At 38.4% G+C, this 115,343-nt stretch carries 102 protein-coding genes (2 of these 102 only partly in view); 46 read left to right on the forward strand and 56 right to left on the reverse strand.

What is annotated here, in order from left to right:
* Positions 1–620 carry the 5' portion of a DMT family transporter gene (locus WNY79_RS06545; RefSeq protein WP_182195387.1) on the reverse strand. 274 nt of this gene lie to the left of the window's left edge, so the window shows 620 of its 894 coding nt (coding positions 1–620); it begins with the start codon at positions 618–620; the stop codon falls past the left edge of the window.
* A 215-nt stretch (positions 621–835) separates the two neighbouring features.
* Here WNY79_RS06545 and WNY79_RS06550 point away from each other — a divergent pair, with 215 nt between their 5' ends.
* Positions 836–2,038, forward strand: a complete 1,203-nt coding sequence (locus WNY79_RS06550) for an aromatic amino acid transport family protein (RefSeq protein WP_024598426.1) — start codon at positions 836–838, stop codon at positions 2,036–2,038.
* Positions 2,039–2,110: 72 nt separating this feature from the next.
* On the opposite strand, the gene WNY79_RS06555 is transcribed toward WNY79_RS06550, so the two are convergent.
* The 4 genes from WNY79_RS06555 to WNY79_RS06570 form a co-directional block, all read right to left on the reverse strand.
* A complete protein-coding gene (locus tag WNY79_RS06555; protein WP_342875428.1) occupies positions 2,111–3,301 on the reverse strand; it encodes an amino acid aminotransferase in 1,191 nt (396 codons plus the stop codon).
* A gap of 80 nt (positions 3,302–3,381) precedes the next feature.
* Complete coding sequence (locus WNY79_RS06560; RefSeq protein ID WP_024598428.1) at positions 3,382–4,041, reverse strand: GAF domain-containing protein; 660 nt, start codon at positions 4,039–4,041, stop codon at positions 3,382–3,384.
* A 56-nt stretch (positions 4,042–4,097) separates the two neighbouring features.
* Entirely contained in the window at positions 4,098–5,747 is a 1,650-nt protein-coding gene (locus WNY79_RS06565) for a SpoIIE family protein phosphatase (RefSeq protein ID WP_076925475.1), read from the reverse strand.
* Complete coding sequence (locus WNY79_RS06570) at positions 5,747–6,052, reverse strand: STAS domain-containing protein (protein WP_024598430.1); 306 nt, start codon at positions 6,050–6,052, stop codon at positions 5,747–5,749. The genes WNY79_RS06565 and WNY79_RS06570 overlap by 1 nt, the downstream gene beginning before the upstream one ends.
* A gap of 135 nt (positions 6,053–6,187) precedes the next feature.
* Here WNY79_RS06570 and WNY79_RS06575 point away from each other — a divergent pair, with 135 nt between their 5' ends.
* A complete protein-coding gene (locus tag WNY79_RS06575) occupies positions 6,188–6,517 on the forward strand; it encodes a translation initiation factor (protein ID WP_007581414.1) in 330 nt (109 codons plus the stop codon).
* 12 nt (positions 6,518–6,529) lie between these two features.
* On the opposite strand, the gene WNY79_RS06580 is transcribed toward WNY79_RS06575, so the two are convergent.
* A complete protein-coding gene (locus WNY79_RS06580; protein ID WP_342875429.1) occupies positions 6,530–9,544 on the reverse strand; it encodes an EAL domain-containing protein in 3,015 nt (1,004 codons plus the stop codon).
* A 354-nt stretch (positions 9,545–9,898) separates the two neighbouring features.
* On the opposite strand from WNY79_RS06580, the gene WNY79_RS06585 reads away from it, so the two are divergent.
* Positions 9,899–11,056 carry a chorismate mutase gene (locus WNY79_RS06585; protein ID WP_076925473.1) on the forward strand — a complete coding sequence of 386 codons (1,158 nt, stop codon included), beginning with the start codon at positions 9,899–9,901 and terminating at the stop codon, positions 11,054–11,056.
* A gap of 127 nt (positions 11,057–11,183) precedes the next feature.
* On the opposite strand, the gene tyrA is transcribed toward WNY79_RS06585, so the two are convergent.
* From tyrA to ffh, 6 genes are all read right to left on the reverse strand, one after another.
* Positions 11,184–12,317, reverse strand: a complete 1,134-nt coding sequence (tyrA, locus tag WNY79_RS06590; RefSeq protein ID WP_342875430.1) for a bifunctional chorismate mutase/prephenate dehydrogenase — start codon at positions 12,315–12,317, stop codon at positions 11,184–11,186.
* 242 nt (positions 12,318–12,559) lie between these two features.
* Positions 12,560–12,919, reverse strand: coding sequence for a 50S ribosomal protein L19 (rplS, locus tag WNY79_RS06595; protein WP_007581406.1), 360 nt, complete (start codon positions 12,917–12,919; stop codon positions 12,560–12,562).
* Positions 12,920–12,952: 33 nt separating this feature from the next.
* Entirely contained in the window at positions 12,953–13,720 is a 768-nt protein-coding gene (trmD, locus tag WNY79_RS06600) for a tRNA (guanosine(37)-N1)-methyltransferase TrmD (protein WP_007581405.1), read from the reverse strand.
* Complete coding sequence (gene rimM, locus WNY79_RS06605) at positions 13,720–14,256, reverse strand: ribosome maturation factor RimM (RefSeq protein WP_010554631.1); 537 nt, start codon at positions 14,254–14,256, stop codon at positions 13,720–13,722. The genes trmD and rimM overlap by 1 nt, the downstream gene beginning before the upstream one ends.
* Positions 14,257–14,273: 17 nt before the next feature.
* On the reverse strand, positions 14,274–14,522 hold the full coding sequence (gene rpsP / locus WNY79_RS06610; protein WP_002962192.1) for a 30S ribosomal protein S16: 249 nt from the start codon (positions 14,520–14,522) through the stop codon (positions 14,274–14,276).
* Positions 14,523–14,782: 260 nt separating this feature from the next.
* Complete coding sequence (gene ffh, locus WNY79_RS06615) at positions 14,783–16,162, reverse strand: signal recognition particle protein (protein ID WP_076925472.1); 1,380 nt, start codon at positions 16,160–16,162, stop codon at positions 14,783–14,785.
* 253 nt (positions 16,163–16,415) lie between these two features.
* Between ffh and ccsA the strand changes: the two genes are divergently transcribed.
* Both ccsA and WNY79_RS06625 read left to right on the forward strand, forming a co-directional pair.
* On the forward strand, positions 16,416–17,222 hold the full coding sequence (ccsA, locus tag WNY79_RS06620) for a cytochrome c biogenesis protein CcsA (protein WP_024593585.1): 807 nt from the start codon (positions 16,416–16,418) through the stop codon (positions 17,220–17,222).
* A gap of 61 nt (positions 17,223–17,283) precedes the next feature.
* A complete protein-coding gene (locus WNY79_RS06625; protein ID WP_024593584.1) occupies positions 17,284–18,552 on the forward strand; it encodes a CNNM domain-containing protein in 1,269 nt (422 codons plus the stop codon).
* Positions 18,553–18,600: 48 nt separating this feature from the next.
* Here the strand turns inward: WNY79_RS06625 and WNY79_RS06630 are convergent, their stop codons facing one another.
* Both WNY79_RS06630 and gshA read right to left on the reverse strand, forming a co-directional pair.
* Entirely contained in the window at positions 18,601–19,212 is a 612-nt protein-coding gene (locus tag WNY79_RS06630; RefSeq protein WP_010554629.1) for a transglycosylase SLT domain-containing protein, read from the reverse strand.
* 144 nt (positions 19,213–19,356) lie between these two features.
* Entirely contained in the window at positions 19,357–20,934 is a 1,578-nt protein-coding gene (gshA, locus tag WNY79_RS06635) for a glutamate--cysteine ligase (protein ID WP_342875431.1), read from the reverse strand.
* A gap of 588 nt (positions 20,935–21,522) precedes the next feature.
* Here gshA and WNY79_RS06640 point away from each other — a divergent pair.
* A complete protein-coding gene (locus tag WNY79_RS06640; protein ID WP_342875432.1) occupies positions 21,523–23,070 on the forward strand; it encodes a PAS domain-containing methyl-accepting chemotaxis protein in 1,548 nt (515 codons plus the stop codon).
* A 52-nt stretch (positions 23,071–23,122) separates the two neighbouring features.
* Here the strand turns inward: WNY79_RS06640 and clpB are convergent, their stop codons facing one another.
* The 3 genes from clpB to rluD form a co-directional block, all read right to left on the reverse strand.
* Positions 23,123–25,699: an ATP-dependent chaperone ClpB gene (gene clpB / locus WNY79_RS06645; protein WP_342875433.1), complete on the reverse strand. Its 2,577-nt coding sequence runs from the start codon at positions 25,697–25,699 to the stop codon at positions 23,123–23,125.
* Between the two features lie 96 nt (positions 25,700–25,795).
* Positions 25,796–26,527, reverse strand: a complete 732-nt coding sequence (pgeF, locus tag WNY79_RS06650) for a peptidoglycan editing factor PgeF (protein WP_342875434.1) — start codon at positions 26,525–26,527, stop codon at positions 25,796–25,798.
* Entirely contained in the window at positions 26,527–27,504 is a 978-nt protein-coding gene (gene rluD / locus WNY79_RS06655) for a 23S rRNA pseudouridine(1911/1915/1917) synthase RluD (RefSeq protein WP_002962209.1), read from the reverse strand. Before rluD ends, pgeF begins: the two co-directional genes overlap by 1 nt.
* 141 nt (positions 27,505–27,645) lie before the next feature.
* On the opposite strand from rluD, the gene WNY79_RS06660 reads away from it, so the two are divergent.
* Positions 27,646–28,410, forward strand: a complete 765-nt coding sequence (locus WNY79_RS06660) for an outer membrane protein assembly factor BamD (RefSeq protein WP_024598438.1) — start codon at positions 27,646–27,648, stop codon at positions 28,408–28,410.
* Positions 28,411–28,459: 49 nt separating this feature from the next.
* Here WNY79_RS06660 and glnB read toward each other — a convergent pair whose 3' ends face one another.
* Positions 28,460–28,798: a nitrogen regulatory protein P-II gene (gene glnB, locus WNY79_RS06665; protein WP_008166582.1), complete on the reverse strand. Its 339-nt coding sequence runs from the start codon at positions 28,796–28,798 to the stop codon at positions 28,460–28,462.
* A 160-nt stretch (positions 28,799–28,958) separates the two neighbouring features.
* Between glnB and WNY79_RS06670 the strand changes: the two genes are divergently transcribed.
* Complete coding sequence (locus WNY79_RS06670; RefSeq protein WP_170072089.1) at positions 28,959–29,510, forward strand: GspH/FimT family pseudopilin; 552 nt, start codon at positions 28,959–28,961, stop codon at positions 29,508–29,510.
* 79 nt (positions 29,511–29,589) lie between these two features.
* Positions 29,590–30,120 (forward strand): GspH/FimT family pseudopilin, encoded by a 531-nt coding sequence (locus WNY79_RS06675; protein WP_342875435.1) that lies wholly within the window; start codon positions 29,590–29,592, stop codon positions 30,118–30,120.
* Between the two features lie 6 nt (positions 30,121–30,126).
* Here WNY79_RS06675 and WNY79_RS06680 read toward each other — a convergent pair whose 3' ends face one another.
* From WNY79_RS06680 to murJ, 13 genes are all read right to left on the reverse strand, one after another.
* Entirely contained in the window at positions 30,127–30,543 is a 417-nt protein-coding gene (locus WNY79_RS06680; protein ID WP_197185438.1) for a type IV pilin protein, read from the reverse strand.
* Between the two features lie 9 nt (positions 30,544–30,552).
* Entirely contained in the window at positions 30,553–33,735 is a 3,183-nt protein-coding gene (locus WNY79_RS06685; RefSeq protein ID WP_342875436.1) for a PilC/PilY family type IV pilus protein, read from the reverse strand.
* Position 33,736: 1 nt separating this feature from the next.
* Positions 33,737–34,240, reverse strand: coding sequence for a hypothetical protein (locus WNY79_RS06690; protein ID WP_024589418.1), 504 nt, complete (start codon positions 34,238–34,240; stop codon positions 33,737–33,739).
* Positions 34,228–35,223 (reverse strand): PilW family protein, encoded by a 996-nt coding sequence (locus WNY79_RS06695; protein ID WP_342875437.1) that lies wholly within the window; start codon positions 35,221–35,223, stop codon positions 34,228–34,230. Before WNY79_RS06695 ends, WNY79_RS06690 begins: the two co-directional genes overlap by 13 nt.
* 1 nt (position 35,224) lies before the next feature.
* Positions 35,225–35,785, reverse strand: coding sequence for a type IV pilus modification protein PilV (gene pilV, locus WNY79_RS06700; RefSeq protein ID WP_024598444.1), 561 nt, complete (start codon positions 35,783–35,785; stop codon positions 35,225–35,227).
* 183 nt (positions 35,786–35,968) lie between these two features.
* Positions 35,969–36,670, reverse strand: coding sequence for a LytTR family DNA-binding domain-containing protein (locus WNY79_RS06705; protein ID WP_342875438.1), 702 nt, complete (start codon positions 36,668–36,670; stop codon positions 35,969–35,971).
* Positions 36,667–37,701, reverse strand: a complete 1,035-nt coding sequence (locus tag WNY79_RS06710) for a histidine kinase (RefSeq protein ID WP_342875439.1) — start codon at positions 37,699–37,701, stop codon at positions 36,667–36,669. Before WNY79_RS06710 ends, WNY79_RS06705 begins: the two co-directional genes overlap by 4 nt.
* A gap of 39 nt (positions 37,702–37,740) precedes the next feature.
* On the reverse strand, positions 37,741–38,670 hold the full coding sequence (gene ispH, locus WNY79_RS06715; RefSeq protein WP_294115461.1) for a 4-hydroxy-3-methylbut-2-enyl diphosphate reductase: 930 nt from the start codon (positions 38,668–38,670) through the stop codon (positions 37,741–37,743).
* Positions 38,670–39,110 (reverse strand): FKBP-type peptidyl-prolyl cis-trans isomerase, encoded by a 441-nt coding sequence (fkpB, locus tag WNY79_RS06720; RefSeq protein WP_002958231.1) that lies wholly within the window; start codon positions 39,108–39,110, stop codon positions 38,670–38,672. The genes ispH and fkpB overlap by 1 nt, the downstream gene beginning before the upstream one ends.
* Positions 39,107–39,607 carry a signal peptidase II gene (gene lspA, locus WNY79_RS06725; protein ID WP_007376920.1) on the reverse strand — a complete coding sequence of 167 codons (501 nt, stop codon included), beginning with the start codon at positions 39,605–39,607 and terminating at the stop codon, positions 39,107–39,109. Before lspA ends, fkpB begins: the two co-directional genes overlap by 4 nt.
* A gap of 12 nt (positions 39,608–39,619) precedes the next feature.
* Positions 39,620–42,448 (reverse strand): isoleucine--tRNA ligase, encoded by a 2,829-nt coding sequence (gene ileS, locus WNY79_RS06730; RefSeq protein WP_342875440.1) that lies wholly within the window; start codon positions 42,446–42,448, stop codon positions 39,620–39,622.
* 5 nt (positions 42,449–42,453) lie between these two features.
* A complete protein-coding gene (gene ribF / locus WNY79_RS06735) occupies positions 42,454–43,404 on the reverse strand; it encodes a bifunctional riboflavin kinase/FAD synthetase (protein WP_076925461.1) in 951 nt (316 codons plus the stop codon).
* Positions 43,405–43,488: 84 nt separating this feature from the next.
* Positions 43,489–45,069: a murein biosynthesis integral membrane protein MurJ gene (gene murJ, locus WNY79_RS06740; RefSeq protein ID WP_342875441.1), complete on the reverse strand. Its 1,581-nt coding sequence runs from the start codon at positions 45,067–45,069 to the stop codon at positions 43,489–43,491.
* A gap of 253 nt (positions 45,070–45,322) precedes the next feature.
* Here murJ and rpsT point away from each other — a divergent pair, with 253 nt between their 5' ends.
* Positions 45,323–45,583 (forward strand): 30S ribosomal protein S20, encoded by a 261-nt coding sequence (gene rpsT / locus WNY79_RS06745; RefSeq protein WP_002958225.1) that lies wholly within the window; start codon positions 45,323–45,325, stop codon positions 45,581–45,583.
* A gap of 75 nt (positions 45,584–45,658) precedes the next feature.
* Here the strand turns inward: rpsT and WNY79_RS06750 are convergent, their stop codons facing one another.
* Positions 45,659–46,042: a response regulator gene (locus tag WNY79_RS06750; protein ID WP_002958224.1), complete on the reverse strand. Its 384-nt coding sequence runs from the start codon at positions 46,040–46,042 to the stop codon at positions 45,659–45,661.
* Positions 46,043–46,155: 113 nt separating this feature from the next.
* On the opposite strand from WNY79_RS06750, the gene WNY79_RS06755 reads away from it, so the two are divergent.
* Complete coding sequence (locus WNY79_RS06755) at positions 46,156–46,599, forward strand: hypothetical protein (protein WP_170072081.1); 444 nt, start codon at positions 46,156–46,158, stop codon at positions 46,597–46,599.
* Between the two features lie 106 nt (positions 46,600–46,705).
* Positions 46,706–46,951: a hypothetical protein gene (locus WNY79_RS06760; protein ID WP_002958222.1), complete on the forward strand. Its 246-nt coding sequence runs from the start codon at positions 46,706–46,708 to the stop codon at positions 46,949–46,951.
* A gap of 203 nt (positions 46,952–47,154) precedes the next feature.
* Here the strand turns inward: WNY79_RS06760 and WNY79_RS06765 are convergent, their stop codons facing one another.
* Together WNY79_RS06765 and WNY79_RS06770 are read right to left on the reverse strand one after the other, a co-directional pair.
* Positions 47,155–47,301 carry a hypothetical protein gene (locus WNY79_RS06765; protein ID WP_171972335.1) on the reverse strand — a complete coding sequence of 49 codons (147 nt, stop codon included), beginning with the start codon at positions 47,299–47,301 and terminating at the stop codon, positions 47,155–47,157.
* A gap of 96 nt (positions 47,302–47,397) precedes the next feature.
* A complete protein-coding gene (locus tag WNY79_RS06770; RefSeq protein ID WP_342875442.1) occupies positions 47,398–48,318 on the reverse strand; it encodes a glyoxylate/hydroxypyruvate reductase A in 921 nt (306 codons plus the stop codon).
* A gap of 129 nt (positions 48,319–48,447) precedes the next feature.
* Here WNY79_RS06770 and WNY79_RS06775 point away from each other — a divergent pair, with 129 nt between their 5' ends.
* Complete coding sequence (locus WNY79_RS06775) at positions 48,448–50,154, forward strand: lysophospholipid acyltransferase family protein (protein WP_342875443.1); 1,707 nt, start codon at positions 48,448–48,450, stop codon at positions 50,152–50,154.
* Positions 50,155–50,200: 46 nt separating this feature from the next.
* Here WNY79_RS06775 and dapE read toward each other — a convergent pair whose 3' ends face one another.
* Entirely contained in the window at positions 50,201–51,385 is a 1,185-nt protein-coding gene (gene dapE / locus WNY79_RS06780; RefSeq protein WP_342875444.1) for a succinyl-diaminopimelate desuccinylase, read from the reverse strand.
* Between the two features lie 263 nt (positions 51,386–51,648).
* On the opposite strand from dapE, the gene WNY79_RS06785 reads away from it, so the two are divergent.
* Entirely contained in the window at positions 51,649–52,302 is a 654-nt protein-coding gene (locus tag WNY79_RS06785) for an OmpW family outer membrane protein (RefSeq protein WP_342875445.1), read from the forward strand.
* An 85-nt stretch (positions 52,303–52,387) separates the two neighbouring features.
* Here WNY79_RS06785 and WNY79_RS06790 read toward each other — a convergent pair whose 3' ends face one another.
* Entirely contained in the window at positions 52,388–52,924 is a 537-nt protein-coding gene (locus WNY79_RS06790) for a thioesterase family protein (RefSeq protein ID WP_024603739.1), read from the reverse strand.
* A 105-nt stretch (positions 52,925–53,029) separates the two neighbouring features.
* Here WNY79_RS06790 and WNY79_RS06795 point away from each other — a divergent pair, with 105 nt between their 5' ends.
* The gene (locus tag WNY79_RS06795; RefSeq protein ID WP_076925455.1) at positions 53,030–53,524 is read left to right on the forward strand and encodes a hypothetical protein; all 495 of its coding nucleotides are present in this window, start codon (positions 53,030–53,032) and stop codon (positions 53,522–53,524) included.
* 28 nt (positions 53,525–53,552) lie between these two features.
* On the opposite strand, the gene tyrR is transcribed toward WNY79_RS06795, so the two are convergent.
* The 3 genes from tyrR to bcsE all read right to left on the reverse strand — a co-directional run bounded on the left by tyrR (position 53,553) and on the right by bcsE (position 58,681).
* A complete protein-coding gene (gene tyrR / locus WNY79_RS06800) occupies positions 53,553–55,109 on the reverse strand; it encodes a transcriptional regulator TyrR (RefSeq protein ID WP_010555118.1) in 1,557 nt (518 codons plus the stop codon).
* Positions 55,110–55,308: 199 nt separating this feature from the next.
* Entirely contained in the window at positions 55,309–56,889 is a 1,581-nt protein-coding gene (gene bcsG / locus WNY79_RS06805) for a cellulose biosynthesis protein BcsG (RefSeq protein WP_342875446.1), read from the reverse strand.
* Between the two features lie 169 nt (positions 56,890–57,058).
* Positions 57,059–58,681, reverse strand: a complete 1,623-nt coding sequence (gene bcsE, locus WNY79_RS06810; RefSeq protein ID WP_342875447.1) for a cellulose biosynthesis protein BcsE — start codon at positions 58,679–58,681, stop codon at positions 57,059–57,061.
* A 114-nt stretch (positions 58,682–58,795) separates the two neighbouring features.
* On the opposite strand from bcsE, the gene bcsR reads away from it, so the two are divergent.
* From bcsR to WNY79_RS06870, 12 genes are all read left to right on the forward strand, one after another.
* A complete protein-coding gene (bcsR, locus tag WNY79_RS06815) occupies positions 58,796–58,975 on the forward strand; it encodes a BcsR/BcsP family cellulose biosynthesis protein (protein WP_170072212.1) in 180 nt (59 codons plus the stop codon).
* Positions 58,976–59,006: 31 nt separating this feature from the next.
* Entirely contained in the window at positions 59,007–59,723 is a 717-nt protein-coding gene (gene bcsQ / locus WNY79_RS06820) for a cellulose biosynthesis protein BcsQ (RefSeq protein WP_170072074.1), read from the forward strand.
* Between the two features lies 1 nt (position 59,724).
* The gene (gene bcsA, locus WNY79_RS06825; protein WP_342875448.1) at positions 59,725–62,394 is read left to right on the forward strand and encodes a UDP-forming cellulose synthase catalytic subunit; all 2,670 of its coding nucleotides are present in this window, start codon (positions 59,725–59,727) and stop codon (positions 62,392–62,394) included.
* Positions 62,387–64,633, forward strand: coding sequence for a cellulose biosynthesis cyclic di-GMP-binding regulatory protein BcsB (bcsB, locus tag WNY79_RS06830; protein WP_342875449.1), 2,247 nt, complete (start codon positions 62,387–62,389; stop codon positions 64,631–64,633). The genes bcsA and bcsB overlap by 8 nt, the downstream gene beginning before the upstream one ends.
* A complete protein-coding gene (bcsZ, locus tag WNY79_RS06835) occupies positions 64,633–65,763 on the forward strand; it encodes a cellulose synthase complex periplasmic endoglucanase BcsZ (RefSeq protein ID WP_170072072.1) in 1,131 nt (376 codons plus the stop codon). The genes bcsB and bcsZ overlap by 1 nt, the downstream gene beginning before the upstream one ends.
* Complete coding sequence (locus tag WNY79_RS06840; protein ID WP_342875450.1) at positions 65,754–69,572, forward strand: cellulose synthase subunit BcsC-related outer membrane protein; 3,819 nt, start codon at positions 65,754–65,756, stop codon at positions 69,570–69,572. Before bcsZ ends, WNY79_RS06840 begins: the two co-directional genes overlap by 10 nt.
* A gap of 246 nt (positions 69,573–69,818) precedes the next feature.
* Entirely contained in the window at positions 69,819–71,312 is a 1,494-nt protein-coding gene (locus tag WNY79_RS06845) for a peptide MFS transporter (RefSeq protein WP_197185426.1), read from the forward strand.
* A 146-nt stretch (positions 71,313–71,458) separates the two neighbouring features.
* The gene (locus WNY79_RS06850; RefSeq protein ID WP_342875451.1) at positions 71,459–74,191 is read left to right on the forward strand and encodes a metallophosphoesterase; all 2,733 of its coding nucleotides are present in this window, start codon (positions 71,459–71,461) and stop codon (positions 74,189–74,191) included.
* Between the two features lie 318 nt (positions 74,192–74,509).
* Positions 74,510–75,556, forward strand: a complete 1,047-nt coding sequence (hppD, locus tag WNY79_RS06855; RefSeq protein WP_024589439.1) for a 4-hydroxyphenylpyruvate dioxygenase — start codon at positions 74,510–74,512, stop codon at positions 75,554–75,556.
* Positions 75,557–75,691: 135 nt separating this feature from the next.
* The gene (fahA, locus tag WNY79_RS06860; RefSeq protein WP_342875452.1) at positions 75,692–77,005 is read left to right on the forward strand and encodes a fumarylacetoacetase; all 1,314 of its coding nucleotides are present in this window, start codon (positions 75,692–75,694) and stop codon (positions 77,003–77,005) included.
* Between the two features lie 143 nt (positions 77,006–77,148).
* A complete protein-coding gene (locus tag WNY79_RS06865; RefSeq protein WP_342875453.1) occupies positions 77,149–78,312 on the forward strand; it encodes a M23 family metallopeptidase in 1,164 nt (387 codons plus the stop codon).
* Positions 78,302–78,784 (forward strand): polymer-forming cytoskeletal protein, encoded by a 483-nt coding sequence (locus WNY79_RS06870; RefSeq protein ID WP_076925442.1) that lies wholly within the window; start codon positions 78,302–78,304, stop codon positions 78,782–78,784. Before WNY79_RS06865 ends, WNY79_RS06870 begins: the two co-directional genes overlap by 11 nt.
* A gap of 21 nt (positions 78,785–78,805) precedes the next feature.
* Here WNY79_RS06870 and WNY79_RS06875 read toward each other — a convergent pair whose 3' ends face one another.
* Entirely contained in the window at positions 78,806–79,279 is a 474-nt protein-coding gene (locus WNY79_RS06875) for a hotdog fold domain-containing protein (protein WP_165744095.1), read from the reverse strand.
* Positions 79,280–79,464: 185 nt separating this feature from the next.
* On the opposite strand from WNY79_RS06875, the gene WNY79_RS06880 reads away from it, so the two are divergent.
* From WNY79_RS06880 to WNY79_RS06890, 3 genes are read left to right on the forward strand one after another with little or no spacing between them, the layout of a single operon-like run.
* Entirely contained in the window at positions 79,465–80,664 is a 1,200-nt protein-coding gene (locus WNY79_RS06880; protein WP_342875454.1) for a multidrug effflux MFS transporter, read from the forward strand.
* Complete coding sequence (locus WNY79_RS06885; protein ID WP_342875455.1) at positions 80,661–81,305, forward strand: LysE family translocator; 645 nt, start codon at positions 80,661–80,663, stop codon at positions 81,303–81,305. The genes WNY79_RS06880 and WNY79_RS06885 overlap by 4 nt, the downstream gene beginning before the upstream one ends.
* A 38-nt stretch (positions 81,306–81,343) precedes the next feature.
* A complete protein-coding gene (locus WNY79_RS06890) occupies positions 81,344–81,808 on the forward strand; it encodes a methylglyoxal synthase (RefSeq protein ID WP_076925439.1) in 465 nt (154 codons plus the stop codon).
* Between the two features lie 9 nt (positions 81,809–81,817).
* Here WNY79_RS06890 and yegD read toward each other — a convergent pair whose 3' ends face one another.
* The 6 genes from yegD to WNY79_RS06920 form a co-directional block, all read right to left on the reverse strand.
* A complete protein-coding gene (yegD, locus tag WNY79_RS06895) occupies positions 81,818–83,182 on the reverse strand; it encodes a molecular chaperone (RefSeq protein ID WP_170072065.1) in 1,365 nt (454 codons plus the stop codon).
* Positions 83,183–83,244: 62 nt separating this feature from the next.
* Positions 83,245–84,087, reverse strand: coding sequence for a DNA ligase (locus tag WNY79_RS06900; protein ID WP_342875456.1), 843 nt, complete (start codon positions 84,085–84,087; stop codon positions 83,245–83,247).
* A 33-nt stretch (positions 84,088–84,120) separates the two neighbouring features.
* A complete protein-coding gene (locus WNY79_RS06905) occupies positions 84,121–84,777 on the reverse strand; it encodes an HAD family phosphatase (RefSeq protein ID WP_342875457.1) in 657 nt (218 codons plus the stop codon).
* A 73-nt stretch (positions 84,778–84,850) separates the two neighbouring features.
* Positions 84,851–85,150 carry a hypothetical protein gene (locus WNY79_RS06910; RefSeq protein ID WP_007376885.1) on the reverse strand — a complete coding sequence of 100 codons (300 nt, stop codon included), beginning with the start codon at positions 85,148–85,150 and terminating at the stop codon, positions 84,851–84,853.
* A 105-nt stretch (positions 85,151–85,255) separates the two neighbouring features.
* Positions 85,256–87,523 (reverse strand): TonB-dependent receptor, encoded by a 2,268-nt coding sequence (locus WNY79_RS06915; protein WP_342875458.1) that lies wholly within the window; start codon positions 87,521–87,523, stop codon positions 85,256–85,258.
* A gap of 433 nt (positions 87,524–87,956) precedes the next feature.
* Positions 87,957–88,817: a mechanosensitive ion channel domain-containing protein gene (locus WNY79_RS06920; RefSeq protein ID WP_076925435.1), complete on the reverse strand. Its 861-nt coding sequence runs from the start codon at positions 88,815–88,817 to the stop codon at positions 87,957–87,959.
* Between the two features lie 200 nt (positions 88,818–89,017).
* On the opposite strand from WNY79_RS06920, the gene WNY79_RS06925 reads away from it, so the two are divergent.
* The 5 genes from WNY79_RS06925 to WNY79_RS06945 all read left to right on the forward strand — a co-directional run bounded on the left by WNY79_RS06925 (position 89,018) and on the right by WNY79_RS06945 (position 94,779).
* Positions 89,018–89,227, forward strand: coding sequence for a hypothetical protein (locus WNY79_RS06925; protein ID WP_076925434.1), 210 nt, complete (start codon positions 89,018–89,020; stop codon positions 89,225–89,227).
* A gap of 210 nt (positions 89,228–89,437) precedes the next feature.
* Positions 89,438–91,573 carry a M3 family metallopeptidase gene (locus WNY79_RS06930; RefSeq protein WP_342875459.1) on the forward strand — a complete coding sequence of 712 codons (2,136 nt, stop codon included), beginning with the start codon at positions 89,438–89,440 and terminating at the stop codon, positions 91,571–91,573.
* A 138-nt stretch (positions 91,574–91,711) separates the two neighbouring features.
* Positions 91,712–92,563, forward strand: a complete 852-nt coding sequence (locus tag WNY79_RS06935) for a carboxylate/amino acid/amine transporter (RefSeq protein ID WP_342875460.1) — start codon at positions 91,712–91,714, stop codon at positions 92,561–92,563.
* Positions 92,564–92,632: 69 nt separating this feature from the next.
* Entirely contained in the window at positions 92,633–93,964 is a 1,332-nt protein-coding gene (locus WNY79_RS06940; protein ID WP_342875461.1) for a glycerophosphodiester phosphodiesterase family protein, read from the forward strand.
* A gap of 80 nt (positions 93,965–94,044) precedes the next feature.
* The gene (locus tag WNY79_RS06945; RefSeq protein ID WP_197185419.1) at positions 94,045–94,779 is read left to right on the forward strand and encodes a dienelactone hydrolase family protein; all 735 of its coding nucleotides are present in this window, start codon (positions 94,045–94,047) and stop codon (positions 94,777–94,779) included.
* Positions 94,780–94,822: 43 nt separating this feature from the next.
* Here the strand turns inward: WNY79_RS06945 and WNY79_RS06950 are convergent, their stop codons facing one another.
* Positions 94,823–95,746 carry a LysR family transcriptional regulator gene (locus tag WNY79_RS06950; protein WP_197183997.1) on the reverse strand — a complete coding sequence of 308 codons (924 nt, stop codon included), beginning with the start codon at positions 95,744–95,746 and terminating at the stop codon, positions 94,823–94,825.
* Positions 95,747–95,903: 157 nt separating this feature from the next.
* Here WNY79_RS06950 and WNY79_RS06955 point away from each other — a divergent pair, with 157 nt between their 5' ends.
* The 5 genes from WNY79_RS06955 to WNY79_RS06975 all read left to right on the forward strand — a co-directional run bounded on the left by WNY79_RS06955 (position 95,904) and on the right by WNY79_RS06975 (position 102,311).
* Positions 95,904–96,587 (forward strand): type 1 glutamine amidotransferase domain-containing protein, encoded by a 684-nt coding sequence (locus WNY79_RS06955; RefSeq protein ID WP_170072057.1) that lies wholly within the window; start codon positions 95,904–95,906, stop codon positions 96,585–96,587.
* 116 nt (positions 96,588–96,703) lie between these two features.
* Entirely contained in the window at positions 96,704–97,285 is a 582-nt protein-coding gene (locus WNY79_RS06960; RefSeq protein WP_342875462.1) for a rhomboid family intramembrane serine protease, read from the forward strand.
* Between the two features lie 77 nt (positions 97,286–97,362).
* Positions 97,363–98,208, forward strand: coding sequence for a glutathione-dependent disulfide-bond oxidoreductase (gene yghU, locus WNY79_RS06965; protein WP_342875463.1), 846 nt, complete (start codon positions 97,363–97,365; stop codon positions 98,206–98,208).
* Positions 98,209–98,470: 262 nt separating this feature from the next.
* On the forward strand, positions 98,471–100,411 hold the full coding sequence (locus WNY79_RS06970; RefSeq protein WP_170072054.1) for an EAL domain-containing protein: 1,941 nt from the start codon (positions 98,471–98,473) through the stop codon (positions 100,409–100,411).
* A 520-nt stretch (positions 100,412–100,931) separates the two neighbouring features.
* On the forward strand, positions 100,932–102,311 hold the full coding sequence (locus tag WNY79_RS06975; protein WP_342875464.1) for a VCBS repeat-containing protein: 1,380 nt from the start codon (positions 100,932–100,934) through the stop codon (positions 102,309–102,311).
* An 88-nt stretch (positions 102,312–102,399) separates the two neighbouring features.
* On the opposite strand, the gene WNY79_RS06980 is transcribed toward WNY79_RS06975, so the two are convergent.
* On the reverse strand, positions 102,400–102,855 hold the full coding sequence (locus WNY79_RS06980; RefSeq protein ID WP_342875465.1) for a hypothetical protein: 456 nt from the start codon (positions 102,853–102,855) through the stop codon (positions 102,400–102,402).
* Between the two features lie 12 nt (positions 102,856–102,867).
* Positions 102,868–103,143: an EF-hand domain-containing protein gene (locus WNY79_RS06985; protein ID WP_076925422.1), complete on the reverse strand. Its 276-nt coding sequence runs from the start codon at positions 103,141–103,143 to the stop codon at positions 102,868–102,870.
* A 311-nt stretch (positions 103,144–103,454) separates the two neighbouring features.
* Here WNY79_RS06985 and WNY79_RS06990 point away from each other — a divergent pair, with 311 nt between their 5' ends.
* A complete protein-coding gene (locus WNY79_RS06990; protein ID WP_024604677.1) occupies positions 103,455–104,312 on the forward strand; it encodes a PA4780 family RIO1-like protein kinase in 858 nt (285 codons plus the stop codon).
* 24 nt (positions 104,313–104,336) lie between these two features.
* On the opposite strand, the gene WNY79_RS06995 is transcribed toward WNY79_RS06990, so the two are convergent.
* From WNY79_RS06995 to WNY79_RS07015, 5 genes are read right to left on the reverse strand one after another with little or no spacing between them, the layout of a single operon-like run.
* Complete coding sequence (locus WNY79_RS06995) at positions 104,337–105,011, reverse strand: response regulator (RefSeq protein WP_076925510.1); 675 nt, start codon at positions 105,009–105,011, stop codon at positions 104,337–104,339.
* Between the two features lie 39 nt (positions 105,012–105,050).
* Positions 105,051–106,496 carry an ATP-binding protein gene (locus WNY79_RS07000; protein ID WP_197185413.1) on the reverse strand — a complete coding sequence of 482 codons (1,446 nt, stop codon included), beginning with the start codon at positions 106,494–106,496 and terminating at the stop codon, positions 105,051–105,053.
* Positions 106,496–107,026 (reverse strand): hypothetical protein, encoded by a 531-nt coding sequence (locus WNY79_RS07005; RefSeq protein ID WP_076925420.1) that lies wholly within the window; start codon positions 107,024–107,026, stop codon positions 106,496–106,498. Before WNY79_RS07005 ends, WNY79_RS07000 begins: the two co-directional genes overlap by 1 nt.
* A gap of 9 nt (positions 107,027–107,035) precedes the next feature.
* Positions 107,036–108,697 carry a YHYH protein gene (locus WNY79_RS07010; protein WP_342875466.1) on the reverse strand — a complete coding sequence of 554 codons (1,662 nt, stop codon included), beginning with the start codon at positions 108,695–108,697 and terminating at the stop codon, positions 107,036–107,038.
* A 33-nt stretch (positions 108,698–108,730) separates the two neighbouring features.
* A complete protein-coding gene (locus tag WNY79_RS07015; RefSeq protein ID WP_342875467.1) occupies positions 108,731–109,339 on the reverse strand; it encodes a flavin reductase family protein in 609 nt (202 codons plus the stop codon).
* A 115-nt stretch (positions 109,340–109,454) separates the two neighbouring features.
* On the opposite strand from WNY79_RS07015, the gene WNY79_RS07020 reads away from it, so the two are divergent.
* The 3 genes from WNY79_RS07020 (at position 109,455) to WNY79_RS07030 (ending at position 111,671) form a co-directional block, all read left to right on the forward strand.
* Complete coding sequence (locus WNY79_RS07020) at positions 109,455–110,966, forward strand: deoxyribodipyrimidine photo-lyase (protein ID WP_342875468.1); 1,512 nt, start codon at positions 109,455–109,457, stop codon at positions 110,964–110,966.
* 2 nt (positions 110,967–110,968) lie between these two features.
* Positions 110,969–111,103: a DUF2256 domain-containing protein gene (locus tag WNY79_RS07025; RefSeq protein WP_076925416.1), complete on the forward strand. Its 135-nt coding sequence runs from the start codon at positions 110,969–110,971 to the stop codon at positions 111,101–111,103.
* A gap of 130 nt (positions 111,104–111,233) precedes the next feature.
* The gene (locus tag WNY79_RS07030) at positions 111,234–111,671 is read left to right on the forward strand and encodes an OsmC family protein (protein WP_342875469.1); all 438 of its coding nucleotides are present in this window, start codon (positions 111,234–111,236) and stop codon (positions 111,669–111,671) included.
* A 284-nt stretch (positions 111,672–111,955) separates the two neighbouring features.
* Here WNY79_RS07030 and WNY79_RS07035 read toward each other — a convergent pair whose 3' ends face one another.
* The gene (locus WNY79_RS07035) at positions 111,956–113,371 is read right to left on the reverse strand and encodes an IS4 family transposase (protein WP_342875470.1); all 1,416 of its coding nucleotides are present in this window, start codon (positions 113,369–113,371) and stop codon (positions 111,956–111,958) included.
* A gap of 251 nt (positions 113,372–113,622) precedes the next feature.
* A complete protein-coding gene (locus tag WNY79_RS07040; protein ID WP_096793523.1) occupies positions 113,623–113,802 on the reverse strand; it encodes a 2TM domain-containing protein in 180 nt (59 codons plus the stop codon).
* 218 nt (positions 113,803–114,020) lie between these two features.
* On the opposite strand from WNY79_RS07040, the gene WNY79_RS07045 reads away from it, so the two are divergent.
* Positions 114,021–114,788, forward strand: a complete 768-nt coding sequence (locus WNY79_RS07045) for an EAL domain-containing protein (RefSeq protein ID WP_342875471.1) — start codon at positions 114,021–114,023, stop codon at positions 114,786–114,788.
* 114 nt (positions 114,789–114,902) lie between these two features.
* A protein-coding gene (locus WNY79_RS07050) for a putative porin (RefSeq protein ID WP_294116775.1) crosses the window boundary here: on the forward strand, positions 114,903–115,343 show its 5' portion. Its footprint extends 345 nt past the window's final position; only the first 441 of its 786 coding nucleotides appear in the window; it begins with the start codon at positions 114,903–114,905; its stop codon lies off the right edge, out of view.

The following is a 115,343-nucleotide window of genomic DNA, read 5'->3' on the forward strand; positions in this document are numbered from 1 at the left end:
CTCCAGTTTTGTATATGCAATTCACCATCTAATAACCACCAAGCAATAAAAAAGAGTGGGGTTACAAAAACCAATGCGCCAAATGTTGTTGCCATAGGATGAATCGCAATTTTCACGCGCTTGATCATCACACCACTTAAACTAAAAAAGCAGACAGCCATAAACACATAAAGTAACCCGAGCCCTTGAGTTTGCGAGTTTTGTACTTGGTTATAACTAACGAAATATAAGCCAATTAAGGCGCACGCTAACGCAACTAATTTAATCGGGCTAAATTTAGGTTCATTTAATAATTGCTGAGCAAGCAACCCCGACAAAATAGGTGCAAGGCCAAACATAAGCGAAATAATACCCGAAGGGACTGTTTTAGCTGCCATATAGCTCAACAACATACCGCCAAAAATACCTATACTCGAATAAAAATAAAGTAAGCATGCATTTTTGCTCCAAGGCACTCTAATATTTGTAATAGCAACAATTAACCCGCCTAAAAATAGCCCCACCAGCATCCGCATTAACACTGCAAGTGTTGGCGATACGGTGTCACTACTCCACACTATACCCAGTGGTGTAGTAGACCATATAAGAACCATTAAAAAATACGATACTTTAACTGGCACGTGCCATCCCTACGCTTTATATGAATGAATAAAACAAAAAACAAATTATACGCTCACTGCCGTGCTTTAGTACTTTTTAAACACTAAAGTCCTTAATAAATACAGTTGTAAATTGTAAGTTACATTTTAATAACGCTCTTTTATTACAAAACTATTTGAGATTTGAGCAACTAGTTATATCGTGCATGTATATTAATAATAATTAAGGTAATTAAGTGCTTAAAAATAAAACAACTGGAAGCATGTTAATTGTTGCAGGCACCACTATTGGTGCAGGTATGTTGGCATTGCCAATTGCATCTGCCGGGCTTGGGTTTAGTACTGCACTTGCATTAATAATTGCTAGCTGGTTACTAATGACCTACACCGCACTACTCATGTTAGAGCTACACCAATATGCACCACGCGATGCTACATTAAATACATTGGCTAAATTATGGCTTGGAAAACGCGGACAATATATTGCGAATTTTTCGATGGTTTTTTTATTTTATGCTTTATGCGCTGCTTATATTGCAGGTGGTGGTGCACAACTTCAAGCGCGTATAAATATAGGCTTTGATGTAAATATAGCCCCACAGTTTGGCTCTGTGATTCTTGCTGTTATTATTGCAAGTGTAGTAACGCTAGGCACTAGCAAGGTAGATAAATTAAATAGAGTGTTATTTACAATAAAAATTGTTGTATTAGCTAGCTTGTTTTACATGCTTACCCCTTATGTGCAAGGTAAGCACTTATTAGAGATGCCCGTAGAGCAAGGATTAATCCTTTCGGCTATACCGGTTATATTTACTTCGTTTGGCTTTCATGGTTCTATCCCCTCTATTGTTAAATATGTTGGTGTTGAAATAAAAGTACTGCGCAAAGTAATGATTGCTGGAGCCGCCCTACCTTTAGTTATTTATATTTTTTGGCAACTACTTAGCCAAGGTATTATGAGTCAAGCTGATTTACTCAACAGCCAAGGGCTTAATGGGTTTGTATCTAGCGTGGCAAGCATTGCGCATAACCCAAGTGTGGCAACGGCCGTTAAGTTATTTGCTGATTTAGCACTGGCGACATCATTTTTAGGGGTGAGTTTAGGGTTATTTGATTTTTTTGCTGATGCATTTAAAAAAGGTGACAATAAAACGGATCGAATAAAAACGGCCTTAATTACGTTTATTCCGCCACTTGGCTTTGCGCTATTTTACCCTCAAGGCTTTATTATGGCTTTAGGTTACGCTGCAATAGCACTTGTCGTGCTGGCTATATTTTTGCCTGTAGCAATGGTTTATAAACAGCGTACAACATCAAATAAAACAGGCTATAAAGTAAAAAGTGGGAATGTTGGGCTTGGTATAGCAGCTATATGTGGCATAACTATTATTGCTGCACAGTTTATGCAAATGGTGGGGCTTATTCCTGCTATTGGTTAAAGTTTTTTGTTTTAATTTAGATAATAAAAAACCGCACATCATCAGGTGTGCGGTTTTTTATATTAACTGCGTTTATTTACAAACGTCAGCTACAGCATTTGAAAAGTATTCAATATTTGAATGACTAACACCTGCAACATTTACGCGGCTAGAGCCAACAATGTAAATGCCGTATTCTTTTTGTAGGCGAGCAATTTGCTCTTTATTAATACCTAAGAAAGAAAACATACCGTTTTGGCGCTCGATAAACGAGAAATCTTGAGCAATATCTTTAGTTGCTAAGCTTTCTTTAATTAAGCTACGTAAGCCATTTATGCGGCTACGCATTTCATCAAGCTCAGAGTGCCATAATTGTGTAAGCTCAGTACTGCTTAAAATAGTATTAACAATGTCAGCACCATGCGCTGGCGGCATTGAGTAAATACTACGTACAACGCTTAGCATTACAGAGTTTGAAATATCTGCTGTTGCGCTGTCTTTTGCAATTAGTGAACATGCACCAATACGCTCGCGGTATAAGCCAAAGTTTTTAGAACATGAAGAACAAATAATTAGCTCTTCTACTGCATCGGCTAAAATACGTAAGCCACGTGCATCTTCTTCAAGTGAAGCACCAAAGCCTTGGTATGCAATATCAACAAGTGGTGTAAAGCCAACTTCTTTTGCAAGTTCGGCAACCGTATTCCACTGTGTTTCATTTAAATCCATACCGCTTGGATTATGACAACATGCATGCACTAAAACCACATCACCTTTAGGCACTTGTTTAAGTGTGTTGATCATTTCATCAAACAGTAAATCTTTATTTTCGTAATCGTAATATGGGTATTCTTTTACTGTTAAGCCTGCAGCTTCAAACAAACTAATGTGGTTAGCCCATGTTGGGTTAGTTACCCAAACAGTCGCGTCTTTATTGCAACGCTTAATAAATTCAGCTGCAACACGAAGTGCACCCGTACCACCAGGAGCTTGTGCAGTACGTACGCGGTTAGCTAGTAATGCTTGGTGTTCACCTAATAGTAACAGCTCCATTTTTTGGCAGTAATCTAAATTACCCGCTAAACCAATGTAAGATTTGCTCATTTCGTTTTCAAGACGAAACGCTTCAGCTTTTTTTACCGCTTTAAGAACCGGTGTATTGCCTTGCTCATCTTTGTAGACACCTACACCTAAATCAATTTTATTAGGGTTTGTATCTTGTTTATAGGCCGCCATAAGGCCAAGAATAGGATCTGTTGGTAATGGTTTTAATACTGAGAACATTGGCTATCTCTTATCGTTATTTAGGGGTTAGCTGTTAAGCTAAGCTTAACATAAAAGCACATCATATTGACTAGCGTTATTTACACTAGAAAGTGAGGAATTTTAATACAACATGCAATTAAAACGGCAAGCGTCTTTTCATCAAAAAAATCATTTTTAAAGGCTTCTGCATCTACAATACCAACGCATTCATTTTGTGCATTAAATAAAGGTAGGCAGGTTTCTGATTTAACTTTAGGATCGCATGTGTAGTATTCACCACCTTGTGATAAATACGCTTCAACGTTATTAATAATGCGGCCCTTGTGAGATAGCGCAACCTGTACGTTGTTACTGCCAGCCGCAAATGCTTGCGTTAAAGGAAACAACGGACGACTAGGCGCACCATGATAAGCCAGCTTTAATAGTTGCTTACCTTCAGGGGTATTAGTTGATTGATAAATACCATACCAATCAACGCCTGTTTGCTGCTCGATGTAGCTTACAATACTTTGTAAATTAGCTAGCTTGAACTGTGTTTGCTCATCATTTTTAAGATAGTCAGTTAATTTGAATGGCTCATCTTGTAAGTAGCCAAATAGACTACATGCACCGCCCTCACCAAGCTCAGGTATTTGATACTCCCAACACACATCAGGCAAAGCAGTGTTTGCTAAATGTAGATCAAGCTTTTCAAGCTCTGTTGAAATCAAAGCTGGATTAGCACTAAGTTGTGCTTGTTTTAAGTAAGAAGAAATCATTTGGCCATCCATACATCTAAAGTTTCGAGAATAATAGCATGGATATTTTTACAGAGCTAGCTCAACTTGTAGCACATTTCAACTTGGTTACCACTGGCGTTATAAGTGACTTTTTCGGCTATTTCTTCTAATAAAGACACCCCTCTGCCAAATTCGTTATTAGCCTTTGCCAACTCATCGTGCTTACTACTAAACCCTCGGCCTGAATCACAAATAATAAAATATAAACTGAGCGTGTCGGGGCAATAGCGCATATCAATAATAATCATGGCATCTGTAAGTTTAGCAAGGGCTGCCTCTCTCAACTCGTAATATCGAAAAAAGCCGTCTTCTTGTTTTTTAATTTCTGAGTTAAGGCCTAATACACCATGATCAAGCGCGTTGTTATACGCCTCAGACAACAGTAAAAATATATTAGAGCGATGAGTATTTAACCCCTCAACACTGCTTAAAATATTAACGACGTCGTACACTGGATCAGTTTTTTTTATTTGCTCTGAGTTTAAGCTCAAAGATAAATTAAAGGCTAAAGTAGAAAAGGCTTCCCGCTCTTGTTCCTCAGGAATTAAAGGCAGGCAGTTTAGTAAAACAATGCTTAAATCATCTTGCTGTTTAGTGCCATCGGCAAACTTAGTAACGTTAGCAACTATGTCTTCACTACTAATCATCGATTTACTTTTTAAGGTTTGTAAAAATCGCTCTTCCCCAAAAAATATATCCTCTTTGTTTGCCGTTTCTATAATACCGTCGGTTGCTAATACTAGGCGTGTATTACTATTTGTTTCAAAATGAATAACTTCATATTCAAACTCTTGTTCATCTAAAATCCCCAGCGCCATATGCTGCGATTCTAATGTTTGTTTTACATTACCGTCTTTATCTATTAGATACGCATCTGGCAGGCCGCCCATCCATGCAGAAACACTTTTACCTGATGCACTAAGCTCTATAATGGTTGCAGCACAAAACATATGCCCAGGTAGGAGGTTGTACAGTAGTGTATTTAGCTCGCTGGCAATATCGTTAACCGCCATACCTTTTTGTACCATAGTATAAAACACACGAGAAGTTGGTAATGCACCTATAGCCGCAGCTAGGCCGTGACCCGTAAAATCGCCCAACATGCAATACAAATTACCGATAGGACTTTGCGCTACTAAAAACATATCGCCGTTAAACATAGAGGCAGGTGATAAATTAAAATCTAAATACTCTTTAAACTTACCTTGATTTTCTAATGAGTTATTAAAAATATGTTCAATTATTTCGTGTTCACGTTCAATTTGATTATGATGATATTCAAGCAATTTTTTTTGCTGGTTAGCTTTTTTACTCAGCTCTCTGGTGCGAATATGTGCTTTAATTTTTGCATGCAGAATAACTTTTTCAAATGGTTTATGAATAAAGTCATCACCGCCTACCTCGAGGCAGTGCTCAAAACTTGCTTGATCTTCTAAGGAGGTTATAAAAATAATTGGTAAGTAAACTTCACTATACTGCTGCTTTATTTTTTCAGCGGCTTCAAAACCATCCATTACAGGCATTAAAACATCGAGCAAAACAACGTCTATTGGCTCTCTTTTAAGTACATTAAGCGCATCTAGTCCGTTATAAGCCACTGATATTTTATAACCTTCTTGCTCAAGCATTTTACTGAGTAAAATGCGATTGAGCGCCTGATCATCTACAATTAACACATGTATCATTAGCTAATATCAAACTTTTTATCAAAACGTGAAATTTGTAGAATTTTTCTAAGCTGTGGTTGGCAATTGCTTATTTCGATAGTTTTTACTTGGCTATCAATGGTTTTTTTCATGTTAAGTAACATGCCAAGTGCTGAGCTATCCATGTAGTCAGTCTCTCTTAAATCAATAATAACCTTTACAATTTTTTCACTCATTTGAGCATAAGCTTGGCGAAAAGATTGCACTAAATTAAAGTCAAATTTACCTTTGATTTGTATTGTTAATGTAGTGCCATCGACTGATTCATTCTTAGTTAAACTCATATTAAACTCCAATAATATTTCCTTTGAACTAAATATAACCTGTTAAAAGTATTTAGCAAAAAGAAAAACACACAACTTCAAATTTGCTATCATTTACGCCAATATTTAATTAATTTTTATCCATAAAGGTAAGGTATGAGTGATAGTCACTTAGTATATTCAACAAGTACGGGTCGCATTGACCAGCCAAAACCAGAAAAAGAGTTAGAGGCTAAGCTTTTTAAAGATGGTTTTATTCGCATTGAACGTCAAACAAAAGGGCGTAAAGGCAAAGGCGTAATGTTAGTTGTAGGCATTGATCCAAAAGATCACGATTTAAAAAAGTTAGCTAAAACTATAAAAAGCAAAATGGGCCAAGGCGGCGCAGTAAAAGAAGGCATTATTGAAGTGCAAGGTGATGACCGCGATAAACTAAAAGCCATTTTAGAAGCGTTAAAATTTAAAGTTAAAATTGCGGGTGGTTAACCCGCAATTTTATTAACTACTTACTTCGCTATTTGAGAGCTCACTTAACTTTTCATACAATTTTGGTAGTTCGTGCTCCGCAATGGGTTTACTAAAATAATAGCCTTGTACAATGAAGCAATTATTATTTTGTAGAAACTGCATCTGCTCTATTGTCTCAACTCCTTCGGCAACCACGTCTAGCTTTAACTTTTGCGCCATGGCAATAATAGCTGCAGTGATTTCCATATCATTTGTATCCTCAGGGATATCTTTTACAAATGAACGGTCAATTTTCAATATATCAACCGGGAATCGTTTTAAGTAACTGAGCGACGAATAACCAGTACCAAAATCATCAATAGAAATAGATATACCTAAAGCTTTAAGCTCGTGAAGTTGTGTAATTGCAGCTTCTACATTTCCCATTAGCATACTTTCGGTAAGCTCTAAATGAAGGCGCTTAGCCGAAACACCCGTCCTAATTATCATTTTACTCAGTGTTGAGACTAAGCTTGAGTCTTTAAACTGGCGAGCCGATAAGTTTATCGATATATTATTTTCTAAGCCTTGCTTTGTTAATCTTACGGCAAAATCACAAGACTCTTGAAGCACCCATTCGCCTAATTCAACTATAAGGCCTGTCGCTTCTGCAATAGGAATAAATTTATCTGGAGGGATTGCGCCTTCAGTTGGGTGGAACCATCTTAATAACGCTTCATAACCAACTACCTGATGAGTACGACTATCAACTTGAGGTTGGTAGTAAACTACAAACTGTTTTTCTTTTAGTCCTATACGTAGCTCATTTTCAATAAATAAACGCTCATTAGCAGCTGCGTTCAATTCCTGGCTATAAAAGTGGAATGTATTACGCCCTTTTGCTTTTGCCTCATACATTGCTAAGTCAGCATGTTTTAATAACTGATCCTCTTCTAGGCTATCGTACGGAGCCATTGTAATACCAATACTCGCGCTCACAATAACTTCATTGCTACCTAGTTTAATAGGTACATTTAGCGTTTTTTGAATTGTATTGGCAACATCAGTCGCGTGAGCTTGGCTTTCTATACCACTGAGCAACACTGCAAATTCATCACCACCTAAGCGCGCTATGGTGTCTTCAGCTCGTAAACGTTTTTTAAGTCTGTTTGCCACTTCAATTAATAATTGATCGCCTGCATCGTGGCCTAATGTATCGTTAATACGTTTAAATTCGTCTAAATCAAAGTAAAACAATGCAAACGCATAGTGCCCACGTTCAGCTAATGCCATTGATTTACGTAATTGCATTCTAAAGAACGTTCTGTTGGCAAGACCAGTAAGGGTGTCAAAGTAAGCAAGTTGCTCCATTTTACGCTGGCTTTCTTTTACAAACGAAATGTCTTGTGCTGATGCTACGTAACTGGTTATTTCACCGCCCTCTTCACGAATTGGTGAAACACTTAAAGACACCCAAATTGGCTCTTTATTCAAGCCCTGGATTAATGTATCACCGCGCCAATAATTACGGCTGCGTAAATCTATGTCTATGTCTTCAACTAAAATAGACATCTCTGAGGCAATAATATTCAGTAATGGCGCTCTATTAAAATGACTTTCTGGGTAGCCTGTCATTTCGAGCATTTTTGGATTTACGTATTCAATTACAAAATTCTCATCGGTGATCACAACGCCAGTGCCCGAGAATGCGACCGCTTTAGATAAACGGTTAGCTGCTTTTTCAGCAATTTCTTTTTCTGTAATTCTCTGGTTTAAGCCATCGATAAGTTTGCGAATTTCTACCGTCATGTCTCTAAATGAGCCATTAAGCGTGCCAATCTCATCTTTGTTTTCTGGTGGAAATTCTGTAGTTAATTGACCTTTGCCAAAACTTGTAACTGCATAAACCAAAGTATGTAAACGGCGAAGGACTAGTTGATAAAGCGCTTGATGCAGCAATAAGGCAACTAATATTGCGTATAAAATAAAGAGACCGAAAAACTTCAGTTTTAAATCTTGTAATGCAGATAACGTAGATGAACGCTTTTTATATACCCCTATGTACCAATCTAAGTCATCAATCTTACGAATATTGATAATATGAGCTTCGTCATTTTTTTCAAATGAATTTGCGTATTCAGGTAACTTCACTGCAATAACATCGTCAATAATCGACTGCAGCGCTGGGTTTACAAATTCGTTAGTAGCGAGTGCTTTATTATCACTACCATAGTCAGCTAGTAAGGTCGGATTTAAGTCTGGGTGTGCCAACAATTGCCCTTTGCTATCAAACACAAGTAGGTGTTTTTCTTTATCACCAACAGGTAAAAACGAAATAAGTTTGTTGAGGGAAATATCGCTCCCCGTCACACCTAAAAACTCATTATCAACATAAACAGGTACTAGTAGGCTAATAACCCACTTGCGCCATACTGTATCGTAGTAGACTTTTGACCATGCAGGCTCTCTTACTGTTTCAAGCGTGCTCTTAATCGATTTATAAGTTGAGCCATTCGTCGCTCTAAAACCAGCTGGTGCGTTCAGTGCCCAGTTTGGAGGAGAAACACGAATAAAATCATCATCTGTAATGAGATAAAAGTTAAAAAAGTCGTGTACCAGTGTAGGAGATATTATACGCCACAGCATCTCAGAATCATTAAATAGGCGTTTATAAAAAGGAGAGTAATTTTGCTGCGGTAAAAATGCTGCTGATAAGCCATCAGCCGAGGCACTTCGAATCGTACCGTCGCTATTAAACTGTAACTGTGATTTGTTGCTTAAGTTAATTGGTGAATTGGGTTGGAAAAGTTGCTGTGTCACTACGTTATTAGCTTGCTGCGCAATATTTATTTTTGTTTTAATGCGCTCATTAAATTGCTTCACTAATAAGTCTGTCGAGCTTTTTAAAATCTCATGTTCTTCAAAAACAAGTTGTTTCTCTTCAGATTTAAGCATTAAGGCAGCCGCACACACCCCTGCTATTAGGCAAATAGCGGATATGAGTAGCGATAGTTTTACACTTAAAGAATTCAATCCAAAACGCGATGGAGGGCGTCTGTAAACCACGGGTCAACCTTAATTATTAATAATTGTTATTATTTGAACCAGTTAACGAAATATACCAGATCCAGTTTCATATTTATAAATTATTTGTAAACTTTCTATAAAAACTAATATAGAGGAATAAATAGTACCCTAAGCTTATTTAGATCTTTATTGACATTGTTAGCAACTCTCCATACATTAACCGCATGAAAATATTTATCTCTCGCACTTTTTTTTCGTTTTTTAGCTTCTTTATATAGGAGAGGCTTCCCTGTTTGTGAGATAAAATCAATCGAATAGTAAAGCCTCCCAACCGGGAGGCTTTTTTGTTTTTGCTGTGTAATAACAGCTTACTTTTGGAATGAGGATACCAAAATGACAAATGATGTTTTAAATACCCTAAGACACGATATAAATGAAATAGACTCTGATTTACTCGTGTTATTAGCTAAACGCCGCCGCATTAGCCATGGTGTGGTTGAGTACAAAATTGCTAACAACAAACCAATTCGCGATGAAGCTCGCGAACTAGCACTTTTAGAAAAACTGATTGGTTATGGTAAATCACTAGGTTTAGATGCTTACTACGTAAATAATGTTTTCCAAACTATTTTGGAAGACTCTGTTTTACACCAACAAGCAATGTTACAAAAAAATCTGAATCCAGATGCCCTCAGTGAAACACACCGTGTAACTTACTTAGGTGGTCAGGGTTCTTATAGCCAACTAGCATGTCATAAATATTTTAGCCGCCGCCCGGGTAAATTAGTTGAAATTGGCTGTACATCGTTTGATGAAATAACAGGTAAAGTAGAAAACGGCCAAGCTGATTTTGGTTTACTACCCATTGAAAACACAAGCTCTGGTAGTATTAACGAGGTGTTTGACTTATTACAGCACGCACAAGTATCAATTGTTGGTGAGGTAACTCACAGTGTAGAGCATTGTTTACTAGCAAATCCAGAAACAGAACTTAGCCAACTAACAAAAATATTTGCACACCCACAACCATTTGCGCAGTGCAGCCGTTTTTTACAGGGCTTAGGTGACTTACAACATGAAACATGTGACTCAACATCAAGCGCACTACAATCGGCATTAAGCACACCAAATAGTGCAGCAATTGGCTCTGCACAAGCGGGGAAAAACGTAGGGCTTGAGGTTATTAAATCAAACCTAGCTAATCAAAGCGAAAACCATAGCCGCTTTATTGTTGTTGCACGTAAGCCTCTACAAGTATCTAACCAAATTCCAACTAAAACTAGTTTGATCATGTCGACAAAACAGCAAGCGGGCTCACTAGCCGATGCGCTAATGATTTTTAAACAGCACAAGATTAATTTAGTAAAACTTGAATCTCGCCCTACTCCAGGTAATCCGTGGGAAGAAGTTTTTTATGTTGACCTAGAAGCAAACTTAGCCGAAAGCCAAGTAAAAGAAGCGCTAGAAGAGCTTAAAGAGCACACCCAATATGTACGTATTTTAGGATGCTACCAAAGCGAGTCATTGCAGGCCGTAAGCGTTAATACTTAATAAGCAATTTTACAAATCAAAAAGGGCCAATATTGGCCCTTTTTAGTTAACCAGTACCAATCTGTATAAGTATTTGAGTAATTTAACGAATTAAGTCCCCATACTTAAGCAAACGGTATAACAAATATTAATCTAAAACTTTTGAATCATTCGCTTTATTTAATAAGCTTCGACTTTGCGTTAAAAAGTGTTCTGTAGAGTCAGAAAAGTAAACTTTAGCTTCAGCAAAAGAATCAATAAGCGCGGCTTTATCTCCCGCTTTTAATTTAGCTAATGTACTTGCAAAGGTATCTTGGTACTGTGCAAGTAGGTTCTCTACATCATCAAATTGTGCGAGCATAATATCTGAGTACAGCTCAGGCGACTGTGCAAACAAACGCCCGACCATCATCAACTCTAATTGATATATAGGTGACGAGCAACTGCGCAACTCTTCTAGCGTATGACTTTGTTTTGCTAAAAACTGTCCGTACACAAATGTCGTTAAATGGCGCATTACTTGAATAATTTGCATTGCTTCATCATGTTTTTTAGCATCAAGCTCAACAAGCTGGCAACCCCATACTTGTAACTGCTGTAATAAACCTTTTGCCGCTTGGTGCTCTCGCCCTTCACATACAACAACTGTTTGTTTTACCCAATGTGATATATCGGGCCCAAACATTGGATGTAAACCAACCACAGGGCCACTGTGCGCAGCTTTTAATGCTTTAATAGGCGATTGCTTTACCGATGTAATATCTACAAGTAAACAGTCTTCATCTAGTTTAGGTAACTTAGCAACGACAGCGTCTAATGCATTAATAGGTACGCTAATCATTACCAGCTTGGCACCTTTTAAAATACTTTTAGCATCGCTTTGCTGATCTTTATCTAAAATTTTAACTTCGTAACCTGAGCGAATAAACTGCTGTGCAAATAACTGCCCCATGGCACCTTGACCACCCACAATTACAATTGGCGAAAGCTCTGGCGCTGCGCATGCAAGTTTCGCTTGTTGGTTTTGATAGGCTTCTCGCATCATACGTCTTAGTATATCTTCAACGAGATCTGGGCTTACATTTTGATTTATTGCTTCTTGTCGTCTTGCCGCTAATAGCTCTGCTTCACGGACAGGTGCATGTAAAGGCGCGCCTGTTTGTTGTTTTATCTCACCAATTTTTTGCGTAATACCATTACGTTTAGCGAGTAAGGCAACAAGTTGTGCATCGCATTCATCTATACCTTCTCTTAGCTGTGCTAAATCACTTATGTCAGCCACGTTCGTCCCACCTTAAAAAACCAAATAACGTAAATATAAATTTACATAAAAGTAAACTAATCAATACGATAAATACTAACAGGATCAGCTAACTGAGAAAAGGTTAAAGCGGAAATTTTACTAATGAGGAATTGAGAATTGAGAATTGAGAATTGAGAATTGAGAAAATAATATTCTAAAACCAAAACGGGTTGCAACCCGAAGGATGCAACCCGTTTTTTTGCGTTGATAAACAGCGCGTATTAGTTAAGTTTTTCTCTAATACGTGCAGATTTACCAGAACGCTCACGTAGATAGTAAAGCTTAGCACGGCGAACTGCACCGCGACGCTTAACTGTTACGCTATCAATAAGAGGGCTGTGCGTTTGGAATACACGCTCAACGCCTTCACCGTTCGAGATTTTACGAACTGTGAATGCTGAGTGAAGACCACGATTACGCTTAGCGATTACAACACCTTCAAAGGCCTGTAGACGCTCTTTAGCACCTTCTTTTACTTTTACCTGTACAACCACTGTATCACCAGGGCCAAATGCAGGTACGTCTGTTTTAAGCTGCTCATCTTCAAGCGCTTTAATAATATTTTGGTTTACTTTTGCCATTATGTTTCTCACTTTCCTAGGTGTAACTGTCTTCTAGCCACAAGCTTTTTGGTACTCTTGCTGAAATTTCGCGAGTAATACCGCTTGCTCCTCAGTCAGAGCTAGGTTATGCAACAAGTCAGGACGTCGTAACCAAGTTCTGCCTAATGACTGCATAAGCCGCCATTTTGCTATCTCTTGGTGGTTGCCACTGAGTAATACAGCAGGAACCTGTTTGTCGTCCAATGTTTCTGGTCGTGTATAGTGTGGACAATCTAACAAGCCATCCGAAAATGAATCTTGTTCCGCTGACTGGTTATGACCTAACACACCTGGCACTAATCGCGCTACTGCGTCAATTAATGTCATGGCAGGTAGTTCGCCACCACTCAAAATAAAATCACCAATTGACCATTCTTCATCAACATATGATTCTATTATTCTCTCATCTATACCTTCATAGCGACCGGCAATCAAAATCAGTTTTTTAGAGTTAGCGAGTTCGCTAGCACCTTGCTGATCAAGTTTGCGCCCTTGCGGGGACATATAAATTACTTTAGCACCATCACCAGCTGCTTTTTTAGCTTCGGCAATCGCTTTTTTTAATGGCTCAACCATCATTAACATACCAGGTCCGCCCCCATAAGGACGGTCATCTACGGTTCTATGCTTATCTAAAGCGTAGTCTCGCGGATTCCAGCAGTTAAAATCAATTAAGCCATTTTTTACTGCGCGACCGGTAACACCTTGGTCTGTAATAGCGTCAAACATGTCTGGAAAAAGGCTTATCACCCCTACCCATAATGAACTAGTTTGCGTCATTAAAAACCAGGATCCCAGTCTACGGTAATTTCTCTTGCGTCGTATTTAACTTCTTTAATAACTGAATCAGTTAAAAAAGGAATCAAACGCTCAGCTTGACCAAATGCGTCTTTACTGTTTGCTTTAACAACCAGTACGTCATTTGATCCTGTCTCCATCAGGTCATCAACAATGCCTAAGCTATAACCTTTATCGGTTACAACAGACATGCCAATGAGATCTCGCCAATAGAACTCACCTTGCGGGAGTTCTGGTAAATGCGCTGCATCCATTGAGATTTCAGCATGGGTATAAGCCATTGCTTCGTCTCGGTCGTTTACCTGCGCAAATTTAGCGATAAAGCCTTTGTTGTGGCGACGCCAGTCGACCACTTCTAAGGACTGCCATTTACCTTGCTGCCCTATCAACCACGGGCTGAAATCGAAGATCCCTACGGGATCATCAGTAAATGAATGTACCTTAAGCCAGCCCTTTATACCATATGGGGCACCGAGCTTTCCTACGACAATTATTGATGAGGTGTTCTCTTGACTCATGGTTACACTTACGCCTATTAAGCCGCTTTACGAGCGTCTTTTACTAACTTAGCTACGCGATCTGAAAGAGATGCGCCCTGACCTACCCAGTGTTCAACACGTGGTAAATCTAAACGAATTTTTTCTTCTTGACCTGAAGCAATTGGGTTAAAAAAGCCTACTTTCTCGATGAAGCGACCGTCACGCGAGAAACGGCTATCCGCAACCACAATTTGATAGAAAGGGCGTTTTTTAGCGCCACCACGTTGCAAACGAATAGTTACCATACCGTCCTCTATAAAGATTGACTGTTTTCATTAATAAGATTTACTCCCCAGAATGGGGAGCTGGGGAATTGTACGAGTTTTTGGCAATAACGCAAGTAAGAAGTGAACCAAAAAGGCAGTTTAGTAGGTTAAACCGTGATCTCAACGACAAATAAGAGTTAAAGGTGTATTACATGCATAATTTATTCAACAAAAAAGGAGCTATTTGCTCCTTTAAATATGATTCGCTATTATTTTAAAAAGTAACTTAATGGTACTTTTTAAAATTTAGGACCGCCGCCGCCCATCATTCCAGGTGGTAACATGCCTTTCATACCGCGCATCATTTTAGTCATGCCGCCTTTACCTTTCATTTTTTTCATCATTTTTTGCATTTGCGTAAACTGCTTAAGCAACTTATTGATCTCTTGTACTTGCGTACCTGAGCCTGCTGCGATGCGTTTTTTACGCGAACCTTTAATGATTTCTGGGCGTGCGCGCTCTTTTTTAGTCATAGAGCTAATAATAGCTTCCATTTGGATAAATGTTTTATCACCCATTTGACCTTTAACAGCATCTGGTAAGTTAGACATACCAGGGAGCTTATCAAGCATTGACATCATGCCACCCATATTCTTCATTTGCTTTAATTGATCAGCAAAGTCGTCAAGGGTAAAACCTGCGCCTTTAAATACTTTTTCAGCAACTCGAGCAGCTTGCTCTTTGTCGACTTTCATTTCGACTTCTTCGATTAATGAAAGTACGTCACCCATGCCTAAAATACGTGACGCTATGCGGTCTGGGTGGAAAGGTTCAAGTGCGTCAGTGCGCTCACCCACACCCATAAACTTAATAGGCTTGCCAGTGATATGACGAATCGATAAAGCTGCGCCACCACGTGCATCACCATCGGTTTTTGTTAATATAACACCGGTAAGTGGTAATGCTTCGTCGAATGCTTTAGCTGTATTCGCCGCATCTTGACCTGTCATTGCATCAACAACGAACAAGGTTTCAATTGGATTGATTGCTTTATGAAGATCTTTAATTTCATCCATCATGTTGCTATCAACATGTAGACGACCTGCAGTATCAACAAGTACTACATCTATAAATTTCTTTTTAGCATGTGAAATTGCTGCGGTTGCAATATCAACTGGTTTTTGCGAAATATCACTTGGGAAAAAATCAACATCAACTTCTGCTGCAAGCGTTTCTAGCTGTTTAATAGCCGCAGGACGATAAACATCGGCACTTACTACAAGTACTGATTTCTTTTTTCGCTCTTTTAAAAACTTAGCAAGCTTAGCTACACTGGTGGTTTTACCCGCACCTTGTAGACCCGCTACCATTACAACGGCTGGCGGTTGCGCATTTAGACTTAGCTCTTCATTAGCCTCACCCATTGCTTTTTCTAGTTCTTCACGCACTATTTTTATAAATACTTGGCCCGGGCTTAAGCTTTTTGTAACTTCAACCCCAACTGCACGTTCTTTAACTTGTTTTACAAACTCGCGAACAACAGGCAATGCCACATCGGCTTCTAAAAATGCCATACGCACTTCGCGAAGTGTGTCTTTTATGTTGTCTTCCGTCAGACGGCCACGGCCACTGATATTTTTTAAGGTTTTACCTAATCGTTCTTGGAGGTTCTCAAACATGTAACGGTTCCGATAAGACGTTTATATCAATCCATTTAAATTTTACGGTTAATTTGATTTTTCAATTAACCTAGATTGACTTATTAAGTTTCAATTAAAAGTAGTATACCGTATATGGCGCCTTACAATATAGTGTTCAAGTGCACCTTGTTGAGTTTCTTTTTTTAAGGTCTATGCATTTGCTTTGCTATAAAATACAATGGCTATATAACAACAAGGATTATTTTGTCTCAAATTAAGTGGCCCAAGCACAATGCTGATTATTAGTTTAACTATTATTGCCAGTTTATTTTATGTGTTAGCAACGTCTCACGTGCTTTCACGCCTGTTTCATCAACAAGGCCCTAGCCAAAAAGTAACCGTTATTTTAAGCACGGTTGCTATAGTGGCGCATATGCTGCTGTTAGTTAACTCTGTTTTTAGAGCCGACGGTCAAGATTTAAGTATCGTAAACGTCGCTCTTTTGACCTGCTGGGTGATTGTAGTTTCGGTGACGGCTGTCTCACTAAAATTCCCTGCGACTTTATTGTTGCCCGTTGTTTATGGTTTTGGTGCCTTACTAACCATTGCCAGTTTATTTATTCCTCATCATATTTTATTACAAAGTATTAATATTGAGGTGGGTTTAGTAACGCACATATCCTTATCTTTGTTAGCCTACTGTATTTTAATTATTGCTACTTTATATGGTGTACAGTTTTATTTTATTGATAAACGTTTAAAACGTAAAGATTTAGCAATTGTGCACAGCCACCTTCCGCCTTTAATGGTTGTGGAACGCCAGCTTTACCAACTTCTTAATTTAGGCACTATATTACTCACATTTGCATTACTTTCAGGGTTTGTATTTCTTGATGGAATGTTCGCTAAAGAGTTCATTCATAAAACAATATTATCGTTAGTTGCGTGGGCTATTTTTGCCGTTGTAGCTATCGGGCATATGAAAAAGGGTTGGCGCGGTAAACCGGTGGTTATTACAATCATGGTCGCTGCATTTGTCCTCACACTCGCTTATTTTGGCAGCCGTTTCATACAAGAAGTGATACTAAATAAGTTTTAACTTGACTCTGCTTGCTCACTCTAGCTTAATACGCATTGATTTATAAGAAAAGGATCCATCGTTGGACGACATATCGACAAGTACCCTATTTATCATTTTAGGTTTTTTGGTGCTTTTTTCTGCTTATTTTTCTGGTTCAGAAACCGGAATTATGTCAATCAATCGTATACGCCTGCGACACCTCGCTAAAGAGGATCATCGTGCAGCTAAACGAGTCAGTAAATTACTTAGCCGTCCAGATAGGCTCATCGGTTTAATTTTAATCGGTAATAATCTTGTCAATATAGCAGCAGCCCAAGTTGCAACCATTATAGGTATTCGCCTTTACGGTGACCTAGGTATTGCTATAGCAACGGGTGTGTTAACTCTAGTTGTGCTTATATTTGCAGAAGTAACACCTAAAACCCTTGCTGCCCTCTACCCTGAAAAAGTTGCTTTTCCAAGTTCAATAATACTTAAGGGATTACTAAAAATTCTCTTCCCTTTTGTTGTGGTTATTAACTGGATGACAAACGGTATACTGCGGTTATTTGGTATTAGTGCCGCTCAAATCGACGAACACAGCATGAGTAAAGAAGAATTAAAAACAGTACTCAATGAGTCCGGTGCACTTATTCCTGCTCGTCATCAAAGTATGCTGACTTCAATTTTAGATTTAGAACAAGTTACCGTTGAAGATATTATGATCCCACGAAACGAAATTGTGGCCATTGATATTAATGACGATTGGAAACTAATTAGTCGCCAACTTACCCATGCACAACATACTCGCGTGTTGTTGTATCGCGATAACATAGATGATGCAGTTGGTTTTATTCACTCACGTGATGCGCTTCGTCTACTTACAAAAGAGCAATTTGATAAACCTTCTTTGCTACGAGCTGTACGTGAAATTTACTTTATCCCTGAAGGAACATCACTAAATACTCAGCTATTAAAGTTTCAGCAATCTAAAGAACGCATAGGCTTAGTGGTAGATGAGTATGGCGACATCCAAGGCCTAGTGACCCTAGAAGATATTTTAGAAGAAGTTGTTGGCGATTTTACAACGACGCAAACTCGTACGCCAAGCGAAGAAGTAGAAACACAAACTGATGGCTCATGTATTGTGGATGGCGGCGCTAACGTACGCGATTTAAATAAAGAAATGGGTTGGGATTTTCCGCTAGATGGACCTAAAACTCTGAGTGGTTTAATTGTTGAATACTTGGAGAATATTCCTGATGCAAATATTAGTTTGCGTATCGCGGGATATCCTATTGAAGTACTCGAAGTAAAAGAAAATATGATAAAACAAGTGAAGATACTGCCAAATAAGCGTTCTCGCTAAATAAAAAAGGAGCCAATTGGCTCCTTTTTTATATCCATTAATAACTATCTAGCCAAATATAAGACGTTCAAACCAACCTTTATCAAGCTCTTCTTCGCAGTGTTTTAATTGCGCACCATAACGGCTAGCTCTGTGCTTAACTTTGTTCGCAACACCCATTAGCCACTTTTTCTTTTTGTACGTGCCACGCTTATACCCACCCCAACCTTCATGATAATTAAGGTATTGTGCGTAAGCATCCCATTTAGATATTTTATTTACTTTATGCGTTTTATAAACAAACCACGCCATAAAGTCGATTGCATCGTCAAAGTCGTCTCTATCAGCACCGTTGTTGCCTGTTTCACGAATATAATCAGACCATGTTGGTGTTTTAGCTTGCGAGTAACCATAGGCATCACTTGCGCGACCGGTAGGAATTATCCATAAGAAGTACTCCATAGGCGGAGCGGCATCATGCTTAAATGAGCTTTCTTGGTACATCATACTCATGAGTACATGCTTGGGAGAACCCCATTTTTCTTGTGCATCTTTTGCGTCGAAATACCAATCTGGCTTTTCTTCAAAGATTTTACATAAATCGTTAGGTTGCTTTGGAGGCGCTGTAGCACAACCGGCTAAAGTAATGGCGAGAGATAGGATAATTGCATTTTTTTTCATTTTTCTAAGATCTCACAGAACTTTTTTATAAAGTGTGGGTCTGACTCAATGAATGCAGCAGTACAGCATTAATTCATCCCTGAATATATTTACGCAGCCAACTTAGGCTGCGTTTTTTTGCTTAAATGTTGCTAAATACCAAGGTTATTTACCGTCAAAATACGCATCTAAAAACGCGGTAAATGACTGGGTATCTGCTTGCTCAATTGCAGCTTGTGCTTCGTTAGACTCTACAACTTGTTGTTCCAGCCAAGGCTTTAAAAACTCGCTGTAGTCAGTATCTGCGTGGCTTTGCTTATATTTACTAGCCAATGCTAGTGCAAAGTGACCGTTGTCTAAACCAGACTCTTTTAATTGTGACACGTAACGTCCAGAGTAAGTAAGCTCTGGATTATGTATCCACGTTGCCATGCGCTTTATAGTATCTGAGTAATAGTTAACACCATAAGCATTATCCATCCATTTAGCGACATCAGTAAGCTGGGTAAATATTTCATCGCCCCACGACTGAAGGCTACGCTGTGTGTTATTAAAGTTAAGCATTAGCCCTTCTTCTCGACCTTGGTTTACTACTGTGTCGAGATTTTCAGTACTACGCGCTTGTTCTTTCCAATCCATTGGAGCTGAATCTTTTAATAAACAATACGTTAAAAACACATCTAAAAAGTGAATTTGTTCAATATCAATACCAACTTCACTAAACGGGTTTACGTCTAATGCGCGAATTTCTACGTATTCAATGCCAGCTCGAAGCAATGCATCCGTTGGCGTTTCACCACTTTTTGCATTACGCTTAGGACGAATTGGCGAGTAAAATTCGTTTTCAATCTGCAGAATATTTTTATTTAACTGCTTAGGGTTTTCACTCTTGTAGTCATCAAGATCACCATAAATTTCTGATGGTGTGTTGATTGCTTTTTTAAGGCCCGCTACATATTCATCTAACGAGTTATACATTACGCGTAGTGACGACTGCGCGCTATTTGTATAGCCTAAATTACCTAAACGCAGTGCTGTACCAACTTCTAAGTAAAGCGTGCCTTTACCTAGTTTTTTAAATGGTAAGTCGGTTTTTCGCCCTTGCAAAAATGAGTTACACAATGCTGGCGATGCGCCAAACATATAACTTATTAGCCATAGTTCGCGTTTAAAGTTACGAATAAGCGCTAAATAACCTTCTGAGATAAAATCTTGAAGGTTTGCCTTGCTTTTTTGTAACGAATGAAGTGACTGCCAAAGCGTATCTGGAAATGAAATATTAAAGTGAACACCCGCAATTGCTTGCATCATACTACCGTAACGATTTTTTAATCCTTCACGGTATAGTGTTTTCATTTGGCCTGTATTTGAACTACCAAATTGAGCTAGCACTATATCGTCTTGGTGCTCAATAAAACACGGCATGCTAATAGGCCAAAGCAGTTCATCACCCATTTTTTCTAGAGTGAACTTTTGAAGGTCTTTTAATTGCTTAAGTGTTTGCGTTGACGATTCACTAACTGGAGTAATAAATTCAAGTAAAGACTCAGAAAAATCAGTTGTGATATGGCCGTTAGTTAACGCACTGCCCACACCTTTTGGGTGACCTTGAGGTGATATAGCGCCATTATCTTGTATTCTCAGCGACTCTCGCTCTATGCCACGTTTAATGCCTTTAACTGCATGTTGGTGCTCATTTACTGATAACGCTTCAAGTGCGTTAGCTAAATCATGTGTTGTCAAAAAATCTTTCCTCGGGCCACGTGGCTTAATCATAAGGTTATGGGGGCTAATTACTTAGACTCAAGATAAATACCAATTTTATTGAAAATATGATCATTCTATCGCATTAAATAGCGCACTCACTGCGTTAAAAATTATTCATATAGAACAACTATATGTCATAATTTTCGTCTTACTATTGTGCTATTTTCTTAACGCTATAATAGATCACTTATTTAATGCAACTGTTATAAATTGCTAAGAACAATATAATTTTTCTAAGTTAATAATTATTTACCCACTCTATACATGCGTTTGATATGACCAACATCATTATATTAAGTCGTAATATTGCCATTGCTCTGGGCATTATACAAATGCTTTAAATGCGTATTTAAGTATAAATTAAATACGCAAAATATAAGCCTAAAATAATAGACCGGAACTTGTTTAAAATGAGCTCAATTTAGCTATCCGACATTTAAATTTGATCTAGATCAATAAACGCAATTATTTGCCTTATGAGCATACAAGGAATGACGCTATTTTTTGCTTTGTAGTGTGTAACCAATATAATGACAGCAACAATAAAGGATGATAATAAACATAATGCACAATGATAAAAGCTTAAAAAATGAAGAAGTATACTTTGATGAGTCACAAGAGCTTGTTTCTACTACCGACCTCAAAGGTGTAATAACATACGTCAATCAAGAGTTTTGCTCTGTGGCAGGATATAGCGCACAAGAGCTTATCGGTCAGCATCATAATATTGTTCGTCACCCTGATATGCCAAAAGCTGCTTTTAAAGAAATGTGGGCAACATTAAAAAAAGAACACTCGTGGCGTGGTATGGTTAAAAATCGCTGTAAAGATGGCCGTTATTATTGGGTAGATGCCTTTGTAACACCCATTTTTGAGCATAGCCGACTTGTTGGTTATCAATCAGTAAGAACCAAAGCGAGCTCTCAACTTAAACAACGTGCACACGCTCTTTACAACAAAATAAATACCAACAAATCATCATTTAATCTGCGAGAACACACGGCGATAAGACAAAGCATCACATTCATATGCCTATTATTTTGGCTAATTTTTACTGCTGTTGTTGGGTCAATTACTATCGCTGCAATTAGCCTATTTATTTGCGCTTTAGTTATTGTGCTAAATTATGATGAACTGATTATTACCCCTAAAATATTACGCGAACAAAAAGCGCAAGCCGATTCAATCTCTCGCTATATTTACAGCGGCCACACACCGCATAGCGTAAGTGATTATAGAGAGCAAATGCTAAGCGCAAAGTTGCGCACGGTTCTTGGCCGTATGAAAGACTCTACATTAAGCTTCAATGGCATTGCGACTGATCTAGATAAACAATCTACGCTTACTGAAAAAGGCATTTCTTCGCAAGGTGAGCGTTTAGAACAAATTGCATCAGCGATGACTCAAATGAGCTCTACCATTGGTGAAATATCGGTGAATACCGCTCAAACAGCTGATAAAGTGAATAACACCCACCAAAGTTGCTCTGAAATAAAAGACCATATTGCAGATAATAGTAAAATGGTATCTGATTTAGCTTTTCAAGTAGAAAAGGCTGCAACCACAGCCACCAGCTTAGCCTCTGAAGCAGATAAGATTGGTAAGGTAATGAGTGAAATAGAGGGAATTGCCGATCAAACTAACTTACTTGCCCTTAATGCAGCGATTGAAGCAGCTAGAGCGGGAGAGCATGGTCGAGGCTTTGCTGTAGTCGCCGATGAGGTAAGGACTCTTTCGTCACGCACTCAAAATGCTACGACACAAATCCATAGCTCTATTAAAGAAATACAAGACACTTTATTTAGCTGGTCCAAAGTAATGCAAAGCACTAAAGCACAAGCCGATAACTGTGTTTTGACAACCGATAAAACCCAAGTTGAATTAGAGGGGATTTTTATCCAAATCAGTGAAATATCTCACTTGGCAATACAAATATCATCCGCTGCAGAAGAGCAACAAATGGTTAGTAACGACATTAGTAATAATGTTTCGCAAATTAAAGACTTTGGAGATAACAACTTAAGTTTAAGCTTTAATGTGGCGAAAGGAGCTGCTGAACTTGTTGAAGGTTCACGTAGAGTAAACGATTTATTACTAACTTTTAAAGTTTAACAAACATAAAAAAGCCGCTATTTTAGCGGCTTTAGAGTTTAATTATTTACAATTAGCGTTTGGTAAATACCAAAGCGTCGTCATTTGCATCAATAACAATCACGCAACCAGGTATGTAGTCTCCATTAAGTAGCTTTTGGGCCAACGGGTTTTCAATCGTTTGTTGAATAGCCCGCTTAAGCGGACGTGCACCGTAGACAGGATCAAACCCACTTTCTGCAATTCGCTCAAGAGCCGCATCACTTATTTCAAGCAGATACCCCATCTCTGTTAAACGCTCACGTAATTTCATTAACTGAATATCAGCTATTTCTTTTATGTGCTCGTTAGCTAATGGGTGGAACACGACCGTCTCGTCTATACGGTTAATAAACTCAGGCCTAAACTCATTAATTAATACTTCCATTACTTTAGCTTTAAGGGTCGTATAGTCATTATTACCAGCTTGCTCTTGGATAATATCTGAGCCTAAGTTTGAGGTCATGATAATAACGGTATTTTTAAAATCAACCGTTCTACCTTGTCCGTCAGTTAATCGACCATCATCTAATACTTGCAGTAAAATATTAAACACATCAGGATGTGCTTTTTCTATTTCATCAAGCAATATAACAGAGTAAGGCTTACGACGTACGGCCTCGGTTAAATAACCGCCCTCTTCGTAACCCACGTAACCTGGAGGTGCCCCCACTAAACGTGCAACTGAATGTTTTTCCATAAATTCAGACATGTCGATACGCACCATGGCATCTTCGGTATCAAACATAAAACCAGCCAATGCTTTTGTCAGCTCTGTTTTACCCACACCTGTTGGGCCTAAAAACAAGAAAGAGCCAATAGGACGATTCGGATCAGCAAGCCCGGCACGCGAGCGGCGTATTGCGTTAGAAACAGCAACAACCGCCTCATCTTGCCCTATTACTTTACTGTGTAACTTATCTTCCATTTGCAGTAGCTTTTCACGTTCACCTTGTAGCATTCTTGCAACAGGGATACCGGTCCAGCGAGACAGTATTTCAGCAATTTCATCCTCACCTACTTGGTTTTTAAGCAGGGTCATTTCTTGCATTTCGGCTTGTGAGGCTAAATCAAGTTTTCGTTCAAGCTCTGGAATTCGCCCATATTGCAGCTCTGACATACGCTGTAAATCACTTGCTCTTCGCGCTACATCTAAATCTAATCTTGCTTGTTCAAGCTCGGCTTTAATTACTTGCGTGCCTTGAAGTGATGCTTTTTCAGCATTCCATATCTCGTCTAGCTCGCGGTATTGGCCGTCAAGGTCGGTGATCAATTCTTGCATTTCAGCTCGACGTTTTTGACTTGCTTCGTCTTTTTCTTTCGCTAGCGCGTTATCTTCTAACTTAAGTTGGATAATACGGCGTTCAAGCTTATCTAACGATTCTGGTTTTGAATCAATTTGTAATCGAATTGAAGAGCCTGCTTCGTCTATTAAATCAATCGCTTTATCGGGTAACTGACGGTCGCTAATATAACGGTGGGATAACTGCGCCGCAGCAACAATCGCGGGATCAGTAATTTCTACTGAATGATGTAGCTCATATCGCTCTTTTAGGCCTCGCAATATTGCGATGGTATCTTCAACCGATGGCTCTTCAATAAGTACCTTTTGAAATCGACGCTCAAGAGCTGCGTCTTTCTCTATGTATTTACGATATTCATCAAGCGTGGTTGCGCCAACGCAGTGTAATTCACCGCGTGCTAATGCTGGCTTTAACATATTGCCTGCATCCATTGCGCCATCACTTTTTCCTGCACCCACAATAGTATGTATTTCATCAATAAATAAAATGACTTGGCCTTCTTCTTTAGCCAATTCGTTTAATACTGATTTTAGACGTTCTTCAAATTCGCCACGATATTTAGCACCCGCAACTAACGCACCTAAATCAAGTGATAGTACGCGTTTATTTTTTAATCCTTCAGGTACTTCACCATTAATAATACGCTGTGCTAACCCCTCAGCGATTGCTGTTTTACCAACACCCGGTTCACCGATTAATACAGGGTTATTTTTAGTACGGCGTTGTAATACCTGAATCGTGCGGCGAATTTCGTCATCGCGACCAATAACGGGGTCAAGCTTACCTTGCTCTGCTCGCTCAGTTAGATCAATCGTGAACTTTTCAAGCGCTTGACGTGTTTCTTCGGCATTTGGGTCATCAACTTTTTGGCCGCCGCGAATCGCTTTAATTGCAGTTTCAATTTTGGTCGAGGTAATATTTAACGACCTAAATATATCGCCAAGTGGACCTTTATCATCGCATGCCGCCAGTACAAATAATTCACTTGAAATATATTTGTCTTTGCGTTTTTGCGCGTACTTATCACATAGATTAATAAGTGAAGCCATATTATTTGATAGCTGAACGTCACCACCGACACCTTCGACTTTAAATAATTTTTCTATTTCTTGTGAAAGCTTGGTGTTGAGTTCGTCAGCGCTGACACCCGTTTGTGCAAATAATGCACGTACACTAGAGCCACTTTGCTTTAGTAGTGAATACATTAAATGTACGGGTTCAATAAATTGATGATCGCGGCCAAGGGCTAGCGATTGCGCATCAGAGAGCGCAGATTGAAATTTACTTGTAAATCTATCTAAACGCATGGTGTTACCTATTAAATAATCTAATTGCTTAATTAATGGGTATGTTTAGGTGTTTGTTCAAGGTGTAGGGGGAAATATAATGATTAAAGATACTAATTACTTGCGCCAGATCAAACTTGCCATACGTCCGGTTTGTCCATCCCGTCGATAAGAAAAAAATAAGTCACTTTGAGAGACTGTACAATAGTCGCCGCCTGTAATATTTTTAACGCCTTGCTGGGTAAGGAAAGTACGCGCAATGCCATAAATATCAGCAAGATACTTGCCATTAGCTTGTGGTGTAAATGCTTGAATAAATGAAGAAGACCTTTTTTGAAATAACTCAAGCACTTCAGCCCCAACCTCAAATTGAGTTGGCCCAATTGCAGGCCCTAGCCACGCACTTATGTTTTCATACTTTGAGCTAAAACATTCTAAAGTATTTTTAATAATTCCCTGCTCAAGCCCTCGCCAGCCGCCATGTATAGCTGCAACTTCCTTTTCATCATCACTCACTAATAAAATAGGCAAGCAATCGGCAGTCATTATAGCCAAAGGCTGATTTAATAACTGAGTATAAAGCGCATCAGCATTGTGTAACTCATCAAAATCAAAATGCTCATCAACAATAACAACATTAGAGCTATGAACTTGATTTAGCCACACGGCAGGTTTAGGTAGGAGATTTGTTAGTAATGAGCGGTTTTTTGATACATGATTTTGATTATCACCAACATGGAATCCCAAATTAAAACTTTTAAATGGGATTTTTGAAACACCACCTCCACAAGTAGTACTTAACGTTCCTACTTTATGAAGGTTTTGCCATGTCGCTGACAATAAGTGCATTATCTATCGATATCAGGATTGGCTTTAGTATCTTCACGTAGTGCATGTGTCATCGCGACCATATCGTCTGGGATAGGTGCTTGCCATGTCATCATTTCACCGGTGATTGGGTGCGCAATACTCAATTTTACAGCATGTAGTGCTTGGCGTCTAAAGCTACGAAGTAACTCAAATAACTCAGGTGTTGCACCTTTAGGTGGACGCGGACGGCCGCCATAAGATTGGTCGCCAATTAGCGGGTGATTTAAATGTGCCATATGCACACGAATCTGGTGAGTACGACCTGTTTCCAAGCGCAGGCGTAAGCGTGTATGAGCACGGAATTTTTCAGCAACACGGTAATGTGTAATTGCCGGTTTACCCAGTTCATGTACTGCCATATGAGTACGCTGAGTCGGATGGCGGCCAATTGCTTTTTCAACCATACCACCTGCGGTCATAGTGCCATTACACAGTGCTTCATATTCACGCGTGAAGTTTTCACGCTTTTGTAGCGCTGTTACTAAATGCGTTTGTGCTGGAATCGTTTTAGCTACAACCATTAAACCGGTCGTGTCCTTATCTAAACGATGCACAATACCTGCGCGCGGCACGTTAATTATTTCAGGGTAGTAATGTAGTAATGCGTTTAGCACTGTTCCATTAGGGTTACCCGCACCAGGGTGAACCACTAGGCCCATTGGTTTATTAATTACCAAAATATCATCATCTTCATAAACAATGTTTAATTTGATATCTTGTGCTTCGTATTCGCGTGGTGCTTCAATTGTTGTTTCAACACTTACAACTTCACCACCTAGTAGCTTTTCGCGTGGAGTGTTGAAAATTTCACCGTCTACAGTGATTTTATCATCCAAAATCCACGTTTTTATACGAGAACGTGAATAATCAGGGAACAATTGTGCTAATACTTGGTCTAGACGTTTACCACCTAATTCGGTTGGAACGTCGGCTTGAAGAGAAATTTGCTCTGACATTAGTAACTTTACCCAATTTACCAGTGCAAGCTTTGCTCGACTGGGTTAGAATCGCTTTTAATAAAAGCATAATATAATACGCATAGTTTACTCGGTTTTACCGACTTGGCCTAGCCGAAGACATCGAAGGTAACAAATAAAATGATAAATAAAATAGGGAAACGTGCATTTGCCATTGTTTTTTCAGTTTCTGTACTTAGTTTAGGTGCTTGTTCGTCTGCTCCAGACCAAGAAGACATTCAACGTGTACCGAATAAATCTGCACACGCTTTATATGAAGATGCAAAAGAAACACTAGATTCTGGTTTATATGCTCGTGCAATTGAGCTTTTGAGTGCAATAGATTCTCGCTACCCGTTTGGCCCATTCTCTAAACAAGTACAAATGGACTTAGTGTATGCACATTACCAATCAGGTAATACTGAACAAGCACTTGCAACCATTGACCGCTTTATTCGCTTAAACCCAAACCATAAAGACCTGGATTACATGTATTACATGCGTGGTTTAGTAAACATTAAAGCTGATAAAAATGCGTTCCAAGAATACTTTGGTGTAGATAGAGCCGACCGTGATGCTAACCGTACTCGTGTTGCATTTACCGATTTATCAACACTAGTAAAACGCTTTCCGAAAAGTGATTACGCACCTGAAGCTAAGCGTCGCTTAGTATGGCTTTTAAATCGTATGGCACGTTATGAATTAAAAGTAGCCACTTACTATTATGAGCGTGAAGCTTATTTAGCTGCTGCTAATAGAGGTAAATTTGTTGTTGAACATTACTCACAAAGCAGTTACTTAGATCCAGCGCTTGAAATGATGGAAAAAAGTTACAATCAATTAGGCTTAACTGAGCTTAGTGAGCACGCAAAGCAAACAAGAAGACTAAATAAAAGAACTAAATAAATAATAAAGGCGCTTACTAAGCGCCTTTTTACTACATAGAAAAACAAGCTTAAATCGCTTCTTCATCTTCCTCAGCAGTACGAATACGTATTACACGCTCAACATCAGTGACAAATATTTTACCATCACCGATTTTTCCTGTTTGCGCCGTTTTTACAATAACTTCAATTGCACGATCTACATTTTCATCAGTCAATACAATATCAAGTTTAACCTTAGGTAAAAAATCCACCATATATTCTGCGCCACGGTATAGCTCAGTGTGACCTTTTTGACGTCCAAAGCCTTTAACTTCGCTTACCGTCATACCTGTAATACCCACGTCAGACAGTGCTTCACGCACATCATCTAACTTAAAAGGTTTGATAATTGCTTCTATTTTTTTCATATTAATTACTTTTGAAAGCTCCAGTTGTCTCGATTTTAGACAATCATGATGCTCATAGCAAACAAAGCGATTGAATTACGGTGATAAAACAACCGATCATGGTATAATTTATTGTATAAAAATAGCGATACTTAAATGACTAGCAGTAAATGAGATTAATATGAAAAACAAACAAAACGGATTCACTCTTTTAGAACTCATGGTAACCGTTGCTATCGTTGGGATCATTGCATCCATTGCTATCTGGAATAGCAGCGATATGCTAGAAGAAAATAGAGCTGAGAATTTTTTGTTGGAATTAAAAAGAAGCATTACTTATGCTCGCTCTCAAGCAGCAAGTACGGATGAAATAGTAATTCTATGTCCCGCACAAGAAGGCGCTATTAAACAAGCCAATGATGAATTTGAATGTCAACAAGAATGGGACACGAATAAAATCATTGTTGTTTTTGTTGATGCTGATAACAATGGAAGTTATAACGTAGCTAACGATGCCTTGCTGAGAGTTATAGAGGATATTCCTGCAACTGATAGCCTTAGTTATAGTGGTGACGAGACAAGTCTTCGTTTTAATACTAGTGGTCGTATTACAACAAATCCTGGAGACTTTATCTATTGCCCTAATAATGATAATGAAAATAACAAAGCTTTAACAGTATCTCAATCTGGTACTTCTTTTTATACTGGTGATACAGCTCAGACTTGCGATTAAAAAACATACAAATTCATCTTGTCATATTTGTATCATTTACTAGACTGAGTTAATCATTTATTAACTCAGGTCTTCAAGGATGAGATTATCAATATCAAAAAACAAGGGAGTGACACTTCTTGAATTAATGGTTTCGATTGCTGTTGTCAGTGTAATCAGTCAATTATCGATGTGGTTTTATCCAGACTTCTTGGCTAAAAACCGATTAGATGACCATGTGAATCTACTACACCGAAATATAAATTATGGCCGCCTTTACGCAATTGAAAATGGTACCTACGTCACGCTTTGCGCACTAAAAGGCAGTCAATGTACAAAGGATGAGTGGGATGGTCAAATGTCACTATTTATCGACAAAGATAAATCAACGACTCTAGATGATGATGAGTTGCTCTTAAGCACTTTCGAGGATGTTCATGATGCTGATACTTTAGAGTATCCGCGCAACGCCATTACATTTCGTCCAGATGGCTCTTTAAATGGTTTTCAAAATGGAACTTTTATATATTGCCCCAATAGCAATAAAGCCAATCTCGAAGGATTGGCTTTATCTGTAAGTCAAACAGGTAGAATTCGCATCAAATCAACTGATAAGTGTCAGAAGAAGTAATCTTGGCTATCGACCCCAGCAATAGTCAACATCTGAGTCTCCTTTAGACCCTTTTGCACCTTTGAGGCCTGTGTCAGTAATTGTAAGCTCTTTACAATCATTATCGCCTTTTACAACACCGTCTATAGGTTTAGCTGTAATAGTGAAGGTATTGCTATCGACTACACTTATAGATAGTTCAAAATGGCCATTTTCGGTTTTACTTTGCAATCCTAAATCAGTAAATGTCTCTGTATATTCCCTATTATCGACAAAATACTGCTCCTCCTTGTTTGCAGCATCTAATAATGCTGCAGCAGCTTCAGCGCGCGAAGCCCGCTTTACATATTCAGTATAGTTAGGCAGCGCAATTGAAGCGAGTATGCCGACGATAGCAACGGCTATCATCAGCTCAATTAAGGTAAACCCGTGTTGTTTTTTCATTTAATTTCCTTAATTATTAACTTCGTCATTTTCTTCACGTTTATAGATATATGTTTGTTGGGTTTTAAAGCCAAATCCTACAGCATCGTCATTAACTAACACAACTTTACCATCAACGACAGTTAAACCAGGACCTTTTATTTCTACAGGTTTCATTGGATTTTCCGCATTTTCACCCTTAATACCCGGCCCAATTAAATAAAACTGACTTTCTTGTATTACGTCAACTGTTGGGTCGTCATCACATTTACCATCGCCATTACCATCTACACATGAAGGGCTTTCACCAAAGTATAACTGAGGTGTATCTGGTACATCATAGCTGGTTGTAAATTTAAGGTCGTCATACACCTTAGTACCGTAATGTAAGTGAAAAGCGTATAAAGAACCACCACCACCACTTAGCGAACATTGATTTTCAGTCGATGTATCTGATGCAGGAGTGAAGCTTGTAAAATAAGCAACACCTCCAACTACGGTAGCAGCAGCTAATGACTTTTCACCCGCTCCTAACTCATATCTCCAACCATTAAATTTAGCTAAATCGACTTCCAAATCAACAAAATCATCAACGTCATCTAGAGCATTGCCAAATGGATCTGAGTTCATTTGCATCAAATCAGCAGGTACAATAGTATCTGGAGCATTCGTTTTATACGATTTAGTAACCGTATTTTCATCTCTGATCATAAACAATTGATCTTTTTCATTGGTGCCAGTTGGTTTTGAGCGATTACCACTGCCAATAACTATCGCATCATACGGTGTATCTAAGCGAGTTATAACGGTACTACCATTAACTGTTGACTCGCTTACTTTACTATAAATTGTGCGTGCTACGAGTGGTTTATAGAAAAAGCGTCGGTCCTCAGTTGCTTTATTACTACCAAGCTCAGCTAATTTAAAGTGGCTAAACTCGCTAGTATTACTACCAGGCATATCTATACGCCAAATATCTCCACCTGTATCTGCCGCATAAATTCGGTCTATATATCCATCATAATCTGAGTCGAGTGTCGTTATATTAGCCGCAATACTGTGTTTACCTTTAAAGCCATTAATATCGGGTGTTAATGCCCACACCCTTTTACCGGTTTCAGCTTCAACAATATAGATACCTCGCCCTATATTATCTTCACTACGTATAGCGGCGTCTTTATTAGTGTCATAACCAGCACCAAAAACTAATAAGGGTTTATCCCCAAAGGCTTTAATGTAGGCTATTTGTGGCTTTGACCATGTTTGCGCAAGCTCTTTAAAATCACCTTTACCACCTTCGATTGGAGCGTCCCATAATTTTTTCGGTATATTCGGGTTTGTTATGTCAAGTCCATAGTAATTTTTACCACCGCGACGCATTCCTGCAAAAGCCCACACTTTATCGTCGCCACTCGCATCAATAATACCGTCATTTAAACCATCACTATTTAAGTTTTTATTATCAAAGTAAATACTAATAGGACCGTCCATACCATATACTTTCGTATCGGCTTGATTTTCACGTAGAGGTTCAATAATGTTGTATAAAGCAGACGGTATAAATGCCCAACTTTCACTTACGCTATCATCTGAATCCTTAAACATATGTAAAAAGCCAGCATTAGTTCCTATTAAAACTCGAATATCATCATTACCATAATCGATTGCAACAGGTTTAGAATGCAGAGGATCACCGAAAATGTCTTTACGTTGATCAACGCTAGAACCATCAGCATCTTCATCATCAACGTCTATACCCATAGCCCACTTGATATCATTGCTCGATAAACTTAGCGGATTGTTATCGACTAAATTGAGAATATCACTCACAACTGAGGTATTGAAATTTACTATAGAACCCTGATTATCAGTGTATAAATTACGACTATCTGAATCTAATGTTGTTAAATGAAGGTTAACACCGCCTTGTGCTACTAAGTTACCATCTGCGAGCTCATCGCTTGGTAACCAAAAAGTTCTTGCACTTTCATCTATTAAGCCACTTTCATCAAGTGCCGAAAGCCCTTTAGAGTCAACAATTTGACTTCCAGATACTTTTAACTTTTTTAGATTACCGCGCCAACGAGCACCCGTTTCAGGGTAAAACATCGCGAAATAAATAGCATCACGACTACGAGTTTGATCTACGTTATTACTAGCTACTGACGGCGAAGAAAAGCTATCGTTTACTTCTCTAATTCTCGAAATCGTATTTTTTAATGCCTCTGATAAAGCTTCTGAAGTTCGCGCTTCTAAGTACTGCCCACCACCAACTGATGCAGCTTTCTCTAGCAAGTCAATGCCGCCATCACTCATTCCTGTACCAAAGCCAATGGTGAACACTCTGCCAGTATCTAATACATCACTTGTATCGGAGTATAAATCTACTTTTGTATTATTTGTTCCGTGTATTATTTTTGCTAAAGCAACTAAATAACTATCAGAATAATCACCAGTTACAAAAGGAGCTGAATCACTAAATAAGTTATTATGGACCGTTTGTATATAATTATTTCGTCCACTATCGTTAGTAGGGTCACCATCTGTCATCAAAATAATATTAATTGAGTTATCGCACCTGAGAGGGTCTCCTGCTTCTTTTTTAAATGGTGACTTATAAGTGCCACTCGCATCAGCAGCTTTATCTCTGTTATTAACCCCGTATCCAAAGTCAAGATTTTGACCAGTAATATATCTATATGCCTCCCATAATGTTTCAGTTAAAGGCGTTGCGCCACTTGCAGGTAAATCGTCAACTTCATTGAGTAGAGTGTTTTTGTTAGCACCAAGCCTTGCTAATACATAACCACCTGAGCTTTCTTTAAATCTCATTAAACCAAAGTCAATATCATCATTATCGGTAATAAGTTGGCTAACTGCATTTTTTGCCACCAATAAGCGACTATCCTCACAAACAGCTTGAGCATATCCATTTACAGATTTATAGCACTGTTGTGTATAATTGAAATAAGTCTGGCTTTTAAAACAATCAGATGTATAAAACTGTCCATTTTGATAACGGCGATAACACTGGCCACCATCTACAACATCCCAAGCCATACTCCCTGATGTATCAAATATCATTAACACTCTTGGATTTTCGTCTGTCTCTACATCATGATTTACATAAAGCTCAATATCCTCAGCGAATACCGACATACTTATTGTTAAGCCAAGCAAAGAGGCTAACACTTTGTTTAATTTAAATTTCATCTTAAATCCCCTTGCTTACGCTGGCCATTTCTTGTGCTATACCTGTAACAATAGTTAGTTCATGCTTACTTTTAGATCCATATTCTATTGTGGTGGCGACCTGCAACATATTGCACGATATACCTGCTGTAAAATTAAAACGTCGAGGACACTCTAAATCTAGCGCCCCCTTGTTCAGGTTAGTCATTTTGCTTTGCATATCTGCATGATTTGCAATCACCATACCTTTGTCATCACCATCCGCGATTGCAGTTACTTCATCTGGAGTCAGGAAGAACTGATTATTAGCGCCTTGATTTGCCTCATCAGAGATCATGCGCTGCACTTCACCAATGAGTTCATTTTCGGCTACTTCGCGCTCTTGTGCTGCATTGGTAATTTTAATATCAATACTACTACTGCTCATAAGTGTTACAGCAATACCGGTCACTGCAATAACCATTATTAAAGCTGTAATTAGAACTACACCTTGCTGTTTTTTTTGTGATTGTTTTAAATACGCCATAAATTTGATCCAACATTATTTAATCGAATAGTAGTAGTAAATACAGTACGTCTGAAATTATCGGTAAATGTTAATACACGCTTATCTTCATCTTCACCTAATGTATAAGTTTGGTTTTTAATTTTAACTCCTGGATCTGGCTGCAATGCGCGTATTAATAAAAATACCTGAACAGTTAAAATACCTTTACGATTTTCCCAATCTGTATGCTTCATATCTTGAATACTTCGGTAGGTATCTACACGATTGTCACTGTTAGTATCAAGACCAAAAACAAACCGCATATTCTCAACACCTTCCATAATAGTTTCTGTGTTGATATTTCCAGCAACCAGGCGCTTTCTCATTAATGCAGGTACAGTTAAATTCTTATTATTAACTTTATAAGTTTGTTCTGATAGATAATAAACATGATGGCTATAAGGCCAAACAGTTGCATTAACATTAAGAGTTGCAGCGTTAACCGTTCCACGGAGAAATTGAGCTTTCTCTTGCTCAGCTACAAAGTAATTTTCATCGGCCTGAGTCTCATTAGTTACTGCACTAACTGTTAAACTCTTGCCTTGTAAAAATTTTAATTGAATAATATCAGTGCTTTTAATCGGATTATTTAGACAGTTAAGCTCTTTTGATTCGCCAGCAACCTTTGCGTAAATAGTTCTAAAATTACTAGCTGTAGCAAAATCAGGGAAACTCCCATTATTTAATCCTTCAAAACAGTCTGTTCCAGGGTTTGCTAGTGTATCTGTGTTTATTGCGGTGAACGAATCGTCATAATAAGTTCCCCAAAAGCCAATTTGTTCAATATCACGTTGCATAATGTTAATTGCAAGGCGCCCTGATTCTTGAAGCTCACCAATAGTCATCGTATCTTTAGTGGTTACTTTCATTCCTATATAGGTAAACATAACGCCACCTAGTATTAATCCACCAATAAATAATGAAATCATCATTTCTACAAGTGTAAAACCTTTTTGCTTCATGTTAGCTCCTAAGGTAAATATAACTAGTTAAAACAACTAAGCGGCGCTTTTTGTCAGCCGTTCCACACTTTATAGCGCCAGTAGCATCATTTGCATTAAACTCTTGTCGACCTTGCCACGAAACAATTACTTCTAAATTAAATGCTTTACCACCCGAACCAGCAACTGCGGTAGGTGCAATACATACGGTAGCACCATCTAAAGTTCCCGTATTTTCTCGAGCTCTTATAGCTCTTTTCCACTGCTCAAGATCTAGGGCTGCAACTTGCGCTGCGCTACAAGTGTTTGTAAAGCACGCCTGCGAGGTTGTAGTAGCAGTTTCACTATCAAATGTCTGTGTATATAGTCCCGCTATTTGAGGAGTATCGTTGGCACGAATACGCTGCACAATATCATTACCAAGTGCAACTGCAGCAGCTCGCTGCATAGAATCAAAGCTTGCTTGCTTTGCTTTTGCTTGCAAGGCAACTGCGCCTAACAGGCCAAAACTAAGAATAATAAATGCAATTAACACTTCAATTAGAGTGAAGCCTCTTTGCACTTTTGTTTGAGATGACTGCATAGTAAAACCAAATAAAAATTATCTGATTATAAGTTTATGCTATTTATTTTAGGAATCAATGAGGACTAAGACAAGCGGTTATATTTGTTGATAAACGGTTAATTAAATCGACTCATTCAACAAAACAGTAGTAATTAAGCGTAAATGCATTTAAGTCAGAGGCAACTTAATTGCAAAATAAGTCTAAAGCGTATTTTTAACTAATTTAAGCTCGCGGCGGCTCACAGGTAATAACTCGCTGCACCCTTGCAGTTCAATCACATGATGCCCATTCCCTTTTGAATGCAAAGCAATTACTTTTTGTTTATTAACTACTGTATTGCGATGAATTCGCAAAACATATGTGGGATATTGCAGCTCTAATTGCTTTAGACTTTGCTCAAGCAAAGCTTCTCCACCGGAGAATATCATTTTGGTATATTTTTCTTCTGCACTAAAGTACAAAACATCATTTATATCAACACTACGAAGGGTGCCCGCTAATTGATAAGACACTTTTACATTTTTTTGTTTTTGAATATGTACTTTATTTAAACGCCCAACTTGCTTAAGCACCTTTTGCAATGATTGCTCTGAAATAGGTTTAACTAAATAACCTGCAGCGCTTAATTGTAGTGCATCAAAAGCATGCTCAGGGTGGGCAGTTATAAAAACAATAGCGGGCGGTAGAGTTAAACTATTGAGCTCATTCGCAACTTGTAAACCATTCATACCGGGCATATCAACATCTAAAAAAATCAAATCTGGCGTTTGATTTTTAGCAAGTACTAGGGCTTCATTACCATTACTTGCCTCACCTTGTACAACTATACTTTTATCGTGTGCTAACAAACGGATTAAGCGAGATCTCGCAAGAGGTTCATCATCAACAATGAGTACATTCATACACTGCCCTCAATTAGCTTAGGGATAACGACCTTGACCCTAAACACATCATTTTTATTAGTAATTGTTAGCTGCGCTTTATTTTTATAATAAATATTTAATCGCTGGCGAATGTTTTCAAGCGCCATTCCGTTATTAGGCCTAGTTTGAGCGTTAGAAATTGTTATAGGGTTAGAAACAATCATAGTTATATAGCCGGTAGTGATATGTAGCTCTACTTTTATTTCTGCACCATGCTCACTTGTTTCAACACCATGGCATACTGCATTTTCAATTAATGGCTGCAGGGTTAAGCAAGGAATACTCAATGCCGGCAGTGCATTGGGTATTTGCCAATCAACTCTTAAGCGATTACCAAACCGCCATGTTTCAAGTGCGATATATTGCTTGCTCAGCGTTATTTCATCTTCAAGAGATACATTTTTTCCCGAGTGCATTGCAGCCTGCGATAAGGCGGCTAAAGCTAAAATGGCTTGCTCTGCCGCATCTGCATCATGATGGGTAAGCTCTGCAGCAGTGTTTAAACTGTTATATAAAAAATGAGGACGTATTCTAGCTTGTAAGGCATCAAGTTCTGCACGAGAGAGTGCTTTAGTTTGTTGCTCTTTTTCAAAATGAATTAATAAAAACTGAACGAATAAAGCAGCCAGTAAAGCCACTATAATACAATTGCGAAGTGTGAAATAAATTAGGTTATTTGTATCATCTATATCAAAAGCAAAATGAGAAAATAAAATACTAAAAATACAGGTAGATAATAAAAAAGAGGCAAAAAGTATACTTAACTGAAAAGTTTGAGTACGTTTTTGTAAAAAAGCTCTACAAAAATATAAAGAAGAGGTACCGAATAAAACAATTAAATGCATAAACAAGCTAATGATCCCAAGCCGAAGCCAAATATCTCCTTCTACATTAGGTGCAAAAGCTAAAACAATAGCAATAACTTGAGAAACAATAAGCGAAGCTAGTACGCCTCGCTCATTAAAAAGAGCCGAAAAAAGCAAACCATCATTTTGAAGTGACTTGCTCATAACGACTCTCCTTTAATCTAAATGTTTAATATATTTAAATTAACGTAGCTCTACAGGAACAGCAAAAACGATATTCTCTATCTCGCCCGGGTTTTCAACAACTTGCGTACCACCAAGTTCTTTTAATCGGCTTATAACTTGTTGTACGAGTACTTCTGGCGCAGATGCACCCGCAGTTACGCCTACAGCTTTAGAACCCGAAACCCATTGTTCTTGTACATCAGTTGCATCATCAATTAAATAAGCAACTGTGCCCATTTTATCTGCAAGTTCACGTAAGCGATTAGAGTTAGAGCTATTTTTAGCGCCAACAACTAATAGCACATCAACTTTATCAGCTAAGTCACGAACAGCGTCTTGACGATTTTGCGTTGCATAACAAATGTCATCTTTACGCGGTCCATCAATTGATGGAAACTTACTGCGTAGTGCATCAATAACATCTGCGGTGTCATCAACTGAGAGTGTTGTTTGGCTGCAATAAAAAAGATTTTCAGCATTTTTTACATTAAGCGCAACAACATCATCAACGGTTTCAACAAGATAAATGCCACCGGCTGAGTTATCATATTGTCCCATTGTTCCCTCTACTTCAGGGTGGCCATGGTGTCCAATTAAAATACACTCAATACCTTTACGACTCGCACGTGTAACTTCCATATGTACTTTAGTTACAAGCGGACACGTTGCATCAAATACTTTTAAATCACGACGTTTTGCCTCAGAACGAACAGCTTGCGATACGCCATGTGCGCTAAAAATAACAATGCTGTCGTCAGGTACTTGATCAAGCTCTTCAACAAATACCGCACCACGACTTTTTAATCCATCAACCACATAGCGGTTATGTACTACTTCATGGCGCACATAAATTGGCTTTTCAAAAATATCTAGAGCGCGCTCAACAATACTAATAGCACGGTCAACACCAGCGCAAAAGCCGCGAGGATTAGCTAGTAATATTTCCATTAGCCTTCCACCTCAATAATATCAACTTCAAACGTTAAACGTTGGCCAGATAAAGGGTGATTAAAATCAATCGTTACCGACTCACCTTGCACTTCGCGAACTAAACCTGGAAGCTCAGTGCCATCAGGTTGAGTAAACGCAATAATTGCACCTACTTTGGCTGGTGTTTCTGGGCCAAATTTACTGCGGTCAACGTAGTAAATATTATCTGGATTTGGCTGACCAAAAGCATCTTCAGGTTCTAATTCAAACGTTTTACTTTCGCCTGCAGTTAAACCTAATAAACACTTTTCGAAGTTTGCCGTTAAGCTGCCATCGCCCATTGTTAATTTAGCAGGTTTGTTGTGCACCTTGGTAGAATCAGCGGCAGAGCCATCTTCTAATTTAATAGAAAAATGGAAAATAACTTGCGAGTTTTCACCAATTACAGCTTGGCTCATGCTTTATGCTCCTTCGGACTCTCGCCGGTAAAGGCGTCAAATAACAATAACGCTGCGCCAATACAAATAGCGCAATCAGCAATATTGAATACCGGAAAATGTGAGTCTTTGTAAAATACGTGAATAAAGTCGATTACATAACCATACGCAATACGATCGTATAAATTACCAATAGCGCCTGCAAGTACCAGTGCATAAGCACCGCATAGTACTTTGTTTGTTGCAGGTAAGCGTTTTAGCCACCACACAAGTAAAGCACTAATAGCAATGGCAATCGCACTTAAAAACCAACGCTGCCAACCACCCGCTTCACTTAAAAAGCTATAAGCAGCACCATAGTTATGCACATAAGTAATACTAAAAACAGGGAGTAAGTTTATCGACTCTTGATAAGCCATAGTCCCTACAACAAGTGTTTTACTGGCAAAGTCTATTACTAATAGTAATAGACTCAACCAAAGCCACACTAAACCACTTTTTTGGGCTAGTTTGCTCACTAAGAATAACTCCTAAGCGAATTGACGCTTTTCGCCTTCGCCGTCAACATTACTTACACAACGACCACAAATTTCAGGATGAGCAGGATTAACACCTACATCTTCACTGTAATGCCAACAACGCTCACATTTAGCAGCATCTGTTGCAGCAACACTAATGAACAAACCTTCAATTTCGGTAGCTTGTGTATCAGCTGGCTGACTATCAACTTCAGAAACATTTACGGCAGATGTTAATAATACAAAACGCAGTTCATCACCAAGCGCATTTAATTTAGCGGCAAGCTCTTTACCAGTAAATAAATTAACCGTTGCTTGAAGCGTTGCACCAATGACTTCTTCTTTACGTGCAGCTTCTAATAAGCGGTTTACTTCGTCGCGTACTGTTAAAATCTCTAACCAGTCATCGTTACTAAATTGGCTATTTGTTGGCGCTTGTAAACCATCGTACCAAACAGATGTAAATACGTAGTCACTACGCTCACCCGGTAAAGCCTCCCAAATTTCTTGTGCGGTAAAGCTCATAATAGGTGCCATCCAACGCGTCATTGCTTCTGCAATATGATAAAGCGCTGTTTGACAAGAACGACGTGCATGGCTGTCACTCTTAGCTGTGTACTGACGATCTTTAATTACGTCTAAATAGAACGAACCAAGCTCACCTGTACAGAAGTTCATTAGCTTTTGCGTTACTAATAGCATTTGGTAGCTATCGTATGCGGCTAAAATTTCGTCTTGCAACTGAGCAGCACGACCAACAATCCACTTATCAAGCTCAACCATGTCATTAATAGCCACTTGATCTGTTTTTGGATCAAAACCATTTAGGTTAGCTAGTAAGTAACGGCTCGTGTTACGAATACGGCGGTAGCGATCGGCAGAGCGTTTAAATATTTCATCCGACACAGTCATTTCTGCCGTGTAATCGGTAGAGGCAACCCATAAACGAAGAATGTCGGCGCCTAGTTTATTCATCACATTTTGTGGTGAAATAACATTGCCTAATGACTTAGACATTTTGCGGCCGTTTTCATCAACAGTAAAACCATGGGTCAATACTTGGCGGTATGGTGCATGACCATTAATAGCCACTGATGTCATCATTGATGACATAAACCAACCACGGTGTTGATCAGAACCTTCAAGGTATAAATCAGCTGGACCAACCAAGTCTTCACGTGCGTCTACAACACATGCGTGTGAAACACCTGAGTCAAACCATACATCTAGCGTATCTTGCACTTTCATGTATTGCTTGGCATCTTCATCACCAAGTAATGTAGCTGGTTCTAAATCGTACCATGCCTGAATACCTGATTTTTCAACTAGCTGTGCAGCTTGCTCAATTAGCTCTTGAGTATTTGGATGAAGCGCACCGGTATCTTTATCAGCAAACAATGCAATTGGCACACCCCAAGTACGTTGGCGAGATATACACCAATCTGGGCGGCTTTCAACCATGTTTGAAATACGGCTTTCGCCCCACTCTGGCAACCACTGCGTGTTTTTAATTTCTTTTAAAGAATCTTGACGCAAGTTAGCCTGATCCATACTTACAAACCATTGTGGTGTAGCACGGAAAATAATGGGTGTTTTATGGCGCCAACAATGTGGGTAACTATGAGTTATAGCATGATGATGCATTAATGCACCGTGCTCTTTTAATACTTCAATTACGCTCGCATTTGCTTTAAATACATGCTGACCTGCAAAAAGTTCAGTATCTGGTAAATAAACACCATTAGCGCCAACAGGGTTAGCTACTTCAAGGTTGTAATTTAAACCAGCCACGAAATCTTCTTGACCATGTCCTGGTGCTGTATGTACAACACCGGTACCTGAGTCAGTCGTTACGTGTTCTGCAACAATCACGGGTACATCAAAATCATAAAAAGGATGGGCTACAGTTAAGTTTTCAAGTGCAGCACCTTTTACATAACCTAATACGTGAAAGTGATTAAAACCAAAGCGGTCCATTGCATCTTTAACAAGCTCAGAGCCTAAAATTAGACGTTGTTGTACGCCTTCATCTTCAACCTGCACCAATGCATATTCTAAATCGGCATGCACAGCTACTGCGCGGTTTGCTGGAAGCGTCCACGGTGTTGTTGTCCAAATAACAGTACCAACACTGCCTTCGCCTTTATGACCATCAGCCAAATCAAATGCACTCACAACAGCATCTTGATCAACAAATGTAAAACGTACATCAATCGCTGGTGATTGCTTGTCTTGGTATTCAACTTCTGCTTCTGCTAATGCAGAACCACAATCTGTACACCAATGCACAGGCTTAGCACCTTTATGCAAATGACCTTTTTCAATAATACGACCAAGTACACGAATTGCATTCGCTTCAAAGTCAAAGTTCATTGTTAAGTAAGGCTTATCCCAATCTGCAAATACGCCTAAACGTTTAAAATCAACTTTTTGACCTTCAACTTGTTTTTTAGCGTATGCACGGCATTTTTCACGAAACTCGCTCGCGGTTACTTTTACGCCCGGCTTGCCTACTTTTTTCTCAACCATTAACTCGATTGGTAAACCATGACAATCCCAACCTGGGACTAATGGTGAATCAAAGTCAGATAATGTTTTAGACTTAACAATAATGTCTTTTAATATTTTATTAACTGAGTGGCCTAAATGGATATCGCCATTTGCATACGGAGGGCCGTCATGCAAAATAAAGGTCTTTTTACCTTTCTTAGCGCTGCGAATTTGACCGTACAGGTCGTCTTCATACCATGCTTTAAGCATTTTTGGTTCACGTTGTGCCAAATTGCCACGCATTGGAAACGGTGTTTCCGGTAAGTTCAAAGTATGTTTATAGTCGCTCATTTATCCTACATTCCGTCTCTATCGGCTACCTGATTTAAACCAAAACACTGCTTAGCGGCAGCAACATCAGTTGCTATTTGAGCCGTTAATTGTGTTAATGTCTCGAATTTTTTTTCATTGCGAAGTTTTTTTATTAACTCCACATGCATAAATTGTCCGTAAATATCCTGTGCAAAATCAAAAAGGTGAACTTCTAATAATGCACGAGTTCCATTAAATGTCGGCTTATTACCTACATTTGCAACTCCAAAAATCTGTTTTCCTGCAATCGTTGCTTGCACTGCAAACACCCCGTTGACAGGACACACTTGGCGTTTTAGGGCAATATTTGCCGTTCTAAAACCGAGTTCACGTCCTCTTTTCCAGCCGTGTATAACACGCCCAGAAATAGCATAATCGTGACCAAGCATTATTTTAGCACTTGCTAAGTCACCAGATGCCAAAGCATCTCGTATTAAAGTGCTGCTTACTCTAGCATTTAATTGACGAAAACTCGCGGTGCTTTTTACGTCCATGCCAGCTTGCTTGCCCATGCTAGCAAGTAAGTCAAAGTTACCTTGGCGCTGCTTCCCAAACTTAAAATCATCGCCAACAGTGAGAGCTTTAACACCTAACTTTTTAATCAAAATATCATTAACAAATTGCTCAGCATGCATGTTTGCAAATTGCTGATTAAAGCTAATGCAAATAACTCGCTCAATACCTAAATCACGAAGCAAACGTAGCTTATCTCGTAAGCGCGTTAGCCGTGCTGGTGCATTGTTTTTAGCAAAAAATTCTTGTGGCTGGGGTTCAAATAGCATTACAGTGCTAGGCAAACTATGCGCTTTAGCATCACTAAGTAAGCCTTTTAATACTTCTGCGTGGCCTAAATGAACACCGTCAAAATTACCAATAGTTAACACACAACCAAAGTGGTGTGGGCGAATATTGTGTATACCTCTAATTAACTCCATGCCACCTAATGCCTTGTTTAGCGAGTTATTAATTACGGCTAAAAGTTTATTAAAGCCGCAGAGTTGCCGATTATAATCTTTTTTTTAGTTTGATTCAGTAATTGCTACACTTTTTATCGTATTTAGTCTAACGCCCATCAAAAATAGCATTGCAAAGTAGCTAATACCTGCCAAAGCCACTAATACCATTAATAATATTACCTGCTGTGTAAAAGCCCATGTAGCCCAGTAATAGTAACTGCTCACAAACCATGTAACAGCTCCCATAACAATACTTGCAACAACACATTTTAGTGTAAAGCGCATACTCATTGATGAAAACTGATACACATTTTCTTTTTTAAGCTGCCTATACAGCAAAAATGCATTACAACTAGCCGATAGCGAAGTAGCGAGTGCTAAACCTAAATAACCAATGAAAGGAGCCAACATAATATTAAATACCATATTCAGTATTAAGGTGATAATACCAATACGCACCGGCGTTTTTGTGTCTTGACGAGCATAAAAGCCAGGAGCAAGTACTTTAATCAGCATAAAGCTTACAAGCCCTACTGAATATGCGACTACGCCTAAACTTACTGCTTTAACATGATCAACACTGTCTTCTTTAAACGCACCGTGGTCGAACAATACGGTGATAATAAGCGGGCTGATGATCATTAGACCTATCATTGCTGGTAGGCCTAAAAATATAACAAAACGCACCCCCCAGTCGAGGGTATGTTGAAAATCACTGCTTTTTTTACTGCTATGTAACTTAGAGAGCGCCGGTAAAATAACTGTCGCAATACCAATACCAAATAAGCCCAGCGGAAATTCAATTAAACGGTCTGAATAATAAAGCCATGCTATCGAGCCTGTCATCAGTAATGAAGCAATCATGGTATCAAGCAACAAATTAATTTGGCTAATAGATACGCCAAACAAAGCAGGGAGCATAAGTTTACGTACTTTTTTTACGTTTTCGTCTTGCCATGCCCAGCGCGGACGCGCCAACATTTTTGCACGGTATAAAAATGGAAGTTGAAACAATAGCTGTACAACGCCACCAATAAATACGCCAATTGCGAGAGAATAAGCCCCGACACTAAATTTATCATGTAAGAAAATTGCACATGTGATGATAGAAACATTGAGTAGAACTGGTGTAAATGCAGCAACAGCAAAGCGGTTATACACGTTCATTACCGCACCACTGAGCGCAACTAAGCTTACAAAAAACAAATATGGGAATGTAAATTTAAGTAATGAGCTTGCAAGTTCAAACTTTTCGGCATTAGGTCCGCCCTGCCACCAATCTATAAACCAACCAGTGCCAAACAATGCTGCAATAACGGGTGAAGCAACAACACCTATAATAGTGACAATCAGTAAAATGGTTCCTAATGTGCCTGCTGCTTGTGCCACAAAAAGCCTGACCTTGTCGTCGCCTTGCTGTTCTTTAATTTCACTCAGCACGGGTACAAATGCTTGTGCAAAGGCGCCTTCTGCAAATAAACGACGTAAAAAGTTAGGAATACGGTTAGCAAATAAAAAAACATCAGCCGCCGCACTTGCGCCTAATAAATTGGCAACGACTGCATCTCGAACGAGCCCTAAAATACGCGATATCATAGTCATACAACTAATAATCATACCGGAGCGAAATAAACCTTTTGACACCTTAAACCTACTCAAAAATCCTCAAGATAGGCGATTATGCCACAGTCTTTTTTATAAATCGCTTTAAAGCACTAGGCTGGGGGTCTGTGCTTTGTTACAATGTCGGTATTAACTGCTAAAGCGGCAAATTGATGCTCGTTATATGGTGCAGTTTTTCTTGGATTGTTAAATTTAAATTGACATCCATGATAGAAACAGGCATATTCCACGGCCTTTAATTTAAGCTTTATTTTAAGATTGTTAGGAGCAAACCTTGGCTAACATCAAGTCTGCAAAAAAACGCGCTATCACAAGCGAAAAAAACCGTCAGCACAACGCAAGCCGTCGTTCAATGATGCGCACTTACTTCAAAAAAGTAATTGTTGCTATTGAAGCGGGCGATAAAGAAGCTGCACAGCAAGCTTTTTCTGTTGCTACACCTATCCTAGACCGTTACGCAACTAAGGGTCTAATTCACAAAAACAAAGCAGCTCGTCATAAGAGCCGTATAGCAGCTAAGATTAAAGCTCTATAATTTGTTTTTGATAGAATATAAAAAACCGGCTTTTGCCGGTTTTTTTTTGTTTAAATTTTAAATGTACTTACTTTATTAGACATTTTCTAAATCTGGATAAAACTTCTTAAGCATTGCCGCTATTTTTTTAGGTGTAAATGGCTTTACTACAAACCCTTTAGCGCCTTTATCAATTGCATCCTTAACATTCTCAATACCTGAATGTGCAGATACCATAACCACATTTGTCTCTGGGCTTAATTCATTGATTTGTGCAATCAAATCTTTACCATCACCGTCTGGCAATTCAATGTCTAAAAAAATGATATTATAATTTGCAGCTTGGCACTCACTAATACATTGTGAGGCAGTAGATGCTTCCTTTACGTTATCTATCCCTAAGTGCATGAGCGTTTGGCTCAAAAAACTACGCACTGTGCTAACGTCATCTACAATTAAAATTGATAGCTGCGTATTCATCTTTATTCCTCGTAGGCTATAAGCTAACTTTAAGTTATCATAATAATTAGCTTAGTATATAAATTTACTCATTTAATTATAGAGACCTACGGAAAAAAGGCCAGATTTGCTTTATGTCTAAAACCCCAAATAAACAATCGTTGCTAGGTAAAGCACCGGCTAGAAAAAAAACAGCGCAAAAAAGAAAACCACAGCGTTCTACTCAGCGCCCTTCACCGGCAGAGTTAAATTCCAGTGCAAAGAATGATACAAGCCAAAAAACAACGCAAAAAAAAGGACTGTTTATATCACTCGCTGTCGTTGCTGTAATAATTTTAGCTTTTCCAAAACCTACCTTACTCACCTATAAAAAATTAGGGATGGTAAGTGAGAGTGTTTACTGGCCCGGATTCTTTGGCAAGGGGGCTACTTTAATTGATTCAAACCTACACCCCACCTATGATTCTAGCCGTGAGTCCCTTTATTTATGCAGTGACTTGCAGAAACCGCAGAGCTGCCAAAAGTATCAAGTAATTGCTGATAATGGTTTATTTTCAGCAATCGGTAGCTACTTTTAGCATTAAAAAAACTAATCTGAAAATTTAAAATTACTTGGTTGAAAGGTGCGCAAAAGATCAACATAATGGCGCTCCTTTTTTCAACAACTGAACTATTGAAACGACCATGCTAAACGAGCTAGATTGGCTTTTAAATACTACACTACTTGCACTAGGTTTAGGTGCATTCTTTATTAACCAGATAACACTGCTGCGCGTTGCCGCCATTAGTGCGTGTGGTTTATTATTCTTATCATTTAGCTTAGATCTTATGTCGTCGAGTGTTATTTCAAATATGAGTTTAGTGTTGATCAATACTTTTTACTTGTTTAAAGTTTATACATTTGGGCAGTTTAATGTAACCCAAAGTTAACAACTTTTCCCTAGAATATTTAATAGCCCAGCATTGCTGGGCTTTTTTATTAATAATTCAAAAATATTAAAAAGCACTTTGAACCAAGGTGAAAATTAGAACTTCAAGCGACACGCCAACACTACTGTGAAAGTAGTGCTAGTGGGCTGCAAAAAAAATGATGCGAAGAAGCACGAAAACTGAGGAATACATAGTAAGTAAAGTTAATCCGCTACTGTTAACTCGCTTTTGGTTTGTATTTTAGATGGATTATCTTCAGCGTTAGCCTGATTAAACCAAGCTGAAACACCTAGTATAATAATTGAAACAATAACTAGGCTTAATTTAACGCCACTTTGACTCGATTTCATAACACCCTCTTTATATTTTTATTAGTGAGAATACCTTTTACACTAATGAAAATTACAAATGTTAACAAGCTGTTTTTTAAACTAATTAGCTATCAGCTAATAACCTTTAGTTCTATCTACTGAATTATTGAGTGCTAAGCCCTTATTCAAACGTTCAATATTATCGGCTATTTGGTCTATAACACTATTTAAATCAGAAATCGCCGCGCAATGTGGTGTAAGCGTTATTTTGGGGCTCCCCCAGTAGGGGTGATTCGACGCTAAAGGTTCTTGATCAAATACGTCGAGTGTAGCTGCGCGTAAGCTATCGTTATTTAATGCACTTAGTAAGTCTTGTTCAACAACATGAGCACCACGTGCCACATTAATAACAACAGCATGTGAAGGTAGCTTAGCGAGCATTGAGTGATTAATAATGCCTGTCGTTGCTTGCGTAAGGGGTAATAGACATACAAGGTAGTCAACCTCAGGAAGCATACAATTAAGGCCTTCCTCGCCATAAAAAATTTCGACATTAGTTGCGCTTTTATTACTTTGCGCCCAAGCACTTACCTTAAAGCAATTATTTATAAGCTTTTGCGCGCATGCTTTACCTAATTCACCAAACCCAAGTATGCCGACATGTTTATTACTATGTGCCCGCTTTGGCTTCCATGTTTGCTGTGTTTGTTTAATGTAATACTCTTTTAAACGTAACTTTTGAGCTAGCACATGTGTCAGTACATATTCCGCCATATCTTCAGCTAGTTGATTGTCAACAATGCGGACTACTTCAACACTTTCGTCGAGTAATGTTAAATCGATACTATCTACGCCAGCACCAAATGACGACACAGCCTTTAAGTTAGGTAGCTGTGGCCACATAGATTCTGGCGCTTTCCACGCAAGTACAAAATCCACATCATGTGCGTTTTTGCAATCAGGCCATTGCTCTATCAGCGTATTTGGTAACCGCTCTTGTAACTTCGTCATTAGTTTTGTGTTGTCACGCCCAGTAATAGCAACTAATACAGACATAAATTCTCCTAACAATACACTGTTTATAAGTTTGCACTTTAAAAAGTCACACTACTGCAAAGTAACTGTCACACCCTTTTTTTAATCTTACATGTATGGCGAATTGGCCAAACGGAATATGAGGTTAATATGATAAGTGTTGATAAAGTAATTGCTGCAAACTTACCACAACTAGAGAACTCTCCTAAAGTAAAAGGTTTAGTAAAAAAAGGTCTAGGCTACTTATTGCATGAACAGGAGTTTGTTGCTTTTGGTGATGCCTACCCTCACCTACAAGGATTAGAATTTGTTGAACAAGTGCTTGATGAACTCAATTTTGATACCCGCTATAAACCTAAGCAGATAGAGCACATTCCTAACGAGGGTAAACTTGTTATCGTTGCAAATCACCCTATTGGTTCATTAGATGCTCTAGCACTTATTAAAGTACTTTCAACTGTAAGACAAGATTTAAAAGTAGTGGCAAACCGCATGTTGATGTCGGTTACCCCAATGCACTCACTTTTACTCCCCGTAGATAACTTATCAGGCATGAGCAATAAACAAGAGCTTAGTAATATACAAAACCATTTAAAAGACGAAGGTGCATTACTTATATTTCCGGCAGGAGAAGTATCGCGCTTAGGGCCAACAGGTATTAAAGACTGCAAATGGAATAGTGGTTTTTTACGCATGGCAAAAAAAGCTAACTGCCCTATCTTACCTATTTATATTAAAGCCAAAAATAGTCCACTTTTTTATGGCACATCAATGATTTACAAGCCGTTGGCAAGTTTGCTCTTAGTAACAGAAATGTTTAAGCAACGCCAAAAATCTTTAGAGTTTGAGATTGGTGCCTCTATCCCACCTGAATCTTACTTAATAGAAAACCTTAAAGATAAAGAAGTTGTAAACCTTATTCGTAAACAACTTTATAGGCTTACAACAAAAAAAGCCCTACCGCTAAAAACACAAACACCCATCGCTATTCCCGAGTGCCGCAAGGAGCTAAAAAAAGCAATTGAGCAATGCCAGCTACTTGGTAAAACACAAGACGGTATGCATATTCATCTATACCAGTATGTAGGTAGCTCACCTATTTTTAGAGAGTTAGGGCGCCTGAGAGAAATCGCGTTTAGAGCGGTAGGTGAAGGTAGCGGTAAACGTCGTGATATAGATAAATACGATATGGATTACCAGCACCTTGTACTGTGGGACCCCATGCAACTAGAGCTGGTAGGTGCTTATCGATTAGCCTGCGCACAAGAGATAATACAAAAGCACGGCCGCAAAGGTTTATATACTGATAGCTTATTTTCTTACACCGACGATATGGCCCCTTACCTACAACAAGGAATTGAGCTTGGTCGCAGCTTTGTGCAGCCTAAATATTGGGGACGTAAAAGCCTCGATTATTTATGGTATGGCATTGGCGCTTTTATCAAAAACTATCCACAGTACAGATACTTGTTTGGTGCTGTAAGTGTATCAAATGCTCTACCCGAGCAAGCAAAGGCCATGCTCGTTTATTATTATCAGCATTATTATAAAAGTGGCATTGAATTAGCTACGCCTAATAATGAGTTTAAGTTAACCGAGCTACAGCTAACCCAGTGTAATACTCTTTTTAGCGGCAATGACGTGAAAGAAGATTTTGTAGAGCTAAAACATGTACTAGCTAATATGGGTGCTCAAGTCCCTACTTTATTTAAACAATACACTGAACTTTGTAAACCCGGTGGAGTGCAATTTTTAAGCTTCAGTATTGATCCCGATTTCAATAATTGTATTGATGGATTAGTATTGGTCGATCTTGAAAATGTAAAAGAAAATAAAGCCAAACGTTATTTACAATAACCAATAAAAAGTGAGTCCTTATATCTATAAAGTACTCTATTTATATTTAATTATTAATAAATATTTGCTCAAGTAAAGTTGTATAAATAGCTTCAATTTTAAGTAAGTCACTAATAGATACATGTTCGTTAACTTGATGAATCGTATTGTTTCGTACACCACATTCAATCACTTGAGTATGGGGGCTGGCAAAAAATCGTCCATCTGATGTCCCTCCATCTGTACTTAGTAATGGGTGACTTGATGTGTTTTTATAAATAGCTTGCTCAATATGAGTAAGTAAACTCCATCCCGTATTATGGCTTGTGTAATAAGGCTCGCATGGGCGCTCCCACTCAATCGTAAAATGCTCAGCAAACTTGTTTAGGGTCTTCATTAATTGCGTTTTAACTGCTGTGCTACTGTAACCATGGCTATAACGTACATTAAATGTAATTTCACAATGACTTGGCACTAAATTATCGACCACATTATTTATGTTAATTCCAGTCACTTGCAGTGTGGTTTTTGAGCTAGCCACATCGAGTAACCAGATCTGATCACTCAAGCTATTTACTATTTTTGCAGCAATATGAGCAGCATTGAGTGTGTTTTGAGGATAAGCTACATGACCTGCCTTACCAGTAACTAAAATCCGAGCTGAAAGCGCACCACGACGGCCATTCTTAACCGTATCGCCAACTTGTGCCACACTTGATGGCTCCCCTACAATACAGCCATCTAATACAACACCTTGCTTGGCAAGCTTATTAACTATTTCTTGAGTGCCATACTCAGCCTCTCCCTCTTCATCTGACGTGATAAGCCAGTAAAGTGTCCCTGCTTTAGCTGATTTACTATCAATTAATTTTTTTGTAGCACTCAACATAGCAGCAACACCACCTTTCATATCGGCTGCCCCTCTACCGTATATTGCATCATTTAGCACTCGCCCTTCAAAAGGAGGACTTAGCCAACCGCTACTTGTTGCTGGTACTACATCAATGTGCCCTGAAAAAGCAACACATGGGCCTTCTTTGAATTTTATGCAGGCAATTAAATTAGTTACACCATTTATAGTAAATTGCTCGCAACTTAAACCTAAATCCACCAATTTATCTGCAAGCCAATCAATTGCACCCGCTTGATTAGGGGTTACTGATTCAAAGCGAATTAGTGTTTGTAAGTGCTTTACAACTTCTTTTTGAATATCCGTTGTTTTTGATTTTTTTTCAAATGCTTCTAAAAACATGGTAAACACACTTTATTATTTAATGTGCCTTTATTAAAACGTGAGTTTATGACTAAGCGATGTCAGCCTTAATACATTCATATGACTGTTAATGAAATATATATGTCAATCGTTACAAAGACAGAACGACACTAAAATTAATCTAAATCAATAAAACAATTCACAAGGTTAAAATATTTTTTAAACTTTGATCTAGAACAGGTTTTCATTTTTATTGCTCGGTAATAATAGCGCCAATTAAACAGTAGTTCTTGGAGAACAACATGAAAACCCAAATTAGCATCGCATTATTAACCTCTTTATTAGCAATCTCTCCAGCTGCACACGCTAACTTTAGCGTAAATGTTGGCGCTATTAACGTAAATCCAGATAATAGTAGCTCAGCAATTAATGAGGCGCCGACACTGGGCCTTAAGGGTGATTCAGATACCCAACTAGGTATCACAGTAGATTATGCTTTTAACGATCAATGGGTGTTGGAACTGATAGCAGCAACACCGTTTTCACACGATGTGAATGGTGCCGGAGGCTTAGCTGGCAACAAAATTGCTGATATAAAACAACTTCCACCGTCTTTAGTTGCGCAATATCACTTTTTAGATACCAGCTATGCGCTAAGACCTTTTATAGGCGTAGGCATAAACTACACTGCATTTTTTGATGAGCAACCTTCTCAAGCACTTAAAGCGACGCTGGAAACAGATGATGTAGAAGTAAAGCTAGATGATTCGTTTGGCTTTATGGCTCAGGTAGGTGCGAACTATAAAATTGATAAAAACTGGGGTTTACACGCTATGGTATCAATTATGGATATCGATACCGATGCCACTGTTTATGCAAATGGTGCAAAAGCACTTACATCAACTGTTGAGCTTGACCCCGTTGTTGCTATGTTCGGTGTTAGATACAGCTTTTAAAGCATATATAAAATAGTACGTAGTTACCCAATTACAATGTGTGTTAAAAGGCCGAAAGGCCTTTTTTTCATTTGTAGAGTATTAATTACCTTGGTAAGTTACTTAACTTTTTCTGCTCTAGCATTTCTTTCCAGTGCATTACTTCACTTGGCAATATAGGTGTTTGCCCATCAAAACCAGCAACCTCAAGCATTTCTTCAATACTTATAATACCCTTTTTACTTTTAAATACACCGCGTACATAAGCAATAGCATGTAGGCCTCGTTCTGAATGAAACTTTTGCTCAATATAAAAGTATTTATGATCCCAGCCCACTAACTTGGTGCTTATTGTATATCGCTGCATAGGTTTAATATCGCGGATATAAGTTATGGCCGTTGCGTTAACAATGGGAAACCAACGACGCTTCATTATTTGCTTTAATAAGCCAACCCGTTCTGTCATCCAAGTACGAGATAAGTCCATCATCGCAAGGTAACGTGAGTTCGTTAAATGTAAATTAATGTCGCAATCAGTAGGTAAAGCTTTGTAATCAATATCTACCGTATCAAGTAAATTTTGATATTGCTTGTTACGTTTAATTTTAAAAAACAATAATAAAAGACGAATATATAAGTTCACAAAAAAGGTCTTACCAGTTAAATTTATTCGAGTGTAGCATAGCCTCTTGCGAAGACGAATATTCTACTTTAATCTTAAATCATTATTATAATAAAAAGATAACTCATGAAATCAAAACGAAAAATTATCACTGCGCTAGCTTTATTAATACCTAGTTATAGTGCGTTTGCCGACTTTTCATTACCAGGTAAAGGCTCTATTACTTACCCTACCGGTGTAGTTAAAGAGTTTAAATTTGGTTTTGAATGGCAACAAAAAGCTGAAAAATTCATTATTGGCTCTAAAAGTTACAATATGGAGCAGATCCCTAGTTCTTATTCAGTTGCTATAACGCTTTCAAAAGATGACAGCCAAGTATGGGTGCAAGAATTTAATAATGGGTTTATTAAAGAATTTGAATGGCAAATTGGCGAACATAGGGTCACTTTAAAAAAGCAGCAATTTAGCGACCCCGTAAAAGGCGATTATGTTATTGAACTTAATGGCCGTAGCTATTTTTTCACTCGTAATAACGCCAGTATTGTAATGAACTTTAATGAAGAAGGTATTGAGACGATTGCAATTGATGGGGTTACAAAAAATATGGGGACTAAAAATTAGTCCCCATATTTTAATGTCTTTATGTTAATTACACTTTTACTGTTTTTCGGTTAATACCGTAATCACGTAATTTGTTAGCTACGGCGGTGTGACTTAGGCCCAATCGCTTAGCTAACTGGCGTGAGCTTGGATAAGCTGGGTAGAGTTTACGAAGTAAGGTCGCTTCAAAACGTTTAACCGCTTGATCTAACGAACCTTCAAAATCAGACTCTAAATACCCTAAATCGTGAGTAAAAGTGGGTAGCTGTAAATGCTCTACGCGAAGCTCGCTATCATCTAGTAACGACACTGCACGGTAAATTGCATTTTCAAGCTGGCGAACATTTCCTGGCCACGGATACTCTTGTAAAAAGCTCAAACACTCTTGTGATAAAACAGGAATTGCATGACCATTTTGTTGCGCATATTTTTGAATAAAATGCTCTGCAAGTGGTCCTACATCTGCTTTTCTATCTCTTAGTGGCGCTATTTCTAAAGTAAGCACGTTTATACGGTAATATAAGTCTTCTCTAAAAACCCCTTCTTGTACCATTGCAGGTAAGTCTTTTTGAGTAGCAGCAACAATACGTACATTTACTTTAACTTCGTTCTCATCGCCTACTTTTCTAAACGTACCATCTTGTAAAAAACGCAGTAACTTAGTTTGTAGTTGAGTCGACATTTCGCCAACTTCATCTAAAAATACAGTTCCACCATCGGCTTGCTCTAATACACCGCGCTTTGGCGCTGCATTTTCTTCGTACCCGGCATAACCAAATAATTCAGATTCAGCAACATCATCAGGAAGAGAAGCACACGACAGAGCAATAAAAGGTTTAACTGAACGATTAGATGCGTAATGGCACGCTCTAGCTAATAACTCTTTACCTGTTCCTGTTTCACCAGTAATCAAAATAGGGGCTTCTAGTTGCGCCATTTTTCGGGCTTCGCGCACAACTCGGCGCATTGCCGTACTAAAGTTATGAATAGTGGCAAAGCTTTCTTGCCCGTAACGTCTAAACGCACTGACTTGCTGCCCTAAGCGACTTTGCGATTTAATATTAATAACCGCACCAGCAAGTACATCACCTTCACTACCTTGAGGAACTGCAATTGGCAAAATGTCTGCAATAAAATCCTCACCAGCAACTTCAACTCGTGTGGTTTGTCCGAGTACTTCTTTACCTTCTAACCAGCGTGTAAAGTTAAAGCCTTTAAGCAGGTTATTAATATTTGCACCAATCACGTCTTTTTCAATTAGCTGTAAGTCTTTACATGCTGCATCATTACATAAACGTACCCACCCTTTGGCATCAATAGAGATAACACCATCAGGCAATGCACGTAGTAAAGTATTTAATTCGTTGTGTTCACGCTCAGATGGTAAAAATGCAGTGGTACGCACATCATGTACACCGTCGATTAAACGTATCGATGGCATAATTTTTTGGAATTGTTCAAATTCAATTTCGGGAAAACTAACGTACATACGACAATTTACAGAATCGACCTCAATTCCTTTTAAATCAACGCTGTAGTTAACTAATATATTAAGGATTTCTTGAGCAATACCAATTCGATCAGCACAGTGAATATCTAGACGCATACATCCTCAAAGAAGGAAAAACTATATTAGCCGAATAATACGCTAAGTCGCTTTGAGAAGGTAGTTTATTGTAAACATTTTTGGACAAAACAGCTTTAAAGCCAAAGGGTGGGATTGTAATTAAACGAAGAAAAACAGCACTGATATTTATATTTATATTTAACTATACCAGTGCTGTTTATTAATTCTTATTATGAGACTACTTACCTTGTGGGTAAGCTGACCAATCACCACCATCTAATTGTATAAATGGTCGTTGATTAACGTACATCATTATTGTGCCTTCATTTTCAGCAACTTTAGGTGCTTTAGGTAGGTTTTCAAGTAAATTAGCAACACTATTATTCCCACCAAACACATCAGTTTGCAGCGCCTTACTTACCAGCTCTGAAAGCGCAAAGTAACTTGTTGAATCATCAACCACAATTTGCGAGTAGTTTTGTACGTCTGGGCCTATAAATTTAATCGCTACAGGTACAGACACAATTGCAGGACTAGGGATTTCACGTAACCCTGCAAATTGTACTTTATCACCTTTTAAGTTAGCGCCGTGTTCAGGCACTATCATTAACATAACGTTGCGACCACGCTTTTCTAATTTTTTTACAAATTGGTTAATATCAGCAAACAAGTTTTTATGTCTGATTGGGTATGTCTCTTTACTATTCACCCTTGGTTGATTCTCTAGCTGATTACCGTCATGTAAACTTGTGGTGTTGTAGTACATCGCACACGGCTTACAATCATCAGCTTGCTCTAACCAACCATCCAGCACAGCTTCATCTGAGTAAATAGGGCTATTATCAAAACCTCGAAGCGCCACTGGCATTGAATCAATATTAAATGGTGGGCTATCTAAGCCTCCGTACTTATTTATTAAGCCTTTAAACTCATCAAAATGTCCATCGTGATTCATCACAACATTATTTTCATAACCTAGTTTCTCTAGGTTTTTAAATAAGTGACATTGTTCAGGTGCCTCTTTAAATAATGCTGTTTGACTAGTTTGCCCACAACTGGCGCGCAGTAACCTTACCGCAGCCGGCCCGCTGTATGATGTAGCCGAGTTAAAGTCTGAAAACACTACATCAAAATCTTTATACATGTCAGTAACACTTACACCAATGGCATTTAAATCAGCAACAGCCATTGAGCATATGTTCAAAATGATAACATCAAACAGTTCACCATTTACCTGGCTTGGAAAGTGACTCATTAATAAGCTTTGTTGTTGATAAAAATCAGCTAGTTTTTGATCAGGAGATTGTGATGCCTGAGTGATCACTTGTGTTTGGGGATTACTTTGATTTTGTGTAACCGGCTCAGGATTAGCGACATTATTAACGAATTGTGTTTGAGAGTTATCTCCTTGCCATCCTACAACTAAAAGCCCAACAATAGTGACTGTTGTAAAACGTATCCATTGCGATGTGTACCAAAAACACACACTAATTACGAACAAAGCTAATAACATATCAATATTAATAACACGGCTTAATAACTCAATAAAGTAACCAAAACTAAAATCTTGAACGTTACCCGCTTGTTTAGTCAACCTGTTTATTGGCGGCAACCATGAGTCTTGGTAAAGTAATACAACTGCAAATACACCACCTAATAGATGTTTAACTTTTTCTATTAATGGTTTTTTAAATTTAATCGCAAGCAATGCAGCAAAAGCCGCATTGGTAAGTACGTTAAAATCAATTGCACCGTAATAAAACAGAGCAAACTTAACTAAAAAATAAAGGTTCCAAACCCCTAAACCTGATAATTTCACTTCTTATCCTTTTTTACTGTATTTGGTGTATAAGGCTCTAGTACTTCATGTTTAAAAGTAAGCTTATAATAATATTTTGTTATTTGAGATAAAATGTATTTGCCTAGTATACAAAGCACCGCACCAAGCACCATAGCAAGAAACACGGTAATTAGAAGCTGATTCATACTCATAAGTTATCTCTTAATTTCATTATAAAAGGCTTAGCATCTGGGCGGCTTTTGCTAGAAAATTCAGGTGTGTTAATATTTTCAGTAACGCTGTTTGCTATATCAGGTGCAAATTTATAGCTATCATTCTCGGCAAGTTTTTGTGAGAAATCTACAACACTCTTACCTTTATAAAAACGCCTTAATTGTTTACATTCTTGCTGGATGTAAAAATGATCAGAAATTACATTTTGCTGTACAAAAAAATCGCTTGTTTTTAATTTAAACAAATGCTTAATCGCATTATCAACGTCATTCTCTCTACAAGCATGCAAATATAAATAAACTGTATTATCTGCAATACTAAATACATCACCTTCGCGTTTAATATGAAATAAATGCAAAGGGTGTATTGGGTCAATTCTTGGCAGTAGTTCTAACTTAACTAGCACACCACTTACGCCTAAGTTGACAGCTGAATCACTATGAACTTCTACTTGTTTTGTAAACTCAATGAAAGGTAGGTAACCTTTCGAAAAAGTGTTCTCGGTGTATTTTAAAACATCTTCAACAGAGGGAGGTAAAGGTCTTGAAAACTGAAAACCTTGAATAGATTGAATTTGTGAGAGCAACCTAGAAGGCTCTGAAAAGCTATACAAGATAAGGTTTACACCCAAGGTTAAAAATAAACACTCATCTTGATGGCGAATAACACCATCTACATTTTGAATAACAAGTTTTAACCAGCGTCCACAGTTTTTTCTGAGCTCAAAACATTGCTTACCTAACTGTGCTAAATCTGTGTAGCGCGTAACTGCAAAAATTAATGTGGCTGCTTCTACTTTTGGACCTTTATTAAATAGGTCATTATTATCTTTCACACTTTTATAGTGCATTGGTAATTTAGTACCTTCAGGTACAGCACTTTTCACGAGCCAAACGTCGTCTTCATCGGAAAAGTCTGAACTTTTAGGTGCTTTGCTCTCGCTTATTATTCCCTTTTGAACAACAAACTGATTATTACTTAATAATAACGGGTAATGTTCACCAGCAATAACGCCCGTGCTATGGCGCCAATAATCATATTCAAGAACTCGCATTGCAGAATCATTATCAACAAAAACCAGTCCATCAAATACATTATTTAATCGTCTAATTAAAAAGCGGTAATTAGCAATATCAGGCCCAGATATTAAAAATAGTAATGTAGCCCCAGTACGACGGACAAAATCGTTGTACTCATTCATCATCAGTTTTAAGCTTTTTTCGCCAACACTGTTTAACTGTGTTGTATTAAAATGAACAAAAATAAGCGCTTCGTTTAGACGTTTATAAGCACTTATCTCTTTTATAATACCTGAATTGATTCGCTCAATTGAATAGTGTTGTGTTTCTGGGGACAACGAAAAAGGATGTACTCGATTATGTTCATAAGCATAATTTAACGATGCAGAAAAAGAGGAATCAAAAAATGATTCAGCCTCTTGAGAAACTATATATATATCATTAGCCAAACTTTGGTTAATTGAATGTAACGCTAATTCGATTGCAAAATTGTCTAAAGGGGCTAAAACAGCATAACTTGAAGCCGATTTTAACTCTTTTGCAGCAGGCTCTAATCCCGTTATGTTAAAGTTATGCACTTAAAATGCCCTATAAAAAATACTTTTTTACTAGTTTTAACCGTTATTCTATATATAATAGCCAAATATTGTCCACTTTTAATCAAAATAATTAAAGTAACTGTAAAGGTAATGATGAATAGCTTAACGTCTAAAAACTCACAAACGTTAACATCGAGTGACATAGAAAACCTTGCGCTGCGCTTCGGTGGTAAGAGTGATGACTACATAGAAATTGTAAACAAACAGCAAAATAATAATACAATTAATAAGTATGCATTACTTAAAGAAATAAACAACGAACTAAATACGTAAGCTAGTTCAATTAACGATAGGTAAACACCCGTTGCAAAGAGTTTTCATTAAAGGTATCAAAGGCGGTTTAGGCAGTACCTCTGTGGTTGCAAACCTAGCGTGCGTGCTAAAAAAATCTGACGTTGATGTTATTGCTATCGACCTAGATGCAAAAAGCGACTTAGGTTTACATTTTGGTTTGCCGTGGAAATACACCAAAGGCTGGAGTAATGAAGCTAGTTTTGAAGATGCTCTTGCGCATTTTCACCAAGATAACGATGGCATTATATTTTTACCATTTGGTGATAGCGATGACACCAGCATCGATAAAATTACTAAAATAGTCAATAAATGCAAAAATCTAAATTATAGCGATGAAGCTTGGATACTTTTTGATTGCCCTTCACATATTAATCTTTCTTACTACCCATTAGAAAAAAACGATATTGTTATTGAACTAGTGAATTGTGACGCCATTTGTCACAGCTTAATTTATAGACGCCTGCAAAACCTTAAGAATTCAGATACAACTTGGAAGCATTATTTTTTAGTTAACCGCTATAACTCCGCATCAACGCTAGAGTTTGACTTATTTTCCCTATGGCAATCAACGCTTCCGCTTATGGCTCCGTTTTTTATCAACAGTGACGAAGTAATCAAAGAGTCAACCGCATACAGAAATGTAGCACTTAATTGCGCGCCTTATAGTGTCGCAAACGATGATTTTGAAACGCTAGCCGGTTGGCTAGTTAGTAAAGCGAACTTATAAAATGAGTATTACACTATTTTATCAGCGCCCTATTCACAGCACTTTATACGTGCTGCTGAGCATTTTATTTACTGATAAGTTAGTTCGGTATATTTTATTTAAGTTTCATAGCTACTTTAATCAACATAAAGTAAATGTAATTGAAGCTTTCTTAATGCCTTTTATTACACTTTTAAGCTCGCTATTTATAAATATTAAACAGCATAAAATCAGCTTTGAGTTTACCCTTTATGACTACTACCCTCATTTAAGGTTGCCTTACCGGACTTATATTTACTCAAATATATTACGCTTTGTTATACAAAGTATTTTTTTAGTGTTTTTTAAAAACCAGCTTAAACCGAGCTCTGTAAAAGAAGATGCAGTTAATTATTTTTACGATGGCGTTAGCTATCTTTTAAGGCAATTGCGTTGGTTTGATTTAAAGTTAGGTAAATTATTAAAGCGCCTATTATCAAAAAACACGAAAGGCCCTAAAAAGAGTGCTTTTAAAGCAATGGCTGATGCACGTGTATGGCAAAATAAATTAGTTAAGTATGTAATTCTCGCGTTTATTTTATTTTTACTAGCAATATTCATTACAATTCCTTTTAGTTTGGAAGCTCAAGCCGTTTTTATAAGCTTTATTTTATTAGTTGCGTATGCACTTAAGCGAGTAAAAGGCCAAATGGCAACTATTGTTATGATAACCCTGTCAGTAACTACGTCTTCTCGTTACTTATGGTGGCGCTACACTGAGACTTTAAATTGGGACGATCCACTAGCACTCGCACTAGGTGCAGGCTTATTACTTGCTGAAACTTATGCCTGGCTTGTACTTATTTTAGGCTTTTTCCAAACAGTTAATCCACTTGAGCGAAAACCAGTCCCTTTACCTAAAGACACTGACTTGTGGCCAACTGTTGATGTATATATCCCAACTTATAACGAGCCGTTAAGCGTTGTAAGGCCGACTACTTTAGCTGCTCTGAGCATCGATTGGCCTGCGGACAAGTTAAATGTTTATATATTAGATGATGGAAAGCGCCCTGAGTTTAAAGATTTTGCTGCCGAGATTGGAGTGGGTTATTTAGCACGTGCGGATAACAATCATGCTAAAGCTGGTAATATGAATAGCGCTATGCGTTATACCGATGGCGAATATATCGCAATTTTTGATTGTGACCACGTCCCTGCTCGCTCATTTTTACAAATGACAATGGGGCAGTTTTTAAAAGACAGTAAAGTGTGTTTAGTGCAAACACCTCATCACTTTTTCTCAGCCGATCCATTTGAGCGAAATCTTAACAACCACAGCCAAATCCCTAATGAGAACATGCTTTTTTATGGACTGATTCAAGACGGCAACGACATGTGGGATGCAACCTTCTTTTGTGGTTCTTGCGCTGTATTAAAACGAGCAGCACTTGATGATATTGGCGGCTTTGCGTTTGAAACAGTAACGGAAGATGCTCACACAGCACTTCGTATGCAGCGTGCTGGTTATAAAACAGCTTATATAAACATTCCACAAGCAGCAGGCCTTGCCACCGACAGTTTGTCAGCGCATATAGGTCAACGTATCCGCTGGGCGCGTGGTATGGCGCAAATATTTAGACTTGATAACCCATTAATGGGCAAAGGTTTAAGCATTCCTCAACGATTATGCTATATAAACGCAATGCTGCACTTCCTTTCGGGTATTCCTCGTATTGTATTTTTAACAGCACCTTTAGCGCTAATATATTTTAATGCATACATAATTTATGCCCCATTTATAGCTATTTTTATCTATGTAGTGCCAACACTAATTCAAATAAAAGCGACTAACTCACGCATTCAAGGCAAGTATCGTTATTCCTTCTGGGGTGAAGTCTATGAGTCAGTACTTGCTTGGTACATATTAAAACCCACTACCGTTGCTTTATTTAATCCTAATAAAGGTAAATTTAACGTAACCGAAAAAGGTGGTTTAAATGATGAAGAACATTACGATTGGGGCATTTCTAAACCGTATTTAATTCTCTTACTTATTAACTTACTTGGAATAATAGTGGGTGTATTACGTCTGTTTTTAGGTGATTCAAGCCAGATTGGTGTACTTATAATAAGTATGGGTTGGGCTTTTTATAATATTATTATTTTAGGTGCTGCTGTTGCAGTTGCTGCTGAAGCACGCCAAGTGAGGCACTCGCATCGTATTAAGGCAAACTTTCCTGCCGGCGTTCGGTTAGCAAATGGTCATACTTTAAAAGTAAAAATAACAGATTATTCAGATAACGGTGTAGGTATAGAGACTGAACACGCACATTTATGTCGCGTTAACGATAAAATTGAATTATTAATGAGCCGCGGTAACAAGCAATTTTCGTTTACAACGTATGTATGTAATACCCGTAAAAAACAAATTGGCCTTACACTTAAAGATTTATCTCTCGAAAAGCAAAGAGCTTTTATACAATGTACTTTCTCCAGAGCAGATGCTTGGCTAGATTGGCAAAATAACTTTAGACATGACCGTCCATCGTATAGCTTCAAAGAAGTGCAAAAAACCAGTTTACGGGGCTTTAGTAATTTACTATTTCATGCTCCAAGAGCGTTACAACCTATAATTAAGTTTATGACTAATACTGTCATTTACATAAATTCATTTACTCCAAAAAAACCGATAGTGCATAATAATTATGATTAAAAAGTTACTTAATACATTTCTAACATTGTTACTTATTAGTAGCGCATATCAAGTGCTCGCTATCGAGCCTATGCACGACAAAACTATGTTTATAAATGGCTACCCTGAGAGCGCTCAGGTCTCTAGTTTACGTCTTAGCTTTGAAAAGTTAGGGTTCAACGACTATAAACTCGACGGCGTGAATAATAATTCTCGAGTCGATTTCACAAATAGAATTGATAAATTAAGCACTAATCTAAAGCTTAACTTTTCGTACACCAACTCACCTTCATTGCTGGCTAATGTATCGCATTTAAAAGTTTATTTTAACGATAACTTAGTTACTGTTTTACCTATTAATGAGCAATTAAGTATTGTAAAAAATACGGTAAGTCATAGCCTAGACCTAAATGCTAAATACATTCAAGACTACAACCAAATTCGCTTTGAACTAGTTGGCTACTACGACTTACGATGCCAAGATTACTTTAGCCGCTCAATTTGGACTGAAATAAACAAATCTAGCCATATTACGCTTGATCAAAAACAGTTAGCAATTGATAGCCGTCTTGAGTATTTACCAGAACCATTTTTTGATACTAAAGATTACAATAAACTAAACTTACCTTTTGTATTTGCAAGCACACCTAATACGCAAGCTATAGAAGCCGCGGCAACTTTATCGAGTTGGTTTGGCGCTCAAGCTGATTGGCGTGGCGCTAACTTTCCTGTAACCGTAAATAAAACACCAGAACAACATAGTGTGGTGTTTATTACTAATGACTCAAAACCTGATTTTTTAAAAGATTATCCTGATGTCGAAAAACCTACAGTTGAGCTAATTTCAAGCCCAATCCACAGATACAATAAAATGTTGTTAATTTTAGGTCGTGATGAAAAAGATTTAAAAACAGCGGTCACTGGTTTGGTATTTGGTCATAAAATTATGACAGGCAGAAGTGCAAGCATCGAAGCAATTAATAAGCTACCTCTGCGTAAAGCATACGATGCCCCGCGATGGCTTAGAAACGATCGTCCAGTCCACTTTGACGAGCTTATTGACTACCCAACTCAGTTACAAGCTGAAGGTCTTAACAACGGCCCTATAAAACTAAATGTCCGTTTTGCACCTGATTTATTCACTTGGCGTGAAAAAGGGATCCCGATAACTTTGCAATACCGTAATACTCCTGAGAGCGAAACCTTAAATTCGCGTTTAAATATGCTAATAAACCAAGAATTTATAAGTGGTTTCTTACTTGATAAAAAAGATACATCGTTAACAACCGCTAAAACGTTGCTGCCTTTAATTGCTAATACAGACACAACACAAAGCGCAGAAGATTTTTCATTGGAAGGTATTAATCTTGCCAATCGCAATGAACTAAACTTTGATTTTAGGTTTGCAGTACTTAAGAAAGGCGAATGTGCCGTTGCTCCCCCTGGCGGCGAATACGGTGTAATTGATGGAAATTCTAATATTGATGTAAGTGGGTTTGACCATTACATGGCTTTACCTGATTTAAATGTATTTGCAAATAGCGGGTTCCCATTTACAAAGTATGCAGATTTACAGCAAACTTTAGTGTTAATAGACGAAGTTCCATCACCAAAAGCACTTTCTGTATTATTTAACCTAACAGGTCATTTTGGCGCTATTACAGGATACCCAGCTCATAGAATAAGCGTTGCTCATTTAAATGAAGATGCAAACTTAGATGACAAAGACATCTTAGTTATCGCAAAACCTAATAGTATTGCTAATAACTTAGATGAAGATGCACAAACTAATATCCTCCTTGATAACAATCAGCGTGCTATAAAACAAGCTATATACAATGGTGCATATGATGAACAAACTACAGATAAAGTAGAAGTAAGTATAAAAAGTAGCGGGGATATGGCCGTTATCACTGGCTTTCAATCACCGTTTGATTCAGAGCGTTCAATTGTATCGCTTAGTGCAACATCACAAAAAGCCTTTACTCTGCTTGATGATGCGTTAATGAGTTCAGAAGCGCTTGCACAAATTAAAGGCAGTGCGGCGGTTATAAACTCCCAAGGTATTAAAACTATTAAAACTGATGAGCAATATTTTGTTGGTCATATTCCAGTGCATACACTAATTTGGTTCCATTTGTCGGATCACCCATTTGTGCTGGCGCTATTGTCTATTTTAACACTACTGCTGATCTCATTTATAATATGGCGATTACTGCAAGCATTAACATACAAGCGCTTAGCTGAAGGAGATAAGTAATGAAGTCACTCATTAATGTATTTTTTACCGTGATTGCATTATTTACTTTTAATGCCAATGCACAAGTAGAGCAGTGCCAGCCATGGGATGCATGGCAAACATTTAAAAATAATTTTATAAGCAAAGATGGCCGCGTTATTGATTTGGGGAGTGAGCAAAATATCACAACCTCTGAAGGCCAATCTTATGCGTTATTTTTTGCTGTTGTAGCAAACGACAAAGCAATGTTTGACCTAGTGCTTGATTGGACACAAGAGCATTTATCAGAAGGTGATTTAAGCACTCGTTTACCGGCATGGCAATGGGGTGTTAACAATCAAAATATTGGCGGAATTTTAGACTCAAACCCAGCGTCTGATTCTGACTTATGGATAGCATACAGCTTATCGCAAGCAGCTATTCTTTGGGATGACCGCCGCTACAGTATATTAGCAGCCGTACTCGCACAACGAATAATGCGTGAAGAAACCGCCTATATCTCGGGTCTAGGTTTATCATTACTACCCGCTCCTACTGGTTTTGAATTTGATAATGAGCGTTTTAAGTTAAATCCGAGCTACTCGCCACTATTTATTTATCAGCAGTTTAAAAAGCTCTACCCACACTCGCCTTGGCATCAACTGCACGAAGGCTCAGCAAAGTTAATTTTAGATACAGCAAAACAAGGCGTTAGCCCTGATTGGGTAATGTTTGATGCAAATAACGGCTTTTACTACGATAAAAAAACAACTGACTTAGGCAGTTATAACGCCATCAGAGTATATTTATGGGCAAGCATGATGGCAGACAACGCGCCTTATAAAAAAGAGCTATTAGCGCAATTTAGCCCTTTTATAGAAACAATTAATAAACGTGGTTACGTGCCTTTAAATACTTATGCTAAATCAGGGAAATCTGAAAAAAGAGGTCCTCTAGGCTTTAATTCAGCTTTATTACCTTTACTAGCAACTAATAACGACAACTCTACAGTAATGGCAATTCAGCAAAAGCTAATGATTGATAAATCATTTACCCAGACTCGTTATTACGACAGCGTACTTAACTTGTTTGGTGCAAGTGCTTTAAATAAACGTTTTTCAATTACAGCAGATGGGACGCTACAACCGGTATGGAGCACTGAATGCCGTTAAGGTTTGCCCTAGCTTGCACATTAGCGCTTAGCTCTGGATTAAGCGCTAACACAGTCAACGATATTGATACGCAATCTGTTGATTGGTTACTAAGCCAAATAGGTATTGGTGAAGCACAGCAAAATAAAAAACTAGTTGAAGATAGCTTACGAAAGCTAGTCGCTATTGCCCCTGCCCGAATAGAAACACAGTGCGCGGTAGCGCGTTATGATTTTGCTAATGGCGAATCAGTAAAAGCCAACCAGTTATTAAGTAAAATAGATAATGGGCTTACCGAACAGGCTCCGTGCGTTGAAAAGCTAAAAGTACTTTCTCGTACTGAAGGCAAAGATAAATCTTCAATTCAACAAGCTAAATTATTGGCTCGTGCGGGTCGTTATGAACAAGCTCGCGAAATCTATAATAAGATTTTTAAAAATGTCTACCCAACACTAGATTACGAGCTTGAACATTTAAGCTGGTATGGACAAGATAGCTCCCAATGGGAGAGTGTAAAAAAAGGCTATGATAGATTAGCTCAAAACTATCCAAGTATTGCGCAAGTAGAAGTCGCTTATGCGCGTCACTTACTTAGGCGTAATCTGACAGATAAAAAAGCGATTGATATTTTAAGTAAATATGGTGCAGGGCCTACTTTTATCAATGAAGTAGAATACATCTGGCTTAGTGCTTTACTAGAAATGCCCTTAACGGATGAAACAGTCAAGCAGTATCAGCGCTATTTCACGCTTTATCCCTTTAGTAGCAAAGGTGAATTGCAGTACCAAGATTTTCTAAAAGATTATAAAAAACGCCAAACACTCCTTGCCGACCCTGCTTATCAATTTTGGGTAAAAGGTGATAAATTACTTGAGAAAAATAAGCTAGCTGCTGCAGAGCCTCTGCTTTTAAAAGCTTTAAGAGGCCGTCCGCAAGACGGCGCTATAATGCGAAGCCTTGGCACACTCTATTTACGCCTCGGTCAAAATCAAAAATCGTATCAATACTTTACGCGTGCGCAAAAATACACAACTGAGTTCGCTGAGCGTGAAACACTACAAGAATTAGCAAAAACAGCTAAGCTTTGGCTTTATATACGCGAAGCTAAAAATGCCATTAATAATAAAGAATTTAAAACGGCTAAGCTTAAGCTTGATTTAGCTGCCACCTTAGAACAAGAAACTAATACAGTAATATATAACAAAGGCTTATTACAATTTGCTCAAGGTCAATATTCACAAGCCGCACTTACATATCAAATTGTTTTAAAAAGCGAGCCGCTTAATAGCAGTGCTTTAATAGGCCTACTTGAAATAGCTGAATTAGAGCAGAATGAAAAAGCCCTAACCTCTTTTTATAACAGCTTATCGTTTAATCAAAAGAAACTAATTAAAGAACCTTATTCTGTATCTTTAAGCAGTCAGTACCGCGCAAAGGCAGAGGCGTTAACGCAATCTGGAGATTTAGAGCAAGCTGAAAAAGTATTAAAAAATGCAATTGAAATAGCGCCAGAACAGCCTTGGTTATACTACGATTTAGCCTTTATATATCAACAAAAAGGTCTGACAGAAGAGGCCCGCGCTTTATTTAATAATGTACTGTGGCAATTTCCGTTAAACCCACAGATTCGTTATAGCCACGCGCTTTTTTTACGCTCCCTTGATGACTATCAAGGTGCTATTAAAACATTGCAGTACATTCCATTTAAATCCAGAGATAAAGATATTATTGCGCTTGAACAGCAACTGCAACTCAATGAGTCTTTGACACAAAGTGAGCGCCATCTAGACGCTAAAAATAAAGCCACTGCGATTTATCATTTAAGTAGCTTAGAAGCACAGAACTTAACACCCGCTATGCAGGCAGAGTTATCGCGAAGTTGGTATAGAATTAATGAAAAAAAACACGCTATAAAACTTATAAACAAAGCACTGGAAGCTGAGCCTTCTCTTTCTGCTTATTGGCATACACTTTATGGTGAGTGGCTTTTAGAGCAAGGTGATGAAAATAAAACGAAGCAATGGTTTGAAAAGTACGTATTACCAGAGAGCGCAACTGAAAACGAAACAACTCAATATGTACAGCTACAAAATAGCTATATTACTCAGTATTACAATGGTAGTGATTTAATCGCTAAGCTTAACCAGCTGGATCAAAAATATAAAAATACTCCAGCAACAACTACTGCCCTTATTAATGCAAATTTAGCACTTGAACAGCGCGAAGCGGCCGTTATTTTGTATCAGCAAAAAGTACAAAATAAACAAACCATAGAGCCTCAAGCACTACTCGCTATTGCTAATGCATACATAGAACTTGGGGACGACTTTCAAGCAAAAGAAGTTACGCAAAAAGCGATTACGCAAACCACATCGCAAGAAGGTTATTTGCAACGCCAAATCATGTCATCTCTCAATGAGTTTAATTACTCAGGGGATGCACTTTACTTAGCTAAGCAACTTGTTGAAAAGTCACCCAACGATCAAGAACTACGTTATTTAGGCGCTCAAGTAGCCAGCAAATTCAACGAAACCGAACAAGCACAATCTTGGTACGCGCAAACCCTATTTCCTAATCGTACATTAAATGAAAAAGAGCTTTACGGAGCGCTTTCAAAAATAGATGAAAACGATGAATGGTATGTAAACGGTGCTAAAAGAGAGCTAATAAACGAGCAAAACAAAAACCAAGCATACATTGCTATTGGTGTTAACTTTAGTGGGCAAACAAGCACCGAAAGCGAAGCAACACTTGGTGCGGGCTTAGTCCCGATTGAGGCTTACTTTCCGCTTTGGCAAGGCCAAGGGTTTATTAAAGTAGACCCGACTACTATTAGCGCACAAACAACGCGCTTTGATGAGCAATTTGCTGGCAGCCGCTATGGACAAGGTGCACTGTGTATTTTTACCTGTTCAATCAATGAAGTAACACCACAGGAAAGTGGTGTAGATGTAGGTATTGGTTGGCAAAATGAAAACTGGCGTGTTGATGTAGGTACAACTCCACTTGGCTTTTTAATTGAAGATATTGTATGGGGTGTAAATTACGCAGACAGTTTTGGTGATTTTGGATACAGCCTAGAACTTGAAAAACGCCCAGTTACAAGCTCGGTACTTTCTTATGCAGGTCTTAAAGATGTAAAAACAGGTGAAGTTTGGGGTGGTGTACGCTCTACAGGCCTAACGGCTAATGTATCACACGACTTAGGCGGAAAATGGGGTTTTTGGTCAAGCGCCGACTTTACCCTATATAAAGGCCAAAATGTAAAAGACAACCAACGCTATCGTATGATGGGCGGTACTTATTACCGTGTAATTAGCAATCAAGAGCGTGAATTCACCGCAGGCGCTAGCTTATTACATTGGGCATACAAGTATAATTTAAGTGAAGAAACATGGGGTCATGGTGGTTATTACAGCCCACAAAACTATGTAGGTTTATCTGTGCCACTCACTTATGACGCGCGTTGGGGCGATGATTTTGTTTATCGATTAAAAACCGGTGTTTCGTACTCGCAAACAAAAACTCAATCTATTGATTTCTTCCCTAATGATGGCGATTTGCAAATAGCTGCATATGATAGAGAGTCAATAACAGGTGTTGATCCTGTATTTGAAGGTGAAACAAGTTCTGGTGTTTCATATAATCTTGAAGGTAGTTTTGAGTATAGAATAACGCCGAATTGGTTCTTTGGTGGTTACTTAGCCATCGATCGTTCTGACTTTTACGAACCAAATTTTGGCCAGCTTTATATACGTTACTACTTTAATCCTGTGTACGGAACACTTGAGTTTCCAGGCACCCCTATTGTTCCTTATGCTGAGTTTTAACTTGGCATAAGGTGATACACCGCGAACACTTCCCCTAGCACTAAGGTATATGTATACTTGAGCGCAATTGTAACTAGGATAAGGGTGTGTCTCTTACCTTGTGGTGTTACTGCCATATAGCAAATCATTATCTTAGCTACAAATAATATACTGATGGTCGAGCATTTTAGTGGTTACAAATTCTAAAATAGCTAAAGCAAAAAATTATAAGGCCATTACAACAATTCTTAAAGTTAGGAAGTAAATATGAGTTCAGCTCCAGATAGTGGTTGGTGTGGCCACCCTAAAGGACTTTCGACATTGTTCTTCACTGAAATGTGGGAACGAATGAGTTATTACGGTATGCGAGCTATGCTCGTATTATTCATGACAGCAAGCTTACAAGAAGAAGGCCTTGCCTTTACTGTTGCATCAGCTGCTGCAATTTATGGTTTGTATACGGGCGCAGTATACTTTTTAGGCTTACCTGGTGGTTGGCTAGCTGATAGATTGTTTGGTGGTCAAAAAGCAGTTTGGTATGGCGGTATAATCATTATGATTGGCCACATTATTTTGGCTATTCCACATGATTATTCTTTCTTCATTGGCTTAATATTTGTAGCAACAGGTACTGGTTTACTAAAACCAAATATCAGTGCAATGGTAGGCCAACTATACAGTGATACTGATGAGCGTCGTGATGGCGGTTACGCTCTTTATTACATGGGTATTAACATGGGTTCTTTAATAGGTTACTACGTATGTGGTTACTTTATGGAGAACGTAGGCTGGCACTGGGCATTTGGTGCGGCAGCTGTCGGTATGGCCATTGGTTTAGTTCAGTACAAACTCACACTTAATAACTTACCAGAGCATAGCTCTTTACCAGCAAATCCATTAGGTCCTAAAGGTACTTCACGTGCATGGATTGGTATTGCTGCATTTGTAATTGCAGCTGCTGCAGTTACTACGGCTGCAATGACCGGCGCAATTGTAATCAATCCAACAGTGGTTGCAGGTTACACAGCGATTGTATTTACTATTATCTTTTTTGTTTATTTTGGTGTTATTTACTTTACAGGTAAATTAACCGATGCCGAAAAACAAAGAATGTGGGCACTATTTTTAGTCTGTATTGCTTCTGCATGTTTTTGGTCTGGCTTTGAACAAGCCGGTTCTTCATTAAACCTATTTGCCCGTGATTACACCGACCGATTTATTGGTACTTTTGAAATCCCTACAACGTGGTTTCAATCATTAAACTCACTGTTTATTATTGCTTTATCGCCATTTTTTGCAGCGCTTTGGATTAACTTATCTAAAAGCTTAGTGTCACCTAGCTACAGCGTTAAATGTGCAATTGGCTTAATTATCATGGCATCTGGCTTTTTAGTTATGTTTATGGCGGCTCATTACGCAGCTGAAGGCCTAAAAGTAGCGCCTTACTGGCTTGTTACTACGTACTTTTTACATACAGTGGGTGAGCTTTGTTTAAGCCCTGTAGCGTTAAGTGCTGTAAGTAAGTTATCGCCTAGACGTTACACAGGTCAAATGATGGGTGTATTTGTATTAACTTACTCAATCGGTAATATTATTGCGGGTTTACTTGCTGGTAATTTCGATCCGAATAATGTTTCTGAAATTCCTAACTTATACTTACAAATTGCATTATTTAGCATTGGTGTTGGTGCTGTCTTAGTACTAATGACCTTTAAAGCTAAAGTATGGGAAAAACAAGGGTTAGAAGAGAAAGTCTCTTAATTGTTGTTTATTTTTAATATAACAACATAACCTAAACATTCCTCCATAGCTTCTATGGGGGAATTTTTTTATTCAACTTTGCCCTGCCCCCGTTAACTGATATTATGTCCTGATTGATTATTCAATAGACTCAGGGACAGCAGTATATGCATTCATTAAGATTATTACGTGCCACTCTAATAGCATTTCTCCTTATTTTTTTATCTGCCTGTGGTGGAGCCGAAGATCAAGTTACAGTAAATCCAAATGATCCTTTAGAACCTGAGTCTAGTGGCTTAATTATTACCAATGCTAATGGCTTACAAACGTCATTAGATGAAGGTAACTTTACTATCAATGCCCCTGGGGAAATAGTGGCTAACGATACTGAAATTACCTACGAAAAATTAGTCCTTGATGAGAATAATCAAGCTAAAAATATCATTTCAGATATACATACGCTTACCCCGAATACACTCCAACTTTCTAGCTCAATGACAATCACTATAAAAATACCTGACGACTATGTATTAGGCGGCCAATTAACTATTGCGCGTTTGAGCGGCGATTCTTGGTCAAGTATTACTAATTCAACGGTATCGCAAGGCTTTGTTAGCGCACAAGTAGACCAACTAGGTAGCTATGCAATAGAAATGCAACGTACTGTCGCGTTTTCTGATATTGGCCCAACCTGTGATGCAAATGCAACAGAGCAATCTGTAAGGTTTGTGCACGTTGCCGACATGCATTCTCGCTTTGGGTATCAGGAACAATATTTTAGCCGCATTAAAGCTTATTATAAAAAAGCGCTAAGCGAATCACCCCATACATTATTTACCGATGGTGGCGATGATTACGAAAAAGGGACCGTTGCAGAGCAAATATCACAAGGCTTAGCCTCTGATGAAACCGTAAAGCTAATGGCTTTTGATTTACGTGTTTTAGGGAATCATGACTATGCATGGGGTCCTGAAAAGCTGCTTGAGTTTTCACAAGACGATAATGCCATTGTACTTGCCAGTAATACCCGCTTTGAGGGAGGAAACCGTCAGAATTTTGGTGGTGTAGACTTTGCTAAGGTGCAGGTTGGTTGCATAACATTAGGTGTGTTTGGGATGACGTCGGTACCATGGGATGAGCTTGACGAACCAATTGAAAACGACCCTATTCCTGACTTTATAAAACAATTTAAAATGAGTTGGAAATGGCAACAAATCGCACAAAGTATTGTAAGCCAATACAGCGATGACGTTGATTACATGATTATGCTAAGCCATTTGGGCAAAGGAACTGACGTTGAGATAGCAACCAATGTACCGGGTATAGATTTAGTGCTTGGTGGGCATACTCATGGTGGTGAAGACTTTATAGAGCTTGAAAATAATGCTTTAGTCATTCAACCAGAATTTTATGCTCGCGGAGTCACCGATTTAAATTTAGTATTTAATACTACCGATAAAGCACTAAGTCGTTACGAGTATCAACATGTAGATACGCGAACATCTATAGAACCTGACGAAGAAACTAAGCTAGCTATCGATGAAATAATGGGCCGATATGCACCCGATGCTGATACAGAAATTGCCATTTCAGAAAACTACCCAAGTAGCTTTGAAGTTGCAGAAATAACAGCACTTGCAACTAAACACTCAAGCTCAATCAACGCAGCGCTGCTTAACCCTGAACTTGTACAAAAAAGATGGACGCCTGGCACTGTTACACAAGAAGATTTTCACAAAGCATTTTATGTTGAAAGACAGCCTTCAAACACACCTGGCTTTAATTCACTGTATCAAGTAACCGTTACAGGCACTGATTTAAACACAATGATTGCCAGCCAACCCGATTGGTTTGTGTTAAAGCCAGAAGATATTCAAGTAACGACAAATTATAATGTCGCTTTATTTAAAGGTGCGGCACTTAATCCAGATTTATTTTTTAGCAGTGTTACTTTTAATGATGTAAAGCCAATTGCCGAAGCATGGTGGCTACTTGATCAATACGCGCGCTTTAGAACAACTCAATGTCTTCACCTTGATACAGACACACAGCTTAATGCTTGCCAAGATGTTGCAAATATAACAACTTGGAACTTTGACGATCCAACAAACCCACTAACTCCAAACTCAGGCCCATCTGTTTTAAGCTACTTTGACCCAGAAAATGACGGTTGGGGCCCAGAAGATACACGCTATGAGACAACCACTGATCTTAATATTTCCGATTTAACTGATGGTCCTTCTGGTGTAATGGCTTTTACTCGTCACTCCCCAACAGAAGGCCTATTGATTACGTTAAACACAGCTGCAAATGGTGATTTTAAACATGACGGGTTAGTGTCTGACTACACAATAGTTATGGATATAAACTGGCCATTGGAAACAAACGACATTTACCGCGCAATAATCCAAGCCGATACCGAAAACTACGATACAGATGATGCAGATATATTTGCAAGCCCTGACGGTGGGTACGGTGAAGCAACCAGCAATAGTGGATACTTTGGCGATACTGAACCAGGTAATTGGCATCGTATTGCCTTTGTATTTTATGCTGCACCAACAAATGGCGTATTTGAAATATATGTAGATGGTGAACTCGAAGGTGTTAAAGAAGAAGGCGAGATAAACCGTCGATGGGCACTTGATAAAACAATCCTGTTATTTACAGATAACAACTACGAAACCCGGCCTGGTTACTTAAATGCATTACTCTATGCTGGTCGTGCTATGACTCGCGGTGAAATTAAAAGTATGGGCGGCGCACAACAAAAGCTCTCTTTTGAGCAATCGACACGAGTGCTAAATCAAACCATTGAGCGCCATTACCAAGCAGCTCCAGCAATTAAAACTAACCTGTGGATAGAGCAGCGAAACAAGTTCTTTGGTAATGGCTCTTAAAGTGTAAAAAATTAAATACAAACAGGCTTTTGCTTATTCATTATAAAAGGAGGTTTGACGCAGGTTAAACCTCATTTTTAGTATTTAAATACAACAACTTAAAAACAAGTACTTCCACTTTAATTTGTACCATATAACTTCATTTTACTTAACTGTATTACAAACGCGTAACTTTATAATAACCGTCCTATTAAATTTACACATACCACATTTACTAAATAGCGCTCCCCTCTTCCCCAAATCAAAAATCTGGTTGATTATCTACTGCAATATGACAACAACACATAATCGCAGTGCTTAATTGCGGGAGTAATAATAATGAGTGAAGTAAATAACTATTTAGGTTTAGTCGGTATTGAATTTACCGAGTACGCAACACCTGATGCTGATTATATGGATAAAGTATTTACTGATTTTGGCTTCTCTAAGCTTAAAAAATTCAAAGGTAAAGACATTGTTTATTACAACCAAAACGATATTCATTTTTTACTGAATAACGAGCGTGAAGGTTTTTCGGCAGAATTTGCTAAAAGCCATGGTCCTGCTATTTGTTCAATGGGTTGGCGTGTTGAGAATGCGCAAAAAGCATTTGAAACTGCAGTAGAGCGTGGTGCGAAACCAGCCACTGATTCAACGCATAAAAATATGCCTTACCCTGCAATTTATGGCATTGGCGACAGCCTAATTTACTTTATTGAAAACTTTGGCGACAAAGGCACTATCTACGAAAGTGATTTTGAAGATTTAGAAACGCAAAATGTTGTAGAAGATAAAGGCTTTATCCGAATCGATCATTTAACTAATAACGTCTATAAAGGCACCATGGAAAAATGGGCTAACTTTTATAAAGACGTGTTTGGTTTTACAGAAGTACGCTACTTTGACATTAAAGGTCAAAAAACGGCGCTTATTTCGTATGCACTTAAGTCCCCTTGTGGCACCTTCTCTATTCCAATAAACGAAGGTAAAGGTAACGATAACAACCAAATTGATGAATACCTTGGTGAGTACAACGGCCCTGGCGTTCAACATTTAGCGTTTTTAACAGATGATTTAGTAAGCTCTCTTGATAAGCTTGATAAATCAACAATCGCTACTTTGGATATTATTCCAGAGTACTACGACACTATTTTTGACCGTGTACCTTGGGTTGCAGAAGATAAAGAAAAAATTCGTCAACATCAGATACTCGTAGATAGCCAGAGTGAAAATTGTTACTTATTACAAATTTTCTCTAAAAACTTATTTGGTCCAATCTTTATAGAAATGATCCAACGCGTTGATGATGGTGGCTTTGGTGAAGGTAACTTCCAGGCATTATTTGAATCAATCGAACGCGACCAAGAGCGTCGCGGCGTTTTATAAAATATTTGAGTAAATTAAAAGCAGCGAACTTCGCTGCTTTTGTCGTTTTAATATTTAAAAAGTATTGCGCTAAGTACAAGTATGATTAAATAAACTATACCTTGTCGCCATACAGTAAAATCCAAAGGAAATGTAATGAGCCTAATTAACGAAACCCATGATATTAATTTAACCAGCTGGGTAGAGTCAGCTAATGTTGATAATTGTGACTTCCCAATTCAAAACTTACCGTTTGCAGAATTTCGTCGCAAAGGGTCTGATGAGGCCTTTCGTGGTGGTGTTGCAATTGGTGACCAAGTAATTGATTTAGCAAAACTGAGTAAATTAAATGTTTTAACAGGTGACGCTAAAACAGCCGCTGATGCAGCAAGTGAAGCAACTCTAAATACATTTATGGGTTTAGGGGGGCAGTATTGGTCAGCACTGCGTTTAGCGCTTTCAAAAGCACTACGAGCAGGCTCTGAGCACCAACAAGCGCTTAGCGATACGCTTGTAGCACAATCTAATATAGAGTTTTCTTTGCCTTGTCGTATCGGCGATTACACCGACTTTTACACTTCTATTTATCATGCTACTGCTGTGGGTAGTTTGTTTCGCCCTGATAACCCATTACTACCTAACTATAAATGGGTACCTATTGGTTATCATGGTCGTTCTTCATCTATTGACGTATCAGGTCAAACATTTCATCGCCCTAAAGGCCAAACTAAAGCGCCTGATGCAGAAGTGCCATCATTCGGTCCTTGTAAACGCCTTGATTACGAACTAGAAGTTGGTATTTATTTAGGTAAAGGTAATGCACTTGGCGATGCAATTGCGATTGAAAATGCAGAAAACCATGTATTTGGCTTTTGTGTATTTAACGATTGGTCAGCTCGCGACTTACAAGCGTGGGAATATCAACCGCTTGGTCCTTTTTTAGCTAAAAACTTTGCCTCAACTGTATCGCCTTGGATTGTTACAACCGAAGCGCTAGCACCTTATAGAACAAGCTGGACACGTGATGAAAACGACCCACAGCCTATGGACTATTTAGAGTCAAAAGCGAATCGCGACCAAGGTGCTTTTGATATTCAAATGGATGTTAAAATCCAAACGGAAAAAATGCGTAGCGAAGGCCATAACCCAACGCGCGTATCAACATCTAGCTTTAAGCACTCTTACTGGACTGTGGCACAAATGGTTACTCACCACACAGTAAATGGTTGTAACTTTATGCCAGGTGACATGTTAGGTTCGGGCACTCAGTCTGGTCCAACGCACGAAGAAGCGGGTTCTTTACTTGAGCTTTCTCGTGGCGGTAAGGAGAAAATTACGCTAAGCAATGGCGAACAACGTAGCTTTTTAGAAGATGGCGATAACGTTATTATGCGCGGCTGGTGTGAAAAAGAAGGCTATGCACGCATAGGTTTTGGCTCGGTAGAGAGCACCGTACTGCCTACAAAATAATACATTTTCATAAATTAAACATAAAAGGGCCGCTTGCTAAAAGCAGCCCTTTTTTATTAATTTTTGAACAGTTACAATTTTTTTCTAGCTTTTTTAACTCAAATTGCTATCTTAATTCGGTTAATAGCCAGTGTTTATATGCCATGTCAGTATTTATAAAGTCTTTTTATCATAAATTTTTCCCAGCTCGACAGCTACTTATTCGTCAAAATGGCGAAGTTAAGCACGTTGTTTTAGCTCCTTGGTTTCAACTTCTTGTAGCATTGCTTATTTTAGTCACTTTCACTTGGCTGAGCATTTCGAGCTTTCGTGTTTACACACAAACAAATAAAATTTCCGACATAGAACAAAGTCAAATAAACGAGCAAACACTTTGGCAACAAAAAGTAAATGAGCAGCAAGCCCTGCAAGTAACGCAATTAGAACAACTTGCAGTACTTGAGCAAAAGCAGGCGCTACTGCAAAGCATGATAGAGTCCCTTCCCGCTTCAATCAGTAAAGACGTTATTAAGCTTGATACAGATCTTGATGTACCTATTAATGAAAATGGCAATGAATTTCATGAGCCATTAGTCGATGAAAATCAAAAAGGTAAACAAGCACAGTTAATCGTTCCAATTACATTCGCAACAAGAGTGGCCAACTTAAATAATCATTATGAGCAAAGCTTTACCTATTTAGATAACCAAATTAGTGAACGTCATCAAGCCATTTTAGCTATGGTCAAAGGCGCAGGAATTGAGTCAGCGCTTGAGCAACATTTAATCTTAAGCGACCAAACAACCGCACAAGGTGGCCCACTTGATACATTTAACGAAACAAAAATCCCAAGCCACTTTTTAGCTATCGTTGATAAGTTATTAGCATTAAATAATTTAGAAAACTTTTTAACTGAGCTACCAAATACCCTGCCTTTAGCTAAAGCTAAATATTATATTTCAAGCAACTTTGGCCTCAGAAAAGATCCAATGAATAGCAATCATGCCTTTCATAAAGGAATAGATTTAGCCGGTTGGCATAAAACCGAAATATTTGCGCCAGCAGACGCTGTAGTGCTTCGTGCCGGTCGTAATGGTGGTTATGGTAACTTTATTGAGCTGGAGCATAAAAATGGCTTAGTGACACGATTTGGACACTTAAATAAAATTAAGGTGAAAAAAGGTCAGCAGATCACTAAACACGACATAATTGGTTTAATGGGCAGCACAGGTAGAAGCACAGGCACTCATTTACACTACGAAGTATTGCTTAACGGTAAACAAGTCAATCCTCTAAAAATAACAAAGGCGCTTTCTCGTGTTTGGTAGAAAAAAACAAAAAACAGTTAGCTCTAATTTAAAAAGAGTAAATCACACACCGTCTATTATTTCACAAGACGTCTGCCTTACAGGCACTTTAATTAGCCAGGGTGAAGTACAACTTGATGGCCGCATTGATGGCGACATAAAAGTGGAGCATTTAGTTATTGGTTCAACGGGTGTTGTTGAAGGTATTGTTGAAGCTAAAAGCGTCATTGTTAAAGGCAAAGTTATTGGCTCAATTAATGCCAGTGAAGTGAAAGTACAAAGCGGTGCGCATGTTCATGGCGATGTGTTTCACGATACATTGAGTATTGATGCAGGCGCAGTAATTGAAGGCAGTTTAAAGCAACGTTTTGAAAAAGAAGAGCCTGAACTAATTTCGAAAGAACTTAAACCTGCAAAAGAAGTTAAAGCATTGTTGAAGGAAGACGGCAGCGACTTATCGTTTGTGAATAAACAAGCCGCTGATAAAAGCTAAGTCAAATCTGCTTAACGTAAGTTACCTTTTTTCAGTAATGTACATTGTAATATCTGCAGTGAAAACGAGTTCATTGCGGGTGTTATAAAGCTTAACCGGTACTACTAAGTCCTCTTTATCAATCCACCTATGTGGTAAATCAATTTCCGCAATTGCAGTCACGTCAGTATCTACTTTTGCTAAGTAGCGGACAGTCATCCCTTTTGGGATCCAACGATGGGTTTTAACTGGCACTGTTGCATCGACCATCACACCCGCACACAACTCAGCTAAGTTACACTGCGCAATAGCATGAATAGTTCCAATATGATTATGAACGCTGCGACGATTTTTAACCACTGCGCTACAATGCCCTTCTCGAAGGTCAAGTACGTAAGGCTTCATCGAACCAAAGTATGGCGCTTTAAAACAAACAGCTTTAGTAAAAAGCCAATTCCCAAAAGGTAGACGCTTAAATTTATGCCATGTTTGTACAAGTGCAGATTTATTACTCATTATTATTTTTTCCATCAACAGTTACTTTTCTCAAACTAACACATCAGACCAGTTTTAAAAAGCGCATTTATACTGCCTTTTTAGCTTAATCTAATCAAATAATAATAATGACAATCTATGCAGGGGCCATAAGCCCTTTCTTTTTTACGAGTGCCCACCTAAAATACTCGGCAAAAGGAGACTCAATGCAAACACAGCCCGCTAAACCTAATATGACTTTATTACTTATCTTAGCGTTACTCGTTATATTTTGCCCTATGGCAATCGATATTTACTTACCCGCTTTTCCTACTATTGCAGAACAATTTGCAGTAACAGAACAACAAGTACAGCAAACCGTTGCTATTTTTATGCTAACAGTAGGTTTAGGCCAATTAATTGCAGGTCCTTTAGCTGATAAATTTGGCCGAAAGCCAGTGGCTATAGTGGGCATTAGTTTATATGCAGGCTCAGCATTACTTGCCTATTACTCAGCATCTTTTGAAGTATTAATGATTGCACGTGCGCTTCAAGGTTTTGGAGCGTGTGCCACATTTGTTGTCGCATTTGCGATAGTGCGTGACAAATATGGTAGTGAACGAAGCGGGCAAATGATCACTTATCTTAACGGGATTGTGTGCTTTATTCCGGCAATGGCACCTATTTTAGGGGCCTGGCTTACCGTACAATTTGGCTGGCGTATGAACTTTATGTTTTTAACCGCGTTTGCCATTTTAGGCCTTATTGTTACTCTATTCTTTTTTAGAGAGACCCGTCCTGCTGATAGCCATTATCAGGGCCATATTTTAGATTTGCGTCGCTTTACACCGATTATTAAAACACCAATATTTTTGTTTAATAGTCTAATTTGTATGGTCGCCATGTCGGCTATATTAGTTTATGTAACGCTCGCACCAGGCTGGCTTATCACACATTTAGGCGGCACAGTAGCCGACTTTACTTTTTGGTTTACGTTAAATGCCGTAATAAGTATTGTCGCAAGTTTTATATTACCAACGTACATTAAACGAAATAGCCAGCGCGCTTTGCGTGTCGGTGTGAGTGTATTGGTTTTTTCAGGCATTTTAATGCTAGCCCTTAGCGGTATAGAAACAGCATTTGCGCTTATGTTACCTATCTTAATTGCAGCATTAGGGTTTGCTTTAAGTTTGGGCTCTGCTGCAGGTATGTCCCTATCTAGCTTTCCTAAACAAGCAGGCACAGCCTCTGCACTACTTGGTGCTATGCAAATGAGTGGCGCGAGTATACTCGTTGTTTTAACCCAATATTTGGGGTTAAGTACACCGTGGTTAATTGCTTTTCATTTATTATTACTAGTTCCGCTTTGGATTATTTTAATGAGCAAAAAAGCACATACTTTACATCCAACTAAAAGCGCTCAATGATCAATCCTGATTTTTTAGTTTCATTTTTATTAGCCAGCTTTTTAATGGCAGTAGCGCCTGGGCCATCAAATGCATTTTTGATGGCACAAACATTTGCTAATGGACGAAGCGCTGGTATGCAAAGTGCTTTTGGTTTTGCATTAGGTGGGGTTGTTCATACGCTGTTTGCTGTTGTAGGCCTAAGCGCAGTACTAAAAGCTTCTCCTAGTGCCTATGCCGCAGTGCAATATGCAGGCGCAGCATACTTATGTTATTTAGGGCTTGTGATGATTAAAGGCACGTTAAAGCAGCCAGAGCCTATATCTGAGGGCACGCAAACCGATAAACCGCATATAAATACCAGCAAAAAAAGTAACGTCATGTTTCAGGCCATGATGACTGAAGTACTGAACCCCAAAGTAGCGTTATTCTTTATTGCATTTATTCCGCAATTTGTAGATCCAACGCTTTCATCTGCTACTTTTCAGCTCGCTTTTTTTGGCTTACTTTACCCTCTTTTTGCTTTTCCGATTGACTGCACGTATATTTATTTTGGCGACAAAATTGCACAGTTTTTTAGACGTAACCCAAATAGCCAACTTTGGATTGATAGAATCACCGGCATTGTATTTATTGCCCTTGCTATCAATCTATTATTTTAACTAACCAAAACAGTGGTTAACTAATAAAAAGAATCAGCATGGAACAAAAAACACAATCTCTTCCCGCGCAAAAGAATATTGCTTTAGTTGCACACGACGGTAAAAAAGCAGCATTAAAAGTATGGTGTGAAAAGCACAAAGACATATTAAGCAAACACACTTTATATGGCACCGGTACTACGGGGCATTTAATCCAAAAGACCACAGGGCTTGATGTAGTTCAGCTTCTAAGTGGCCCAATGGGCGGCGATCAGCAACTAGGCGCTAAAATAGCGGAGCATGAAATACATGTTTTAATATTTTTTTGGGACCCATTAGCATCACAGCCTCACGACCCTGATGTTAAAGCACTGCTACGTTTAGCCGCTGTTTGGAATATTCCGGTGGCGTGTAATGAAGTAAGCGCCGATATGTTATTGAGCTCACCGCTTATGGACGTAGAGCTTGAGCGTACCTTGCCAGATTACGAAAAATACCTCGCAACCCGACAAATAGATCTTTAAATTTTTAAGCTACTTATAAAGCATGCTGGCCCATTTAGTCAGGCCAGCGGTTACACTACCAAAGTGATCCCCGTTAACCATTTTTATATCACCTAAATGCTCACTTAAGGCTGCTTTGATCAATGGTGATTGTGCACTACCGCCTGTTAAGTAAATAATGTCTGGCGTGGTTGCAGCGTCGCTGATTGCTTGTTTTGCTAAAGTAACTATTTGGCTAATACTACTCTCAACGGCAACAGCTAAATCGCTTACCGATACATTTTTATTCAGCCCACTATCTAAAAAGCTTAAATCACAATCAAACGCACTAGCTGATGAAAGTGCTATTTTAGCCGCTTCACCTTGTTGCACTAACTGATGGCCTTGCTTGTTTTGCTGTAAATGTATTAAACGCTTATAAAGCTCTGGCGCACTTACATCACGTAATTGTGCATTCAGCTCTCGGGTATGGCTCTCACTATAGAATTGGCTTTGTAAGTTTACATCGTTAATTTTACACGCTTGCCAAAATGCTTGATTAGGCAAAGGCAAACCCGATTTAAACGTACTGCCTAAACCCAATAACGGCATTAAACCATGATAGCTCAATGCAATATCTAAATCATTTCCGCCAATACGTTTACCGCTGTGAGATAAAAAATCGCCATCGCGCTGGCTATTGCCTCTAAAGCTTGGGCCCATTTGTACAAACGAGCAGTCACTTGTACCACCACCAATATCAATAACAAGTACTTTTTGATCCTGAGTTAAATCACTCTCATAATCGATACCCGCAGCAAGTGGCTCATATAAAAACTCTACGTCTTTAAAACCAGCACGTTTAGCAGCGCGTTCTAAAATACCTACCGCTTGTTGATTTGATTGCTCACCACCTACAGCCTGAAAGTTTACTGGGCGACCAATCACTGTTTGCGTAAGTGTTTTACCTAGAGAGAGCTCAGCGCGTTGCTTAATTTTTAAGATCATCGCTGTTGCGATATCTTCAAAAAAGTTAATTTGACCTTGTTTAAGGCCCGTTGCGCCAAAAAATGATTTAGGGGACTTAACAAAGTAACCTTCTTCAGGAAACTGCACGTACTCGCTAATCGCTTCACGACCAATAAATAGGGTTTCATCTGAAGGTTGTAAATCAAGGTCTGACTTAATACGCGGCAAGGTATTTAATAATGCTTGGCGCTGAGTTAAAAAGTTATGTTCATGGTCTGTGCCGTGTAAATGCTTAGCAACAAAGTCAACAACCAAGGCACTGTGATGAGTGTAAAGTGTAGACGGTAGGTAATGTTTTCCTTGCTCTAGCGGTACTAATTGAACATTACCCTCGCTCATTACACCCATAGCACAATTAGAACTACCGTAATCAAAACCTACAAACATACTTCACCACACATTACCAAAAAGGCCGCGCAATTTAGCACACTTTGTAAAATTTATAAATGTTATAAACTGTCTCTGGCACGTAAAAAACTAGCGAAACGCGGTAAACCATTTTTTGTTAAACCATGAAATCGATATGTTACAGTGCTACCTATCTCGGGCGGGGCTGCGCGCTGTGCATCACTAAACCCAGTACCAATAGAAAACACCTGCCCTTGTGCTGTTTTTACTCTTAATGCCCCTAACATACCTTGGTACTTGCCTTTACCTGGTAAATGCGCAACTACAATCGCTTCAGCATCTAAATAAGGCTTTAATTTTAGTAATGAATTGCTCCGTCCATTACTGTGCTTAGCACTAGCCAAATGAAGCATTACGCCCTCACCGCCCTGTTTAGTTATGTTTTCAAAATACTCTGTAAGCTGCTCATTATTGGTAAAGCTATATTGAACTACAACACTAATATGCGGCGAGTTTAGGCTAGTAATGAGCTCATTATAGTTTTTATAGCGAGTGCTAAAAGGCAAGTTTTTATCTGGCATATCAAATACTTTATAAGTAATAGTTTGCCAATCATGATTATTAGGTTTTTTAGTTCTTACTATGCCACTAAGCACAGAAAAGTGCTTACGCTTGGTCCATAGCTCACCATCAAGCCATACATTTGGCAATGTGGCCGTAAACCAACTTGGCGAATTGATAATATTGCCCTTGCGAGTAACAAACTGCGTGCCAGTCCATATAGCTCTGACACCATCATATTTTTCACTGACTAAATATTTACTTACATCGTAATGTTTAGTTTCGTCATATACTTTAGCCAGTAAAACAGAGGGTTGTGCTGCACTTATACATCGCGTAAAAAGTACAGCAACAATTAAAAGCAGATGTTTAAAAGTAAACATTGGCGCATCCAAGCAAGTAAAAGTTGGCTTAAACTATAGTTGAGATTGCGCCCATTGCCAAAACTCATCTAAGTTACTCATTTTATAGGTAGCTTGGCTAAAATCATGATCTTTAGTGTGGCTATTAGCAATAGCTACAACACGTAACAAGGCGTTGTTGGCCGCCGTAACGCCGGTAAATGTATCCTCAACAGCAATTGCATTGCCAGCTTGTATATTTATCTGCTTAAGCGCCAGTAAATATGGGTCTCCTGCAGGCTTAGGATTAGTTACATCATCTTTTGTTACCACCGTATCAAACAGCTCATAAAACCCTAAACCTTTAAGTATTGGCATGGCTTCACTTTTAGCGCTACCAGTTACTAGCGCCATTTTTAAGCCACTCGCTTTTACGGCTTTCAATGTTTGCTCTGTAAATGGCATGAGTGGCGGTAAATGTGTTATTACAAATTCGCCAAATAGACGGTATTTTTCATCCGCTAAAAACTGTGCACTTACCGATAAACTATGCTCTTGCTTAATCTCTATTGCAGCTTCTAAAGTCGGTCGCCCCGAAAAACGCTGACAAAAATCATTTTCTAAATAACTAACACCATAAGGCTTAAGTAGTTTACTCCAACATACAAAATGCATGCTTTCTGAATCAACTAATGTGCCATCCATATCAAATAATACTGCTTCTAATGTCATCCTCATTCCTTATTTAACCTAAGCTAAATTTTGATAATAAAAAAGGCGCCTAAGCGCCTTTATTAAATTGTAGTTATTGCGTTAGACCAGCTGGTGGCTCACCAGTGGCTTCTTCACCCGTATCAACATCAACAAGCTCATAGCCACGCGTTTTACGCATAACTTTAAGTACAGGTTTTTCAAATGCTGTTTTTAAGCGTTCTGAGTCATCTTTCAATTCATCTAAGGTCGTACCAAAAGGGGCTGCGCCAGTTTCTGACCAGTTAGTTACTTTACCATTTAGGTTATATTCTACTTCGTGTATTTGATATTGCGCTGCTTCGTCTTTCGTTGCTTCACAAAAAATTACACGGTAATTCCAAAATCCAGCCATTTTCTTATCTCTTTAAATTAATTAACGCTACTTTACCAGCTTTATAAAAACATAAAAGCCTGCACAAGGCAGGCTTTTAAAAATTAATATAATTTAAGGTTATCTTTAGAAGAAGTTAACTTTAAATTCAGCACCAACATAACGCTCTTCGTTAACAATACCTGTATTGTTATTGAAATCTACTGCGCCAATAACTTGTTGCTCGTCAAATAAGTTACGAACAAAAGCAGCTACTTCGTATTCGTAATCGCCTTCAGACCATGTGTAACCTGTACGCAAACCTGTTTCAATAAGCTCTTTACCTTCAAACTCTACCGATTCGTAAAGGAACATATTGATTTTACTGCGATAAGAAATATCACCGCTTGCGAAGAAGTTACCATCGGCAAGTTCTTTAGTGTAGCGAAGCGTAAAGTTAGAGATCCACTCAGGCGCATGCGGTAAGCTATTACCATCAAGTACAGCAAGCCCAGAAGCATTAATTGGGTCAGTTACAGTACATTGTGCACAAACAGCTACAGCTAAATCGTTATCTTTGATTTCTGTTTTGTTATAGCTTAGGTTAAATGTTGCATTGAACTCATCGCTTAATACCCACTGCGAGTCTAACTCAAAACCATAGCCTGTTGTTTTATCAGCATTAAGCAAGCGGTTAAAGTTAGCACCACCACCGACAGCGGTAAGTTGCTGGTCATCCATTGTGTAGTAAAACACAGTGGCATTAACACGGCCTTGCCCATCTAGCACGTCTGATTTAATACCGGTTTCGTAAGAAGTGATTGTTTCTGATTCAGCTGTCGTTACATCATTACCAAACAAAATACGACCTTGTAAACTAGGTGCGCGGAAGCTGTTAGCTACGCGGCCATACCAGTTTACATCGTCGTTTACTTTATAGCTTGCCGATAAATCCCAGCTAATATGATCATCGCTCACATTTTGTTTAACCGGTGCTAAGGGACCTGCGCCAATTGGGCTAAGTGTACGGTCTGCTACAAAATCTTTGTCATCATCAGAGTAACGAAGTCCCGCTGTTACTTTTAAATCATCTGAAAAAGTATAATCTACAGAACCAAATACAGCCCAAGCAGTTGTGTCTTGTTGTTGGCGAACATAACCATTTAAAACACCATTATTTGAAGTGTCATAACTAAAGTTTTCAATCGTTAGTTCTTCATCGAAGTAAAAAACACCTACTTGATAATTTAAATCGCCATCAAAGTTACTAGATAAACGTAGTTCTTGCGTCAACTGGTCGTGATCTGGAATACCATCAGCACTTTCTGAAGAAAAAGGAATAAAATCAGGTCCCATAGCAACTGGAACGTCATCTATTGAGAAGCCGCCGTAACCACCGTCAATATCAGCACGCGAATATATTTCAGCACTTTCCCATGCAGAAATTGAAGTGATTGTGTGGTTTTTAAGTTCCCACTCAAGCTTTAAGCTTGCACCTTCAGATTCTACTTGTTGAGTAGAGCGAGATGCCGCATCTTGATAAACAACATCACTTTCATAGTTATCGACTAGCTCATTAGTACCCGTTTTAATTACATTTGCACGAAAGGCAATTGGCGAGCCATCTAAATCACGTGTGTGATAGTTTAATAAAGCAGTAAAATCATCGCCTTCATATAAAAATTGAACACGTGCCGCTTTTTCAGTGTAACCACCTTGCTCGTCTTTAGCTTCAAAGCCTGGCGCTTGGTTATCAATGTAATCGTCTTTATCTTGCCATAATAATGAAACACGAGCAGATAAACGGTCAGTTAAAGCACCACCTACAGCACCACTTGTGTCTACAGCGCCACGGCTACCGTATGAAACAGAGCCATAACCATCAAATTCTTGGCTTGGTTTAACAGTATCAAACTTAACAAGGCCAGCCGGCGTGTTACGTCCAAATAAAGTTCCCTGCGGTCCACGTAATACTTCTACGCGTTCAACATCAAATACTGGGAAGCCTTTTAAAATTGCATTTTCTTGAACGACTTCATCAACAACAAGTGATACTGGTTGTGATGCATTCAGATCAAAATCGGTATTACCTAAACCACGAACGTAAAAGCGTGGGAATGAACGACCAAATGAAGATTCAATTGATAAACTTGGAATTTTCGCATTTAAAAAACGAATATCCATACCAGCTGAGCTATACGCATCAAGGTTATCACCTTGTAGAGCAGATACTGCTACTGGTACTTCTTGAGCGTTTTCTACACGTTTACGAGCTGTTACCTGAATAACTTCTAGTTGGTTACTTTTTTTAGCTGCTTCTTCAGCGGCTAAAGAAGAAAATGAAGTACCTGCTACTGCAGAGAACAACGTTGCATTGATTAGGGTGGCTAACGTAGATCTTTTCATTGCTTTCATGTTGGGTTTAACCTTTTTTGTGCACTCTTGTTCAACGGTTTTTTGTGTTGCGCTACTTATACCTTGAAGGTAAGTTGCGGGCTCGTTCAATTTTTCGCGACTTGCGTCATGCGCGCGGACCTTATTATCGAGAGTACAAAAACGATGCTATAAGGCTGAACGAACGATTAAGATTATATCATTTTGTAATAATTTTACTGCATAAATATTGACATAATTAGAAACTTTTTTGCAACATTTAACTACAAGATTACGCATTTTTATCACTATTTAGATGCAAAAACCCAATAATGCGGACATATGTCCTTTGTTGATTTTAACAAACTGGAGTAGGAAGAATGGATTGTTTTACATGTTAACCTAAAATAGAAACATCTACTTATATACAAATAAAGCCATCCAAAAATGACTTTAAATAGCTACTGTATTTGGATTATGAGCGCTTAAACGCAATTTCACCGTCGATATGAATGTCGCGCTGAGGGAAGGCAATCACTACATCATGCTTTTCAAATACAGCGTAAATACTAAAACGAATATCACTGCGCACTTTTCTAAGCATGGTTTCAGACTCGGCGCACACCCAAAAAATAGCATTAAATACGAGCGAGCTATCAGCAAAGTCATCAAATAATACCGACGACTTTGGATTAACCAATATTGCTTCATGGTCGTCAAGCACTTGTTGAATAAGCTTTTTAACCAGTATCACATCTGAACCGTATGCAACACCTACACTGACCGATGAGCGTGCATTGCCATCTATTAGCGTCCAATTTGTTACTGTATTTTCGAGCAATTGAGAATTAGGAATAAGCATATGTACGCCGTCATTTCGACGGATACGCGTTGAGCGAGTGTTAATTGTTTCTACTACGCCTTTTGCATTCCCTACCTCTAAAAAGTCACCAATACGTATTGGGCGTTCCCACATCAATATCCAGCCACTAATAAAGTTATTTATTATGTTTTGCGCACCAAAGCCTACACCAATGGCTATTGCACCCGACACAAAAGCAAACGCAGTCAGCGGTATGCTTAATACTTCTAAAGATGTAAAAATTAAAATTGCGATACTTAAAATAAAGTAGATACGTGTAAATAAATGCACGGCATCTTGGCTTAGTTTTTTTGCCAATAATGTTTTTGTTATTAGCTTGCCAATACGCGTCACAATAAACCAAATAGCGAAAAGTATTAAAGGCACTTTAATAATTTTTGCTACGGTAATGTGTACATCGCTGTAACTAAATACAACAAAGGCAAGAATTTGGTTTATGTGTTCTAACGTCATTTATTTTCCAAAACAAGCAAAGGAGCGCTTTAAATTAAAATCTCTATAAAATGAAAGCGGTTCAGTGTTGGGTAAGTTTAGCAGTCATAATATAACTAAAACGCCAAGTTAATAAGTTCAATATGCTTTTTATGAACAATTTATTAACTCTTTATTGCACCGAGTGCTATATAAATAGTGTACAAGCACTGGAGATCACTATGTCACAACTAACTTTAAATCAAAGGTTGGCAACATTGCAGCCACAGGTAGACTTACATTTATTTGAAAGTAGTCTAGATTATCGAAATAAAATTTTGTGTCTTCTTGCGGAGCAAGAGCAAGCCTTGGCAACTATTAACAAAGAATTTGGCCAACAACAACCTAGCAGTTTTGGCTCTGAGAGAAAATTTGTACTTGGATATAACTAAGTAAATAATGGCTCGACCGATTAATTAAGTAGCTCAAGTGTTTACTTTTAGAGCTACTTTTACCTACCTTAAAGCTAAATATTAGCTAATTTGCGTTCAAATCCCCCTTAATACCGATAAACTTTATTGTATAAACTCCAAAATTTGATAAGTTAACTAGGTTTTTCGACTCGCAAAGCCTATTCCGGCTAATCTTTTTATGGAGTTATTATGCGTAAAACCCTGATCGCCACTACTATTGCTAGTGCCTTAATATTATCGGCCTGTTCATCTAACGATACACAAAACATGCCAAAAGAAGGTGCAGCACAAGTGCAAGACATGAACGCAAACAATGTTTTATTTAAGCCAAGCCCATTACAATACATGGCACCAGAGTTTGATAAATTTGGTACAAAAGACTACGAAGCAGGCTTCGACGCTGGTATTGCGCAACATACAGCGCAAGTACAAGCGATTGCTAACAACCCTGCTCCTGCTACATTTGAAAACACATTAGTTGAAATGGAATTGTCAGGCGAGCTATTAAATCGCGTATCGACTGCGTTTTTCAATTTATCAGGCTTAATCTCAGATGACGAATACCAACGCATTAGCAAAAAAATGGCGCCGGTACTATCTGCTCACTCAGATGATATTTACCTAAATGGTCAATTATTTAAGCGCGTACAAACAATTTACGACAATCAAGATAAATTAAACGCTGAAGATCAACGCCTAGTTGATTTTTACTACAAGCAGTTTGTAAAAGCGGGTGCTAAGTTAAACGACGCTGAAAAAGCTAAAATGCGTGAAATTAACTCAGAACTAGCTCAGCTATCTACTGAATTTTCACAAAACATTTTAAAATCGTTTAAAGAAGACGTTATTGTAGTTACAGATAAAAGTGAATTAGCAGGTCTTTCTGAAGGTGAAATTGCCGGTCTTGCAGCTTCAGCTAAAAAAGCAGGCAAAGACGGCTACATGATCACGCTTGTTAACACAACACAGCAGCCTATTTTAAGCAGCCTTGAAAACCGCGATCTACGTGAGCGTATTTTTAAAGCCTCTGCAAACCGCGCAGCAAAGACCAACGGTCCTATTATTATTAAAGAAACCAACCTACGTGCCCAAAAAGCAGAGCTTTTAGGCTATAAAGATTGGGCTTCTTATGTAATGACGTCGCGTATGGCGCAAACAACTGAAAACGTTTACGGCATCCTTGATGACCTAGCGCCAAAAGCAGTTGAAAAAGCAAAAATTGAAGCAGCTGCTATTCAAAAAGTGATTAACGATTCAGGCGAAAGCTTTGAGCTTAAACCATGGGATTGGACTTTTTATGCTGAAAAAGTACGTGCAGAAAAGTACAACTTAGACCCTGCACTTGTTAAGCCATACTTTGAAATGCAGTCAGTTATTCACGATGGTTTATTTTTTGCGATGAACAAACTTTACGGTATTACGTTTAAAGAACGTAAAGACCTTCCTGTTTATCATGAAGATGTAACCGTATACGAAGTATTTAACGCTGATGGCAGCGCTATTGGTTTATTTTACTTAGACCCATATGCACGTGAAGGCAAACGTGGTGGTGCATGGATGAGCGCATACGTTAGCGAAAGTGGCTTAAAAGGCACTAAACCTGTTATTTACAATGCGCAAAACATTCCAAAGCCTGCAGAAGGCGAACCTACGCTAATGACGTTTGACGAAGTGTCTACTATGTTCCATGAATTTGGTCATGCTGCACACGGTTTATTCTCAGACGTAAAATACCCAAGCTTAGCGGGTACTGCAACGGCGCGTGACTTTGTTGAATTTCCGTCACAAGCAAATGAAGATTGGATGATTGAACCAACCGTTCTTGCTAACTATGCGAAACATTACAAAACAGGTGAGCCAATTCCACAAGCTTTACTTGATAAAGTACTTGAATCGCAAAAATTCAACCAAGGTTACGGCACTACTGAATATTTAGCCGCTGCCCTACTTGATATGGAATGGCATTCATTTGGTTCTGATAAGAAAATTACTGACGTTCAAAAGTTTGAGCAAGACGCATTAGAAAAGCATGGTATTGCTTACTACCCTGTACCACCGCGTTATAAATCAAACTTCTTTAGCCACACATTTGCAGGTGGTTATTCAGCAGGTTACTACGCGTACCTGTGGACTGAAGTATTTGCAGCAGATGCCTTTGCACATATGGAAAACAATGGTGGCTTAACCCGTAAAAATGGTGACAAGTTCCGTAAAGAAATCCTATCTAAAGGTAACAGCCGCGACTTAATGCAAAGCTATATTGAGTTTAGAGGTCAAAAACCAACAACCGACGCACTACTTAAGCGCCGTGGTTTGGTTGAATAATTAATAGCTTAGTTGAGTAATTAATAACGTAGTTTATTAATTTTAAACTTTATAAAAGCCCGCTTGCGGGCTTTTATTGTTTATACATTAATTTATAACAGATAAACTGCTGCCATTAATTATTTAAAGACGACGGTTATGCGGTACTTATTTGCAGTAACTTTACTTTGGGCATTTTCATTTAGTTTAATTGGCGTGTATTTAGCAGGCCAGGTTGATGCATGGTTTAGTGTATTAATTCGCATAGCACTAGCAACTCTCGTATTTTTACCATTTTTAAAGCTTAAACATACGCCTAAACCTTTAGCCTTAAAGCTTATGCTGATTGGCGCTATACAACTTGGTGTTATGTATAGCTTTTACTACCACTCATTTTTATTTTTAACCGTCCCAGAAGTACTACTATTTACAGTAATGACCCCTTTGTACATTACCTTGCTAAATGATGCATTGAACAGACGCTTTAACCCACGCTTTTTTATAGTCGCGCTTATTGCTGTAATCGGTGCAGTTACCATTCGTTACGAAAACCTAAATAGCAATTTTATAATCGGCTTATTACTCGTTCAAGGCGCAAATATAAGTTTTGCTGTAGGCCAAGTTACCTACAAACGATTAATGAATAGCAATCAGCTTGACGATAAAACCGTATTTGGATGGTTTTTTATAGGCGCACTTATTATTGCCACCATTTGTTATGCGTTATTTGGTAACTCAAACAAATTACCAACCACTTCCACTCAGTGGAGCATACTGATTTATTTAGGAGTCGTTGCATCAGGCCTTGGTTACTTTATGTGGAATAAAGGCGCAACACTCGTCAACGTTGGAGCTCTGGCAGTCATGAATAACTTACTAATCCCAGCTGGGATTATTGTTAACGTGCTTATTTGGAATAGAGATGCAGATATAGTTAGGTTAAGTATTGGGGCAGCTATAATGTTAGGTGCATTATTGGTGAATCAAATTATTAATAAAAAAGTAAATTAATAAGCTTGTAGCTAAATTGTCATTAACAATCATTAAGGTAGTAAAAATTTTACTTTTTAAGGATAAACAATGAAGCGTATTACCTTACTTACAAGCTGTATATTGTTAGCCACACTTGCAGGCTGCGATGACGATGTAGAAATAGTAGAAAAAGAAGTCGTTGTTACCAACACCGAAGTTGAGATTATTGAAGTACCTACGCCTGTTATTGTAGAAGTGCCAAACGGTAACGCTCCAGATATTCAACTAGGCACTCGTCCATATTATTTAGTCAATGATATGAGCGACAGCGCTTTAAAAACACAATTAGAGTCGTGCAAAGAAGGTCCTTTTTATCGTACTGACTTTTCTATTGGTCATCGCGGTGCATCAATGCAATACCCTGAACACACTAAAGAAGCCTACATTGCTGCAGCCAGAATGGGCGCAGGCATTGTTGAATGCGATGTTACATTTACAAACGACAAAGAGCTTGTTTGTCGCCACTCTCAATGCGACTTACACACCACAACTAATATTTTAGCCATTCCTGAACTTGCAGCTAAATGTAGTGTCCCTTTTACATCCGCAGACCCTACTAACGGTATTGCCGCTTCAGCTAAGTGCTGTACCAGTGATATAAGCTTAGCGGAATTTTTAACCCTTGAAGGTAAAATGGATGGCGCAAACACTAATGCAACTACCGTTGCCGATTACATGGATGGTACTCCAAATTGGCGCACTGATTTATATGCCACCCAAGGTACATTAATGACCCATAAGCAAAGCATTGCATTATTTAATGAGATGGGGGTAAAAATGACCCCAGAACTTAAATCGCCACAAGTAAGCATGCCATTTGATGGAATGACGCAAGAGCAATATGCGCAAAAAATGCTAGACGAGTACACACAAATGGGCGTGCCAGCCTCAAAAGTTTATCCGCAATCGTTTAACCTTGATGACGTAAAATACTGGATTAACACTAACCCTGACTTTGCAGATAAAAGCGTATACCTAGATGGTCGCGACAGTGAAGCCGGATTTGATACAAGTAACCCACAAACATGGCAACCGGGTATGGATGAGTTAGTGGCTGATGGCGTTAAAATTTTAGCCCCTCCAATTTGGATGATGCTAACAATAGATAACGAAAGCAATATTGTGCCATCACAATACGCAATTGACGCTAAAGCAGCAGGTTTAGAGCTTATTGCATGGAGCCTTGAGCGCTCAGGCCCGCTTAATGAAGGTGGTGGTTATTACTATCAATCAATTGCTGATGTTATAGATAACGATGGCGATATGATGACGGTCGTTGATGTGCTCGCACAAGACGTGGGGGTAATGGCTATATTTTCAGATTGGCCGGCTACCGTAAGTTATTACGCTAGTTGTAATAAAATGCCTGCAAGTATTTAAATACTCGACAACAAAAGTCGTTTATTTTATCGCGCTCAGTTACCATATCATTATATAATTTTATTTAACTGAGCGCTTTTATGATAATTCAACAACATAATGCAGACTTGCCAACACCTACAGGTTTAATGCGAACAACAGTATATCGCCCTCAGGCGCAAGGACAGTTCCCTGCTATTATTTTTTATTCTGAAATATTTCAGCAAACTGCACCTATTGCTCGCAGCGCAGCTATTTTAGCAAGCCATGGTTTTGTCGTGTTAGTACCGGAAGTGTTTCATGAGTTAAATCCTATAGGCACTGTGCTTGCTTATGATGATACAGGTAAAGACAAAGGCAATGCCGACAAGTGGGCAAAGCCACTTGAGCACCACGACAGCGACACACAAACTATGATCGACTTCATTAGATTGCAAAGCTATTGCACAGGCACCGTCGGCGCAATGGGCGTATGTATTGGAGGGCATTTAGCTTACAGAGCGGCACTAAACCCTGAAATTAAAGCGGCTTTTTGCTTATACGCGACTGATATTCACAGCGACACATTGCCTGCACAAGCTGGAAACAACTCATTTGAACGCATGGCTGATATACAAGCCGAAATTCACTTTATATGGGGTAAACAAGACCCGCATGTGCCAAAGGAAGGCCGCACTAAAATATACCAGCAATGCGTAAGCACTGGCATTAATTACCAATGGCAAGAAGTTAATGCCCAGCATGCCTTTATGCGTGATGAAGGTGAGCGATACGATGCAGCCCTTGCAATTAATATGTATCAACAAGCGGTTGCATTATTTAGCCGTACTTTATAAGTGTTTTATAAATGCTTTATAAATATTTAAAAAGCGAAAATAATTAAACACTTTTCAGCATACCTAAAGCGGTATGCTGTTTTACAAAGTACGCTTTTAAGTAATCAATAAATAATCGTAGTTTTTTAGAACCCGCAGCTCCTGGTGGAAATACCCCATAAAGCTCTATATCTTTACTTTTATAATCATCTAATATTATTTCAAGCAGCCCAGCTTGTACTTTAGGCCACGCATCGTAAAGCGGAATACGCCCAATGCCATGTCCTGCTTCTACAAATGCCGTACGCGCAGCTGCATTATTAGTACTTAACCCGCCTTGCATTGTAATGTCGTGTTTTTTACCATCTTTTGAAAGCGTTAAGGTTTTACTTCCTAGCTGATAAACCACCCATTGATGATCTGCCAATTCTAAAGGGGTTTTAGGCTTCCCAAAATGTGTAAAATAATCTGGTGCACCACAAATGCAGGTACTCATTGTTGTAAGCTTGGTTGCTTGCAAGTTCGAATCGCTAAGTGCCACGCCTCTAATTGCAAAATCGAACCCATTTTTAATAATATCAACCACATCGTCAGTAAGCTGTAAGTCTATTTGAATTTTAGGGTATTGGCGCTTAAACGTATTTATTGCGGGCACAATTAGCTGCATTCCTACATTTACAGGGCAGCTAATTTTAAGTAAACCTTGTGGCTCACTCTTTATATTTTCTATTTGTTGGTTAGCCGCATTAGCTTGTTCGGTAATTATTCTACAACGTTCATAGTAAGCAATGCCCGCCTCAGTGAGTGCCATGGTACGAGTTGATCGATTTAATAAAGTAACTTCAAGCTGAGTTTCTAACTTTTTTAAATGATAACTTGCTACGGCTCGCGTAAGCCCTAACTGTTTAGCGGCAGCGGTTAAACTGCCTTGCTCTACAATTTGCGCAAATACGACCATGCTCTTTAACTGCTCAAACGACACCTTCATGTGTGCTCCGTAGCGTGTTTTAAATTCAACCCACTTATTGTATCAATTATTAAACCAATAAAGTTAAATTTATCATCGTTGTTTAAAGCTCTGTTAGTGCATATAGTAATTGGTAAGCAAGATAAACTAATTCAAATCATCAGAAGGAATATATTCAATGTCTAAAAAAATACTTATGGTTCTTACATCTCACGCAGAACTTGGTAACACTGGCGAAAAAACAGGTTTTTGGGTAGAAGAATTTGCAGCCCCTTACTATGCATTTGTTGATGCAGGCGTTGAAGTAACACTAGCGTCTCCAGCTGGCGGCCAACCACCAATTGACCCGACAAGTACACTTGTCGATTTTCAAACAGATGCAACAAAACGTTATGACGCAGATAGCGCAGCACAAACACTTATGGCAAACACTAAAGTATTGAGTGAAGTGAACTCAAGCGACTTTGATGCTGTATTTTACCCAGGCGGTCACGGTCCATTATGGGATTTGGTTGACAACACTGATTCAATCTCACTTATCGAAAGCTTTGTAAAAGAGCAAAAGCCTGTTGCTGCGGTATGTCATGCAAGTGCTGCATTTTTAAATGTTAAAGATGCTGATGGCAATGCATTAGTAGCGGGTAAAAAAGTAACTGGCTTTACTAACTCTGAAGAAGCTGCAGTGCAACTTACCGATATCGTGCCATTTTTAGTTGAAGATGAGCTAATCAAAAAAGGGGGCGATTATCAAAAAACTGACGACTGGGGCGTATTAGCGCTAGTAGATGGTTTAGTAATTACTGGTCAAAACCCAGCAAGCTCTGAACTAGCAGCCAAAAAACTATTAACTAAACTAGGTTAATAGTGAGTAAAAATTAAAAATAAGCACAGCATTTTATGCTGTGCTTTTTTAATTGCTTTTCATTAGCAAATACAATTCCTATACTGGCAACTCTTAAAGTCAATTAGGGCGATTATATGGCAACCAAGCCAACCACACTGTCATTACTAACTAGTACCCGCTTCGCAATTTTTAGTATTGTTGTTCTTTGCTTCGTACTACAAGTGATCAATAGCCTACCTGGTATAAACCTAAATGGTTTAGGCATATATCCACGCAGTATCCAAGGCTTAATAGGCATACTATGCGCACCTTTTTTACATGGTAGCTGGTGGCACTTCGCCAGTAATATGATCCCATTTGTAGTGTTAAGTTGGCTAATTTGCCAGTACAGCGTAAAACGTTTTTATAACGTATTTATTTTTACCGCTCTAGTTGGTGGACTGTTAGTTTGGGCATTTGGGCGCAGTAACATACATGTTGGTTTAAGCGGTGTTATATATGGTTTATGGGGCTTTATTCTATGCTACGGCTTAGTAAGACGCTCATTAAAATCAATTATAATTGCTGTTGTAGTGGCTATACTTTATAGCGGTTTTATATGGGGTGTTTTACCTCAGCGCTATCATGTATCGTTTGAAAGCCATTTATTTGGAGCGCTAAGCGGATTGTTTTTAGGTTATAGATTAGCAAAAGCCGATAAATTAAAAGGTCGGTAAATTAAGTATTAGGGCCTTTAATTAATTTTTTATGGCCACATTTACCATATATGTATTTCATCTAACAGAGGTTATTTATGAGTGATAAAAACGAATACACGCCACCAAAAGTATGGACGTGGGAAAGTGAAAGTGGCGGTAAGTTTGCCAGCATTAATCGCCCAATTGCAGGCGCGACTCATGACAAAACTCTACCTATTGGTGAGCACGCATTTCAGCTTTATTCTCTTGCTACGCCAAATGGCCAAAAAGCTACAATCATGTTTGAAGAGCTTTTACAGCTTGGTTGCACAGATGCAGACTATGACGCATATTTAATAAATATAGGTGATGGCGATCAGTTTGGATCTGACTTTGTTGATATTAATCCAAACTCAAAAATCCCAGCGCTAATGGATCATTCAACCACGCCACCTACTCGCATCTTTGAATCAGGTTCTATTTTACAGTATTTGGCTGAAAAATTTGATGTACTCATCCCTAAAGATTTAAAAGCTAAAACAGAGTGTCGTAACTGGCTATTTTGGCAAATGGGCTCAGCACCTTACTTAGGTGGTGGGTTTGGCCATTTTTATAGCTACGCACCAAGTAAAATGCAATACCCTATTGACCGCTTTACAATGGAAACTAAACGCCAACTTGACGTGTTAAATCGCCATTTAGGCGAAAATGAATACATGGCAGGTGATGAATACTCAATTGCCGATATTGCAATTTGGCCTTGGTATGGCTCGCTTGTTTTAGGCGACTTATATGATGCAGCTGAATTTTTAGATGTTGCCTCATACACTCATGTTGTTCGTTGGGCAAAACAAGTTGCTGATCGTCCTGCTGTAAAGCGCGGCCGCCGCGTAAATCGCACATGGGGCCCTGAAGAAGAGCAAATGGCAGAGCGCCATAACGATAGCGATTTCGAAGGTTAAATCTATAGAACAGCGAGTAAAGTTCTTAAGACTTTAACCTGCTTGATAATTTTAAGGCTCAAAATAAATATTTATTTTGAGCCTTTTTACTTTTTAAACTTTTTTTATCCCTTCTGTAAACTATATTTACTTTTACATTAAAGTTTTATTTAGCTGCGTAAAAGCTTATTAAGCTCTTTGTATTACCAGTATTGCATTGGTGGAATTTGCTAAATGGTTTACTTAATTCCCTAGGGGTTGTTTTTGAAAAAGGTTTTAATTAGTGCCATATAACAATTTAAGTAATAATGAGCGAAAAGAAGCGCTCAAAATTTTATACTCAAATGCTATTTCCGGAATTGCAGTCTCTGTATTAGTCAGCGTTGCTTTGGTATTTGCTTTTGATATAAATAATGAGGAAGCAAACCACGATAAAATAGTATGGTTAGGCATAATGATGTGCGTACTTACTTTACGAATTATTGATTTGGGTCTTTTTTTTAAAGATCAAAATTCTAGCCAACCTTACAATACACATTGTTATTTAAATCGCTTTGCTATTGGTTGTATATCAACAGCCGTATCTTGGTGTGGCTATGCTCTTTGGTTTCACAGCACTTCATCTACGGTGGAAGTTACTACGACCATTGCTATTTTATCAGCGCTTGCCGGTGGCTCTGCAAATTTACTTTCTGGCAGTCGTTTTACCGCTGTTTTATACAGTTTTACTTTATTGGCGCCCTACTCTTTTTTGCTAACGCTTTCAAACAATCACTACCAACACGTATTGGGGCTGTTAGGTTTAACTTTTGCCACCATTATGATTGCTTCATCTTACAAATCAGCCACATTTACACACAGTGCAATCAAGCTCAAAAACCAAAACAGAGAGCTACTTAATGAAATGGAAAACAAGGTAGAGCAACGCACTGAAGAAATTTACCACCTGTCTAATACCGATCCACTCACAAATTTATTAAACCGAACCGCATTTTTAAAAAATGCAAACAAACAACTAGCAGATAACCCTAAAGAACCCTTTGCTTTATTATTTGTAGATTTAGATGGCTTTAAACAAATAAATGATTCATTGGGGCATAAAGTAGGCGACAAAGTATTAAAAGAAATAGCACTGAGAATTAGTAATATATGTAACCAACAACTTTTTAAATGTCGATGGGGCGGAGATGAGTTTTTAATTTTAGCAACCTATCAAAATCAAGCTGAGCTTATCGAATTTGCTAATAAAGTACTTAAAAGTATTAGTGCCGAGCATGAAACATATAAATATCAAAAGTGGATATCAGCAACGATGGGGATTGCCATTTATCCAGAACACGGGAGTGATTTAAATACTTTAATTCGCTCTGCTGATACTGCTATGTATCACCAAAAACGCATTGCTAAAGGTAATATCAATATTTATAACGATTCACTCAAATTAAAACAAGAAAGAGAGTATCTTTTAAGTCAACGCTTAGCCAGTGCGATAGAAGAAAATAGTTTAAGGCTAGTATTTCAACCAATTGTAGATAGTAAAACATCAAAAGTAACCTCTTTCGAATCATTATTACGCTGGCAATTAGACGGTGAAAATATTTTCCCTGATGAGTTTATAACTATTGCCGAGCAATACGGTTTAATAACTCAATTAGGCCTTTGGGTAATTGATCAAGCCTGCATACAAGCTAAAAAGTTTAGCCATTTACAACCCCAAATTGCAGTAAGCGTGAACGTATCGGTTATTCAACTGCAAGATCCTGATTTTGTAACTAAGGTATTAAAAATAGTAAACAATTACCAAGTAGAGCCTAAAAACCTACACATTGAAATTACCGAATCAGTATTTGCCGAGGATAAACTCACATTTTTAACAGCCGTTAAAGCACTACAAAAACAAGGTTTTTGTATTTCAATTGATGATTTTGGAACTGGCTATTCATCACTATCAAGCATGCTTGATATTGGTGTAGATATAGTAAAAATAGACAGAAGTTTTATTCAAAATATGGATAAAAGAGGGTTAAGTATTATTCATGCAATTGTACAAATGGCCTCATCTTTAGATTTTACGGTTGTTGCCGAAGGCGTTGAAACTATTGAACAAGCAAACACGCTTACTAATATTGGTGTATCTCACCTGCAAGGTTATTACTTTTCAAAACCAATGGAAGTAAATTTTGTAGATGCCTATTTAAATGAGCAAAATAAACAGTGTAGTTAACAGCCAAAACCCGCTAAAAGCGCTTAACTGCCATATTAGTTTTGCGCTACCTTTCTTATTAGGACTTGTTTATCTTTCGAGGTTAAATTTACAGCAGACTGTTTGGTATTTAGGCAAGGCAGAGCCTATGTAGTGTGGTACTTCCCCATAAATAGGCGATAACGTAGCATAAATGCCAAACATGCGCTGCCCGAATGGCTCTGCCTAGGGGAGATTGACTCTTTGTTATTAGGTTACAAACCTCACGCCGCGATTAAATCTTCCTTGGGTTGAACAAATTTCAATCCTGAAAGTTCAACAAGCCCTCCTTAAAACATAATCTTACAATTACTTACACCCGATACATAGTTATTAGCGTAGGCTAAATATAAACCAACTTACATAAGTGTATTACGTTTAAATTTACGCTAATTAGCAAATCACCAGCGCGAGACCCTACGTTAAGTTGTGCGCTGATGTTGCTTATATAAGTGAATAATAAAAATGTAACGATACAACTAAATATAAAAAAGGAATTTGCATGATAAAACCACTTTGCTATTCACTCATCACTTTAATTACCCCCATTAGCGCTATAGCTCAAACAATGGCAATAAAAACAACGGATGAATTAGTATCAACCGATTCAGAGATTTTATTTGCATATAATAAAGAATCAAAACAATTAGAAGCCATCAATTTACTCACATCACTAAGTAGTGAACTTGCTTTACCAAAAAATGCCATCGGGTTTGATGTGGCTACACTTGCTAACATTACCGATAAACAAGCACTCATACTAACAAGTGATGGCGTATACAAAGCCCTAGCTGGTAAACCTACACTGTTGTTTAATTATGAGTCGGTTCTAAATCAATTAAAAATAGATAAATTTGAAAAAGTAGACTTTGTTTTCGATGCTAACAATGACGGTCTAAGCGATATTTTCATTCCTGGGTTAGTAAGCAGTACTTTATACATTCAAAATAAAGATGGCAGCTTTAAGCCTAACCAATTTAAGCAAACGCCTAAGTATGAAGGCTACTTTTCAGGAAAAGGGCTCTCTTTAGAAGTTAATATTAATAATAAACCTGTCGTTATTGATTTTAACCACGACGGATTAAACGACCTGGTTTTTTCAAATGACTTTGGAGCAGATGTACTACTTGCTAATTCAGAGGGCTTTGAGCAAAAGCTCACCTCAATTAATTTTAACATCGAGTTAGGCGAGCTAAGCAATGGCGAAACTCGCAAAATTAAGCAAATTATTGATATTAATAACGACGGATTTCTAGATTTTACAACTAGGCAGTTTAAACCTACGCAAGGTATGGATTCGTTAGATATAAAAATAGCGCACACTTTGTACCTAGGAAGTGCTAAAGGGTTTAGTAATACGCCCATTCCCTTATTTGAAACACAAGGCCCTAGCGAGTTATTACTCAAAACAGATTTTAATAATGATGGTTTAATTGATTTACAAAAAATGGATTTAGATATTGGCTTAGGTACTATTGCGTCTATGGCATTAGGCGGCGGCAGTACTGATGTAGATGTAGAAATGAATCTTTATAAGCAGCAACCTGATGGCTCATTTGCCAATAAATCGAGTATCGAACTTGATTTAGAAATGGAAGTGGGAATGAATGGCGATGACTCCGAACCAGCACTCTATTTAGGTGATATTAACGGCGACAGCTATATTGATGCAGTATACAAATACAGTAAAAAAACACTGTATATTTATTATGGTGAGCAAGACTCACTGCTAAATGATAAGCGTAAAAAATTAAAGTTAACGCTGCCTAAGAATAATAAAGATATTCTTTTGGTAGATATAAACCAAGACGGTAAAAAAGATTTTGTATTTAAATTTACCGAAGAAGATGGCACCAGCAAAATAGAAACGCGTTTAAATTAAGCCATTAAAAAAGCCCAACAGAATTAACCGTTGGGCTTTGGACTTAAGACTTTCGAGTAACAGTCAGCTTTACTCTAAGTTATAACACCTAAGCAGTTACATTTAGCAGTGAATCGCCTTCACTTAAACCAAACTTCTCTTGCACTGATGCAAGGATTGATTCTTTATCTTCATCTGACAACTGGCTTGAATACTCAGTTAATAGCTCATCTAAGTAGCTTACTACTTCGTCTGTATCTACTGATTCTAATGAGTTTTGTGGCGGTGGCGGCGGTCTTTGACCTTCCACTCGTCCTGCATCACCTATACTTTTAGCATCAAACTCAAGTTCGCTCATTAAATCAGCAAGCTCTTTTGTTGGCTCAATACCTTGTTCTTTAAATGCCGCTTGAATACTTTGCGCGTCTTCTGCGCTTAAGTTTCCTGCATCAAACTCTGCAAGCGTTTCTTTAACAAAATCGCTTTGCTCTGTTGTTAATTTTGAAGCTTGGCTGCTTTGTTGCGATATGAAACTCGCAGAACTACCACTAATACTATTAATCATTTTATTATCCTTTCAACGTTCACGACGAGGTGGTTTATGTTCGCTAAGTTCTTGCTCACTAATTTCACCATTACCATCAGCATCTATAGAATCAAAAATTGTTTGTGCATCGCCGTGCGGCGGTTTTTTTGCACTAAACTCTTCAAAGCTGATTACGCCATCACCATCAGTATCAATAGCTGAAAAGTCAGGTTTTTCAGGAGGATTGTCACCGCCTCGAGCAGCTACATTAGCTGAAAAAGCAATAGATAATATTGCCACAGTGGCAAGAGTTGAAAAATGCTTCATAGTAATAACCTCGTATTTAAGAATTAAACTAAGCTTACGCTTTAAAAACGCAAACAATGTGCAAATAATGAGGAAGTAATAAATTATTTTAATAAAAAATAGTAATCTAAATACTTATTTAAAAAGTTCTGGTTGATTGCTTTGCAATCAATATATAAGCTAATAAAATAATACGATTAATTACTCTCAGGCAGTAGTGTTACTGCCCTTAATTCTCAAAGCTGATATACTGCTTGAGCCAATTAAACAAACAAATACAGAGCACTTTCATAAATAATGATTAATAACCAACCCTACTTAGCAGGCAATCTGTGAAAATACCTAAACGCCTACAACCCCTTGTTGATGATGGCCTTATTGACGAAGTTATAAGCCGACTAATGAGCGGTAAAGAAGCCGATGTATTTATTGTCCGCTGTGGTGAGCACATTCGCTGTGCGAAAGTGTATAAAGACGCGGTTAAGCGTAGCTTTAAAAAAGCGGCACAATACCAAGAAGGCCGAAAAGTACGTGGTGGACGCCAAGCGCGTGCTATGGGTAAACGCTCTAGCTATGGCCGCCAATTGGAAGAAGAAATTTGGCAAAATGCCGAAGTTGATGCGTTATCTCGTTTAGCTGGCGCAGGTGTACGTGTTCCTGACACTTACTTTTGTATTGATGGCGTGCTGCTTATGGAACTTGTGTCGGACGAGGACGGTAACGTAGCCCCTCAACTTGGGCATGTCGTTTTTAGTGAAGAGCAAGCGATTGAGCAGTATAAACTCATGATACATTACATTAAGCTTATGCTTTGTGCAGGTATAATACACGGTGATTTATCCGAATTTAATGTACTTGTAGATAATAACGGCCCTGTAATTATAGATTTACCGCAGGCAGTTAATGCTTCAGCAAATAACAGTGCGCAAGCTATGTTTGCACGTGATGTAAATAACATCCGCCGCTACTATGGTGAATTTGCGCCAAGCATACTAAAAACTCAATACGCTAAAGAAATGTGGGCACTATTTGAAGAGGCCAACTTAACGCCTAATTCAACGCTTACAGGTGAATTTGAAGACAGCGACGAACTTGCTGATGTAGATTCTATTCTTGATGAAATTCAGGCAGCAGAATACGAAGAGTTTGACCGTTTAGAGCGAATTAAAAATGCTGACGATGATGAGTAACTCATCGTCATAGCTCATTCTACTTTACTGTGGATGCACAAATCGGTAGCCAACCCCATAAACAGACTGGATAACACTTTCAGTTTGTGTCACTTCATCTAGTTTTTTACGCAACTTTTTAATATGGCTATCAATAGTACGGTGGCTCACAATACGCTGATCGGCATACATAGTATCCATCAAACTATCACGCGAATAAATACGATTTGGGTTGTTAAACAAAGGTTTAAATAGCTGAAATTCAAAGTTTGTCAGCTCTATACTGCTTGATTTGTATTTTACGCTGTAGCTGCTCTCGTCAAGCTTCATTGTTGACTCTGTAACATCACTTGCGTTATTTAATCGCCTTAAAATAGCTTTTACGCGTGCCACCAGCTCAGCATAACTAAACGGCTTACAAATATAATCATCTGCACCTAATTCAAGCCCAAGTAATCTATCTATTTCTTCTACCTTTGCCGATACCATAATAATAGGCACGTTTGAAAAGCGCCTGATTGCTTTACACAGTTCAATACCACTTTGACCTGGTAACATTATGTCTAGCAAAATTACACTCGGCCTGTTAATTTCAAGCCAAGGTAATACGTCATTCCCGTGATGTATTTGATGAGTAATAAAGTGATGGCTACTTAAAAAGTCACTCATTAAGTTAGCTAGCTTTACTTCATCTTCCACAATCAGTATTTGTTCACTCATAGGCATCTCTGTAAGTAACCTCAACTTTATTTTTATAAACTAAATAGTTGGCAATCTAATAATAATAGCTAGGCCGCCTAAACTGGCTTTTTCTGCAGCTATCTCACCTTTATGACCTTTAACTATATGCTGGCAAATAGATAAACCTAAGCCAGAACCGCCCTCTTGGCGATTACGCGAACTATCTACTCGGTATAAATACTCAAATAAATGCGATAAATGCGACTGCTCTACACCTACGCCATTATCTTCGATTATAAGCTCTAAATAAGTTTGCCCTTTAATACTTATATTGCTAGCCGTTAATGAAATAGTTGTACATTGTGCATAGTGTACTGCGTTCATTAAAATATTATCGAGTAGCTGCAAAAGGCGTGTTTTGTCTGCTTGTACAGTTATGTGTTTAGCGCTATTTAATAGATAAAGTTTTATACCATGTTGTTCAAGCACAACCTGATATTTCTGCTCAATAGTATTTAATAATAACGCCATGTCAGTAGGTTGCATAGTGTAGTGCATACCTCCTAACTCTGCGCTATTGAGCATATGCAAGTCGTCTATTAAGCGTTTTAAATGCAAGGCTTCATCGTTAGCCGAACTTATATTTTTTGCGTTCGGTTCTCGTATGCCAAGTAGCATAGCTTCAAGCTCACCGAGTAAAATGCTCATTGGCGTCCTAAGCTCATGGGAAATATTAGCAAGCCAACGTTTACGCACTTGCTCGTCTTTGGCGAGTGTAAATGCAAGGGTATTAAAATCTTCGCTTAATTGGCCTAATTCATCTTTTCGCTCAAGCGTAAGTTTGGTCTCGTAATTACCTTGCGTTAAGCGATGCATACCGTTAGCAATTTGCTTTACTGGACTAACTAAGTGGCGAGATAATAAAAAGGTAACCAGTAATGTTAGCAGTACCGCAGCTAAAGCAATAAACCATAAGTAGTTAGTTTGCTGCTGTAAAAAATCAAGTTCGTAGCCATCAACCAAGCTATCTCTTTTAGAAACAGCTAAGTAACCTACTATTTTATCGTTAACTATAATTGGGGTTGTTATATATTTTAAATCGTTGAGGTATTTTCCCACTAATCGCTGTTTATTTTCGTCAAGCAAAGCGTAGTGAGCAATATTTTCTGGCGGTGGGCGACGATCCTCTCCTAAACGCATATGATCTGGCGGCGGTCGTCGCATCACTCGCCCACGCGGACCAGGTCCTTCTTGGGGTCTAGGTAAAAATTGGCTACTTTCTAACTGCGCTTCAACACGTTTTCTAAAATTTTCGCCACTGCCGACAACACGTTCCCATGAGGGTGTCTGTTCGTACTGCTTTGCTAGTTGCACAACAAGTGGTTCAAGCGCTTTCACCTCTTTTGCATTAACAAAATCAATTACGCCTTGCCCTATACTCCACTGTATAAGTACCACCAGCCCTGCAATAACACTAAAAGTAAAACTAAATAGTATTAAAAAAAGTTTATTATGAATTTTCATTAATGCGTATTTTCAACCTTGCTAGGAAAGCTTTCAAATCGGTATGTTATAAACTCTTTGGTTTGATCGTTAACATACAATGTAGCAACTATTTTTTTGCCTTGGGCGGTCCAATACATATGACCATGATTATTTAAAGTAACCGATACGGTATTTATACCACTTTTAAATAAGTTAGCAGGTAAATGCAATGCATGTCCGTAAATTCGCTGTATTTTAACCCCATTTATATATAAATGAGCATGACCTTGTAAAAAACCCGTGTCATTGTTTGTAGTAACGCTCATCATTTGCTGCATGTTCATTGCGCCCTCAGGCGGCACAGACAAGTCATAGCGCTGAGTATCTAAAATTAAGTTATAACCCGACATACTATCTTTTAATAACTTAAGGCTTAATGCCGGAATTGTCGTATCACTTGGCACTGCTATAGGCATATGGCTATGATCCATCATTTCCTGCTGCGCAAAGAGCTTAAAGCTCAATAGTGCAGCAGAAGTTAGGATCAATGCGTATTTAAAATAACGCATAGTTACTCCTTACACTCCCGGTGGTGGACCCATTGTTTCGCCCGTATCACAGCGACCAATTGAATTATCAGCTAATTGACCTTTAAAACGCGGGCCAATTTGATAAGGGAAAGAAGGCTGTAACTTACCATCGCTGTCTAACGTAAGTGTTATATGGTAGTGATAACCCTTGCCATCATTAGTATCGTGGCCGTTATGCTCATCTAATTGAGCACCGGTTACTGTTTTTTGTGCGTAGTAATAATCTTCAAAGTAATACCCATCGTCAGCATTTAATGTATTACCAGAGAGCGTAGTCACTTCTGCACCAATAGCAGGGCCTGCATCACTTGTTTGTGTGCCTAGGCTAACGTCATATTGATCTACTAAAGTACAGCTTCGCTCGCCCTCAGTACCGCAACCACCTTCGCTTGTAGATGCGCCGTAATCACGCATTTCCCAGCCGCTTAATGCAAGTTGACCGTTACTTTCATAAGGACCGTAAAGTGGATAACCATCAGCTGCAAAGCCATAAATAGGTGAATGCGCATCGCCATCATCTTCAAGTAGATTAGCTAAGCAACTCGTATAAAAGTGATGATGATATTCACCGTTAGCTGCATGCCCGCCACACACATCAACATCATATTGCTCAGCAATGGGCGCTAATGTATACCAGATATTATTACCGTAACTCATACCATCGCCCCAGTTAAATATACTGGTGCCATTAACCATTAAGCCAACGGTGCCTAAACCTGTTTCACAAGTTTCAGTCTCAGATGAATCGGTAGGTGTTATCGGAAAATACGCCTCAACCGCTTGTTCTGTTGGGCAACCGGGTCCTGGAGGCCAATAACCTGCCCCGCCTGTGTCATCACAGTTTTCAGTGCTGCTGTTATAGCCAATATCTTCACCAAACGAAATAGTTTGACCTACTGCTGCTGAGGTTACACCGTTATAGAAATCAGTAGCTGCACGCGGACGGTTATTTAACGCGTCTACTTGGACCTGTGTAAGCGTTACGTCATATTTAGGAATGTCAGTTGTATGCACATACATGTATTCAACGTCAGCATCATCTTGTGTAACGCTAACAACTTCAACCGATTGCACGTCTTCAACCACTGCACCATTATTTTGTATGTAAGTAGAGGTTGTATCGTTGTTGATCAACCAGCTGGTAAGTTTTGCACTATTATCAACTGCGCCGCTATCAAAGTCTGATGAAGCAACAACATTAATTATAATTGTATCTACAACTACATCGTTTGTTCCGTCATCTGCACTGATTTCAAATACAAGTGCTTCATCGGTTAATACCTCTGGGGCAACAAACTCTGTAGACGTTGCTGTACTTGAAGATAAGCTAACGGTAGTGCCTGATGTTTGTGACCAACTAACTGATACTTCATCATCATCTTCAACTGTTGAACTTAAATAAACGGTATCACCCGCATTAACAGTTTGGTCACTACCGGCGTCAACCGTCGGAGCACTATTACTGACTATTTCGCCGTCTGTTGTAGTACTTGTTGAATCGCTATTACATGCGCTTAAAGCGATACAAAGCGCACTTAACGCAAATAGCTTAGTTATATCAGAGGCTTTTATTTTAAGAAGTGTTTTCAATGCTTGAACCTTTACTTTAACGTTTAATAAAACAAAGTTAACAAGTAAAAGTGCAAGCAATGTGCACAAACTAAGGAATAATAATCTTAAGTACTAAATTTGTGGTCGTTTAAGTATAAATTTGTCTTTAGTGGTTGCATAGTAATCCCCACCCATTCGACCTACCGCATCTAAAAGTGTTGGGTCAATATAACCATCGACAAACACTTCATCGTCAACACAAATACCCACTATATCTAGTAGCATCATTTGCCCGCCACCTGGCTCGCTTGAAATAGTAATCACTTCACGTAGCTTACACTCATAGCGTACTTTTGAATCAGCAACACTCGGCACTGCGACCATTTGGCTATCAATTTTAGTTATATTTGCAGCATCAAATTCACTCACATCACTAGGGTAATCAGCACAGCTTTGATTCATTTTTTCAACCTGCTGATGGCTCACAATGTTAATTACACATTCTTTAGTCGCTAATATGTTAATTAATGTATCTTTGATTGCTTTATCGCGTGGATTTACTTGCGTCACACTCAATACTGGTGGGTTACAACTCGCTACTGTAAAAAATGAGTAAGGGGCAATATTAGCCACACCGTCGCTACTTAATGTGCTTATCCATGCAATTGGGCGAGGACTAATCCCGCCAACTAAATACGAATAAACATTAAGCTCTTTATTTACAGTTAAATCTAAAAACATGTTTTTCCTTTTTAATATCTAAAACTAAGTCGTAATTTGAATTAGTTACGTATGAGATATGTCAGTTTAGTAACAAACTAAATATATTTTACATTTAAAGCAATACACAAATTATATGAAAATAAATATCGTGTGGTTTAAACGTGATTTGCGTCTTAGCGATCATCAACCATTAAAAAATGCATTTAGTAATGGCTTACCTACCCTATTACTTTATAACTTTGAGCCATTACTGCTTGAAGATGCGCACTACAATGAGCGACATTGGCGTTTTGTATATCAATCTATAGTTGAGTTAAACAATCAGCTTGCTCGTTTTAATACCTGTGTTTATATATTTAATTTAAATATGAACGATTTACTTGAATCGTTAAAGGCACAGTTTGAAATAATAAATATTTTTAGTCATCAAGAAATAGGCTTAAACAACACCTTTGAGCGCGATAAGGCAATAAAAGCCTGGTGCCAGCATAATCACATTAACTGGCTAGAGTCGCAAACAGGCGCGGTTATTCGCGGCAAAAAAAATCGTAATAATTGGAATGAACGCTGGCAGCAAACAATGCAAGCACCTATTGCTGTTCCTAATTGGAAGAGTATAAAAACAATTACCCTCAATAACTACCAGGCACCTGAGCTGCCAAGCGCTTACACGCAAGATCACGACAGCTTTCAACAAGGCGGCCCGTTGCATGCACGCCAAGTAATGCAGAGCTTTTGTACCGAGCGCGGTAAAGGTTATCAAAAAGGAATATCGAGCCCAAGTTTAAGCCAAACCCATTGCTCTCGGCTTTCGCCTTATTTAGCGTGGGGGAACATTAGCCTTAGGCAAGTGTATCAAATGGCAATTGATGAATATCACTCAAAGCATCCCGATAAAAGAGGCTGGAAGCGCCCACTTGCTGCGTTTGTATCGCGCTTGCATTGGCACTGCCACTTTATGCAAAAGTTTGAAAGCGAATGCTCTATGGAATTTTTAGCCCTTAATTCGGGTTATCACGTATTTCCGTATCGCGATGATGAACATGTTAAAAACGATATTGAACGCTGGGCGCAAGGTCAAACAGGTATTCCCATTATTGACGCTTGCATGCGCTGCTTAAAAGCCACCGGTTATATAAACTTTAGAATGCGCGCCATGCTTGTAAGCTTTGTAACCCATCATTTAAATATAAGTTGGCAGCAAGCAAGCTTTCCGCTCGCTAATTACTTTTTAGATTTTGAGCCCGGAATTCACTACCCGCAAATTCAAATGCAAGCCTCGGTAACAGGCATTAACACCATTAGGCACTACAACCCAATTAAGCAGTCAGAAGATCAAGACCCAACAGGCTCGTTTATTAAAAATTGGTGCCCAGAGCTTGAAAAACTCCCTATTGAATATTTACATCAGCCTTGGGAGCAAACTCCAATGGAAGCACTCTTTAACGACTTTAAATTAGGGGAGGATTATCCAAAGCCCATGCTCGATTTAACCACTGCTTCAAAAGAAGCACGCGAACGCTTATGGCAATATCGTGAGCGAGCCGATGTTAAACGCGCTATAGGGAAAATTCTTAGGAGGCACGTAGCAATTACACCAAAAACAAGCCAAGTAAAAAATAAAAACAACAGTAAGACTAAGTAAGCATGACGCATAAAAAACTAAACTTACCTCAAAAAATATGCCCTCTTTGTAATAAACCTTTTACGTGGCGTAAAAAATGGCAACGCGACTGGGATAACGTTATTTACTGTTCAGAGCGCTGCAGACGTAATAAATAAGAGTAACAATTAACTGGCGTCTATTTTGCAACATCATCAGTAATTAGTGCTTTTAAGGCTTTATATAAGTTTATTTTGTAAATAACGCTTAACTAACCTGAAAAGCTTACACCCAAGCAAGGAGAAGATGATGACTATTAAAAAAACGGCAAGTTCTACATGGTCTGGCGACATTAAAACAGGCAAAGGTAGTATATCAACTCAAAGTGGCGCGCTTAACAAACAACCTTACGGTTTTAATACCCGCTTTGAAGATAAGGCAGGCTCAAATCCTGAAGAATTAGTAGGTGCAGCGCACAGTGCATGTTTTAGTATGGCGCTTTCGCTTGCATTAGGTGATGCAGGCTTTACTGCAGACAAAATTGATACTAAAGCCACTGTAAGCCTTGATGAAGTAGATGATGGTTTTTCGGTGACGCATATTGCCCTTGAAGTAAAAGCGCGTATTGATGATATTCAAAATGAGCAGTTCCAAGCCTTATGTGAGCAAACCAAAAAGAACTGTCCTATTTCCAAGCTCTTAAATACTGAAATATCACTAGATGCGACACTTCAAACAGCATTTTAACTATTTAGACTTAACTATTTAGACAGTCCCTTACTAAACAAGCCAAGTAAATATTTACTTGGCTTGTTTATTATAAAGAAGTATCTCTAGGGCGTGTTGTTCTTTGGTGGTTGAATTTACAGCAGTGTGCTTGGTATTTAGGCTAGGCAGAGCCTATGTTGTGTGGTTATTCCCCATTAATAGGTGATAACGCAGCATAGATGCCAAACATGCGCTGCCCTTTGGGTTCTTTCTAGGGACGATTGACTCTTTGTTGCCTACATGGTTGTAGGTCTGTCTCTTGATCACAACTTTTCTGTCTGCTGAATTGATATTAACAATTCGACAGATTCGACCATTTCTGCTAATTTCAACCACCCCTTCCAGAGTGCTTTTACGCCAACTCGACCATTTCTTTTACTGTCATACCACCCTCCCAATTTCGCTAAACTATAGTACAGCCAATGAAGAGACGGTACTTTATCCGGCAACACATCCTTTTCAACCTTTGCCCATAGTAATTTCCACGTCATCTCTTTAACACAAGTTGTACATCTCACTTCTTTGGCTAATTCACTCCTTTGCGCCATATTTTGCAGCTGTAATAACCTGACAGCAATAAACGCTTTAATGATCGCAATTCGTAAAATATTATCACTGTGCTGCAAACGTAAATCTTCTACTTCGGTTCCATCTGTTTTCCATGTTTTATGAAACTCCTCTACACGCCAGCGGAGTTCATAGTATCTTACTAATTTCTGGGCATCTTCTGCTGTATTTACGGGCTCTGTCGTATATAAAATCCAACATAATGGATTTTTTTGCGTACTTTCTTTTTCCTGACAGACAATGACATTGACACTCAATGTCGGTGATTCTTGCCCTTGAACTCGCTTAGGCTTGGCGAGTGTTATAGGTTGATAGCTCAATGTAATTCGGGCCTGACGCGCTTTTCTTCCCGCACGTTGCGCTATATTAATAGTGTAACAACACTGACCCTGCGCTGTTTCTATTAACTGATTGAGATTGCATTGAGGCTCTATTAATTTTCTATTTTCCTTTGCTCTGACTAAAAATCGATGTCCTTCATCTTTTTGGTAAGTCATGTACTCATAAATGTCAGCTTCTCTGTCGCAGATGTTAAGTATATTTGATAATTCACCTGTACGTATTTTTATATCCATTAATGTTTGTTGCCAGCGATAGCTTTCTTTCTCTTCGTAAGGGCGTAGCTGTTGTTGATCTTTAGTCCCTTTAACCTTTGATTTCCTAAACCAATAGTACTGGTCGAGCAAACCAATAACATGCTCCGTATCTGCATCAATTGCTAAAGTTGAATGCGCATATAGCGTTCTTGTTTTTGATGGTTTTCCTAATGTATTTGCACAGTTCACATCGCCTAATTCTTTGCAAACACTGTGTTTAAATGTCAATCCTGTCGTATCTTGGATAGCGAGAACCAAAGGCAACTGCTTTACCGCTTCACTCGTTTGTGAGAACCCTGAATCGGCAATCGCTTGAGGAGATATTTTCTCATTTCTAATGAAACGATAAGCGGCTTCAATTTTGGCGGGTGTATCAGAAGCCTTAACAATTGAGCTGTCTGCATTCTCAGCCATATCGCTTGCTAGTACAGCTAATCGTCGGGTGCGTCTCGGATCCCCTAAATTAGCGTTACCAAAAATTAATTGAGCCCATTCTTCAGAAGTGTTTGTGTGCATACGATAAATCCATGAGTGATGATGATCGATTAGATCACAGACTTATCGATATTCAAAGACTTGTGTATAAGAGACAGGGTTGTAGGTAAGGGGCGTGAGCAGGACGCGGAAGCTTTGCTCGGTTTTTACTTATTCTTAAATGGATGTAAGCCAGTAGAATAACGCAGGAGCAGTTATCGAGCCCACTAGGTTACAAACCTCACGCCGCGATTAAATCGCCCCTAGATTGAATAAATTTCAATCCACAAAAATCAACACGCCCTAGGTTTATTCCTACTCAAAGCACTTACTACTAGCCCAATTCCCATCCCAAGCGCTGGCCATACTACCCAGATATAACTAGGCGAAGTTAGTAAATTTATAACGCTTAGCAAAGTTAAAATAAGTAAATATGCTTTAATTTTTTTGCCTATTGTAATTGTATTGCTCATTTATATTCTCCAAGTAATGTATGTCGCTATTATTGTTTTAATAAGCAACGTACACACCTGCCAAATGTCACTAAGTGATCTGACATTAGTCATTATTTTTCATTTAATTACATAGTTATTTATTACGTATAAAAACATAAAAAACAATACTTTAATCTATTTGTGTTAGAATCTAATCTCAACTAACCTAAACAAATATGCATAAGAGGATGAGCTAAATGAGCGAAAAATCAAAAGATTGCGAAAAAGTGACGTGTAGTAACTGTGCTGACGCTAACGATCTCGAATTTGATTTTTCTATGGCTTTTCAACCGATTATAAACTGTAAAACTAATCTCATTTACGGCTATGAAGCGCTGGTTAGAGGTTTAAATGGCGAGTCTGCCTATTCAATTATTTCAAAAGTGAATGAAGACAACCGCTATGCATTTGATCAGCTTTGCCGTATTAAGGCCATTCAACTAGCTTCAAAGCTAGGCATAACATCAATGCTAAGTATTAATTTTTTACCTAATGCTATTTATAAACCAGAACGATGTATACGCACCACACTAGAAGCTGCAAAAAAGTATAACTTTCCAATTCAAAATATTATGTTTGAATTTACTGAAGTAGAAAAAATAGAAGACACCGCACACATTAAACGCGTTATTGATTACTACCAGTCTCTCGGATTTAAAACGGCTACCGATGACTTTGGTGCAGGTTATTCTGGTTTAAATCTACTGGCTGACTTTCAAACAGATATTATCAAGCTTGATATGGCGCTAATACGCGATATAAGCAACGATAAAAAGCGCCAATTAATAGTAACTCATTGCTTAAATATGTTTCGCGACTTAAACATTACCGCACTGGCTGAAGGAATTGAAACAGTAGAAGAATATACATGGCTAAAGAACGCAGGTGTTGAGCTTATGCAAGGGTATTTATTTGCCAAACCAATCTTTGAAAACTTGCCTGAGGTAACCTACGTTTTTAATTAAGAAAATCTACAATATTCAAACACTTTATTACAATCATTTAATTGCCTTATAAAACTGCATTAATATAATACCCATTCTAGTAACAAGTTTACTCAATTATAAGAAGGGATACTTATGCGCTTTTTAATGCCACTCACTTTACTCACACTTAGCTGCACAGCGTCTGCAAACGCTGAGCAGTCAGAATCAAAACAATGGTTTAACTCTATAAACTACGCAAAAATTGATTCTGATTATTACAGCGATGATGTGTATGGGCTATCAACTCACTATTACTTTGAGGAACAGCAAAACTCTGGTGTTTGGGATGATTATGGCTACTTGGATACAGATAGCAATATAGGCTTAAATTATTTTAATTCAGATGGTTACAGTGGAAAAGGTATTTTTGGAGAAGGCTTTTACGGCAATGCTTTTGCAACTTTTGAACTACCTAACATTGGTGATGCCGACAACTATTCGCTTGGTTTAGGTTACTTGTTTGCTGATTCACTAAAAGTATCTGTACGTATGTTAGATTATGAATATAGCGATACAGTTTATTTGTTTAAAGCT

This window comes from Pseudoalteromonas sp. AS84 (assembly GCF_038900255.1).
Taxonomy (GTDB): Bacteria; Pseudomonadota; Gammaproteobacteria; order Enterobacterales; family Alteromonadaceae; genus Pseudoalteromonas.

What these genes read in the sequence shown, in the direction of transcription:
- WNY79_RS06555 (WP_342875428.1), bottom strand. Translation starts at nt 3,301, where the DNA reads ATGTTCTCAGTATTAAAACCATTACCAACAGATCCTATTCTTGGCCTT.
- WNY79_RS06560 (WP_024598428.1), bottom strand. Translation starts at nt 4,041, where the DNA reads ATGATTTCTTCTTACTTAAAACAAGCACAACTTAGTGCTAATCCAGCT.
- WNY79_RS06565 (WP_076925475.1), bottom strand. Translation starts at nt 5,747, where the DNA reads ATGATACATGTGTTAATTGTAGATGATCAGGCGCTCAATCGCATTTTA.
- WNY79_RS06570 (WP_024598430.1), bottom strand. Translation starts at nt 6,052, where the DNA reads ATGAGTTTAACTAAGAATGAATCAGTCGATGGCACTACATTAACAATA.
- WNY79_RS06575 (WP_007581414.1), top strand. Translation starts at nt 6,188, where the DNA reads ATGAGTGATAGTCACTTAGTATATTCAACAAGTACGGGTCGCATTGAC.
- WNY79_RS06585 (WP_076925473.1), top strand. Translation starts at nt 9,899, where the DNA reads ATGACAAATGATGTTTTAAATACCCTAAGACACGATATAAATGAAATA.
- rplS (WP_007581406.1), bottom strand. Translation starts at nt 12,919, where the DNA reads ATGGCAAAAGTAAACCAAAATATTATTAAAGCGCTTGAAGATGAGCAG.
- trmD (WP_007581405.1), bottom strand. Translation starts at nt 13,720, where the DNA reads ATGACGCAAACTAGTTCATTATGGGTAGGGGTGATAAGCCTTTTTCCA.
- rimM (WP_010554631.1), bottom strand. Translation starts at nt 14,256, where the DNA reads ATGAGTCAAGAGAACACCTCATCAATAATTGTCGTAGGAAAGCTCGGT.
- rpsP (WP_002962192.1), bottom strand. Translation starts at nt 14,522, where the DNA reads ATGGTAACTATTCGTTTGCAACGTGGTGGCGCTAAAAAACGCCCTTTC.
- ffh (WP_076925472.1), bottom strand. Translation starts at nt 16,162, where the DNA reads ATGTTTGAGAACCTCCAAGAACGATTAGGTAAAACCTTAAAAAATATC.
- ccsA (WP_024593585.1), top strand. Translation starts at nt 16,416, where the DNA reads ATGCTGATTATTAGTTTAACTATTATTGCCAGTTTATTTTATGTGTTA.
- WNY79_RS06630 (WP_010554629.1), bottom strand. Translation starts at nt 19,212, where the DNA reads ATGAAAAAAAATGCAATTATCCTATCTCTCGCCATTACTTTAGCCGGT.
- WNY79_RS06640 (WP_342875432.1), top strand. Translation starts at nt 21,523, where the DNA reads ATGCACAATGATAAAAGCTTAAAAAATGAAGAAGTATACTTTGATGAG.
- clpB (WP_342875433.1), bottom strand. Translation starts at nt 25,699, where the DNA reads ATGCGTTTAGATAGATTTACAAGTAAATTTCAATCTGCGCTCTCTGAT.
- pgeF (WP_342875434.1), bottom strand. Translation starts at nt 26,527, where the DNA reads ATGCACTTATTGTCAGCGACATGGCAAAACCTTCATAAAGTAGGAACG.
- rluD (WP_002962209.1), bottom strand. Translation starts at nt 27,504, where the DNA reads ATGTCAGAGCAAATTTCTCTTCAAGCCGACGTTCCAACCGAATTAGGT.
- WNY79_RS06660 (WP_024598438.1), top strand. Translation starts at nt 27,646, where the DNA reads ATGATAAATAAAATAGGGAAACGTGCATTTGCCATTGTTTTTTCAGTT.
- glnB (WP_008166582.1), bottom strand. Translation starts at nt 28,798, where the DNA reads ATGAAAAAAATAGAAGCAATTATCAAACCTTTTAAGTTAGATGATGTG.
- WNY79_RS06670 (WP_170072089.1), top strand. Translation starts at nt 28,959, where the DNA reads ATGAAAAACAAACAAAACGGATTCACTCTTTTAGAACTCATGGTAACC.
- WNY79_RS06675 (WP_342875435.1), top strand. Translation starts at nt 29,590, where the DNA reads ATGAGATTATCAATATCAAAAAACAAGGGAGTGACACTTCTTGAATTA.
- WNY79_RS06680 (WP_197185438.1), bottom strand. Translation starts at nt 30,543, where the DNA reads ATGAAAAAACAACACGGGTTTACCTTAATTGAGCTGATGATAGCCGTT.
- WNY79_RS06685 (WP_342875436.1), bottom strand. Translation starts at nt 33,735, where the DNA reads ATGAAATTTAAATTAAACAAAGTGTTAGCCTCTTTGCTTGGCTTAACA.
- WNY79_RS06690 (WP_024589418.1), bottom strand. Translation starts at nt 34,240, where the DNA reads ATGGCGTATTTAAAACAATCACAAAAAAAACAGCAAGGTGTAGTTCTA.
- WNY79_RS06695 (WP_342875437.1), bottom strand. Translation starts at nt 35,223, where the DNA reads ATGAAGCAAAAAGGTTTTACACTTGTAGAAATGATGATTTCATTATTT.
- pilV (WP_024598444.1), bottom strand. Translation starts at nt 35,785, where the DNA reads ATGCAGTCATCTCAAACAAAAGTGCAAAGAGGCTTCACTCTAATTGAA.
- WNY79_RS06705 (WP_342875438.1), bottom strand. Translation starts at nt 36,670, where the DNA reads ATGAATGTACTCATTGTTGATGATGAACCTCTTGCGAGATCTCGCTTA.
- WNY79_RS06710 (WP_342875439.1), bottom strand. Translation starts at nt 37,701, where the DNA reads ATGAGCAAGTCACTTCAAAATGATGGTTTGCTTTTTTCGGCTCTTTTT.
- ispH (WP_294115461.1), bottom strand. Translation starts at nt 38,670, where the DNA reads ATGGAAATATTACTAGCTAATCCTCGCGGCTTTTGCGCTGGTGTTGAC.
- fkpB (WP_002958231.1), bottom strand. Translation starts at nt 39,110, where the DNA reads ATGAGCCAAGCTGTAATTGGTGAAAACTCGCAAGTTATTTTCCATTTT.
- ileS (WP_342875440.1), bottom strand. Translation starts at nt 42,448, where the DNA reads ATGAGCGACTATAAACATACTTTGAACTTACCGGAAACACCGTTTCCA.
- ribF (WP_076925461.1), bottom strand. Translation starts at nt 43,404, where the DNA reads ATGGAGTTAATTAGAGGTATACACAATATTCGCCCACACCACTTTGGT.
- WNY79_RS06750 (WP_002958224.1), bottom strand. Translation starts at nt 46,042, where the DNA reads ATGAATACGCAGCTATCAATTTTAATTGTAGATGACGTTAGCACAGTG.
- WNY79_RS06755 (WP_170072081.1), top strand. Translation starts at nt 46,156, where the DNA reads ATGTCTAAAACCCCAAATAAACAATCGTTGCTAGGTAAAGCACCGGCT.
- WNY79_RS06760 (WP_002958222.1), top strand. Translation starts at nt 46,706, where the DNA reads ATGCTAAACGAGCTAGATTGGCTTTTAAATACTACACTACTTGCACTA.
- WNY79_RS06765 (WP_171972335.1), bottom strand. Translation starts at nt 47,301, where the DNA reads ATGAAATCGAGTCAAAGTGGCGTTAAATTAAGCCTAGTTATTGTTTCA.
- WNY79_RS06770 (WP_342875442.1), bottom strand. Translation starts at nt 48,318, where the DNA reads ATGTCTGTATTAGTTGCTATTACTGGGCGTGACAACACAAAACTAATG.
- WNY79_RS06775 (WP_342875443.1), top strand. Translation starts at nt 48,448, where the DNA reads ATGATAAGTGTTGATAAAGTAATTGCTGCAAACTTACCACAACTAGAG.
- dapE (WP_342875444.1), bottom strand. Translation starts at nt 51,385, where the DNA reads ATGTTTTTAGAAGCATTTGAAAAAAAATCAAAAACAACGGATATTCAA.
- WNY79_RS06785 (WP_342875445.1), top strand. Translation starts at nt 51,649, where the DNA reads ATGAAAACCCAAATTAGCATCGCATTATTAACCTCTTTATTAGCAATC.
- WNY79_RS06795 (WP_076925455.1), top strand. Translation starts at nt 53,030, where the DNA reads ATGAAATCAAAACGAAAAATTATCACTGCGCTAGCTTTATTAATACCT.
- tyrR (WP_010555118.1), bottom strand. Translation starts at nt 55,109, where the DNA reads ATGCGTCTAGATATTCACTGTGCTGATCGAATTGGTATTGCTCAAGAA.
- bcsR (WP_170072212.1), top strand. Translation starts at nt 58,796, where the DNA reads ATGAATAGCTTAACGTCTAAAAACTCACAAACGTTAACATCGAGTGAC.
- bcsA (WP_342875448.1), top strand. Translation starts at nt 59,725, where the DNA reads ATGAGTATTACACTATTTTATCAGCGCCCTATTCACAGCACTTTATAC.
- bcsB (WP_342875449.1), top strand. Translation starts at nt 62,387, where the DNA reads ATGATTAAAAAGTTACTTAATACATTTCTAACATTGTTACTTATTAGT.
- bcsZ (WP_170072072.1), top strand. Translation starts at nt 64,633, where the DNA reads ATGAAGTCACTCATTAATGTATTTTTTACCGTGATTGCATTATTTACT.
- WNY79_RS06840 (WP_342875450.1), top strand. Translation starts at nt 65,754, where the DNA reads ATGCCGTTAAGGTTTGCCCTAGCTTGCACATTAGCGCTTAGCTCTGGA.
- WNY79_RS06845 (WP_197185426.1), top strand. Translation starts at nt 69,819, where the DNA reads ATGAGTTCAGCTCCAGATAGTGGTTGGTGTGGCCACCCTAAAGGACTT.
- WNY79_RS06850 (WP_342875451.1), top strand. Translation starts at nt 71,459, where the DNA reads ATGCATTCATTAAGATTATTACGTGCCACTCTAATAGCATTTCTCCTT.
- hppD (WP_024589439.1), top strand. Translation starts at nt 74,510, where the DNA reads ATGAGTGAAGTAAATAACTATTTAGGTTTAGTCGGTATTGAATTTACC.
- fahA (WP_342875452.1), top strand. Translation starts at nt 75,692, where the DNA reads ATGAGCCTAATTAACGAAACCCATGATATTAATTTAACCAGCTGGGTA.
- WNY79_RS06865 (WP_342875453.1), top strand. Translation starts at nt 77,149, where the DNA reads ATGTCAGTATTTATAAAGTCTTTTTATCATAAATTTTTCCCAGCTCGA.
- WNY79_RS06875 (WP_165744095.1), bottom strand. Translation starts at nt 79,279, where the DNA reads ATGAGTAATAAATCTGCACTTGTACAAACATGGCATAAATTTAAGCGT.
- WNY79_RS06880 (WP_342875454.1), top strand. Translation starts at nt 79,465, where the DNA reads ATGCAAACACAGCCCGCTAAACCTAATATGACTTTATTACTTATCTTA.
- WNY79_RS06885 (WP_342875455.1), top strand. Translation starts at nt 80,661, where the DNA reads ATGATCAATCCTGATTTTTTAGTTTCATTTTTATTAGCCAGCTTTTTA.
- WNY79_RS06890 (WP_076925439.1), top strand. Translation starts at nt 81,344, where the DNA reads ATGGAACAAAAAACACAATCTCTTCCCGCGCAAAAGAATATTGCTTTA.
- yegD (WP_170072065.1), bottom strand. Translation starts at nt 83,182, where the DNA reads ATGTTTGTAGGTTTTGATTACGGTAGTTCTAATTGTGCTATGGGTGTA.
- WNY79_RS06900 (WP_342875456.1), bottom strand. Translation starts at nt 84,087, where the DNA reads ATGTTTACTTTTAAACATCTGCTTTTAATTGTTGCTGTACTTTTTACG.
- WNY79_RS06905 (WP_342875457.1), bottom strand. Translation starts at nt 84,777, where the DNA reads ATGACATTAGAAGCAGTATTATTTGATATGGATGGCACATTAGTTGAT.
- WNY79_RS06910 (WP_007376885.1), bottom strand. Translation starts at nt 85,150, where the DNA reads ATGGCTGGATTTTGGAATTACCGTGTAATTTTTTGTGAAGCAACGAAA.
- WNY79_RS06915 (WP_342875458.1), bottom strand. Translation starts at nt 87,523, where the DNA reads ATGAAAGCAATGAAAAGATCTACGTTAGCCACCCTAATCAATGCAACG.
- WNY79_RS06920 (WP_076925435.1), bottom strand. Translation starts at nt 88,817, where the DNA reads ATGACGTTAGAACACATAAACCAAATTCTTGCCTTTGTTGTATTTAGT.
- WNY79_RS06925 (WP_076925434.1), top strand. Translation starts at nt 89,018, where the DNA reads ATGTCACAACTAACTTTAAATCAAAGGTTGGCAACATTGCAGCCACAG.
- WNY79_RS06930 (WP_342875459.1), top strand. Translation starts at nt 89,438, where the DNA reads ATGCGTAAAACCCTGATCGCCACTACTATTGCTAGTGCCTTAATATTA.
- WNY79_RS06935 (WP_342875460.1), top strand. Translation starts at nt 91,712, where the DNA reads ATGCGGTACTTATTTGCAGTAACTTTACTTTGGGCATTTTCATTTAGT.
- WNY79_RS06940 (WP_342875461.1), top strand. Translation starts at nt 92,633, where the DNA reads ATGAAGCGTATTACCTTACTTACAAGCTGTATATTGTTAGCCACACTT.
- WNY79_RS06945 (WP_197185419.1), top strand. Translation starts at nt 94,045, where the DNA reads ATGATAATTCAACAACATAATGCAGACTTGCCAACACCTACAGGTTTA.
- WNY79_RS06950 (WP_197183997.1), bottom strand. Translation starts at nt 95,746, where the DNA reads ATGAAGGTGTCGTTTGAGCAGTTAAAGAGCATGGTCGTATTTGCGCAA.
- WNY79_RS06955 (WP_170072057.1), top strand. Translation starts at nt 95,904, where the DNA reads ATGTCTAAAAAAATACTTATGGTTCTTACATCTCACGCAGAACTTGGT.
- WNY79_RS06960 (WP_342875462.1), top strand. Translation starts at nt 96,704, where the DNA reads ATGGCAACCAAGCCAACCACACTGTCATTACTAACTAGTACCCGCTTC.
- yghU (WP_342875463.1), top strand. Translation starts at nt 97,363, where the DNA reads ATGAGTGATAAAAACGAATACACGCCACCAAAAGTATGGACGTGGGAA.
- WNY79_RS06975 (WP_342875464.1), top strand. Translation starts at nt 100,932, where the DNA reads ATGATAAAACCACTTTGCTATTCACTCATCACTTTAATTACCCCCATT.
- WNY79_RS06980 (WP_342875465.1), bottom strand. Translation starts at nt 102,855, where the DNA reads ATGATTAATAGTATTAGTGGTAGTTCTGCGAGTTTCATATCGCAACAA.
- WNY79_RS06985 (WP_076925422.1), bottom strand. Translation starts at nt 103,143, where the DNA reads ATGAAGCATTTTTCAACTCTTGCCACTGTGGCAATATTATCTATTGCT.
- WNY79_RS06995 (WP_076925510.1), bottom strand. Translation starts at nt 105,011, where the DNA reads ATGAGTGAACAAATACTGATTGTGGAAGATGAAGTAAAGCTAGCTAAC.
- WNY79_RS07000 (WP_197185413.1), bottom strand. Translation starts at nt 106,496, where the DNA reads ATGAAAATTCATAATAAACTTTTTTTAATACTATTTAGTTTTACTTTT.
- WNY79_RS07005 (WP_076925420.1), bottom strand. Translation starts at nt 107,026, where the DNA reads ATGCGTTATTTTAAATACGCATTGATCCTAACTTCTGCTGCACTATTG.
- WNY79_RS07015 (WP_342875467.1), bottom strand. Translation starts at nt 109,339, where the DNA reads ATGTTTTTAGATTTAACTGTAAATAAAGAGCTTAATGTTTATTCGTAT.
- WNY79_RS07020 (WP_342875468.1), top strand. Translation starts at nt 109,455, where the DNA reads ATGAAAATAAATATCGTGTGGTTTAAACGTGATTTGCGTCTTAGCGAT.
- WNY79_RS07025 (WP_076925416.1), top strand. Translation starts at nt 110,969, where the DNA reads ATGACGCATAAAAAACTAAACTTACCTCAAAAAATATGCCCTCTTTGT.
- WNY79_RS07030 (WP_342875469.1), top strand. Translation starts at nt 111,234, where the DNA reads ATGACTATTAAAAAAACGGCAAGTTCTACATGGTCTGGCGACATTAAA.
- WNY79_RS07035 (WP_342875470.1), bottom strand. Translation starts at nt 113,371, where the DNA reads ATGCACACAAACACTTCTGAAGAATGGGCTCAATTAATTTTTGGTAAC.
- WNY79_RS07040 (WP_096793523.1), bottom strand. Translation starts at nt 113,802, where the DNA reads ATGAGCAATACAATTACAATAGGCAAAAAAATTAAAGCATATTTACTT.
- WNY79_RS07045 (WP_342875471.1), top strand. Translation starts at nt 114,021, where the DNA reads ATGAGCGAAAAATCAAAAGATTGCGAAAAAGTGACGTGTAGTAACTGT.